The following is a 115,343-nucleotide window of genomic DNA, read 5'->3' as shown; positions in this document are numbered from 1 at the left end:
GAGGCCGTCAGGAGTGATCGCATCCGGGCGGTTGTGCAGCTCCGTTACGAGGTGAACAGTGGTGTGTGCCGAAGTCGTTGCAGGTGTCGCCCCGTGTATTCAGCCGTTGCCGGGCACGGTGTAGCAGTGGTGGTCGAGCTTGTGGGAGGAGTGGGCGATGCCCCTGATCACGCAGTTGGTGCTGGAGCCGCTGCGCTCGTTGGCGCCGTCCGCGGTGGCGTTCCAGGAGCTCCCGTCCTTGTCGGAGGCCCCCTTGCCGCAGGCGGCGGCCGCCGTGGCCGGGGAGGCGAGGGTCGTCGGGATGCACGCGGCGACGGCCGCGATCACGGGCGGAACTGCCGTTGCTCAACGCTTCATTGAATCCCCCATCGTTGTCGATTCGGTTTGCGTTGATCCCTTACCCGGGCGGAATTGCAAAAAGTGGGCGCCGCCTCACCCGGGCTTTCGGTGATGTCAGTGAGATGCTGATTCGGGTGAATCGAAGAAAGCGTTGATTCCAGGACGAATTTCGTTTCCGTGAACGGAAGATCGGGTGTCGGGGATGTCACGCGTCGATGCCCGGCGACCGCGGTCAGAACCGATGTGGCTGAATTTTGCCACGCCGGCAAGACCCGGTGGTCGTCGGTGGCGAGGTGAGCCACCAGCGGTCACCTGCGCGTCTTCTTGGTTGCCGACGGGATCGGGACGCCGGGCCGGGAAGGCTGCGGCCGCTCGGAGGGTCGAGCCGCCGTCTCCGTCGTGCACATGGACGCGCGGACCATCAGTTGACGCATGCGATTTCGTGCCCGATCCGGTGTCCGGTTCCGCGTCGGCGGCTCGTGCGGATACTGGTACACCGGTTACGACGGAGCCCGGCCGAGGAGTCTCGTTGAGCGCACGCATACTGGTTGCCGAGGACGACGTGAAGCAGGCGCGACTGATACGCATCTATCTGGAGCGCGAGGGCAACGAGGTCCAGATCGTCGCCGACGGGCGCTCGGCCATCGACCGCGCCAGGTCCTCCCGGCCCGACCTCATCGTGCTCGACGTGATGATGCCGAACGTCGACGGTCTCGACGTATGCCGGATCCTGCGCGCCGAATCCCAGGTCCCCATCCTGCTGCTCACCGCACGCACCACGGAGGAGGACATGCTCCTCGGGCTGGACCTGGGGGCCGACGACTACGTGGCCAAGCCGTACAGCCCCAGGGAGCTGACCGCTCGGGTCAGGGCGCTGCTGCGTCGGGCGAAGGCCGCCGGGCGCACCGATCCCGAGTTGCTCACCGTCGACGACCTGGAGATCGACGTCGCCCGCTACGAGGTGCGGGTGGCCGGGGAGCCGGTGGTGTTGACCGGCAAGGAGTTCGCCATCCTGACCGTGTTGGCGGGGGAGCCCGGACGCGTCTTCACCCGGGCTCGGATCATCGACCAGGTCTTCGGATTCGACCAGAACGTCCTGGAACGCACCGTTGACGCCCACGTGATGAACCTGCGGCGAAAGCTGGAGCGTGGGCGACCGGACCGGCGGTATGTGGAGACCGTCTACGGCCGTGGATACCGGCTGGCGAACGGGCCCGGTGCGGGGCGGTGAGCTTCAAGCTGCGGGTGCTCGGCCTGCTGATGCTTGTCGCCATGACCGCCACGGCGGCAACCGCCTGGCTGACTCTGCGGCAGGCCAATCGCCAGGTCCGCGATTCCGTCGTCACCGGACAGCAGGAGGTCTCCCGGATCACCGGCGAGCTCTACGCGTACGGCTTCGGACACGGTACGTGGGACGGGGTCTCGCCGACGGTGGGCGAGCTGGCGAAGGACACCGGCCAGCGTATTCGCGTAGCGACGGAGGCCGATGTGCTGCTCGTCGACTCGGACGCCCTGGCGGGGCACGAGCCCCGCTCGGTGAGCAGCCGGTCCCCGGTCCTGGTCGATCCGCGCCCCATCCTGCGGCTGCCCGCGGAGAAAGTGCCGCGGGCCTCGGTCAAGCTCACCGTGACGGCGATCGGCGAGTACCGGGCTGCCGCGACGTACGCCGCATGCCTGACACGAGCGGGAGCTGTGGTGACGGCCCGTCCCAACAGCGTCGGCATTCCCCGGATCAGCACGGCGCACCGGCCTTCGCAGTGCAAGGAGCCGTCATCCGGCACGGATCCGCGGTTCACCCAGGACTACGAAGCGGTGCAGCCTTGCGAGTCCGACCCGCGTCCCACCGCCTGTCTTCAGCGAGCCTTCAACGAACGGATCGGTTCCGTGGCGCCCCCGCGGCTCCAGGTCCGCCTCGGGGCCAAGGACGAGTCACCGCCCACCCTGGCCGCCGCGCCCACGATCGCCGCCGCGGCGGGCGTGTTTCTCGCGGCCGTCCTCGGTGCCCTGCTCCTGACCAGGGCCGTACTGGGCCCGATCCGTGCCCTGACCCTCGCGGCGCGAGGTCTGGGAGAGGGAGACCTGGGGCGGCGGGTCGTCATCTCCGGCCGGGACGAGATCGCCGAGCTCGGAGGCGCCTTCAACCGGATGGCCGACTCCATCCAGGCGGGCGAGGACCGCCAGCGCCGCCTCACCGGCGACATCGCGCATGAGCTGCGCACGCCGCTGGCCAATCTGCGCGGCTACCTGGAGGCGTTGCAGGACGGCTATGTCGAGCCGACCCCCGAGCTGCTGGAGTCCCTCCACGAGGAAGCGATGCTCCAGCAGCGGATCGTGGACGACCTGCAGGATCTGGCCCTGGCCGAGGCCGGTGCGCTCACCTACCACCGCGGCGATGTCGATCTGGCCGACATGCTGGAGACCTGCCGGACCGCCCACCGCGCCCGGGCCGAGACCGTCGGCGTCGTACTGGAGCTCGACGCGGCGCGGCCGGCGCGTGTGTTCGCCGACGCCGAGCGGCTGCGCCAGGTCGTCGGCAACCTGGTCGTGAACGCGGTACGGGTCACGGCTCCGGGCGGCACCGTGACCCTGGAGCTGGTCCGGCGTGGCGATCTGGCGATCATTCAGGTGCGGGACACGGGGAAGGGGATACCTCCCGAGGAACTGCCGCATCTCTTCGACCGGTTCTGGCGCGCGGACGCGGCACGGGGCCGTGCCACCGGCGGTAGTGGCCTGGGGCTTTCCATCGCCCGCCAGATCGTGACCGATCACCGGGGGACGATCGAAGTGGAGAGCACGGTGGGTGTAGGTACGACGTTCAGCGTCGTGCTCCGCACGGGACCGGGCGGTGCCGGGTGAAAGGTGGAGGGGGCGGGAACGGGGGCGGCCGACGGCACCGGCCGACCCGTCGGCCGACGGGGCCGGCCGCGGGGCGGGTGACCGGCCGAAGCCCGTCACCCGCCCGTGCCCCATGAGCGTCTTGGAGCGTCTTGGTGGGGGCGCCCGTCACCCGCCCGTGAGCGCTTCGGTGGGGGTGAGCCGTCCGGCCCGGACCGCCGGGTAGAGGCCCGCAAGACCGCCGATCACCAGCGTGACGGCGATGCCCGCCGCCGCGGACCACACCGGTACCTCGGTCGGCCAGTCCCGCGTGTACGCGTACCCGGCGGTGATCGAGGTACCCAGCACCAGGCCGCCGAGCCCGCCCAGCGCGGACAGCAGCAGCGACTCGGTGACGAACTGGCCCCGGATCTGGCCGCTGGTGGCGCCCAGCGCCCTGCGCAGACCGATCTCCGGCCGCCGCTCCAACACCGAAATGATCACGGTGTTGCCCACGCCGACCCCGCCCACCAGCAGCGCGACCCCGCCGAGGCCCAGCAGCAGTCCGGTCAGTGCGGACTCGGTGGCCTCCCGTGCGGCCAGCGCATCGGAGGGCCGGGAGACCAGCACCTCGTTCGGCCCGGCCGGATTCGCCGTCGCCGCGAGCACATCGCGTACGGCCGTCACCCGGCTGTTCTCGGTGCGTATGTAGAGGTTCGACGGGTGGCCGTCGAAGTGCAGGTACGTCTGCGCGGCTCGCCAGCCGACCAGCGCCGAGCTGTCGATCTCCGGCGCCAGCGGCACCGGGTCGAGCACACCTACCAGGGAGAACCACTTCCCGCCGAGCCACAGCCGCATCCCCGGCGTGTACGCGTCCAGCCGCCGGGCCGCCTGGGAACCGAGGACCACGGTCGGGTAGTCCTCGGTCGCCGACCCCAGCCATCGGCCCGTGGCGACGCGTCCGCCGATCGCGGGCAGGAGCCGCGGCCCGGCCGCGGCCACTTGGACACTGCTCGTACGTCCGACCGTCGCGCATCTCCACCCGCCGGTCGAACGCCGCGGCCATCTCCCGGTCGTGTGTGATGACCACCACCGTGGTGCCGGCCGCGTGCAGTTCACGCAGCGACTCCAGCACCGCCGCGCCGGAGGCGGAGTCGAGGTTGCCGGTCGGTTCGTCGGCGAGCAGCAGGGCCGGCTCGCCGATCACGGCCCGGGCGGCCGCGGCCCGCTGCCGTTCGCCACCGGAGAGCTGGTGGGGGAGGTGACCGATCCGGTGGCCGAGCCCCACGCGGGCGAGCGCGTCGGCCGCCCGGCGTCGACGCTCCCGCAGGGGCACGCCCGCGTACAGCAGACCGTCGGCGACGGTGTCCAGCACGGGCACCCCCACGGCCAGGTGGAACTGCTGGAACACGAAGCCGATCCGCTGCGCCCGGAGTGCGGAGACCTCACCGTCGGACAGCTCGGCGATGTTGTGACCGTCCACGGTCACCCGGCCGCTCGACGGCCGGTCGAGCGTGCCCATCAGATGGAGCACGGTCGACTTCCCCGAACCGGAGTGGCCGACGACGGCGACGAGTTCTCCGTACCGAATGACAAGGTCGACCTCGTTGACCGCGGTGACGTGGCCGGGGTAGGTCTTCGACACGGCCGCGAACTCGGCCACCGGTGTGCCGGACGGCGGGGCCGACGGGTCGGCCGGGCTCGTCGAGGTCGTTCTCGTCGGGGTCACTTGGGGATCTTCACCTTCATGCCCTCGTGGACCTGGGGACCGTTCACCTCGACCCGGCCGTCGGCGAACAGGCCGGTGATGACCGGTACGAAGTGGCCGGTGCCGCCGCCTCCGTTGTTTTCGGCGAGTTCCAGTCCGTGGCCGCCCTCGGCCAGCGCCACCAGGGCGGCGACCGGGACTGTGAGTATGTCCTTGCGCTGGGCGACCACATGGCGGACGGTGACCGGGCCGCTCTCCAGCCTGCCCAGAGAGCTCTGGTCGTCAAAGGTGATCACCACGGACACGGTGGCCGTCCTGGTTTTGGACTCGCCGCCACCGCCCCCGCCCCCGTCCGTACCGTCCGTGCCCGAGCCGCCGGACCCGGACGCATCCTTGCCCACGCGGGCGACCTTGCCCTTGACCGATCGCCCGTCCGGGAGCTCCACCGTGACCCCCCTGCCCCGTCGTGCCCAGTTCGTGTCGGAGGCGGGGGCGTCCACGTCGACCATGCGCGAGGTGCTGGTGTAACTCAATGGGTTGCCGACGGCGTTGGCCCCCACCTGCACACCGGTGCTCGCGATACGGACCGGCCCGGGGGCGTAGACGACGTCGCCGGCGCCGACTCTGCCGGTCTGCGACAGGCCGAGGTCCTTCTGCCAGCGCTTGACCGCGGCGGCGGTCAGCGAGGAGTACGAATCGTCCACGGTGAAGCCCGAGTAGCCGAGGGCGCTGAGGTTGGTCTCGAACTGTTTGACGTCCATGCCGTGCAGAGGTTCGGGTGGCTGCTGAGCACCGGCTGCCCGCCCGGCTCCGACAGCACCGGCACCACCGGCACCCTGGGAACTCTGCCTGGTGCTGGTGCTGGTGGCGGAGCCCCCGCTGTCGCCTGCGCCACCGCTCTTGCCGGTCCCGCTGTCCGCGTCGCTGTCACCACGGTCGCCACCCCCGGTGGCAGCACCTCCGGATTCCGTCATGCCCAGACCGCGATACATGGGCAGGCTGCCGTAGAGCAGCACCACCGGGCGGTCGTCGACCCGTAGCACTGTCTCACCGCGCCGCACGATCCTGCCCGATTCGGGCAGCCAGGTCACCGTTCCGCTCGCCTTGATCTGGAACGGAACCTCGGGCCCGTGCCCGAGTCGGCCGTCGATCTCGGTCCGGTCGGTCAGCGTGTCCCGAGTGACCTCTACCGCCTGGCCGCCGGTCCCCCGGCCGCCCGCCTGGCCGGCCCCCGCGCCGCCGCCCAGCCCCAGGGTTCCGACCACGCTGATCGCGGCAACCAGCAGAATCCCGGCCCCCACGATGAGGGGCCCGCGCCTGCGCCGTCCGACCCCCTGGCGGTCCGCACCGCCCGCCGCCACACCCACTCCCGCCGCCGGCTGTTTTCCCGCGTACTCCACGACGTCCACGGCTCCCGGTTCCTCAGCCCTTGGGCGTGGGCGCGTCGTCCGGGATGCCGATGATCGGGGCGCACACACGCGCGGCCCGTTTGGCACCCGCCGATGTCGCGTCCCACGCGGATTCCTGGAAGTGGCCGTCGGCACCGGTGTCGGGGAAGTCGGGCGCCCCGTGCTCCTGCATGCACCTTGCGTACCGCCGGTTCTTTCCGATCTCGTCCTTGGAGAGCTCGGGCAGCTGCTCCTTCAGGAGGCTCTCGGGGATGGGCAGGCTGAGACTCGCGCACTTCTCCTGAGCCTTGAGAGCCTTCGGGTCGCGTTTCCAGGCGGACTTGTCGCCGAGGTCGACCCGGCCCTTGGAGTCGGGATCGGAGGTGTCGAACCCCTCGTCGCGCAGGCATTTGACCCACTTCCGCTGCCCCTCGACGTAGTCGGCCAGCTCGCTCGAACTCCCCTTGGAGGTGGTGGCGTCGGTCTTGCCGTTCGACGCGGAAGCGAAGTCGTCCCCGCTGTTCCCGCCGCCACCGCAGCCGGTCACGGTCAGCGCCACCACTGATGCCGCCCCGATCAGCAACCGGCCCCCGTACCACCGACGCGTACTCATGCTCATGGGCTCCTCGCACATTGGCCGTTGTCCGGCTCCCGCTCCGGCCGGACGGACGGCGACGAATGTAGGACCGCACCCATGAAGGACTTATGAAGAAGCCATCAAGAACCCTTCCGAGAACGCACTGGCGGCAGGCGGACGGCAAACCGCCGGACCGACGCAACCGCCCTCTGTGGTGGCACCCGGCGTGGGCGCCACCGCAGAGGGCGGTTGTCGTAGATCTCCGAGGATCAGTTGTGGCCGAACCTCCGCTGCTTCCGGTGGGAGACCTGTTCCGAGATCGCGTGCACCGTGTCCTGGGTAGCCGGTCGCTGCGTCTGTTCCTTCGTCTCCGGAGCAGCGCTGCGTTCATGGCCGCCAGTGCGGGCACCGCGGTTCTGCCGACTCTGCTTCTTGCCCACGATCGTGCCTCCTGTAGCGGTTCTGGGACGACGGGCAGTTCCAGATTCGCATGTGGGTATGAAAGGTGCATGTCGGGCAGGTTCTTCGTGTCGGTGTTTGAAGAAGCCGTGCCCCGCTCCCGCGTACTCCACCAGGTGGCCACGGCTGCTCTCGGACTGTGACGCGGTTTGTGCCGAGCGTGACGACGCTCCAGGTGGGGGGCAGGCGGGGGCAGGCGGACACCGGGGTGCGTGCAGGCCGGGCCGGATATTGAGATGCGTACAGGTCGGGGCGGACGTAGGGTCGGCGCCCGTGGAACCGCTCAGTGAGAAACAGATCCGCTCATCCTTCGTGAACTGCACGAAAGGCGATGCGGCGCGGCTTCGGCCGCCGCTCGACTTCGCAGAACTGCCCTGGGAGGACCTGGACTTCCTGGGGTGGGTGGATCCGGGAGCGCCGCTGAGGGCACATCTCGTGCTGCCCCGGGCGCAGGGCCCGCTGGGGATCTCTCTGCGGATACCCTCCGTGAGGCGCACCAGCGCCGTGAAGTCCAGCATGTGCCAGATCTGCCTGACGGGCCATGCCTCCTCCGGGGTCTCCCTGCTCGCCGCCCCTTTGGCGGGCGCCCGGGGCCGAGAGGGCAACACGGTCGGCATCTACATCTGCGGGGACCTCGCCTGCCCCCTGTATCTGCGCGGCAAGCGGCAGCCGAAGCTGCGGCACGGGCGGTACGAGGAGTCCCTGACCCTGGACGAACGCCTCGCGCGCATGTCGGACAACCTGGATGCCTTCGTGGCCAAGGTCACCGCGGGCTGAGCGCCGACGGACACACACCCCGTATTTCCGCGGAGAAGCCGACCCGCGCACCGACGCACCGGTCTCTTTGCGAGCGGGAGGGGCGGGGCATGCGGCTGGGGACGCAGCCGCACACCCCGCCCGTAGGACACGCGTCACTGAGGGCGCGTGTCCTGCTCCGGGCCCCGCGGCGGGACCGTCTCGCCGGGAATGACGCGGGGTGCCGGGGCCGTGGTGGTGTCCGCGTCCTTGTTCTTCATGGCCCGTGCTTCGGCTTTGAGGATGCGGGCCGACTTGCCCGCGCTGCGGGCGAGTTCGGGCAGCTTCTTCGCGCCGACGACGAGTATGACGACGATGAGGATGACCGCGATCTCGCTGATGCCGAACATGGTCAGTCCTCGCCGCCCTCGTCCTCGTCGTCCCCCTCGAAGAAGTCCCCCACCTCGTCCACGACTTCAGCGGCGACCATGCCGCCGACGACGCCGACGGCGAGTCCGGCCGCGCCCACCGCGACGGCGGTTCCCAGGCTGGGGCCGGACCGGTGACCGTCGTGGTGGTGCTCTTGGTGATGGCCGTGGTCGCCCTGGTGAGCGTTGCTGTGGTGGCCGTAACCAACGTGTCCGTACGACGAGTTGGAGCCGTACGACGAGCGGTGCTCGATCAGTTCGCGGACCCAGCCGTCGACCAGGTCGTTCCAGTTGTGGTGCGGGACGTCGTCGTGGGAGACGGTGAAGCGGGTGAGTGCGTCATGGCCGCAGGAGAGGAGACCGCCGCGCTTGTCGGCCTCCAGGACCACCTCCATGCCGCCGGGCGTGGCGAGGAAGGTCACCTCGATCTCGTTGACCGCGTGGGCGTACTGGGCCGCCGGAGTCAGCTCGATCTCCTGGTAGAAGGGGAGTCGCTGGCCGGTGCCGCCGATGCGGCCGTATTCGAGGTCGGCGGACTTGAAGCCGAAGCCGAGCTGTCCGAACGCTTCGAGGATCGCTTCCTGAGCGGGCAGCGGGCCGACGGTGAGCGTATCCAGATCGCCCTGGTCCCTGGCGCCGGCCACCGACAGCTCGGTGTGCACGCCCAGGACGATGCCCAGCTGCTGTCCGTACAGTTCGGTGATCGGCGTCTCCCACGGCAGGTTCACCGTGAAGGGGACGCTGCGGTGTTCACCCTGCGCGAGGCGGAAGCCGCCGCCGACGACGTAGCGGTCGAAGGCGACGGTGCCGTGGCTCTCGCCGTCCTCGTGCTCGGCCTCCACCCTGGCGACCAGTTCCAGGGTGATGTGCTCAATGTCGAAGTCCGCGCCGCCGCCCGCCAGTCGGACCTCGCCCGAAAGCCTGCCGCCGGGCAGCACCGCGCCCGGCACGAGGACCGTATCCACCATGGGGCCGCCCACACCGAGCGAGCCGAGCAGCCGTTTGAACACCATCGTGGCGTCCACTCCCTTGTTTACGTACGTGCGTTGAGGCAGGGGAAGGCCGCGGGTGCGGACCGAAACACCGGCCGCGAGCACTCCGCGTTCTACAGGTCTGTAGAAGCATAGGGGGCGTTGTGGCGCCGTCCAGTGCATCTGGGGCCCGGCGGCCGGAACGTCCGAAATGCGTTGCTCAACCGGTCGCGATACGCGCTTGACGAGCACGTTTTGCCGTGCCTTTACGATGTAGGCAGGGGTTACTGCCCCCTCCGCTGATCAAGATCAACCGATCCCCCTCGACCGGAATGAGCCACAGTGTGGTGGGCGAGCCTGAGGCCCGGAGAAGGTCGTCGTAGATCCGCTCGGCATCCTGCTGACCGCCGAACACGCTCCCTTCTGTCCGGTCTGTCCGGTCTGTCCGGCTGGCGGTGAAGGGGCGATCAGGTGGTGGTGAGCCAGGCCGTCCTGTACGTATTCGCAGGTCCGGATCGTAGATCTGGAGGAAGTGTTCGTACAGCAGGAAGTACGCGTCCCTGGTGCCGTCGTCCAGCACGTCCCATCTGACGGCGCCGATGACACGGAGGAGCGTGTTGAGCGTGGTGGACAGGCCGGCGGCCGAATCCCCGGCGAGAACGTCCAGCGCCTGGCCCATGAGCGGCGAAGCTGTCACGGGTCCTGCGACGCGCACCCATACCGCCCCCATCCCCCAAGGCGGGCAGAGCCGGCCGACGTCAGGTCGGTGCGGTCACCTGCCGCACTTTGCTCGCGTCGGGGTCGGACTTCCTTCCGGCCCTCGCTGTTCCATGACAGTAAGAGGGGAGTGCGGGGCGCTTGGAGGGGGCATGTAAGGCGCACAGAGGCGCGAATGCATGCAATGTGCGCCAGCTGGACGCCGGTGCGCTGTACAGACCCCGGCACGGCCGTTGTTGAGGAGATGGTGGCCGACCTGATCCTGGCGGATCCGGCAGTCCGTCCTGCTGACGGTTGAGGACCTTTGCCGATGGACTGCTTGGTCCCAAAATCCCGGTCCCGGTTCGGGGAGGGCCGGTCCGTATGCCATCGTTTTCTACCCCTGGCCGGACAGGTCGTCCACCAGAAGATCGAGTGTGGCCTCCTCATGGAGCGCGACGCCGAGCGCGGTCATGGCGGGGGCGAGGCCCGGGTCCCAGTCCGCCTCGACCGGTCGGCCGTCAAGGGGTAGTTGAGGGACACCCTCCGCCTGGCTGGCAGCGGCGAGGTGTTCGTAGTCCTCGGCGCCCATGCGCCACGGCAGGGCTTCGTAGCGGCGGGTGATCCGGTTGGCCAGTGCGATGCCCGGCCAGTCGAAGTCGCCGTGGTAGGTGAAGCGGCAGCCGGTGGCGGCGAGGGCGTCGAGGAGTGTGAGAACCACCGTGGCGGCGCTGCCGGACGTGCAGACCAGGGGCTTGGCGCAGGCCGCGTCGGCCGCGGCTTCCACCACACGCGGGTTCTCGCAGATGTGGATGGTGGTTCTGGCGGGCAGCTGGAGCCGCAGGCCGAGCAGATCGCGCGGTGTCAGGTGGGTCTCGGCGTGATGGGCGGACCGCTCGCGCAATGACCGCTCTCGCCAGCCCTCGCCGGTGGGCCGCAGACCGTAGGTCAGCACTGTGCCGGACACCTCGTCCGGTGTGACGGAGACCAGCCGCCACAATGCGCGCCGGCCGGCCGCGTTGCTGGGGATGTCAGTGTCATGGGCCAGGGCAACGCCGCGTTGGACAAGGCGGGCGAGCCAGGCGCCGTCGTCCAGACCGTGCGCCGAACCGGTCGCCGTCGCGGCGAGCTCTCCTCGGCCCCGCGTGCCGGTGCGCTCCGGATCGAGCAGCACGGCGAGTACCTGGACCGCCTGCTGAAGCGTCCGCACTGCAGCTTCGGGTGTCACCCCTCTCGGAATGCCGGTGCGGCGCAGCCCGTCGGACCACTGCCGGGTCCAGTCCTGCCCGGCCAGCAAAGACGCGTCGACAGACGAGGCGAGCGAGGACCACACGTGTTGGCGCTGTGCCGCATCGTCCTCGCGGGCCGCGCGGCGGTCGGTGAGCGGGGGGCCGAGTTCCTCCAGAACGCTCCCGAGCCCGAGTCCCGCAGCCGAGGCGCGCAGACGTGCGTCGAGTGCGTCGAGCCGCACGGTCACTGCCGTACCTGTGAGGGGCTTGCCCAACAGGAGTGACAGGTCGTTACGTTCCTGGGCACTCACCGCGGTCAGCCGGAGGGAACCGGTGGACTGCACGCCGTTGCCTTCCAGACGTTTGCGTACCGCGCCCCAGAGCCGGGCGAGACCTGGCCCAGCCAGCCAGTCCCGTGTGGCGGCCGGGAGCCCGCTCATACCGACGCCAGACGCCGGTGCCGACCGTTCCAGGTGTAGTGCAACGTGGCCACCCCGCGCACATGGGGGTCGCGCAGGCACTCGTAGATGTGCAGGGACGGCACCTCAGCCCAGTTGCCCATCAACCGCTCGCTCGTGAGGACGAAGTCGAGATCGAGGTCGACGAGGATGCGGCCCAGCCGCCCGTGGGTGGGTTCGTCGACCTTGGCGAAGGCATCGTCCAGGAGGATCAGCCGAGGCGCGTGCGGGGCCGACTCGGCGAGACCGGTGAAGTGCGCGGCAGCGGCTGCGAAGAGCACAAGGTAGGAGAGCACGCGCTGCTCTCCCTGACTCAGTCCGGTGCGGCCGGTCAGTTTCCTCCTGCGCCCGGGGGCCGCGTCCTCGACCACGAAGGTGTGGAAACGGAACCATGCGCGGTAGTCCAGCGCGGTCCGCAGATGGGCCGTGTAGCCGGCCGAAGGGTCGGCACGACGGGCGTCTTCGATGCGGCGTTGCAGCACTTCGCGCAACTGCTCGGTCTGCTCGCGCGTCCGGAGGCTCGACGGGCTGCGCAGCAGCTCGACGGCTGCCCGCACGTCCGCGTCCACGTCCTCGTCGAGCTTCCACAGCAGCTCCACACCGAGACCGTGCGAGGTCCGTACGGTCTTCAGGGTGTCGTTGAGAGCCGCGACCAGATTGGCCGCGGTGATGACCTGCGCGGAGAGGTGATCGCCGAGCTCGCCGGTCAGGAACCGCTGGAACACCTCGCTCTCGCGCTCGGTGAGCCGCCCCCTCGCCTCCGCGGACTGTACGGCGATCCGCTCGCCCACGACCGCGACATCGTGCGAACCGTGGTCGTCGAGCAGACGGCACACCTTGATGCCGTCGCGTTCCTCAAGCTGTGCGTCGTATCCGCCCGCCAGTTGGTCGCGCAGCTCCGTGTGCCGGTTGAGCAGGGTGCTGTCCGACACCTCTCCCCTCGAACGGCTGAGGGCCTGCTCCACAGCGTCGGCCAGTGAGCGCAGCGCGCGCAGACGGTCGCGAACGTCCGAACCGGGGTTGTCCGAGACCTGGTCGGGCAGAGAGGACCGGTCCAGACCTGCCCCGTTGACGACTTCCGGACGGTCGAGAGCGTCACGGAGGGCGCGGCCGGTGTCGATGACTGTCGTCTCCTGGTCCGCCAGCTCTTCGCGCAGGCGTTTCTCCTCTTCTTCCGCACGCACGCGCAGATCGCGGAGTTCGCTGTGGGTGCGCTCTGCTGCTGGGATGGCGCCGGCGGCGTTCGCGATGCGTTGCTTGGCGTTCTGTTCGCGGGTGAGGATCTCCTCCTCGGATGATCCGACGGCCGCCTCGCGGGTCCGCAGATCCTTTTGTGCAGTGCGCAGTTGGTGGAGGCGAAGCCGGTAGTCGACTTCCGCCTCAAGACGCCCCTCTCGGGCACGCTCGTACCGCCCGTCGTCCGCCTGGCTTCCGCCGAGTCGACCGACCGTAGCGCTGACCGCTCTGCGCAGGTGACCGATACCGCTGAGCAGGGTCGCCAGCGCGGTGCGTACGCGGTCCAGGGTGGTGGCGTCGGTGGGCAGGTCATGGGCAGTCGCGGTGGCGTCTGCCTCGGTGCGCGCCGAGACGGCGAGAGCGCGGGCCTCCTCGGCGACCCGTGCCGCACGGGTCGCCTTGGCGGTCAGGTCCCGCAGCGCTCTTTCGGCCGCCGTGGTCCTGCTCCAGGCGTCGGAGAGCTGCCGGGCCCGGGGAAAGTCCCGTTCCGCGAGCGAGAGGGCCCGCCGCATGGAATCGGCTGCGGTGAGTCCGGCACGGGCGTCTGTCAGCCGCTGTTCCGTCTGCGTGAGCCGGTCCGTCAGCTCGGCGAGGACGCGCCGCCGGGTCTCGGCACGTACAGCGGCCCCCACGTACTCGGCGACGCTCTTGTGGTGTCGGCCGCGCAGGGCCCCCAGCTGCCAGCTTCCGTCGAAGTGGACCGCGCTGGCAGCGGTGGTCTTTGAGGCCGGTACGAGCGCGATGGCGGCCAGCAAGCGCTCCACATGCTCGGACGTGATGCCGCACTCCGGCTGTGGAGCCGGGCGCAGGGCTGAGGCGAGGGTCCTTACTCCCGGCGGCACAGGGCTGGGCTGGAGAAGGGTGTCCCGGGTGAGAGGGTCGAGAAGGGCCCCGTCCGCGCTGACCCAGGCGTCGAGAATTCCGCTCGCTTCCAGCGCCGCCTCCAGGCCGGCCCGGTCGGCGCAGGGCACGTGCTCCGCGAAGTCCACCAGCCGGTAGAAGGGCGCTCCACCAGCGGGATTCCGCTCGGCGGTCCGGTGATACGGGGCCGGAGGCTCGGGGTCGGTACGCCGTTCCCAGTCCTGCTCCTCCTTCGTCAGGCGGTCGATCTCCTCGCCGAGCCGGCCGACGCCGAGCGCCAACGCATCGCGGTGCCGGGTGAGGTCATCGGCGTACGGCTCCAAGGCCGCATGAGCCGTCTGCCGCGCGCGGGTGTCGATGTCGGGCGGCAGCGTGCGCTCCGCGAACGGCGCGTCGGAGGAGGTCTCACTGGCTACTTCAGCGAGGACGGCATCCAGGGGCGGGCAGCCGGGCCCCGCTGCGGTCCGAGTGCTCTCCACCCACGCGGCGACCTCGTCGGCGTACCCACGGCTCTCCCCGGCGACCTCCTCACGGCTCTCTTCGAGACGGCCGGCGGCCCCCTCCGCCTCGCCCTCCAGCCGTTCCCGCTCCGTGTCGGCCTGAGCTGCCCTGGTCCGGGCCTCGTCGGCCTGCGAGGAGAGACGGGTCACCTCCTGGACCATCCGTGTCCGGTTCCGTACGACCGCTTCGGCATCCTCCAGTTGCCCCTGCCAGGACCCCAGCCCGGCCTCTGTCGTGGCCGTGTCCACGCGAACCACCAGCCGGTGCCGTACGGTCTGTGGTTCCCCGTCCGGGCTGGTCAGCTCCGTCTGCGTCGCCTGGGAGCGGACCGTGCGCGGCAGAGCCACCGCATCGCCGAGATGGCCGGCGGGGAGCCCTGCCTTCTCCGCCTGGCACAGCAGCTCCCGGTGTTCGGTCCCCAGCTCGGTGAGCCGACTCCCCAAGTCTTCGACACCCTCGGCCAGTCGTTCGGCCGAGCCCTCTTCCGCCTCGTGCGCGTTGCGCAGGGCGGTGAAGGCGGTCATAGCCGTGGTGTGCAGGGCCTCCACCGTGCTGCGGCGTTCGGACAGTTCGCGCAGGCTGCGGTAGGCGTGACTGGCGTGCAGAGCAGCAAGCTCTGTCCGGGCGGTCTGTTCCTCCTCGTGGAGATTTTTCAGCCCGGCTTCAGACTCCTCCTCCCGCCTCTTCAGGTCGCCCGTTCGCTGCGCTGCGTCCCCGGCGGTTCGGCGTCGTTGGGAGAGGACGTCCAGTTCCCTGCTCACGTTCCGGGCCGATGTGCGCAGGACTCCGGCGAGGTAGCGGCGGTAGTCGGCGAGGAACGTGCGCAGCGCCGTGTCGGTACGTTCCAGGCGGCCGAGTTCGTCCCGTACGGCGTCCAGGTCGTGAAGGTTGCGTGCCACCTTCTCGACCACTTCCTCGTCGAGACCCGGCAGGGTCTCGCTCAGCAGGACGGCCAGGCCCCCGTGCTCGATGCGGTCCCCGACCGTGGGACGTCGCAGCCGGTGGAGGAGCTGGGTGAGGTTGCGGTAGCGCGTTGCATCGGCGATCCCGAAGAGGTCCCGCGCCACGCGGGCACGGTGGCCGACCGCGCGCTCGGTTGCGTTGTCGGAACCGACGATCTCCTTGAGCCGGTCGACGGGCAGCGGCTTGCCCGCTTCGACCAGGCGCAGGTCCTCACCGACCCGCAGCGGGGTGACGAAGAAGGTCGGCACCGCCTTCTGCGTCGACTTCGAGGCGCGGACGGCGGCGCCGAGCGTCAGATAGCGGTGGTCGCCGCCCTCGGCCATACCCCGGAACTCCACCCAAAGGTAGCCGAGGCGGTTGGTCTGCTCGAACCCGTCCAGCATCAGCCAGGCGAGCGTCGTCCGCCCGGTGCCGGTCGCGTCCAGCGCTCGGGAGTCGCCGTCCAGCAGGTAAGGGAGCAGCATTTCAAGGGCCTTGGACTTCCCCGCGCCGTTCTTGCCGCGCAGCAGAAGCCGCCCGTCACCGAAGGCGAATTCCTGCTCGTCGTACTGCCAGACGTTCTGGATGCCTGCGCGGTGCAGCCGGAAGCGGGTACCTGTTGTCGTCTTCGACAGGCCGGATCGCGGCAGCGGGATGAGGCCACGTGCGTCGGTGGTCATAGCGGCAAATCCTGCTGTGCGTCGGTATCTTTGCGGATCGAGTCGGCCGTACGCACGGTGACGCGGGTGGCATAGCGGGCCGCCGCGGCGAGCAGTACCCAGCCCTCGCCGCCGGGCCGGGCTCCGCGGACGTCGGTCACCTGGCGGCCTTCCGGCAGCTCTTCCGCGTACCCTTCCGGCAGCCCGTCCCCCTCGGCCCGCAGCGGACCGGCAGGGGCCAGCAGCCGCATGCGGGACAGCAGGTCCAGCACGGCTTCCCGCAGAGCGTGGAGATCTTCCAGGTAGCCGCGCTGCCAGTTGCTGCGGCCTCCGTACTCGGCGACCAGCTCGGCCAGCAGCTCATTCACCAGGCCGTCCGGAACGGCCACCCCGACGACGAGGACGCCGCCGGTCGCAGGATGTCCGGGATCGGGCGGACGAAGCCGTTCAACGAGCCGTTCCACCAGCAGCAGTGCGGCCTGGGCGACGGTACCCGTGCCGGGAAGGTGGAGATCGGTCAACTCTTCCTCGGGGTCGACCAGCGCCACTCCCTCGGCGCGGATCTCCGTCTCCAGGCCGAGTAGTTCGAGGAACGCCTGGGCTTCCCGGCGCTGGCGGGTGCGAAGCCAGTCGCGTTCGGCGTCGGTCAGTTCGTCGAGGTGGACGACGGGTGTTTCGACGAGCATCCGGCGCACGTAGGTGCGAGGTCCTCCGAAGCCCGGGTCCGCTGCTCGCCGGACCAGGTCGGCGCCGTCCCGGGACTGGGCGAGCGGTCCGGCCACGACGACGCGTGCGAGCTCGCGGTCCACCGTGATCAAAGCCTCCCCGCCGGCTTCCTGGGTGATGGCAGCCACGTGGCCCTCCGTCTCGATGAGTACGCCCCACTCGACCAGCTGGCGCAGAGCCGCGACCAGGGTCCGTTTCCCGGCTGCCCGGCCCGTCTCCTCCAGCTCGACGCCCGCATCGGCCGCTGCGGCCCGGATATCGGCGACCAGCTGCGACAGCAGCATCTGCTCGGGCGCGGTCACCAGCACGGACAGAGCCAGTGCGAGGCAGGAGTACGTGTGCGGGGTGAAGGGAGTGCCGGTGGACCGCACAAGCCGATGTCCCGTCCGCGCTCCCAGCCCGGCCTTGAACAGCCGGGCGTAGGAGCTGTCGACCAGAAGGCGATAGCCGAGCACCTGCTGGAACCGCTTGCCCAGCCAGTCGGCATGCCTGCGGACCAACGGGAAGAGGTCGGCATGCGGGCCTCCCGAGGTGACCAGCGGATGGGTGAGCAACAGCCGGGCGGCGGTACGGCGTTCGGCTGCCAGGGCCACATCGTGGGCGGAGGGGAGCGTCATGACACGCTCACCTCCGCCTCACCGTCGGCCGTGGCGGAGGTCCGGCCGATGACCAGCTCCAGGTCGTCCAGGAGCAGGTCCCCGTCGGCCGAGTGGAGGAGCGTCCGGGTGCCCGCCGTACGGTGCACGGTGAGCCGGATGCCCAGCTCCGCGTCCTCGCTCCACGCCGCGTCCAGGCCGAACCCCGGTGCCTGCTCCCCGGCGGCACCGGCGCGCCGCTTCAGCTGGGCGTTCCCGAGCGCCGTGGCCAGCAGCTCCAGGAGCAGGCTCAGCGCCGCCGAAGTGAGCCGCACGTCGTCGAAACGGCCCGACGCGCTGCGCAGCTCGTCCGCCGCCGCTTTCCTGGCCGCCGCCCGCTCACGCGCGTCCTCCCGGAGCCGGTGCTTCTGCGCGGAGTGGTCCTCCACCGATGCCGTCCGGCCCCGCTGCGCGCGGCTGCCCCTCTCGCGCAGCGCGACCGGGACCTCGACCACCGGACCGGTCCACCAGCTGGTGTAGGCAGGCACCACCTGATCGGTGGAGGGCGGTATCCCCAGGTGGCGGGCACCGTACAGCCCGAAGGCGGCGACGGCGATGTCGTGCGCATCCTGCGGTGCGGCGTCGTCGAACCACCGGGCCAGCCGCAGCAGGTCCCGGCGCCGCGACATCTCCCCGGTGGCCGAGCGCAGCATCCGCTTCGCGTTGGCCAGCAGCGACTGGAGCGCCCGCAGGGTGGCGTCCCGCAGTTGATCGACCTGGCTGCCCTGACCGTCGGTGTCGCTGAACCAGCCGCGCAGCCCCTCCCAGTCCGCGAGCTCGCGGCCCCGGCTGCGCTGTACCCGGGTCTCCGAGCGGCCTTCGCCCTGCGGAGAAAGCCCGGCGAGGCCCTGGGCATGGGCGTCCAGTCGTTCCAGCAGGGCCGGAAGGTGTGGCCACAGCGTGTCCAGTGCCGCCGAGATCCGGGGCGCGCGGAAGGCCACGTCCTCCGTGATCGCCTCGACATAGTCCAGGAGCAGTTCCTTGAAGCCCTGGTACTCGGCGCTGTCCAGGTCGTACCGGGCGAGCACCTGGCCGAGGTAGGCGTAGAAGTCCCGGATGGAGTCAGCGAACTCGGCGAACTGCACGAACAGCGTGCTGACCCGCTCCAGCCCGTCCTGCGGGGCGATGCCGCCCGGCTCGGTCATCAGCTCGGCGAGCTCCCGGAGCCCGCGCTCGACCAGGGCCAGCAGCTCGTTGCTCACTTCACGGGCGGCGTCGGCCTCGGCCAGCACCCCGTCGGCGTCCCGCTGGATGCGTTCGCCGAGCCTCGACAGCTGGTAGCGCGCACGTGAACGCTGGTACTCGGTGATGCTGGACGCCTTCACCGTGTGGCTGCCGCGCAGCAGGTTGCCCCACCGCTCCAGCTGTTCGAGCCGGGCCGTGAGGGTGTCGGCGTCGAGCCCCGCACCTGGTCCGCCGGACTCGCGCAGCTTCGCCATGACGTCAGGGACGGCCAGGTCCGCCAGGAGCGTCGCGCAGAAGACCCGCATGATCGCGATGTGCTCCAGCCGCTCTGGCGCGCTCAGGTACGCGTACGCGTCCAGCCGCCTGCGCGTCTCGTCGTCGCCGGGTTCCGGCGGTGCGCCGGGTGCGGGTGCCTCCATGTCTGCGAGGCTACGTGGAGCATTCGACTGCCGTTGGGACATAGCTCGAAATGCTCCCCGTGCATGCGGAGGTGACGACCCTGTCCCCCGATCGCCAACGCTTCAGCACGAAACGTGGAACCAGGCGAGACCTGCGCCGCTTCACTTGGCCTTCGGCGACGTCAACCCACCGAGGCATAAGCCGAGCGCGCCGCGCGAAGGACATGTACGGCCTGGGGGAGCCCCGCTCCACGGTTGGCCTCCAGCACGACCCCTCAGGGAGCCGCCTCCCGCACTCGACCCCCAAACGGATCCCAAGGTGGCTCCGGAAACCACTCAGGGGCCTGATCCACTTAGTGGATCAGGCCCCTGGCCTGGTATTTCAGCTGTCGGGGTGGCGGGATTTGAACCCACGACCTCTTCGTCCCGAATGAGGATCGGTTAATGATCTTTCCTGCCTGGATTGTGTTTGTGCAGGTCAGGTGGGTGGTCCCGGTTGGTCTCGGGTGGCGTGGAGGGGGCTTCGGGAGCGGGTCGGCTCCCAGATGGCTCCCAAGGATCGCGGGTGCTCACCAGCGTGGGTGCGGGCGCTGGAGGGGCGCGGGTCGGGTCACACCTTCTTGACGACGATCGTGTCCGGGACCAGTTTCTCCAGGTCGTCGACGTCCGAGGTGAAGACGGTGACCTGTCCCTTCTGCTGTCGCGCGATGACGGCGAGCACGGCGTCGATCGCGTATTTGTGGCCGTGCAACTTGGCGTCGGCCAGGAGTCGGCGTGCCTGGCGGGCCTCGTCCTTCCCGATGTCGACGACCTGGAGCCGGGACAGTACCCAGTCCCAGCGCTGTTCGGTCGTTCTGCCGTCGTACGCCTCGACCAGTGTCATCGGGGACGTCACCACCTCGGCTTCCCCGCGTGCCGCGAGGTCGAGCCAGGCGATCATCTTCCGGTCGCCGCGCACCGCAAGGGACAGGGCTTCACAGTCGAGCACGAAGACACGGAGCGGCCGCTGTCCGCGCTCACCGGCTCGCTTCTTCACGCAGCCTCTCCGGCGTTGTGCTTTCCGGTGGTTCGGCGCCGCTCGTGTTCGGCGTCGAGTTCCTCCAGCTCGTCGAGCGCTGCCGCCTGCTCGTCCTCGGTGACGGGGCCGTGTTCTTCCTGCAGCCAGTCGACCAGTTCCCGGAGCCGGTCCCGGTCACGCTTGAAGCGCAGCGCCTCGGCGACATACGCCGACAGGCCCCGCTCGGCCGCGTCCGCGCGGATCTCGTCCAGGAGATCCTCGGGAATCGTCACGGTTACCTTCTTCGTCGCCATACAAGAGACCATACTCCTGGTATCACACTCCTTACCAGCGGGTCACGTGATCGACGCTCGGCGGTCAGACGGCCGTGGCGGGGCGTGGGCTGCCGTGGAAGACCTGGCTGGTGTGCCAGGAGCAGTGGACCGCCGCAACGGGGTGGGCACCCGGTTGGGGACCGATGAGCGGGCGGCCGGCGAGCGCTATGACGTGCTCCCGGGCGGCAGGACTCTGGCCGACGAAGCGCTGCGAGACCAGGATGCGGTGACCTCCCCCACTCTCGGCTTCGCTCGAGCGGGGAGACCCCCATCCGATGCCGAGGACGCCCTTGTCGAAGAGCTTGTGATGGAGCGAGCACAAGCACAGTCCGTTTTCGACGTCGTCCGGGCCGTCGAACGCCCACCAGCGCACATGCGCGGCCTCCAGCCCGACCGGCACCGCGCCGATCCTGCCGTCGTAGCCGCAAAAGGCGCACTGGTACTCGTATGCCGTCAGGACCTGCTCCCGCATCCGGGGATCCCGCCGCCTGCGCACGGCCGAGAACTGTTCGGTCTCCGTCGGCTCCAGCTCCAGGCCGACGGCTTCGCACAGATCGCCGTGGAGCGAGGGCGGGAAGTTCAGATCGAGCAGGACCCGTGCCATCCGGCCGAGCAGCGACGGCTCGCGCCGCAGCGCCGCCCGTAGTTCCGGCGTCAGCCGCCCTGCGGCTCCGACGGCCCGCAGCTCCCGCACGCCACTGCCGGGGCTGCCCGGTCCGCCATCGGTGCGCACCTCCCACACGCCGTCGCTCACCAGATGGTGGAACGGGTAGGCGGGCGTCGTTCTGTTGGGTGGGCCGTACTCGGCCAGCAGCCGTCTGAGGTCGTCCTCCACCGCGCTGTACCGCAGTTCACCGTCGGCATCCTGCTGGAACCGGCCGAGCGCGTACAGGAACAGCAGTGGCTTGTGCGGAGCACGGGTCCCGCTTCTGCTCCACTGCCTCAGCTTCGCGGTGCGCTCCAGCCAGTCCATGACCGGCGATCGTAGTGGCGTTGGGGTGCGGTGGTTTCGAAGGGGCTTGGGAAGCGAGTCGACTCCCAGACAGCGCCCAGACACCCTGCGGCATCAGCCTGGGGCCGCCGGCTCCGTGCCGACGTTGCCCGATGCGACCTAACGAGCCGTGCCGAGGCGACTGCGACGTGCCGTAACCAGGTGGCGCCATCGGTCGCGGGTCTGCCGTTCTCCGTCGATCCACCGTGCTCGCGCGGTGTGCTCGGGGAGCGGGAGGTCCGCCATGAAGTGCGCGATTTCGATGTAGTAGGCGTAGTCGCCGCTCTGCGTGAGTTCGCGCAGGAGGGTGATCGTGGTGGCAAGGTCGTCCTGGGCGTCGAGGACGGCGTGGTGGAAGCACAGGGCCAGTTGCAGTTTCGCCGCGGCGTAGGAAATGCCGGAGACACCGATTTCGGCGAGCAGCACGGCTGCCCGGTCGGGAAGGTCTGCGGCGACCCCGGCGTCGCGTACGAGTGCGGCGATGCGAGCGGTCATCTCGCTGGAGCGCAGGCTGAGGCGCGACAGCAGCCGGTCCGCCAGGTCGAGTTCGTCATCGGCCCGAAGCGGGTCGGCGAAGGAGACGGCGAAGGCGAGATGCGCCTGGACCATGGCGGTCTCGCCGACCACACCGTGTTCTTCGGCTTCGCTCCGGGCTGCCAGGTAGGCGGCTTCCGCCCGCTCCATGTCGCCCTGCACCCACCACACGTCTCCCAGCACCCGGTGGTGCCGACCCTCCCAGCCCAGCCTCCCCGCGGCTTCCACCGCCGCAGGGAAGTCTCCGGACAATCGGCTCAGGTGCGCCAGGCCGCGCGAACCGCTTGCGCGGGCGGGTGCTGAGTCTTCTCCGTAAACTTTGATCAAGGATCAGTAAGAGCAGGTGAGTGGTCTGCTCGTCTGCACTTACGCATAAGTTGGGTGTCGGGCCCCTGGGTGACTTCGTGGTCAACTGAGGCTCCCCTGAGGCATTGCACGCAGGTGGCTCAGACGGGAGACAGATGAAAATGATCGCTGCTTGCCCTGCGGGAGTGAACCCTATGGACTCGACGCAAACCTATGACAGCCTGGCCGATGTCTACGATCTGATGTACCCGGCGTCCTCACCGGACATCAAGGACGCTGTCGACTTCCTTGCCCGGATGTGCCCAGAAGGGGGAAAGGTTCTGGAGTTCGGGGTAGGCAGCGGACGGCTCGCGGTGCCCCTCGCTCAGCGGGGCTTCGAAGTGCACGGTGTCGACGGGTCCCAGCGGATGCTCGACAAACTCGCCGAGCGGGACACGGACGCACGCGTGCGCGCCTTCGCGGCCGACTTCACCAAGGTGAGCACCGGTGAGACCTACGATGTCGTCTTCATCGCCCTCAATACGTTGTTCGCACTGCATACGGCGGCGCAGCAAGTCGAGTGCGTGACCCGGATGCGGGAGCACCTGGCACCCGGCGGCCGGGTGGTCATCGAAGCGTTCGACCCGATGCCGTACCACCAGCAGCAGGGGGAACACACCAGCACCCGGTACCTGTCCCCCACCTCGGTCATGCTGGACAGCAGCCACGTCGTGCGGACCCAGCAGTTGGTGTTGGTCATCCACACTGTTCTGGACGGCACGGTGCCCCGGCCCACACAGGAGATCCTCCGCTACGCCTGGCCCTCCGAGATCGATCTCATGGCGCGTATCGCTGGACTGCGCCTGGTGAGACGGACCGCAGGATGGCGTGAAGAGCCCTATGACGAGAAGAGTGACCGTCACATCTCTGTCTATGCTGTCGACGATGTTAAGGACCAAGGATCAAGCGGCAGTTGAACACGAGGAAATGAGAGCCCTGCTGGAATTGCAGGAGGTGGCGCATTCCTACGGTGGGTCCCGGGTGTTGCACGGGGTGAATCTGACTGTGGCACCGGGGCAGTGTGTCGCTCTCACAGGCAGCAACGGATCGGGCAAATCAACCCTTCTCCGTCTGGCGGCGGGGCGCGAGCGGCCCACCTCCGGCACCGTCCTCTTCGACGGCGCTTCGATGGACGGCGATGAGCCGGCCGTGCGGGCGGCGGTTGCCACCGTGATGGATGTCGACGCCTTCTATCCCGATCTGACAGTCCGTGAACACCTCATGCTCGTGGCGCTCGCGCATGGCCTGGGTGCGACGGCGCGTGACGCCGTGGCCGAGGTTCTGACCGGTCACCACCTGGCGGACCATGCGGATCTGGTGCCGTCCGCGCTGTCTTCAGGGTTGAGGCAGCAGATGCTGCTGGCCGCGGCCTTCGTTCGCCCGCACGATCTACTCATCGTCGACGAGCCCGAACAGCGGCTGGACGCCACTGCGCGGCGGGAACTCGCGGACCGGCTGGCCCGGCACAAGGCACAGGGGGTGGCCATCCTCATGGCCACCCACAACGACCAGCTCGTCGAGGCGGTCGCGGACCGTGTGATGAGGCTGGCGACCGGGCAGCACACCGAATCGGCGGGAGACGGACGTGAGCACGGAAACGCTTCCTAATGTTGTTGTCAAGCGATCGTGGTCACTGGGGGTGTGATCTCGTAGCACCGTCGGTCACGGATCAAGGCCCACATGACGTTGACGCGTCGGCGGGCGAGGGCGAGCACGGCTTGGACGTGTTTCTTCCCCTCGGCGCGTTTGCGGTCGTAGAACTTCCGGGAGTTGGGGTCGCAGCGGACGCTGACGAGTGCGGAGGTGTAGAAGACGCGCTGGAGACGTCGGTGGTAGGTGAGCGGTCGGTGGAGGTTGCCGCTGACCTTGCCCGAGTCGCGGGGTGCGGGGGCGACACCGGCGAAGGCCGCCAGGGCGTCCGGGGAGCCGAAGTCGTCCAGGCTGCCGCCGACGGCGGCGACGAACTCTGCACCGAGCACAGCGCCGATGCCCGGGACGCTCAGGACGATGTCGGCGAGTTCGTGCTCGCGAAACCGGCCCTCGATGAGCTTGTCCATCTCGGAGATCTGCTCGTTGAGGGCCATCACCTCCTCTGCCAGGGTGTGGACCAGCTTCGCGATGGTCTTCTCCCCGGGGACAGCTGTGTGCTGGCGCTCGGCGGCCTCAACTGCCGTTTCAGCAAGGGAGCTTGCGTTTCGGACCTTGCGGTTGGCCAGCCACCTGGTCAGCCGCGCGGCCCCGGCGCGGCGGATCGCGGCCGCAGTCTGGTAGCCCGTCAGCAGTTTGAGCGGGCCGGTGTTGGTCACGTCCAGAGCCCGTTCCAGGGCCGGGAACATGCTCAACAGGGTGCCGCGCAGGCGGTTCACCACGCGGGTGCGGTCCTCGACCAGGTCTGCGCGGCGGCCGGTCAGCAGCCGCAGTTCAAGGGCGGCCTCGTCTCCGGGGCGGATGGGCCGCAGGTCTCGGCGCATCCTGGCCTGGTCGGCGATCACGTAGGCGTCGCGGGCATCGGTCTTGCCCTCGCCGCGGTAACCGTCGGACGCCCGGTTCACCAGGCGGCCAGGGATGTAGAGGACCTCCTGGCCGTGGTTGACCAGCAGGGCCAGCAGCAGCGCGGGTTCCCCGCCGGTCATGTCGATCGCCCAGGTGACCTCGTGGCCGTCGGCGAGGTCGAGGACGTCACCGATCAGCTTCAGCAGCTCGGGCTCATCGTTGGCGACACGCCGCGACAGCAGCGTCTTGCCGTCGGCATCCAGTGCGAGACCGTGATGGTGACCCTTCCCGCTGTCGATCCCCGCCCATATCCGGCTCATCATGCTCCTGACGTGCGTGTTCGTGCTGTTCGTGCTGTTCGTGCCACGGACGACCTCGCCGGCATTGCTCTACGCAGCGACTTGTTCGCACTTCCTAATCGGCGGCCGAGTCGTCGTGGGAAGCCGGGCGGCGAAGCGTTTCCAGCCACGAGTCGACAGCCCTCTGATAGCCACACCCGGCTCCCCTGGGTGCCCTCACCTTACGAGTGGGAGGACCAACCCAGTCAAAAAGGTAGAGCCTCCTGACGTGCGGTCGTCTGTCTCGCGGCCCGACAGCACTGCCGAGGTCCTGCAATTCCTGCGGGCCGCGCGCAGCGAGTACCGGACGGAGCGGCGCAAGAGCGCTGTCTTCGTGGCATATCTGCTGGTGCTGTTCGGCGGGGTGTGGGGCGTGCCTGCTCTGCTGGCTGTGGCGCGGCTGGGAGAGTCGAGTCGACTCGACCGCTCGGAACCGCTCTTGCAGGCTCTGCCTCTGTGGCTGCTCGCCGTCCTTGCCCTGGCGTCGCTGCTCGTCGTGCGCAGCGCGGTGTGGCGGGGTCCTGTCGTTGCGGACAGCGCGACGGTGTCCTGGCTGCTGCCGCAGCCCATCGCACGCGGACCACTCCTGCTGCCGCGGCTGGCGTCGTCGGCCACCGTCAGTGCGTTGCTGGGTATGTCGAGCGGTGGCGTGCTCGGCTTCCTCATCGGCAATGTGTCGGGGGCCGCCTGGTTTTCGGTCACTGCTGCGGGCGTTTGGGCCGGGCTGGGTACCGCGCTCGTTGGCACCGGGCTCAGCGTTCTGATCGTGCGCCACGAAGTGCGATGGGAACGGCAGCAGCGCAGGATCTTCCAGGCCGGCTGGTGCGGGGTTGCCCTGCTGGGCCTGCTGTCCGTCATCGCCCTGACCCGTGGGCTGCCCACGTGGGCTGGCACCACCGTCCTGTGGCTGCTGCCTTGGGGCTGGGCGGCTCAGCCCCTCACGGCGGCCGCGCTGGGCACAGCACCGGGCTGGCCACTGGCCATGCTGATGTGGGCGTGCGGCATCGTCGTGCCGGCTCTGCTGGCAGTGCGGGCCGTACCGGACATTCCCGGAGAGGCCCTGCGGCTGCGCGCCACAGTCGCCGACCGGATGGGTGCCTCGCTGTTCTCCTTGGACCTGCGTCGGGCGCGCTCCGCGATGCGCGTGCGGCAGCGGCGAGGGGCACGTCCCGCGTCGTGGGTCCGGCCGCCGCGCCTGCCGTGGCTGGTGCTTCCCTGGCGTGACGCGCTCTGCCTCGTGAGAGAGCCCGGCCGACTCGGCTGGGGCTGCGCATGGTCCGCTCTGTCCATCGCCGCCCTCGCCTTCGCGTCCGCCCGGACCGGAACGACCGCCACGCTGTCGTCCTGCGCGGCCGTGTGGTTCCTCTACCTCGCGGCCGCGCAGTTCGTCGAGCCGGCCCGGCTGGAGAGCGACGACATGCGCCGCAGCACCCTGCTGCCCTACCGTGCGGGGACCCTGGCGCTGTGGCACGCGGTCGTGCCCGGACTGTTGCTGGCCGCTGCCACGGGGCTCGGCCTTGCGGTGTGCGTTGTCGGTGGTTGGTGGACACCCGCGCTGGCGGCGGTGCTGGCGGCGGTGCCGGCGAGCGTGGGAGCGGCACTCGTCGGCGTCTACCGGGGTCCGGTCCCGTTTCACCTGCTGGTGGGCACCGAGACGGCGATGGGCAACACCGCGCCGATCCAGACGGCCGTCTGGTATTTGCGTGGGCTATTGGCACTGATGGCGCTCACCGCTCCCGTAGTGGTCGCCGCGGCCGCGGACGGATCCTGCGGGCCGCTGGGCGCGGCGTGGTTGCTCCTGGCTGGCGTCGCGTGCCTCCTATGGGCCCGCCGGACCGCTCGGCGGCTGAACGCCTGACTCCTTCGGCTGCTGCTGCGCTGACGCCTGCAGCAGCAGCCGGGCCGCCAAGCTACGAAGCAACACGGTAAGTTGAGGATCACAAGCGCGCACGTTGGCAGCAGCGGGAGGCCGCCAAACCGAGCGTGTGCACCTGGTGAGCCAGATTCCGCTGGAAGTAGGGCTCTGGCAAGTCCCGCGCCTAGGCTCGGCTGCATGGTTGCTCCCACACCGGCCGACGCCTCGGAGGTTAGGTCGTCCCCTGCGCCCGACCCGCTTGCCGTCAGCGTGCGCGGGCTGCGTATGCGGTACGGCGACAGAGACGTCCTGCGCGGGGTCGACCTCGACATCCGGCGTGGTGAGGTACTGGCGCTGCTCGGTCCGAACGGTGCGGGCAAGAGCACGACCATCGAGATCCTGGAAGGGTTCCGGCGTCGCTCCGATGGCGAGGTCCGCGTGCTCGGGCACGACCCCCAGTATGCCGGAGACGACTGGCGGGCACGGGTCGGGATCGTCATGCAGTCATGGCGGGACCATGCACGATGGCGCGTATGGGAGTTGCTGGACCACTTCGCCCGCTACTACCGCAACGCGCGGACCACCGACGAACTGCTGACGGCCGTCGGCCTGACGGACCAGGCCACGCAGGAGTGTCACAGGCTGTCCGGCGGGCAACGGCGTCGCCTCGACGTCGCCCTGGGCATCATCGGCCGGCCTGAGCTTCTCTTCCTGGACGAACCGACCACTGGGTTCGATCCCGAGTCACGATTCGCCTTCCACGAGCTCATCGAGCGACTTCGTGCCACTGACAACACGACCATCCTACTGACCACACACCACCTGGTGGAGGCCGAGCGCCTGTCCGATTCCATCGCCGTGCTCATCAACGGACGCCTCATCACGTGCGGGCCGGCGGACCAGCTGGTCCGCGAGGTGGGAGCCAAGGCCGAAGTGCGCTGGGTGGAAGAAGGCGCCGTCCAGCGCCAGTTCACGTCCGATCCGTCAAGGCTGGTTTGGGAGCTGCACTGCCGGATCGACGGCCCCATCGACGGGCTGGAGATCCGCCGGCCCACTCTGGAAGACACCTACCTGCGGCTGCTGCGTCAGGAGCAAGTGTCATGAACCGACGTCACATCGCGGCAGGGCTGCACCGCGGGATGATGGAACTGCGCCACATCCGCCGCGACCGCCGCGCTCAGGTGGGGCTCCTTGTGAACCCGCTCATGTTCCTACTCGTGGCGTCGGGGCGTGACGGCGACATCCCCGGTAGCCACGTACCTGCCGCCAACCAGGTTATCGGCGGCGGCATCGCCTCCGTCATCTTCTTGGCGGCTATGACCTGGCTGCCTCAGCAACTGGCCAACGACAGAGAGGACGGAACCCTTCTGCGGCTCCGCGGCACGCCGGGAGGTATACCCGCATATCTGCTGTCCAAGGTCGTGGCGCTCACCGGTACGGCGCTCAGTACCGTCGCGATCCTGCTCATCAGCGGCACTCTGCTGACCGACGCCACGTTGCCCACCGATGTCACCCGCTGGATGACTCTGCTGTGGGTGCTGCTCCTCGGGCTCGCCGCGCTTGCCCCGCTCGGAGCCGCCCTCGGAGCAGTGCTTCCCAGTTCACGCGAAGCGGTCGCGCTGCTGTCCCTTCCGGTCTTCGGGCTCATCTTCATCTCGGGTGTCTTCTATCCGATGAATCAGATGCCTCGGTGGCTTCAGACAGCGGGGGAAGTCTTCCCCCTCGCATGGATGGCAAGAGGAGTGCGTTCAGCGCTCCTCCCCGACAGCGCACTCGCCGCGGAAACCGGTCACAGCTGGCAGCACCTCCAGACGGCTGGTGCGCTGACGGCCTGGCTGCTGGCCGCACTGCTGGTTGCCCCGAGCCTGCTGAGGCGGGCTGCTCGCCAGCAGTCGGGCAGCAGGCTGAGCGCCCGCCGCGAGTTCGCCACCCATCGCTCCTGACCGACAGAGGACACGATGACGTCAATGGAACACAGCACCGGCATCGTCTGCCCGCTGATGGTGGCCGACATCGGCCAGGTGCTGCCGATGGCCCGCCTGCTGCAACAGCGCGGTGGCACGGGCAGGCTCTGGCTCGGCCAGTCCCTGCGGGTGGAGACGCATCAGGTGTTCGCCGCCTTGACGGGTATGGGCGTACGCATCCCCATGGGCAGCGGAGTCGCGTTGGCGCCGCTGCGCCACCCCTACGACGCCGCGATGCAGGCACGGTCCGTGGCAGCGTTGAGCGGCATGCCCTATGTGGCGGGCATAGGCCCTGCCGCGCCGGAATTCCAGAGGTCGCTCCGCAAGGACCCGTACGCCGCGCCTCTCGCCGCCATGCGGGAGTACGTCTCGATCATGCGGCGGCTACTCGCCGACGAGCACGTCGACTTCGCAGGCGATCACTATCACGTGCGGGGCCGGCTGGTGCCTCAGTAGCACTCCGGTGTGGAGCTGGGGCTCGGCGTACTGCGGCCCCGGATGGCGCGACTGGCAGGAGCCGTCGCCGATGTCGCCGTCACATGGATGACGCCGGCTCACTACGTGGCCGACACGTTGGTGCCCGCCCTGGCCGAGGGCGCCACCGCCGCGGACAGGCCCCGGCCGCGAGTGGCCACGATGGTGCACGTCGCCGTGGCCAGACCGGGTCGTGACATCCGGCGCACAGCCCTCGCCGGTGCCGGTGCTCACCTGGGGGCTGCCCACTACACCGACATGCTGCGCAGAGCCGGAGTCGACGCATGGCCGGACGATCCGGCTGCCGGAGCTGACGCACTGGCGAAGTCGGGGGTCTTCGTCTCCGGCTCGGCAGACGACATCGCGCGGGACCTGGACGCTTACCGTCGTTCCGGAGTGGACGAGATCGCGCTCAACCCGGCGGGAGTGATCCAGAGTGAGGGGCTCGGCGCCGCTATGACGGATCTCGAAGAGATCTTCGCCGCGTTGGATCGGCTTCATGGCTGAGTCACCCGTCAGTACTGCGCCCGCGCCCGCCTTCGGTGCCCGCCAACTGCTCTACGTCGGGACCGGATCCCTGGGTGTGATGTTCATGCCGATGTGGTCGCAGTGGCTGCGCACAAGCTATCCGCATCTGGAGGTGCGCACGGTCATTACGCGTTCGGCGGAGCAGTTCGTCACGCGCACGGCACTCACCGTTTTCAGCGGCAGCGAGATCCTGGTGGATGCATGGCCTGACGAGCCGCGTCCGAAGGCCCTGCACGTCGAACTCGCGCAGTGGCCCGACGCCGTGGTGATACACCCCGCGAGCTTTCAATTCGTGAGCAGGCTGGCCCTGGGGATGGCGGACTGAGTCTTCCCTCGTAGCGTAGAGACCGTGACTGCAGGGGAAGTTGGGAGTCATGGCGGAGAAGAGGCGGAAGTTCGACGCGGAGTTCCGTGAGGGGGCTGTGCGGATCGTGACCGAGACCGGGAAGCCGGTCGGGCAGGTCGCGAAGGATTTGGGGATCAACGAGACGAGGCTGGCGAGCTGGGTCTCGCGAGCCCGCAGGGTCGGCGGGGCCGGGGCCGGCCAGGCGGTGGAGAGCGAGGAACTGGTCCGGTTGCGGCGGGAGAACGCCCAGCTGCGGAAGGACAACAAGGAGCTGGTCATGGAGCGTGATGTCCTCAAACGCTGCATGGTCATCTGGGTGAAGTAGCTGCGGCGGACCCGACGGCTGTCGTCGGGGTGATCAGCGACCAGAAGACCGAGTGCAACATTCCGTATCGCGTCTCGTGCCGTGCTCTGGGGGTGTCGGAGGCGTGGTTCTACAAGTGGCACCGGCGCCCTGACCGGCCGACGAAACGCGAGGTGAGACGGGCCGAGCTGGCGGAGAGGATCCGGTATTTCTTCGACCGGTCGGGCAGAACGTACGGCTCGCCGAGGATCACGCTGGATCTGTGGGAGGAGGGCTGGCAGGTGTCGCGGAACACCGTCGCCGACATCATGGCCGAGTTCGGCCTCCAGGGCCGCAGGCCGCCGCGTCGACGCAAGTCGCTGACGCGGCAGGGCAAACGGAAAGCCTCTCCTGACCTGGTGCGACGCGGGTTCGACGCCATCGCTCCGGACGTGCTGTGGTGGGGCGACATGACCGAGATCGACACCGGCGAGGGCAAGCTCTACCTTGCCTCCGTCCACGACGCGTTCTCCCGCCGGGCACTCGGTTACGCCATGGGTTCCCGGCACGACACCTCCCTGGTCAGCGCCGCACTGCAGATGGCGATCGCCACCCGGGGTGGCGAGGTGGACGGCGTGATCTTTCATTCGGACCGCGGCTCGGAATACACCAGTGCGGCGTTCCAGCAGCTCTGCGGCCGGTGGGGCGTGGTGCAGTCGATGGGGCGCGTGGGGTCGGCGCTGGACAACGCCGCCGCGGAGTCGTTCCACTCTGTGCTGAAGGTCGAGTACGTCCACCGGCACCGCTTCGACACCCGGGCCGAGGCCAGGATCAAGACCGCGACCTGGATCACCGACTTCTACAACACGAGGAGGCGCCACAGCGCCGCCGGCGGGCAGCCGCCCGTCACGTTCGAGAACACCATCCAAGAAGCACGCAACCACACCCACCATCAGGGCCAAGTTGCATAACAAGGTCTCTACGAAATCAGGGGATTGACAGGCTCGCTAGATGCACCTGCCGCCTAGGCCCGCCAGATCACCGCCAAGCATCCGCTTGGCGGACCTCACCCCGGCTCCTGTGCTCGACGGCTTCCCCGATGTGTCGCGTGCTGTCTCCGCGGGAGCGGAGGGGCAGCCCGGGAGCCGGATTCCGAAGTTGGCTCCCAAACGGCTCCCAGGAGACCCTGGAAACGAGTCAGGGGCCCGACCCGCTCTCGCGGATCAGGCCCCTGACCTGGTACTACGGCGTCGGGGTGGCGGGATTTGAACCCACGACCTCTTCGTCCCGAACGAAGCGCGCTGCCAAGCTGCGCTACACCCCGATCGTCGTCGGTCTCCCGGCGACATCGATTACTTTAGCCCACCCGCGCCCGCAGACGAAATCCGGTTTATGTGCAGCTGAGGGCGAAGGGGCCGTGGGTGCTCAGGCCCGGGGTGTCAGGGTCAGCAGGGTCGCCTCGGGCGGGCAGGCGAAGCGGACCGGGGTGTAGCGGTTGGTGCCGCAGCCTGCGGAGACGTGGAGGTAGGCGCGGTGATCGTCGACCGAGTGGGTGGAGAGGCCCTTGACCCGGTCCGTGTCCAGGTCGCAGTTGGTGACCAGGGCTCCGTAGAAGGGGATGCAGAGCTGGCCGCCGTGGGTGTGACCGGCCAGGATCAGGGGGTAGCCGTCCATCGTGAAGGCGTCGAGGGAGCGTAGGTAGGGGGCGTGGACCACGCCGATGGAGAGGTCGGCGCCCGTCTCGGGGCCGCCCGACACCTCCGCGTAGCGGTCGCGCTTGATGTGCGGGTCGTCCAGGCCGGTGAAGGCGATCTCCAAGCCGTCGATCTTGAGGCGGCCGCGGGTGTTGGACAGGTCCAGCCAGCCCGCCTCGTCGAAGGCGTCCCGCATCGGTTCCCACGGGTTGTGGGCGACGCCGACCGCGGGGGCGTTCCCGTTGAGGCCGTGCTTGCCCTGGGCCTTCTCGAAGAGGTAGCGGGCGGGGTTGCGGAGCTTGGGGCCGTAGTAGTCGTTCGAGCCGAAGACGTACACGCCCGGGAACTCCATCAGCGGACCGAGTGCGTCGAGCAGCTCGGGTACGGCCTCGGGGTCGGAGAGGTTGTCGCCGGTGTTCACGACGAAGTCCGGACGCAGACCGGCCAGCGACTGCAGCCAGGCGCGCTTCTTGCGCTGGCCGCGCACCATGTGGATGTCGGATACCTGGAGTACGCGCAACGGGCGTGCCCCGTGCGGGAGTACGGGGATGGCCACCCGTCGCAGGCGGAACGAGCGGGCCTCGAATCCGGCGGCGTAGGCGAGGCCGGCTGCGCCGACCGCTGCGCCGACTGCCGTGACTTTCAGGGGTACTCCGTAGCGTGCGCGCATGCGCCCATCGTCGCAGACACCGTGCGGCGGGAAGAAAACCGGCGGGCGGCGGGCGCCCCGTACCTGCCACAATCAGCACATGACCACGCTCAAGTCCAAGCTCAAGGAAGACCTCACCACGGCCATGAAGGCACGTGACGAGCTGACCTCGTCCACGCTCCGACTGACCCTCACCGCCATCACGAAGGAGGAGGTCAGCGGCAAGACGGCGCGCGAGCTCTCCGACGACGAGGTGCAGAAGGTGATCGCGAAGGAGGCGAAGAAGCGCCGCGAGGCCGCCGAGGCCTTCGCTCAGGGCGGCCGGACCGAGCAGGCCGAGCGTGAGAAGGCGGAGGGCGAAATTCTCGACGCGTATCTGCCGAAGCAGCTGAGCGATGACGAGCTGGGCGCGATCGTGACGTCCGCCGTCGAGGAGGCCAAGGCCGCGGGAGCCGAGGGGCCGCGGGCGATGGGCGCCGTCATGAAGATCGTGAACCCGAAGGTCGCGGGACGCGCGGACGGCGGCCGGGTGGCCGCCGCGGTGAAGAAGCTCCTGGCGGGCTGAGCCCGGCGACGCACAAAGGGGACGTACGGAAGAGGGCGTACAGAAGACGACGTACGGAAGGCGACGTACGGAAGAGGGCGTACAGAAGAGGGCGTACAGAGGCGGATGTACGAAGGTGGGGCGCCTGGACCGGGAATGATCTCGGTCCGGGCGCCCCACCTTCATGTGCGTGAGCCGTACGTGGGTCAGGGGCCCTGCGTGCCGCCATTGGTCTGGCCGCGGTGGCCGCCCGTGTTCCCGCCGATCATGTTCGGCGGGACGCTGACGCCGGGGAACGGGTTCTTGTCGCCGGGCTTCTTGCCGGGCTTGCCGGGCTTGGCGCCGCCGGCGCCCGGCCTGCCCCTGTCTTCCTCTTCGTCCCTCGGCGGATCGGGGATGTTCACGGTGTTGAAAACGGGGGCGGCCACTCCATTGAGGGCGCCCGTCATCGCGTCCCGCCAGATCGGTCCGGGGACCTGTCCGCCGTACACCTTGGCCTGGTAGACGCCGCCGATGGTGATGTTCACCATCTTGACGCTCTGGGTCGGGCTGCCGACCCAGACCGCGCCGGACATGTTCGGGGTATAGCCGACGAACCAGGCGTTCAGACGGGCGTCGGTCGTACCGGTCTTGCCCGCGTTGTCGCGGCTGGTGAGCCCCGCCTCCTGACCGGTACCGGAGTCGACCACGCCGCGCAGCAGGGTGTTGATGGTGTCGGCCGTCGTCTCCGTCATCGCCTGTGAGCAGCTGGTCTTGGGTACGGGGAGCGAGGCGCCGTCCGCGGTCCTGACCGACTCGATGGCGACCGGCGTGCAGTACGTGCCGCGGTTGGCGAAAGCGGCGTACGCACTGGCCATCGTCAGCGGAGAGAGCCCCTTCGAGCCGAGTGCGATGGCGGGGGACTGGGGGAGCTTTTCACCGTTGCCCTGCACCACGCCGAGCTTGTCGGTCAACTGCGTAACGGGGCAGAGGCCGATGTCCTCCACCATCTGGATGAAGTAGGTGTTGACCGACTTGGCCATCGCCTCCTTCAGCGCGTAAGGACCGTGCTCCGACTTGTCCTCGTTCGGCACCCGCGCACCGTCCAGGTTCACGTACGGCTTGTCGCAGGTCTGCACCGACGGATAGGGCATCTCGTACGGTGACGAGTAGACCTGGGTCGCGGGCTTCCCCTGCGCTATGGCGGCGGCCGCCACGAACGGCTTGAACGTGGAACCGGTCGGGAAGCCGAAGTTCGAGCCGCCCATGTCCTTGTCGACCGAGTAGTTGTACTGGGTCTCGTTGGGCCCGAAGCCGTACGGCTTGGACTGGCCCATGCCCATGATCTTGCCGGTGCCCGGCTGGACCAGCGTCACGGCCGTCGCGACCTTGTCCGACTTGTAGACGTGGCTCTTGATCGAGGCCTGGACCGACTGCTGGGACTGCGGGTCGAGCGTCGTCCGTATCGTCAGACCGCCCCGGTTCCAGATCTTGGCCCGGTCCTCCTTGGTCTTGCCGAAGGCCGGGTCGGTGAGGAAGACGTTGTGTACGTAGTCACAGAAGAAACCCGCGCCGCTGACGGCGGTGATGCAGCCGTTCTTCGGCTTCTTCACCCTCAGCTTGATCGGGGTCGCCTTCGCCTTGTCGGCCTCGGCCTGCGTGACGTCGCCGACGTCGGCCATCCGCTGGAGCACGGTGTTGCGGCGCTTGGTCGCCTCCGCCGGGTCGTTGACCGGGTCGTAGCGGCTCGGCGACTGCACGATGCCGGCCAGTAGCGCCGCCTCCTCCAGTGTCAGGTCCTTCGCCGACTTGGAGAAGTAGCGCTGGGATGCGGCCTCGACACCGTACGCCTGCTGTCCGAAGAAGGTGATGTTCAGGTAATTCGTCAGGATCCGCTTCTTGCCGAGCTTCTCCTCGACCTGGATCGCGTACTTCAGCTCCTGGATCTTGCGGCCCAGGGTCTGCTGGGTGGCCTGGGCGACCTTGTCCGGGTCGTCACCGGCCTCCTCGACGAAGACGTTCTTCACGTACTGCTGCGTGAGCGTCGACGCGCCCTGCGCGGTCCCGCCCGACTGCACATTGCGGTTCAGCGCGCGCAGGATGCCCTTGAGGTCGACGGCCCCGTGCTTGTAGAAGCGGGCGTCCTCGATCGCGACGATCGCCTTCTGCATGTACGGCGAGATGTCCTTCAGCTCGACCACCGTGCGGTCGCGCGAATACACCGAGGCGATCATTCCGCCTTTGCTGTCCAGGATCGTGGTGCGCTGGCTCAGCGGCGGAGTCTGGAGATTGGCCGGGATCTCGTCGAATCCCTCGACCGTCCCCTTGGTGGCAAGACCCAGTGCACCGGCGGCCGGCAGTGCGATGCCCGCGAGCACAACTCCGGAAAGTGCGGCGACACCGAGGAACTTGGCGGCCTGCTGGGTCGTCGTGAGACCCCCGCCCGAGCGCTTCTTTGGCATGGGGGCAGCCTACGTTCTCATTCGCCGGACACACGTATATGCCTTGGCCTAAGCTGCTCTCAACTGTCACAGCAGTCCCGTTCCGTATCAACCCCCGTGCGCGATCCGGCCACGAGTTCAGGCGCTCCCGAATTCGCCTCCTGTGTCAGTGAACGTCCGTTGTGATCCGGGAAAACTGTCCCGATTCTGCGGGGATAGTCCCGTATGTCCTCGCCTCACTCCCCTGGGTGATCTGCCGCATACGCATAGTCCGTTCGGGCCATTCAAGATTGGGCCCGAAGGGGGTGTTGTGCTGTCGCCGCCTTCCGTAACGTCCTCAACTGGCAGCGGTGAATATGCCGCTACCGCCGTGGGGGAGCCTCGATTCGGGAGAGGACGGCGCCGTGATGGGCTGGGTAACCGACTGGAGTGCGCAGGCAGCCTGCCGCACTACCGATCCGGATGAACTGTTCGTACAAGGGGCAGCGCAGAACAGGGCCAAGGCGGTGTGCACCGGATGTCCGGTGCGGACCGAGTGCCTGGCCGATGCGCTGGACAATCGCGTCGAATTCGGCGTGTGGGGCGGAATGACGGAGCGGGAGCGCCGCGCACTGCTGCGCAGGCGGCCCACCGTCACGTCGTGGCGCCGGCTGCTGGAGACCGCGCGCAGCGAGTACGAGCAGTCCGCGGGCATCCTGCCCGTGGCGATCGGGCTGGGCGACGACGAACTGCACGAGAGGTACGCCGCGGTGGGATAGCGGCGGACGGACGGCTATGCAGCTCCGGCCGGGGAAGAACCGGTCGCGAGCCGGTCCCCGATGGCTCGGAGCCCCGCGAGGTCGTGTACGTCACCGGGCAGCGCGGCCACTGCGGTCACGGCCACCTCGGGGTGCAGCGCGGTGAAGCTGTCGCGTGTGCGCTGTTCGCGCGCGACCACCTGCATTCGTTCCGCGTGCAGCCGCAACAGGCCTGCGGTCAGCTCCTCGACGGAAGCGGCCTCAGGACCTCTTTCCGGGTCTTCTGCTGGGCTCGATCCCCGGTCTGTGTCCGGATCTGTATCCAGGTCTGTACCCGGGTCTGAATCCAGGCCTGTACCCGGACCTGTATTCAGGTTTGCATTCGGGTTTGGTTCGCGGTCTTCGGTGTCCTTGTGCTCGGCCTCGTGCGCGGAACGGTAAGGAAGGGCTGCTGGGGCGGTATTCGGGGTGCCAACGGTTTCGGGAGGCGCGACCGACCAGTCGGCCGGGTCACCAAGTCCAGCCTTCCCTGACGGCTGATCCACAATGCCGACCCCGTCAAGATTTTCTGCGGCTGCCAGGGCGCGCTCGGCGGAGAGCCGGGCGGCGCCGCTGTCATGGACGCGGTTGAGCACCAGACCGGCCAGCGGCATCTTCTCCGCGGCCAGCCGTTCCACGAAGTACGCCGCCTCGCGCAGCGCGTCCCGCTCCGGTGTCGCGACGACGAGGAACGCCGTACCAGGTGCCTGCAGCAGTTTGTACGTGGCGTCGGCCCGGGAACGGAAGCCGCCGAACATGGTGTCCATCGCCGCCACGAAGGTCTGTACGTCGCGCAGGAACTGACCGCCGAGCAGCTTGCCGAGGGTGCCGGTCATCATCGACATGCCCACGTTGAGGAACTTCATCCCCGCCCGGCCGCCCATCTTCGCCGGGGCCATCAACAGTTTGATGAACTTTCCGTCGAGGAACGAACCGAGCCGCTTCGGTGCGTCCAAGAAGTCCAGCGCGGAGCGCGAGGGTGGGGTGTCCACGATGATCAGGTCCCACTCGTTGCGCGCGCGCAGCTGGCCGAGCTTCTCCATCGCCATGTACTCCTGCGTGCCCGCGAAACCGGCCGACAGGGACTGGTAGAAGGGGTTCTCCAGGATCGCGCGGGCTCGCTCGCCGTCCGCGTGTGCCTCGACGATCTCGTCGAAGGTCCGCTTCATGTCGAGCATCATCGCGTGCAGTTCCCCGGCGCCGTCGCCCGTGATGCCCGGTACCTGGCGCGGGATGTTGTCCAGCGAGTCGATGCCCATGGACTGGGCGAGCCTGCGGGCCGGGTCGATGGTCAGGACGACGACCTTGCGACCGCGCTCGGCCGCCCGTACGCCCAGCGCCGCGGCGGTCGTGGTCTTGCCGACTCCGCCCGAACCGCAGCACACGATGATCCGGATGCCGGGGTCGTCGAGCAGCGCGTCGGTGTCCAACGCGGGTGCGGGTGCGGGTGAGGGGTCGGCTGCGGTGGCGGCCTTGCGCGTGTCCGTGGCGGTGGCTTCGGCCGTGTCCGCGTCCTGTCTCATGTGTCCACCCCTTGTCCCTCCTCGTCGCCCACGCCTTGCTTGCGGAGTTCGGTCGCCAGGTCGTACAGCCCGGCCGGGTCCATGCCCTCGCCGATCAGCGGGAGTTCGTACCCCGGCAGCTCCAGGTCCGCGAGCACCGCACGCTGTTCGCGCTCCAGCTCGACCCGCTGGGCGTGCTCGGCGGCCTGCTCGACCAGGGGACGCACGAGCCCCGCGGAACCGGTCACGCCCGCCCGCGTCAGCGCCTTGGCGATCTCCTTGCGGCGGCCGCCGGCAGCGGTGCGCAGCGCGTCCTCGTCCAGCAGATGCGGGCGCACCATGTTCACGATGACCCGGCCGACCGGCAGTTCGGCCGCCCGCAGCTCCGCGATGCCGTCCGCGGTCTCCTGGACCGGCATCTCCTCCAGCAGCGTCACCAGATGGACCGCGGTCTCGGGGGACTTGAGCACCCGCATCACGGCCTGCGCCTGATTGTGTATCGGGCCGATCCGGGCCAGCCCCGCCACCTCGTCGTTCACATTGAGGAAGCGGGTGATGCGTCCGGTGGGAGGGGCGTCCATGATCACGTAGTCGTAGACGTACCGGTTCTGCTTGTCCTTGCGGCGTACGGCTTCGCAGGCCTTGCCGGTCAGCAGCACGTCCCGTACACCGGGCGCGATCGTGGTGGCGAAGTCGATCGCGCCGAGCTTCTTGAGGGCGCGGCCCGCGCTGCCGAGCTTGTAGAACATCTGGAGGTAGTCGAGAAGGGCGCGTTCGGCGTCGATCGCGAGGGCGTACACCTCGCCGCCGCCCGGTGCGACGGCGATCTTGCGCTCCTCGTACGGAAGGGACTCCGTCTCGAAGAGCTGGGCGATGCCCTGCCTGCCCTCGACCTCCACGAGGAGGGTGCGCCTGCCCTCGGTCGCGAGGGCGAGCGCGAGGGCGGCGGCGACCGTGGTCTTACCGGTACCACCCTTGCCGCTGACGACCTGGAACCTGCTCACGTATTCGAGCCTAACCAGTCGGGCCATGGGCTACGCACGAGGCCGTGTGTGCCAGGCGTTACAGTCGGGCCATGACCAAGTGGGAATACGCGACCGTGCCCCTTCTCGTGCACGCGACCAAGCAGATTCTGGACACCTGGGGCGAGGACGGCTGGGAGCTGGTCCAGGTCGTTCCCGGCCCGAACAACCCCGAGCAGCTCGTGGCCTACCTGAAGCGGGAGAAGGCGTAGTGGCGGGCGTCGTCGAGGCGAAGCTCGCCGAGCTCGGGCTGACGCTGCCGGACGTCGTACCGCCGCTGGCCTCGTACCAGCCGGCCGTGCGGTCGGGGGTGTACGTGTACACCTCCGGCCAGCTGCCGATGGTGGACGGCAAGCTCGCGGTCACCGGCAAGGTCGGTGCGGAGGTCACGGCCGAGGAGGCCAAGGAACTGGCGAAGACCTGCGCGCTCAACGCGCTGGCCGCGGTGAAGTCCGTCGCGGGCGATCTGGACCGGATCGCACGGGTCGTGAAGGTCGTGGGCTTCGTCGCCTCGGCCTCCGACTTCACCGGGCAGCCCGCCGTGATCAACGGCGCCAGCGAGCTGCTGGGCGCGGTCCTCGGTGACAAGGGCGTGCACGCGCGCAGCGCGGTCGGCGTCGCGGTGCTGCCGCTGGACGCGCCGGTGGAGGTCGAGGTCCAGGTCGAGCTGGTCGAGGCCTGAGCGGTAGGTCGTCTGCTGGGGGCGGCGGGGCTTGAGGTGCGGGCCTGCCGGGGGCGGTGAGGCTTGAGCGGTACGTGCGCCTCCGGTCCGGTGCGGGCTTGAGCCGTACCTCCGCCGCCGGTCGGTTCGCGGGCCAGGAGCTTGCCGCGGCCGCGGTGCCGCCGCCCCGTCCGGCAAGGGCCGTGTCGTCGCGTGTGTTTGCCGTCCGTCGTCCGATTCTCTGATCCCGTCCGGTCGTGGTGACCGGGCGGGATCATGTGTGTACGGGGCATGTACGGATCAACATGCCTCTCGAACATCGGCGCGGTTCCGGATAGCCTCCGGCCATGTCCAATGGTCAGTGGTACCCACCGGAATGGCCCGACCGGATCCGGGCACTCGCCGCGGGCGAGCTGACGGCCGCGCCCCCGAGGCGGGCCGCCACCGTGATGCTGCTCCGGGACCCTGCCACGGGCACCGGGAGCGGCCCCGCGGTCCACATGCTGCGCCGCCGCGCCTCCATGGCCTTTGCCGGCGGCGCATACGCCTATCCGGGTGGCGGAGTCGACCCGCGTGACGACGACCGGCTCGTCGGCTGGGCCGGACCCGCGCTGGAGAGCTGGGCCGCGCGGCTCGGCGTCGATACGTCGGCCGAGGCCCAGGCCATCGTCTGCGCGGCGGTCCGTGAGACGTACGAGGAGGCGGGCGTCCTCCTCGCCGGCCCGACCGCCGACACGGTCGTCAGCGACACCACCGGCGCCGACTGGGAAGCCGATCGCGAGGCACTGGTCGCGCGCGAGCTGTCCTTCGCGGAGTTCCTGGACCGGCGAGGTCTGCTGCTGCGCTCCGATCTGCTTGGCGCCTGGGCGCGCTGGATCACCCCCGAGTTCGAGCCGCGCCGCTACGACACGTGGTTCTTCGTCGCCGCGCTCCCCGAGGGACAGCGCACCCGCAACGCCTCCACGGAGGCCGACCGCACGGTGTGGATCGGGCCCGGCGAGGCGGCCGACGGCTACGACCGGGGCGAGCTGCTGATGATGCCGCCGACCGTGTCGACGCTGCGGGCGCTCAGGCCGTACGGGACAGCCGCCGAGGCCCTGAAGGCGGCGGATTCCCAGGACCTCACCCCCGTACTCGCACAGGCGCGGCTGGAGGGTGACGAGTTGGTGCTGAGCTGGCCGGGACACGACGAGTTCACCAAGCACATCCCGAGCGGCCCTGCCGGTGCCGGTGGTGCGGGAGGCGAAGCGGGATGAGTGACGCGCACGCGCTGCCAGGACAGCCACGCGGCGGAGTCCTGTCCGGGCCCGCCACCACCCGTACGGTCAACGTCCTGGCCCCCAACGCCTCGCCGATGACGCTGGACGGCACCAACACCTGGATCGTCGCCGAGCCCGACTCCGACCTCGCGGTCGTCATCGATCCGGGGCCGCTGGACGACATACATCTGCGGGCCGTCATCGACACCGCCGAGCGAGCGGGCCGCCGGATCGCGCTCACCCTGCTCACCCACGGGCACCCCGACCACGCGGAGGGCGCGGCACGCCTCGGCGAGCTGACCCGGACGAAGGTGCGCGCCCTGGATCCGGCGCTGCGCCTCGGCGACGAGGGCTTGACCACGGGCGATGTGATCACCACCGGGGGGCTGGAGCTGCGCGTCGTGCCGACCCCGGGGCACACCGCGGACTCGCTCTCCTTCCACCTGCCGGCCGACCGGGCGGTGCTGACGGGAGACACGATCCTCGGACGCGGCACGACGGTCGTCGCGCATCCGGACGGGCGGCTCGGCGATTACCTGGACTCGCTGCGCAGGCTGCGCTCGCTGACCGTCGACGACGGCGTGCACACGGTGCTGCCGGGACACGGCCCGGTGCTGGACGACGCGCAGGGCGCGGTCGAGTTCTACCTCGCCCACCGCGCGCACCGGCTGGCCCAGGTGGAGACGGCGGTCGAGGCGGGGCACCGGACGGCCTCGGAGGTGGTGGCGCAGGTGTACGCGGACGTGGACCGGTCCCTGTGGCCCGCGGCGGAGCTCTCGGTGCTGGCGCAGCTGGAGTACCTGGGCGAACACGGGCTGATCTAGGCAGGACGGATGCGGCGCCCGGTTCGGCGCCCCGTCCCGTCGGCCGATCGGGCGGCCGACGGGACGGGGCGGCCGGCTAGCGGGACCGCTTCGCCAGGCGCTCCACGTCCAGCAGGATCACGGCGCGCGCCTCCAGGCGCAGCCAGCCGCGTCCGGCGAAGTCGGCGAGCGCCTTGTTGACCGTCTCGCGGGAGGCGCCGACCAGCTGGGCCAGCTCTTCCTGGGTCAGGTCGTGGACGACATGGATACCTTCCTCCGACTGGACGCCGAAGCGGCGCGACAGGTCGAGGAGGGCGCGGGCGACACGGCCCGGTACGTCCGAGAAGACCAGGTCGGACATCTGGTCGTTGGTCTTGCGCAGTCGGCGGGCGACGGCGCGCAGCAGGGCCGTCGCCACCTCGGGACGGGCGTTCAGCCAGGGCTGGAGGTCGCCGTGACCGAGACCGAGGAGCTTGACCTCGGTCAGCGCGGTCGCGGTCGCGGTGCGCGGGCCCGGGTCGAAGAGCGACAGCTCACCGATCAGCTCGCCGGGGCCGAGGACCGCAAGCATGTTCTCGCGCCCGTCCGGCGAGGTGCGGTGGAGCTTCACCTTGCCCTCGGTGACCACATAGAGGCGGTCGCCCGGGTCGCCCTCGTGGAAGAGCGCGTCGCCGCGTGCGAGGGTCACCTCACTCATCGAGGCGCGGAGCTCCGCGGCCTGCTCATCATCGAGCGCCGCGAAAAGCGGGGCGCGCCGCAGAACGTCGTCCACGAGTTCTCTCCTTGTCGGCCTGTTCAGGGAACCGTGGTCCCCATCATGCCGGACGGTAAAACAGTGCGATCAATCACAAACCAGTTTGACGCACGGGCGTGCCGAATAGTGCGGCAGGGGGCCGATCGGGGGCGGATACGCGGTGACTGGGGCGGATGTCAGCGCGTGGCTCTAGGCTGGCCGGGTGTCCAAATCGCCGGTGAGAGTGCAGGCCAAGGGGGCTGATGGGGTGTCGGAAGGCCGTGATTCCGCTGTGGGCGAACAGGGTGCGAGTCGCCCGAAAAAAGCGGCAAAACGCCCTCCGGTCGGGCAGGCTCCAAAGGCCGGAGTGAAGGCCGGAGCGAAGACCGGTGCGAAGACCGGAGTGAAAGCCGGCGCGAAGACCGGTGCGAAGACCGGTGCGAAGCCGGAATCGCATCTGGCGATGGTCCGTCGCGCCCGCAGGATCAACCGTGAGCTCGCCGAGCTGTACCCGTACGCCCACCCCGAGCTGGACTTCAGGAACCCCTTCGAGCTTCTCGTCGCCACGGTCCTCTCCGCCCAGACCACCGACCTGAGGGTCAATCAGACCACTCCCGCACTTTTCGCCGCCTACCCCACCCCCGAGGACATGGCGGCGGCCGTTCCCGAGGAGTTGGAAGAGCTCATCCGGCCGACCGGCTTCTTCCGGGCCAAGACGAAGTCGCTGATAGGTCTCTCCGTGGCGATCAGGGACAATTTCGGGGGCGAGGTACCGGGCCGCCTCACCGATCTAGTCACCCTGCCGGGGGTCGGCCGCAAGACCGCCAACGTGGTGCTCGGGAATGCCTTCGGTGTACCGGGCATCACCGTCGACACCCATTTCGCGCGCCTGGTCCGCCGCTGGAAGTGGACGGAACAGGAGGCCCCGGAGAAGATCGAGGCCGAGATCGGCGCGATCTTCCCCAAGAGCGAGTGGACGATGCTCTCCCACCGTGTGATCTTTCACGGCCGCCGCATCTGCCACGCCCGCAAGCCCGCCTGCGGGGCCTGCCCGATCGCCCCGCTCTGCCCCGCGTACGGGGAGGGCGAGACCGACCCGGAGAAGGCCAGGAAGCTGCTGAAGTACGAGATGGGCGGTCAGCCCGGTCAGCGGCTGAGTCCGCCGCCGGACTACCCGGGCAAGTCCGCGCCGGCCCTGGGAGCCGACTGACGCACGGGCGTTCGCTCCGGAACGAAATGCGTGACGACAGGCGTTGTGAGACGAGGGGTGCCTATGAAGACGCACGAACAGAGCACGCACGAACAGGCCGCATACGGGCAGACCGCACACGGGCAGGTTGCGGATGAGCAGATCGTGGGCGAGCAGATCGCGGAAGCGGCAGATGCACCCGCATCCGCGACGGCGCATCCCGTAGCGGTACACCGCGCGTCGGCGGGCCCCGCGTCGGTCAGCCCCGCGGCTGCGGTCGCAGCAGCATCGGCCGCCGCCGCCCCGGCAGGTGCCGGTCACGGCGGTGCCATCACCGTCACGGCCGACGGCCTGCCCGCCTGGCTCACGCCCGTGGCCCGTGCCGCGCAGACCATCGAGCCGGACCAGCTCAGCCGCTTTCTGCCGCCCGAGAGCGGCGCCGGGCGGCAGTCCGCCGTACTCGTACTGTTCGGGGAGGGCGAGCGCGGCCCCGAACTGCTCCTCATGGAGCGATCCGGAAGCCTGCGTTCCCACGCTGGGCAGCCGTCCTTCCCCGGCGGCGCCCTGGACCCGGAGGACGGCGACCAGGCGACCACAGGGCCGCTCAGGGCCGCACTGAGGGAAGCCCAGGAGGAGACCGGCCTCGATCCGCGCGGGGTCCAGCTCTTCGCCGTACTGCCCCGGCTCTACATCCCGGTGAGCGGCTTCGTCGTGACACCGGTTCTCGGCTGGTGGCGGTCGCCGAGCCCGGTCGGCGTCGTCGATCCGGGTGAGACCGCCCGGGTCTTCACCGTTCCCGTGGCGGATCTCACGGATCCGGCCAACCGCGCGACCACGGTCCATCCGAGCGGCCACCAAGGCCCGGCATTTCTGGTCGAATCCGCCCTGGTCTGGGGTTTCACGGCCGGAGTGATCGACCGGATTCTGCACTTCGCGGGCTGGGAGCGCCCGTGGGACACCGCCAAGCAGGTGCCGCTCGACTGGCGCGCATGACAGGCTGACTCCCAGCGCTGTGTTGTCCGGCCGTGCCCGGACCCAGCCGAAGGCCCGGGCCCGGTGACGAATCTGCGAGGCTATAGACGGTGAACGTGCTGGACATCCTGCTGCTGGCCGGCGCCGTGTGGTTCGCGGTCATCGGCTATCGCCAGGGGTTCGTCGTCGGCATCCTGTCGGTGATCGGGTTCCTGGGCGGCGGTCTCGTCGCCGTCTATCTGCTGCCGGTCCTGTGGGACCAGTTGACGAACGGTTCCGAGGTCTCATCGACGGCAGCCGTCGTCGCCGTCATCATCGTGATCGTCTGCGCCTCGGTGGGGCAGGCATTCACCACCCACCTGGGAAACAAGCTCCGCAGGTACATCACGTGGTCGCCCGCGCGCGCCCTCGATGCCACCGGCGGCGCCCTGGTCAACGTGGTCGCGATGCTGCTGGTCGCCTGGCTGATCGGCTCGGCACTGGCCGGTACCTCGCTGCCGACGCTGGGCAAGGAGGTCCGCAGCTCCTCGGTCCTGCTCGGCATCTCCCGCGTGATGCCCACCCATGCCTCCACCTGGTTCACGGACTTCTCTTCGGTCCTCGCGCAGAACGGCTTCCCGCAGGTCTTCAGCCCCTTCGCCGACGAGCCGATCACCGAGGTCAGGCCCCCGGACCCGGCGCTGGTCGGCAGCCCCGTCGCGGCCCGCGCCAAGGAGTCCATCGTCAAGGTCGTCGGTACGGCCCCGAGTTGCGGCAAGGTCCTCGAAGGCACCGGCTTCGTCTTCTCCGACCGCCGGGTGATGACCAACGCCCATGTCGTCGGCGGCGTCGACGAGCCGACCGTCCAGATCGGCGGTCAGGGACGGCTGTACGACGCGAAGGTCGTCCTCTACGACTGGCAGCGGGACATCGCCGTACTCGACGTCCCGGACCTCGACGCGAAGCCGCTGCAGTTCACCGACACCGATCACGACGCCCGGACCGGGAACAGCGCCATCGTCGCGGGCTTCCCGGAGAACGGCTCGTACGACGTACGCGCCGCGCGTGTCCGGGGTCGCATCGATGCCGACGGCCCGGACATCTACCACCGGGGCACCGTCCGCCGCGATGTGTACTCGCTCTACGCGACGGTCCGTCAGGGCAACTCGGGCGGACCGTTGCTGACCCCCGACGGCAAGGTGTACGGGGTCGTCTTCGCGAAGTCGCGCGACGACCAGGACACCGGTTACGCGCTGACGGCCGACGAGATCCGTCAGGACATCGCCCACGGCCGCACCGCCAACCAGCAGGTCGACAGCCAGGCGTGCGCGCTCTAGGCGCGCGGGCGCACCGAGCGGCCCCGGCGAACATGTGGGGGTCGCACCGAGCGGCCCCACGTCCTCGGTGAGTCGCTTCAGGCGTACGGAGCGTGCGCCGACGATCCACGCGTACTGACCCGTGGCAGTCGGCGAAGAGCGGTGGAAGCCCCGCCCGGCCGGTGAATGTTCACCGGTCGGCCGGGGCGGATCTCATCCGCGTGGATGGCGCAGTCGCGCCGAGACCCAGCGGGCCCGCCGGCGCAGAATGCGCGGGATACCGAGTTGGGGATCATGCAGAACATGCATACCTTGCACCCGGCCCTGGGGGCCGCCCCCCTCATGAGTGCTCGGACCCGCCGTGGCGGTCGAGCGACGGTTGCGTGCTGCGTCACCGAAGTCGTGCGTCCAGCCCATACCCCGACGTCTGCCCGTGCCTCATGGTCGGTAACCGCCCATCCGCCAGCCAATTGGCTTATGCGCCGGGCAATTGGCTGTTCGTCGGACAACTGTGCCGCACGGCTACCGGTCGGGCTCAGGATCCTTGAGCCAGTTGATGAGTTCGGCCGAGAAGCCGGCCGGATCCTCCTCGTGCGGGAAGTGTCCCAGGCCGTCGAAAAGTCGCCAACGGTACGGCGCTTCGACGTACTCGCCGGACCCCGCCGCGCTCCGCGTGCGGATCGCCGGATCGAGTGAACCGTGCAGGTGCAGTGTGGGCACCCGCACCGGCCTCTTCATCCGCCGGTTGAACTGGATTCCGTCCGGACGGGCCAGGGAGCGGACCATCCAGCGGTACGGCTCGATCGAGCAGTGCGCCGTCGACGGAATGCACATCGCGCGGCGGTAGACGTCGATCGCCGCGTCGTCGGGGAATTCCGGCGTCCGGGGGCCCGACCAGTCGCGGATCAGCCTGCCCACCAACGCCGCGTCGTCCGCGACGAGCTGACGCTCCGGCACCCACGGACGCTGGAAACCCCAGACGTACGAGCCCGCCCGGGACTGCGCGAAGTCGGAGAGCATCGACGAGCGCCAGCGGCGGGGATGCGGCATCGAGGAGACCACGAGGCGGCGTACCAGCTTCGGCCGCATCACAGCGGCCGTCCAGGCCAGGTAGCCGCCCATGTCATGGCCGACCAGCGCTGCGTCCGGTTCGCCGAGCGAGCGGACGACGCCGGTGATGTCGAGTGCCAGGTTGGCGGGGTCGTAGCCCCGGGGCGTACGGTCGCTGCCGCCGACGCCGCGCAGGTCCATCGCCACGGCGCGGAAACCGGCGTCGGCGAGTGCGGTGAGCTGATGGCGCCAGGTCCACCAGAACTGCGGAAAGCCGTGCAGCAGCAGCACCAGTGGCCCCTCGCCGAGCTCGGCGATGTGGAAGCGGGCGCCGTTGGCCGCCACGTCCCGGTGGGTCCACGGCCCGTCGATCCGCACCGGCCCACCGGCACCGGCCGCGCCCATCGGGCCCAGCGGACCGGCCGCGCCCGTCTGGCTCGCCACGCCTGCCGGGTCGGGCGAACTCTGCGACCGGGGCGCCCTGAAGTCGTCCGGGCCTCCATGGCTCACCTGGTCCACCTGGCTTGCCTGATTCATCTGACTTACTTGGCTTACCTGATCTTCCGGGCCAACTGAACCTTCCGGGCCTTCTGGGTCGGATGCGCTGGAATCGGGGACCGTCATGTGGACGAGCGTGCCATAGCGGACGACTTGTCCTGGACCGGAGACTTCTCCAGAGCCTTGTCCGCCAGTGTGCTGCCCACGACCGCCGGACGGCTCGTCCCCGCCGTGACGGCGGGCCGCGGGTGCGGCTTGACGCCCTGCAGCACGGCCGCTGTCTGCTTGGCCGAAGCGATGGACTTCTCCGGCGGCTTCACCTTCTTGAACTTGGCGATGGCGAACAGCGCGAGCAACACCCCGAGCACGATGAAGGCCGCGCCCACGATCAGGAACGACCACGCGAGGCCGAGTCCCAGGTTGTGGATTCCGTACGCCGCCGCGAAGCTCAGCACCGGGATCGCGAAAAGGAGCAGCACGCCCGCGATGACGAATGCCGTACTGCCGATGACGCCGCGCTTGACGTCCTGCCGCACTTCGGCCTTGGCCAGGGCGATCTCGTCGTGCACCAGTGCGGACATCTCGGCCGTCGCCGCGGCGACCAGCTGCCCGAGACTGCGGTCGGTGCTGCCTGCGTTGCTGCCGGGGTCGCTCATTCCTGACTCCCTCTTCCACTCTCCTGCTCAACACATCTGGTGTCAGATCATGCCGGACTGTCCGGCTTGACGCTCGCTGCCCCCGCCAGTTGGGCAAGGCGGCGGTGCTCGGCCGCCTTCTTCTCGTAGATCGCGGCCATCCGCAGGTGGTACTCCGGGTCGTCCTGCTCGTAGACGTCGGGCACGCCGTCCTCGTCCTCGTCGCGCTCCTCTTCCTCATGAAGCGTCCGGTATCTGCGTACCCGGAGTTTGAGCAGTACACCGGAGAGTACGGCGGCCGTCAGGGAGCCGAGCAGCACGGCGGCCTTGATCTCGTTGATCATGTCCTCGTCGCCGACGAAGGCCAGCTCGCCGATGAGCAGGGAGACGGTGAAGCCGATCCCGGCGAGCGAGGCGACCGCGAAGACATCCGCCCAGGCCAGGTCCTTGTTCAGCTCCGCCTTGGTGAAGCGGGTGGCCAGCCACGTACCGCCGAAGATGCCTATCGTCTTGCCGACGACCAGGCCCAGGACGACACCGAGCGTCTCGGGACGGGTGAAGACGCCCGCCAGCGCGCCGCCGGAGAGGGAGACCCCGGCAGCGAAGAGGGCGAACAGGGGTACGGCGACACCGGCCGACAGCGGGCGGATCAGGTGCTCGATGTGCTCGCCGGGGGAGTGGGTCTCGCCGTCCCGCCGCGTGCAGCGGAGCATCAGGCCCATGGCGACACCGGCGATGGTGGCGTGGATGCCGCTGTTGTACATCAGGCCCCAGATGACCAGGGCGAGCGGTACGTAGATGTACCAGCCGCGCACATTCCTGCGCAGCAGCAGATAGAAGACGGCGAGGCCGATGAAGGCGCCGATGAGCGCCATGAAGTTGATCTTCTCGGTGAAGAAGACCGCGATGATCAGGATCGCGAAGAGGTCGTCGACGACGGCGAGGGTCAGCAGGAAGGCGCGCAGCGCGTTCGGCAGCGAGGTCCCGATGACCGCGAGGACGGCGAGGGCGAAGGCGATGTCGGTGGCGGTGGGGACGGCCCAGCCGCCCGTGGAACCTCCGCCGGCCACGGCCACGAGCGTGTAGACGACGGCCGGAACCGCCATTCCGCACAGCGCGGCGACGACGGGGAGGGCGGCCGCCTTGGGGTCGCGCAACTCGCCCGCGACCAGTTCCCGCTTCAGTTCGACGCCTGCGACGAAGAAGAAGACCGCGAGCAGCCCGTCGGCCGCCCAGTGCTCCACGGAGAGGTTGAGGCCCAGCGAACCGGGACCGATGTGGAACTCGCTCACGGCCGCATACCCGGAACCGAAAGTGTTCGCCCACACCAGGGCCGCTACCGCGGCGACCAGCAGGATGACGCCGCCGACGGTCTCGGTGCGCAGGGCATCCGCGAGGTAGTTCCGCTCAGGGAGTGACAGACGTCCGAGAAAGGTGCGGCGGGACGAAGAGGAAGGGGGTGCGGGGGTGGGCGCGGCCACGAGTGGGGACCTCCGGGTCGGTACGGCAGCGATGGCATGGCTGATGCACTTGCCGACCAGACTTCCCGGCACACCCTGTGGAGATTTCTTATTGCTTTGTTAATGCGGCTGCCACTGTACCTGGGGTGTGCGGAGCTGTATCCGGTGATCTTCACCTTAAATGTCCGAGGGGCACCCGGCGCGTTGCCGGATACCCCTCGGGGACGTACTCACTGCGGGTCGCTCCCTTGCGGGCGGGCAGGAAGCGGAACCTGCGCCCGGTCCTCGGAAGACTGAGCCTGGGCCGAGTTCTCCGAGGAGCGGAACCTGGGCTCAGTCCTCGGAGGAGGAGGACGGCAGCTGGGTCTGGATGAGGTCCATCACCGAGGAGTCGGTGAGCGTCGTGACGTCGCCCAGCTCGCGGTTCTCGGCGACGTCACGCAGCAGACGACGCATGATCTTGCCCGAGCGGGTCTTCGGCAGCTCGGCAACCGGCAGGATCCGCTTCGGCTTGGCAATCGGGCCGAGCGTGGCGCCTACGTGGTTGCGCAGCTCCGCGACGAGCTCGTCGGAGGCCGAGGCCGTACCGCGCAGTATCACGAACGCCACGATGGCCTGGCCGGTCGTCTCGTCGGCGGCGCCGACCACGGCGGCCTCGGCGACCGACGGATGCGACACGAGCGCCGACTCGACTTCGGTGGTCGAGATGTTGTGCCCGGACACGAGCATCACGTCGTCGACCCGGCCGAGCAGCCAGATGTCGCCGTCCTCGTCCTTCTTGGCGCCGTCGCCCGCGAAGTACTTGCCTTCGAAGCGCGACCAGTAGGTGTCGATGAAACGCTGGTCGTCGCCCCAGATGGTGCGGAGCATCGACGGCCACGGTTCGGTGAGGACGAGATAGCCGCCCCCGCCGTTCGGAACCTCGTTGGCCTCGTCGTCGACGACCGTGGCGGAAATGCCGGGCAGGGCGCGCTGGGCGCTTCCCGGCTTGGTCTCCGTGACGCCCGGCAGCGGCGCGATCATCATCGCGCCGGTCTCGGTCTGCCACCAGGTGTCCACGATCGGGCACTTGTCGGCGCCGATGTGCTTGCGGTACCACATCCACGCCTCAGGGTTGATCGGCTCACCGACCGAACCGAGGACCCGAAGGCTGCTCAGGTCGAACTTGGCGGGGATGTCGTCACCCCACTTCATGAACGTACGGATCGCGGTCGGCGCGGTGTAGAGGATCGTGACGCCGTACTTCTGCACGATCTCCCAGAAGCGCCCCTGGTGCGGGGTGTCGGGCGTGCCCTCGTACATGACCTGCGTCGCGCCGTTGGCGAGCGGGCCATAGACGATGTACGAGTGGCCGGTCACCCAGCCGATGTCGGCGGTGCACCAGAAGACGTCGGTCTCCGGCTTGAGGTCGAAGACCGCGTGGTGGGTGTACGCGACCTGCGTGAGGTAGCCACCGGAGGTGTGCAGGATGCCCTTCGGCTTGCCCGTGGTGCCGGAGGTGTACAGGACGAAGAGCGGCTGCTCCGCCTCGAACGCCTCGGGGGTGTGCTCGGCGGACTGCCGGCCGGTGATCTCGTGCCACCAGACGTCGCGGCCCTCGGTCCACGCGGTGTCCTGGCCGGTGCGCCGCACCACCAGGACATGCTCGACGCTGTCGATACGGGAGACGGCGTCGTCCACGGCGGGCTTGAGTGCGGACGGATTGCCCCGGCGGTAACCACCGTCGCTGGTGATCACGACCTTGGCGTCCGCATCCTGGATACGGGCGGCGATGGCGTCGGCCGAGAAGCCGCCGAAGACCACCGAGTGCGCGGCGCCGATGCGGGCGCAGGCCAGCATCGCGATGGCGGCCTCGGGGATCATCGGCAGATAGACGGCGACCCGGTCGCCCTTGCCGACACCGAGCTCGATGAGCGCGTTCGCGGCCCGGGAGACCTCGTCCTTGAGGTCGGCGTATGTGATCGCGCGGCTGTCGCCGGGCTCGCCCTCGAAGTGGATGGCGACCCGGTCGCCGTGGCCGGCCTCGACGTGGCGGTCCACGCAGTTGTACGCGACGTTCAGCTTGCCGTCCGCGAACCACTTCGCGAAGGGCGGGTTGCTCCAGTCGAGCGTTTCGGTCGGCTCCGTGGCCCAGGTCAGGCGACGGGCCTGCTCGGCCCAGAAGCCCAGCCGGTCCGCCTCGGCCTGCTCGTACGCCTCCGCTTTGACGTTGGCGTTCGCGGCCAGATCGGCAGGCGGTGCGAACCGCCGCTCCTCACGAAGCAGATTGGCCAAGCTTTCATTGCTCACGACATCTCCCATTCCCAGGGTGTCCGTTGTGTCCCGGGGCACAGCTCATCAGGCCAAAGGCCGGGTGACAAGTGTCTGCCCGAAATTGGTTTAGACCTGTGTCTCGTGTATGGGCGTGCATGGAGACACAGTCCCGCCTCCCGTATGGCTGACGCGATGCGAGGCCGTACCGACCAGCGCCGTACCGACCAACGAAGGCCGAGCGGCACGGTGCGTTGCGGAGCGACACGGTGTGTTGCGAAGGCGGGGCCACAAGGTCTCACGGACCGGGGGCGAATGCGGTTCAGACGCCAGAACGTTCCAACTCGCTCGGACCCGAAGGATCACCCGGGGCGGAGAGGCCTTCCGGGGCGTCGCCCGGGTCCACGCGGTCGAAGACCTCGTCGAGCGCAAGTCCGGCGCTTGCACCCTCGGTCAGCAGATAGGCCTGCGCTTCGCCCACATGGAAATACATCCCGTGCAGTTGGATCGTCGCCTCGGAGAGTCGCCGGGCCACCGATTCGTGGGCTCGCAGATGGTCCAACTGCTGGACCACGTTGGTGAGGCAGAGCTGCTCCACCGCATCGGTCGGCAGCCGACCGGAGATCCGCGCCCAGGCGTAATGCCGGGATGCCATCCGTTCCAGGCTCGGCAGCCCGTGTCTCAGCCAGCGCCACAGGGACGTCTGCGGAGTTTCCGAGGCGGGCTCGGCGTCTAGCAGCGCTTGCATCGCACCGCAGCCGGAGTGCCCGCACACGGTGATGGACTCCACCTTCAGCACATCCACCGCGTACTCGATCGCGGCACCCACCGAGTCGTCACCCGAATCGGTATCCGGCGGGGGCACCAGATTGCCGATGTTCCGCACGGTGAACAGGTCGCCCGGGCCACTCGCCGTGATCATGCTGGTGACCAGGCGGGAGTCCGCGCAGGTGATGAAGAGCTGGGAGGGGCGCTGACCCTCGCGGGCCAGCCGGGCCAACTCCTCGCGCACCAGCGGGGCGGTGTTGCGCTGGAACGAACTCAGGCCGCTGGCCAGGCGGTTGCCGCTGGTGCGACGTGGGGCGGGGGCGGGCGGGTCGGCCGGGGCGTGAGTGTTGTGGGCGCCGGGGCTGGAGGTGGGACCAGTGCCAGGGGTGGAGTTGGAGGTGCGACCGGCACCAGGGGCTGAGTCGGAGGCGGAGCCGTGGGCGTCGACGGTGCTGGGAGATGGGCTCGTGTCGGCGCCCGGGGTGGGGTCCAGGCCGGTGCGGGTGCCACTGAAGGGGGTGCCGGGAGCCTGGCGGGTCTCGAGCGTCTGCTCGACGGGCCGGTCGTGGCAGTGATGGTTCCGCCAGGGCGTCCAGGGGCGGCAACAGGAGTGCGCCGACGAGGCGGGCTCGGCGATTCGGCCGCCTGCGCTGCCGGTGAAGACGACCCTGCCGCCGTGGGCCTTCTGGGCAAGGCTCCAGTCCTGGATCGTCTCGTACGCCGCATGGTCCATGAAGAAGCCGTCCAGCTCGACGACGACATCACCGCCCTGCGGCAACTGCCCGAGCGTCCGACTGAGCCGAGGCACCGCGAGAAACGTCAACTGGCCCCGTACGACGATCAGATGCTGTTCACCCTGATCGGTGACGGTGATCCTGGTCCGGGCCAGCCGGTGCAGTGCCACGGCCACTGCCGCCGCGATGCCGATCACCACACCCTTGAGCACACCGAAGAGGACCACGCCGGAGATCGTCGCCCCGTATACCAGGAATTCCCGGTGCTTATGGACATTGCGGATGTGGGCGAAGCTCACCATCTTGATGCCGACCATCATGACCAGCGCGGCGAGGGCGGACAGCGGGATCCACTCCAGCACGGTGACCAGCAACCCGGTGGCGAGAAGCATCCAGACGCCGTGCAGCACGGTGGAGGCGCGGCCCGTTGCCCCTGCCCGCACATTTGCCGAGCTGCGCACCGCGCCGCCGGACACCGCGAGCCCGCCCACCAGCCCGGACAGGGTGTTGGCGATGCCTTGGGCGCGCAGCTCACGGTCGAGATCGGAACGTCTGACGGGCAGGGCCAGCGGGGCCGGCGGGGACGGGGACGGCGGGGCCGACAGGGGCGGGGCCGGGGACGGATGGGCCGACACGGGCGGCGCCGACGCCGGTGTCGATACCGATACGGACGCCGAAGGCGGGGCGGCCTGTGACCGGGCGGCCGTTCGCTCGCCGGCGCGGTCGGCCGTCAGCTTGTCCACGGCCACCGCGGCGAGCAGCGACTCCAGACTGGCCACCAGCATCACCGTGAACACAGCTGTGGCCAGGGCGAGTACGGGACCTTGCGGTATCTCCGGCAGTGCGTGGGAGCGCCAGGACGGCAGGTCGACCCGGGCGATCCCGGGCACGGCGAGCGCGGCCACCGCCGTAGCGGTCACCACTGCGGCGAGGGCGGCCGGAATTCGCCGTACCACCCGGCCGATCCGCCCTGGAGTCCGCGGCCACAGGACCAGGACGGCGATGGTCAGCACGCCGATCAGGGGTGCGGCCGGGCTCACCCGCCCCAACTGGCCGGGAAGGGCGAGAGTGTTGGCGACCGCTGAACTCTGGGGCGAGCCGCCGAGCACGATGTGCAGCTGGGCGAGCGCGATGGCCACGCCGATTCCTGCGAGGGTGCCGTGCACGATGGCGGGGCTGACGGCGAGAGCGCTGCGCGCTGCCCGCAGTGAGCCCAGCAGGACCTGCAACAGTCCGGCGCCGATGGTGATCGCGCAGGTGGTACGCCAGCCGTAGGTCTGGATCAACTCGGCTGTGACCACGGTCAGTCCGGCGGACGGGCCGCTGACCTGGAGGGGCGTGCCGCCGAGTAGCCCGGCGACGATGCCACCGATGGCGGCGGAGATGAGGCCGGCCTCCAGCGGGGCGTCCATGGCGACGGCGAGGCCGAGCGACATGGGGACGGCGAGCAGGAAGACCGTGATCGAAGCGGACAGGTCGGCGCCCGCGATGCGGAATCGTCCGCCGTGACGCGGAGGTGGCGGGCTGTGTGGTCGTTTGATCCCCCAGGCGCGGGGTGGGCGCGAACTGCGGGGTGGGCGGTCACGACGAGTGGTCACAAAGGTGGACATATTCCCTTCTTCTCCGAGACGGTGTGGTCGCGGAATGTGGGGGACGCGGCCGTGGGTCACGGTTTGCAGTTGCGGGATTTCTCAACTCTCAGTAAACAGATCGTAATGGAGAGTAAAGATTTGTGTCCATGCTTAAGGTCAAATGGCCGAGTCAATCACCCATTCAAGTGAATAGGCAGCTTTTCATGCGGCCTATCGTGCTGATTCCGGCGAAGCTCCATGCGAACTTGGCCGCGCCGTGTCGGCACGTCGACGCGAATTGTCCGCAAGGAAGAGGGTGGGCGGATGCTGGCTGCCGCGAAGAGGACCGCCGCCGGACGGGTCGCCCTGGGCGCCGAGGCTATTGCGCTGGTCGCGGTGGCCGGCTGCTCCTCCGGTTCGGAATCCAGGACCGGAGCCGCCGGGCCAGGCGCCGCGAACCGGGGCGCCGGAGCGAAGAACTCCGTGGGGTCGGAGGCCCGGCGGCAGAAGCGGGCCGGACATCGGGGACCGGCACGGATCACGCCGGACCGGGCGCAGGCCGGTCCGGTCGTCGGCTCGGCGACAGCTCCCGGTGACGGTGCTCGGTGGCCGCGCACGGCCACCGAGCTGAGCGTCCTTCGGCTGCGGACCGGTGCTGCTGTGAACGGCCCTCGATGGGCAAGGGCACTCCGACGGAAAGAACGTCAACGACACCTTGGTGGAAAGAACGTCCACGACGCCCCGGCGGAGCGAACGCATTCTCCCGGCCGGGGCGCCGACCGACCAGATCGGCTGGGCCGTCTGACGGGGTTGGCTGACCCGCCCGTCAGGCCGGCTGGGCGGCGCCGTCCTGCACGTGCCGCTCGTCGAGTACGAAGGCGGGGTCGACCTGGGCGGCCAGGTCGGCGCCCGTCTTCTCATTGCCCCAGCTCTCCGCGTTCTTCAGATGGAAGTGCACCATCTGCCGCGTGTATCGCTCCCAGTCCCGCTGCTCGTACGAATCCTCCGCGGCGTTCTGGAGTGCCTGCAGAGCCATCCGGTTGTCCGCCTCCAGCAGCTCGAAGCGGGCGGGCCGACCCTTCTCCATAGCCCGTACCCAGTCGGAGTGCCCGACGGTGACCAGCAGGTCGTCGCCCACCTCGGCACGCAGGAAATCCAGATCGTCCTCGCCCTGCACCTTGTTGCCGATGACCCTCAGCGCCACCCCGAAGTTCCGCGCGTACTCCTTGTACTGGCGGTATACGGAGACCCCCTTGCGGGTCGGCTCGGCGACCAGGAATGTCATGTCGAAACGGGTGAACATCCCGGAAGCGAAGGAGTCCGATCCGGCTGTCATGTCGACGACGACATAGTCGTCGGGGCCGTCGACCAGGTGGTTGAGACAGAGCTCGACCGCACCGACCTTGGAGTGGTAGCACGCCACGCCCAGATCCGACTCGGTGAACGGGCCGGTGGCCATCAGCCGGATCTCCCCGTCGTCGAGCCGGACCGTACGGGCGCACGCGTCGTAGATCGGGTTGCCCTCGCGGACCCGCAGGAGTCGCGAGCCCTCGCCGGGCGGTGTCGTCTTGATCATCGTCTCGATGGAGGCGATACGGGGATTACTGCCGCGCAGGTACTCCTTGATCAGAGGCAACTGGGCTCCCATGGCGGGGAGCGCTGCGGCTTCCTGGTCATCGAGGCCGAGCGCGACCCCGAGGTGCTGGTTGATGTCGGCGTCCACCGCGACGACATGGGCTTCATTGGCGGCAAGGTGGCGGATGAAGAGCGAGGACAGCGTGGTCTTGCCGCTGCCGCCCTTCCCTACGAAAGCGATCTTCATGTTCACCTAGGGTAGCGGGGCGATCGCGTTCTGCTGTCACACTTCGTGAAGAAGGCCACTCCCGGGTGGTAATGGAGTAGTGGGCGCGTAGCCTCACTACCTATGAGTACGCCTGCCTCTGATCCGCTCGCCGCCCTGGGCGCCCTGCCGGGAGTAGCCGATGCGGTGGACTCCGTACGCAAGGCCGTCGACCGCGTCTACGGTCACCGTGTCATGCGGCGCCGGAGCAATGAAGTCACCGCCGAAGCGGCACTGCGTGGCGCCCGTGGTTCGGCCGCGCTGTCCGGGGCTGACTGGAATCTGGAGGAGGTGCGCCGACGCACCGACTTCAGCGGAGACGGTGAGGCGCATGTGATCGGAGCGGCCCTGAGGCTGACCGCCGAAGCGGGCCAACTGCTCTCCATCTGGCGGCAGTCGCCCTTGCGCGTTCTGGCGCGGCTGCATCTGGTTGCGGCCGGTGGTGCCGAACCCGAGGATGCTGTCGGTCGGCCGCGGCTGGCGGGTGAACCCGTGGACGAACCGCTGATCGAAGCGCCGCTGCCGGACGCCGGCGAGGTGGCCGGACGACTGGAAGGACTCTCCGGGCTGATCCTTTCGGGCACTTCGGCGCCCGCGTTGGTGACGGCGGCGGTTGTGCACGGTGAACTGCTGGCCCTGCGCCCCTTCGGTTCGTACAACGGCCTCGTCGCGCGGACCGCCGAGCGGATCGTGTTGATCGGGAGCGGGCTCGACCCCAAATCGATCTGCCCCGCCGAGGTGGGGCACGCCGAGCAGGGCCGGGCGGCGTACATCGCGGCGTTCGATGGCTATCTTTCGGGGACGTCGGACGGGATGGCGACCTGGATCGCGCACTGTGGGCGCGCCGTGGAACTGGGAGTCAGGGAATCGACGGCCGTATGCGAGGCGCTGCAGCGCGGCGCCGCGTAGCGACGTGGCGGCTTCGCGGCGTCGGGTGCGACGGGCTGAATCGGCAGCCGCAGCACTTCACCGCATAACCTCAGGGTCGTAACTCCAGGGCGGTGATTTCACCGGGCCAGGGCGACTTCGCAGCGACTTCGGCGGGGCAACTTCACGGCCCGATATAAGGGTTGCGGCGGTACCGTCCTCGGTACCGCCGCTGGCACGTCTACCCAGTTACCATGCGTCCTCGATATGTGCCCATCAGGTCGGGGGCTTTGCCCGTTCCCTGGTGCGGCTGGCCCGTAATCGACGGGTCGACGTCGCGTGGGTGCTCGGTTTTCATGCTCGGTCCGTGGGGCCTTCTCTGCGTTACAGGTAATCCTCTCGGACGTCCTTGGTCTCGCGGGCCGTTGAGTCCTTTGTACTCCAGGGCCGGTGTGAGCGGTAGTGCTGGCCGTACTTCTTTACTTTTGGGTTCAATTACGGGTGAGTCGGACAACTCGGTTCAGTCGGTGAATTGGGCCGAGACCGTCGCCCCGTCCGGCCCCATTGGCGGGGTCGGGTGACGGGATCAGGGCGTCGGGGTGCCGCCCGGTTCGTGGGTCAGGCGGAGGGAGCGGAGGAGCACCGGCGGGAGGTGTACCAGACCAGCCCCGCTGTGACCGCGGCTGCGCCCACTGCCGCTGCCGCGACCAGCGCGGGACGCGGCGGCATCGTGAAGGTAGGCAGTCGCTGCTTGAGCCGGACCGGTCGGTCGAAGACGAGAACCGGCCACTCGCGCAGGGTCGCCTCGCGCCGCAGAGCGCGGTCCGGATTCACCGCGTGTGGGTGTCCGACCGATTCCAGCATCGGTACGTCGGTCGCCGAATCGCTGTAGGCGTAGCAGCGCGAGAGGTCGTACCCCTCCGACACTGCGAGCGCCTTGATCGCCTCGGCCTTCGTCGGTCCGTACGCGTAGTACTCCACTTCGCCGGTGAAGCAGCCGTCGTCGCCGACGACCATTCGGGTGGCGACCACGCGGTCGGCGCCGAGCAGCTCGCCGATCGGTTCGACGACCTCGGCGCCCGAGGTTGAGACGATCACCACATCGCGCCCGGCAGTGTGGTGCTCCTCGATGAGCGTCGCCGCTTCGTCATAGATGATCGGGTCGATCAGATCGTGCAGGGTCTCGGCAACGATTTCCTTCACTTGCCGTACGTTCCAACCCTTGCAGAGCGCGGAGAGATATTCCCGCATCCGCTCCATCTGGTCGTGATCTGCACCCCCGGCGAGGAACACGAACTGTGCGTACGCAGTGCGCAGTACAGCGCGGCGGTTGATCAGTCCGCCTTGGTAGAAGGACTTGCTGAAGGTCAGTGTCGAAGACTTCGCAATGACCGTCTTGTCCAGGTCGAAGAAGGCTGCCGTGCGCGGCAAGAAGCGGTTTTCCACAAGGCAGAGCATAGGGGCCCACCATTCGGCGTAAACTCTGGCGTGTGGGTTTGCCTGAGAAGGCTCTCGGGTACACCATGGAAGTCACGGATCGTTCGCGACCGTGCTAACCCGGTCCGGCTCCTCCCCCCCGAGTCGGCCGTGGGGACGACCCCCGCTCTCCCCCCCGGCGGGGGTCGTCGCATGTCCGGACCCACTTCTGCGGTTCGGAATCAAGCATTCCGCCCTCGTTTCGGCTACGACGGCGCGATTCTTGCCTCGTCTCTCACCATCGCACCCCGTCACAGTGTGTAGCGGAAGTGCTGCTCTCTGGAAGTCGCCGGTATGAGTGACCGAGTTATTCACAGCGGTGGAGTTGTCCACAGTTTTTGAGCAAGATCCACACGATTTCCCGAAGTGCCGCACGGTGATTCCAGCCGCGAAGTCCGCGGGTTGTGGAATCGCTGATCCCGGAACGCTCCGAGATCAGCGCGAACTGCGATGAAGGTGCAGTGAGAAGGGGGTGGAGATCGTGGCTGAATCCTACGCGCGAGATCGTCTGCCGAGCGCCGAAGTGCGGCGGGGTGGACCGCTGATCGTGACCGAGGATGTGGAACTTCTCGACGATCTGCTGCGGCTGTGCGCTGCCGCCGGAGCGGAACCGGAAGTCCATCACTCGCTGCCCGAACGCAGAGGCAGCTGGGAGCAGGCCCCGATGGTTCTCGTGGGGGACGACGCCGCGCAGCGGTGCCGAGGGGCGGCGCGCAGACGCGGCGTGATGCTCGTCGGCCGGGACCAGGATGTCCCGGACGTCTGGCGCCGCGCCGTGGAGATCGGGGCCGAATATGTGCTGAGACTGCCCGACTCCGAGGGGTGGCTCGTCGACCAGATCGCCAATGCGGCGGAAGGCGTGGGCCGGCCTGCACTCACCGTCGGAGTGATCGGCGGGCGGGGCGGCTCCGGCGCGTCCACGCTGGCCTGCGCCCTCGCAGTGACGGCGGCCAGGGCCGGGCGGCGCACGATGCTGATCGACGGTGACCCGCTCGGCGGGGGCATCGATGTGCTGCTCGGAGGTGAGCGGGCCGAGGGAATGAGGTGGCCGGATTTCGCTCATTCCAAAGGGCGGGTCGGCGGAGGCGCGCTGGAGGAGTCGCTGCCCGCACTGCACGGTCTGCGGGTGCTCAGCTGGGGCCGCGACGACTGGGTGGTGATCCCGCCGCAGGCCATACAGGCCGTGCTGGCCGCAGCGCGCAGGCTCGGCGGAGTGGTCGTCGTCGATCTGCCGCGCCGGGTCGACGAGGCGGTTGCCGAGGCGCTCGCGCAGCTGGACCTCGGGCTGTTGGTGGTCCCCGGGGAGCTTCGGGCGGTCGCGGCGGCGAAGCGGGTGGCGTCGATGGCCGGAATGGTCCTGGACGACCTGCGAGTGGTGGCGCGCGGTCCGTACGCGGCGGGCCTCGACGAGGGCTGGGTAGCGCAAGCGCTTGGGCTACCGCTGGTTGGCGAACTCCCGCTCGAAGCCGGGCTGCTGGCGGCCCAGGACGGCGGGGCACCGCCCGGCGGCAGTGCGCGCGGTCCACTGGCCAGGTTCTGCGCAGCCTTCTGGGAGCGGGCGCTCGCCCCGGAGGGCGTCGGGAGCCGTACCGCTGGGGGTGCGTCATGACCGAGACGCTGCTCGACGCCGTACGGCAGCGGCTGGCGCAGAGCGGCGCGGCGCCGACCCCGGCCGGGGTCGCGGCCGCGCTGCGTGCCCAGGGGCGGCTGCTCGGCGATGCCGAAGTGCTCGGTGCGGCCGATGAGTTGCGCGGCGAGCTGGTCGGGACCGGCGTGCTGGAACCGCTGCTCGCCGACCCGGCGGTGACGGATGTGCTGGTCTGCGCTCCGGACCGGGTGTGGGTGGACCGGGGTGGCGGACTCGAACTCACCGGGGTGACATTCCCGGACGCTGCCGCGGTGCGCAGGCTGGCGCAGCGGCTGGCGGCCGTGGCGGGGCGGCGTCTCGACGACGCCCGGCCGTGGGTGGACGCACGGCTGCCGGACGGCACCCGTATGCACGCCGTGCTGCCGCCGGTGTCCGTCGGCTCGACGTGTCTGTCGCTGCGGGTGGTACGCCCCAGGGCCTTCTCGCTGACGGAACTGGTCGCGGCGGGGACGGTGCCACCGGGCGGCGACCGGGTGCTGCGGGCTTTGGTGGACGCCCGGGTCTCGTATCTGATCAGCGGGGGGACGGGAGCCGGAAAGACGACCCTCCTGTCGAGCCTGCTGGGTGCGGTCGGGGAGCGCGAGCGAATCGTGCTCGCCGAGGATTCGGCGGAGCTGCGGCCGGACCATCCGCATGTGGTGCGTCTGGAGTCGCGCCCCGCCAATCAGGAGGGGGCAGGCCGGGTGACCCTTCGGGACCTGGTGCGACAGGCGCTGCGGATGCGGCCCGACCGGCTGGTCGTCGGGGAGGTGCGGGGTGCTGAGGTCACCGAACTGCTGGCCGCGCTGAATACCGGGCACGAGGGCGGCTGCGGGACGGTTCACGCCAATGCCGCCGAGCACGTCCCAGCCCGCCTTGAGGCGCTTGGGACGGCGGCGGGGCTGGACCGGACGGCACTTCACAGCCAGTTGGCGGCGGCGCTGTCGGTGGTGGTCCATCTCGTACGGGACCGGGCCGGACAGCGGCGGATCGCCGAGGTGCAGGTCCTGGAGCGGGACGCGGCCGGGCTGGTGGTGACCGTGCCGGCGCTGCGCTGGGGTGCCGGCGGATTCGTGCGGGACCGGGGCTGGGAGCGGCTGCGGTCGCTGATCGGAGGTGCGCTGTGAGCGGCGGTGCGGCGCCGGGGCTGTCGGCGGGTGCGGGCTGCGCGGCGGTCTTGTGCGTCGCGGTGGCTGCTTGGTTGGTGGTGACGCAGGACCAGGCGCGGCGGAGAGCCCGGGTGCTGTTCATCGACGGAGTGGTGGAGTCGCCCCTGCGTGCGCGCTGGGAGCAGGTTCGGGCGTGGTTCCAGGCGTGGTTGCGGGAGCGGCGGGAATGGCTCTGTTTGCCGGTGGCGCTGGCCATGGCTGTGCTGGGGGAGTCCGTGCTTCCGGTGCTGGCCGGGGCGGTCGCGGTGCCGCTGGTGCGGCGGTGGCTGCGGAGACAGGCCCTGGCACGGGAGCGGGAACGCCGGGCGGATGGGGTGGTGGCGCTGTGCGGTGCCGTCGTGGGTGAGTTGCGGGCCGGACACGAGCCGGGGCAGGCGCTGCTCGTCGCTGTCCGCGGGACCGGGGTGATGGGAGCGGCGGAGGCCGGTGTGTCCGCCGCGGCACGGTTCGGTGGCGATGTACCCGGGGCGCTCGGGCAGGCGGCGCGGGAGCCGGGTCTGGACGGGCTTGCCGGGGTTGCGGCCTGCTGGCGGGTGGCGGCGGACGGCGGGGCCGGGCTCGCGGCGGGGCTGGACCGTCTGGAAGGCGCACTGCGGTCCGAGCGACGCAGACGCGAGGAGTTACGGGCCCAACTGGCTGGTGCCTGGTCGACGGTGGCCGTGCTCGCGCTGCTGCCGGTGCTTGGGCTGGGACTGGGGGCGGCGCTCGGAGCGGATCCGCTGGAGGTGCTGCTGCACACGCCTGCCGGGCTGGTCTGTCTGGTGGCGGGCGGGTTGCTGGAGGCTGCCGGGCTCTGCTGGGCCGGACGGATCGTACGGGCGGGGGAGGCGGCATGAGCGGGGGCATCGGCGATGCCGCCCACCTGGTGGCGGCGGTGTGGGCGGTTCTGGGCGTGGTCCTGTATCTGGCTCTCGCCCTGTCGGGGCGGCGGCGGAGGGGGGTGGTACGCCGTCGGGGTGCGGTGCTGATGGCGATCGGCGCGGAGAAGCGTCGGCCCGGACGCGCGGTTTCCGGCGCCCGGGCAACCAAGGAGTGGATCGCGCCGCTGGGGGCTGTGGCGACGGGCGTGGTTCTGGTCGGCGGCCTGTTGGGGTGCGTGGCCGGGCTGGCGGGGGCGTACGGCGCCCGGCGGTGGCAGCGGGCCCGGCGCAGTGGCGAACAGGGGTCCGGCGCTGCGGAGACAGTCGAGGTTGTACGTCAACTCCCGTTGGCAGCAGACCTCTTGGCTGCCTGCATTTCGGCCGGTGCCGGGCCCCGGGAGGCGGCGGAAGCGGTGGGGGAGTCGCTGGGCGGACCGGTCGGTGTGCGTCTGGCGCGGACGGCGGCGGAGATCCGGCTCGGTGGTGAACCGGCTGTGGCCTGGGGGCGGTTCGGGGAGATACCGGGCGCCGGTGCGCTGTCCCGTTGCCTGGACCGGGCGGGATCGACCGGAGCTCCGGCGGCGGAGCCGGTGGCGCGGCTGGCCGAGGCGATGCGGGCGGAGCGGGCGAGTGCGGCCGTGGCGCGCGCCCAGCGGGCAGGCGTGCTGATCACCGCACCGGTCGGACTCTGTTTTCTGCCTGCGTTCCTGGCGGTCGGGGTGGCGCCGGTGGTGATCGGGCTGGCCACCGGCCTGCTTCACGCCGGCTGAAAAAAACTAATAATTACCAATTCGGCATTAATTACGTATTTCGCGGGGGTTGAAATGGTGCAGCGATTCAGGAGCTGGGTGCGGAGCATGGCGCGCCGAGTCCGGTCGGACAACGGAATGACGACGTCCGAATACGCGGTGGGGACGATCGCGGCCTGTGCGTTCGCGGCGGTGCTCTACAAGGTGGTGACCAGCCAGCCGGTCATGGCCGCGCTGCAGTCACTGCTGAAGGACGCACTCGATGCGAAGTTCTAGGAATGGTTCCGGGGCGTGTGCTGGGAGCCGTTCGGGGACTGCGGGCACGGGTGGGGACCGGGGCGCGGTGACGGCGGAAGCGGCCATGGCGATTCCGGTACTGGTGGCGTTCGCCCTGGCCTTGGTCTGGGCCCTGATGGCCGCTTCCGCCCAGATCCGGTGCGTGGACGCGGCCAGGGCGGGGGCGAGGGCGGCAGCCCGTTCGGAACCGGAGCCACAGGTGCTGGAAGCCGCCCGTTCGGCGGCACCCGGCGGGGCCGAAATCGCGATGGAGCGGGCCGGGGATATGTGGCGGGTGCGGGTGGCAGCGCCCGCACCCGGAATCGGCCCGCTGGCCCTGACGCTTCATGCGGAGGCGGCGGCACTGGCCGAGGACACGGTGGGGGTGACGCCATGACCGGGCTGGGACGGGGTGCAGCGAGGGCTGTGACCAGGTGGCTCCACGTATGTGGGTCCTGTGGCCCCGGGCGCGGACGGGGCCGGAGCCGGGCCCGGGGCCGCGAGCCGGACCAGGGCCCGGCGGACCGGGACAGGGGGCTGGCGACGGTATGGGTGGCGATGACCACGGCAACCTTGTGTGCGGTGTTCGCTGTCGTGCTGGCGCTCGGGCAGGTGGTGGCTGTTCGGCACCGGGCCGGCGGCGCGGCGGACCTGGCCGCTCTGGCCGCGGCCGACCGGGCCCTGCAAGGGTCCGAGGAGGCATGCGGGGCGGCCGAGAAGGTTGCCGCGGCACAGGGGGCCGTGGTGGTCCGGTGCGCGGTGCTAGGAGAGATCGCCGATGTGACCGCCCGGGTGCGTTTCGGGCCGTACGAACCGGTGGTCAGGTCCCGGGCAGGGCCTCCGGCGGCTGTTCCCGACCTTCCGGAGCTGTCGCCTCCGACGATTCCGGACGGCTCGGCTCCCCGGGCTCCGGCGGAGCACACCGCAGGAGTTCGCTGAGGAGACGCACGGCGCCGCGTTTGTGCAGTGGATCGTTGCCGTTGCCGCACTTGGGGGACTGGATGCAGGACGGGCAGCCGGCCTCGCATTCGCAGGACGCGATGGCCTGGCGGGTCGCGGTCAGCCATGCGCGGGCGGTGTGGAAGGCCCGCTCGGCGAATCCGGCACCGCCCGGATGCCCGTCGTACACGAAGACCGTGGGCAGGAGGGTGTCCGGGTGCAACGGTACGGAGACGCCACCGATGTCCCATCGGTCGCAGGTGGCGAAGAGCGGCAGCATCCCGATCGAAGCGTGCTCCGCGGCATGCAGGGCGCCGCCGAGGATCTCCGGGTTGATGCGGGCGGCGTCGAGCTGATCCTGCGTGACGGTCCACCACACTGCGCGCGTACGCAGAGTGCGGGGCGGCAGATCCAGCTTGGTCTCGCCGAGGACCTCGCCGGTGATCAGTTTGCGACGCAGGAAGGAGACGACCTGGTTGGTGACCTCCACGGAGCCGTAGCAGAGCCGCCCGTCACCCCATGGGATCTCGGTGTCGGTCTCCAGGACGGCGATGGCGGTGGTGTCGCGGGCGGTCGTCGAGTACGGAGGATTGGCCTCTTCGACCAGGGCCACCGAATCCTCCAGATCCAGCTTCCGGACCAGGTAGGTGCGGCCCTGGTGGAGATGGACGGCGCCTTCATGGACGGCGGTGTGCGAGGCAGCCTCGTCGACCGTGCCCAGCAGCCGGCCGGTGCCCTCCTCGACGATCTGGACGGGGCGGCCGCCCTCGCCCCGGATGTCGGTGAGATCGGCGGCGCGCTCGCGGCGGGTCCAGTGCCAGCCCGACGCCCGTCTGCGCAGCAGCTTCGCGGTTTCCAGCTGCGGCAGCAGTTCGGCCACGGCCGGGCCGAAGAGCTCCAGATCGGCTTCGGTGAGCGGGAGCTCCGCAGCGGCGGCGCACAGGTGCGGGGCGAGGACGTACGGGTTGTCCGGGTCGAGGACGGTCGACTCCACGGGCTGCTGGAACAGCGCCTCGGGATGGTGGACGAGGAAGGTGTCCAGCGGGTCGTCGCGGGCGACCAGGACGGCCAGGGCGCCCTGGCCGGAGCGCCCGGCGCGGCCCGCCTGCTGCCACAACGACGCCCTGGTGCCCGGGTAGCCGGCGATGACGACGGCGTCCAGGCCGGACACGTCGACGCCGAGTTCGAGGGCGGTGGTGGCGGCAAGGCCGAGCAGTCGGCCGGAGTGCAGGGCGCGCTCCAGGGCGCGGCGCTCCTCGGGGAGATAGCCCCCGCGGTAGGCGGCGACCCGGGCGGGCAGGGAGCGGTCGACCTCGGCGAGACGTTCCTTGGCGATGACGGAGATCAGCTCGGCGCCGCGCCGGGAGCGTACGAAAGCGACCGAGCGGACGCCCTGAACGGTCAGATCGGTGAGGAGGTCAGCGGTCTCGGCGGTGGCGGTACGGCGGACGGGCGCCCCCCTCTCACCGTGCAGTTCGGTCAGGGGCGGCTCCCACAGGGCGAAGACCAGCTCGCCGCGCGGCGAGGCGTCGTCGGCGACCTCCTTGACCGGGAGACCGGTGAGGCGGCCCGCCGCGACGGAGGGCTCCGCCGCGGTGGCCGAGGCGAGGAGGAAGACCGGATCCGCTCCGTAGCGGGCGCACAGGCGGCGCAGCCTGCGTATCACCTGGGCGACGTGGGAGCCGAAGACGCCGCGGTAGGTGTGGCACTCGTCGATGACGACAAAGCGCAGGGCGCGCAGAAAGGAGGACCAGCGAGGGTGGGACGGGAGAATCCCGCGGTGCAGCATGTCGGGATTGGTCAGGACGTAGTTGGCGTACTGGCGCACCCATTCGCGTTCCTCGACGGGGGTGTCGCCGTCGTAGACCGCAGGCCTGATGGCGTTGCCGAGCGGTGCCGCGAGTTCCTTCACAGCACGCCTCTGATCGGCGGCCAGGGCCTTGGTGGGGGCGAGATACAGGGCGGTCGCGCCACGGCCGTTCGGGGCCTCGGAGCCGTCGAGCAGGGCGGTGAGTACCGGGGCGAGGTACGCGAGCGACTTGCCCGAGGCCGTGCCCGTGGCGATGATCACGGACTCGCCGTCCAGGGCGTGCTCGGCGGCGGCCGCCTGGTGCGCCCACGGATGGTCGATTCCGGCTTTCTGGATCGCGGCGATCACTTCTGGCCGGATGCGATCGGGCCAGATGGCATGGGTTCCCATGCGCGGGGGCAAGTGCTCCGTATGAGTGATGCGCGCGGACCGGCCCGCCACTGCGGCGAGCCGGTCGAGAACCATGGCCGGAGAGGGGCGGGAGTCCCTGTTCTCGGCCGGTCGACTGGGGCGGTGATTCTTGGCCATCGGCATCGAGTGTGTCACTGGCGTGACGGACAATGGTCCCAAGGCGTCGTGCATGGCTGCTGGTAAGTGATTGAATGCCATCGCGGCTGGCGATCCGTCCCCTGGCTCCGCCGGGGAGACCGAGGGGCGACCGCTCGATAGCAAGGTGCTGGAGGATCCGTGGACCTGTCCTTGTCGACTCGCAATGTGTCCGGCCCTGGTGGCGACCGTACGGTCGTCGAGGTCGGTGGCGAGATTGATGTGTATACCGCGCCCAAGCTGCGCGAGCAGTTGGTCGAGTTGGTGAATGACGGCAGCTACCACCTGGTTGTCGACATGGAAGGCGTCGACTTCCTCGACTCCACCGGCCTCGGCGTGCTCGTGGGCGGCCTGAAGCGTGTCCGGGCCCATGAGGGCTCGCTGCGCCTGGTGTGCAACCAGGAGCGCATTCTCAAGATCTTCCGGATCACTGGTCTGACCAAGGTGTTCCCGATTCACACCACGGTCGACGAGGCCGTTGCGGCCACCGACTGACGGCCGGTCCGCGGTCCGGTCGGCGGTTGGTGTACCGGCAGCCGTGACCGGCGGCCGGTGCCGCGCAGGTGGCCTGAACGGCCGGTTGCCGCAGTCAGGCAGTCGGCCGGGCAGCCGGTGCTGGCGGCCGGGAGACCGGGCAGCCAGTACTCCGGTTGCTGGTCAGCTGGTCGCTGGTTGTCCGGTCGGTTGTCGGTCGGCCGACCGGTGGGTAGCCGGTTGCCTGCCGACCGCTCGTCCGGCGGGCAGTTGCTTGTCGGTCGGCCGTCGGCTGTGCGGTCATCGGGAGTGGTCCGTCCGCCGGTCGGAGCCCGTCCGCCGGTCGGCAGACGGACGTCAGTGGGCCGGCTGTCCCGTGCGGCCGCCGACCAGATCGGTCGGCCGTCGGGTTCGTCGGTTCCGGAAGAAGTTCGGAAGAAATCCGGAAGCAGTCCGAATGAACGCGGAAACGGAAGAAGATCCGAAGAAGAGCCGGGGTATCCGGGCAGTGTGCCCGGGCCGCCGGGATGCACACCCGTACGTCTGAGGGGGATCCCATGGCCACCGTTGAACTCCGCTTCAGCGCCCAGCCCGAACACGTCAGGACGGCTCGCCTCGTGGCAGCCGCCGTGGCGCGCCGGGCGGGAGTCGATGAAGCCGTGCTCGACGAGGTCAGACTCGCCGTCGGTGAAGCCTGCAGCCGCGCAGTCGGGCTGCACCGCAGTCACGGCATCGCCGCTCCCGTCTCGGTCGTCCTGATTGAGGAGGAGAAGTCCTTCTCGATCGAGGTCGGCGACGAGGTGCCCGGGCCGGGCGCCGAGCCCGAGCCCGGCGGATCCGCCGAGGCCCCCGCGACACGCGGCGCCACGCCCGGCGTGGGGCTCGATGGTCCGGATTCCGACGCCGACGGCGAGGACGAGATGGGTCTCGCGGTCATCAGCGGCCTCGTCGACGATGTGGAGGTCAGATCGGGGGCCAACGGCGGAGTGATCCGCATGAGCTGGCCGAAGACGCCGGTGACGGTGCTTCCCTGAGGCTCTGCAGCCGTCACGGGCGGTCCGCCGGTCCCGATCCCGTCGGATCCCTCGCCGAACCATCCCCGACGCATTTCTTGATCCGCCTTTTGAGGCCCTGCTGAGCAGGGCCTTTTTTCATTTCTGTGTGATCATTGATCTACGGAAAATGCGCCTGCCCCATTACTGCATTCGGGTCGGTCCGTGGGTGCGCTCATTTGCCGAGCCGTCCGTGAAGGTCAATTACATTTACCGCGCACTGTTTTGATCGGCTTCCGCTCCTTACAATCCGTCCACGTCTTGAGCGCTGAGCGTCAAGGAGGACGTATGGCGGAGTTCTTCAACACCCCACTGGCAGGACTGACGCAAGATTCCGCACTTTCCACCGCTTCCGGCCGGCCCGGGTCTCTCGCGGCCGCGGTGCTCACCGATGACAATCGCGTCATCGTGGTCGTCGTCGCGGTCGTTGCCGTAGCCGCGCTGGTCGTCGCCCGACTGCTGGTACGTCAGGTGCTGGCGGCCGGTGAGGGTACCGACCGTATGAAGGAGATCGCGGCAGCCGTCCAGGAAGGCGCGAATGCCTATCTGGCCCGGCAGCTGCGCACCGTCGGCATCTTTGCCGTCGTGGTCTTCTTCCTGCTTCTGCTGCTTCCGGCCGACAACTGGTCGCAGCGCGCGGGCCGTTCGTTGTTCTTCCTGGTGGGTGCGCTTTTCTCGGCGACCACCGGATACATCGGTATGCGGCTCGCCGTACGCAGCAATGTCCGAGTGGCCGCTGCCGCGCGGGAGGCGACTCCCGCGGAGGGCGAACCCGAAAAAGATCTCACCGCCGTTTCGCACAAGGCGATGAAGATCGCTTTTCGCACGGGTGGCGTGGTCGGCATGATCACCGTGGGCCTCGGTCTGCTCGGGGCTTCCTGTGTCGTCCTTGCCTATGCCGCCGACGCTCCGAAGGTGCTGGAGGGCTTCGGCCTCGGTGCTGCGCTGATCGCCATGTTCATGAGGGTCGGCGGCGGCATCTTCACCAAGGCCGCAGACGTCGGCGCCGACCTCGTCGGCAAGGTGGAGCAGGGCATCCCGGAGGACGACCCGCGCAACGCCGCCACCATCGCCGACAACGTGGGCGACAACGTCGGCGACTGCGCGGGCATGGCCGCCGACCTCTTCGAGTCGTACGCCGTGACGCTCGTCGCCGCGCTCATCCTCGGCAAGGCCGCCTTCGGTGACGCCGGACTGGCCTTTCCGCTCATCGTTCCGGCGATCGGCGTGGTCACCGCGATGATCGGGATCTTCGCGGTCGCCCCGCGGCGCGCCGACCGCAGCGGAATGACCGCCATCAACCGCGGATTCTTCATCTCCGCGGTGATCTCGCTCGTGTTGGTCGGCGTGGGCGTCTTCGTCTATCTGCCGTCCTCGTACGCGGATCTGCACGGTGTCACCGACAGCGCCATCACCTCGCACGGTGGTGACCCGCGGGTCTTCGCTCTGGTCGCCGTCGCCATCGGCATCGTGCTGGCCGCCCTGATCCAACAGTTGACTGGCTACTTCACCGAGACCGGCCGGCGCCCCGTCAGGGACATCGGCAAGTCGTCGCTGACCGGTCCGGCCACCGTCGTTCTCGCCGGTATCTCCATCGGTCTGGAGTCCGCCGTCTACACGGCTCTCCTGATCGGCCTGGGCGTCTACGGGGCGTTCCTGCTCGGCGGTACGTCGATCATGCTGGCGCTCTTCGCGGTGGCCCTGGCAGGGACCGGGCTGCTCACCACCGTCGGTGTCATCGTTGCCATGGACACCTTCGGCCCGGTCTCCGACAACGCGCAGGGCATCGCGGAGATGTCCGGCGACGTCACCGGCGCCGGCGCGCAGGTCCTCACCGACCTGGACGCCGTCGGCAACACCACCAAGGCCATCACCAAGGGCATCGCCATCGCCACGGCCGTACTGGCGGCCTCGGCGCTCTTCGGCTCGTACCGCGACGCGATCGCCACCGCCGTTGACGACGTGGGGGCCAAGGCCGGGGAGATGACCCTCAGCCTGGACATCTCGCAGCCCAACAACCTGGTGGGCCTGATCCTCGGTGCCGCGGTCGTCTTCCTCTTCTCCGGGCTGGCGATCAACGCGGTGTCCCGGTCCGCCGGATCCGTGGTCTACGAGGTGCGACGGCAGTTCAGCGAGCACCCCGGGATCATGGACTACAGCGAGAAGCCGGAGTACGGACGCGTCGTCGACATCTGCACCAAGGACGCCCTGCGCGAGCTCGCCACGCCCGGCCTGCTCGCGGTTCTGGCGCCGATCGCCGTCGGGTTCACGCTCGGTGTCGGGGCGCTCGGTTCGTATCTCGCGGGCGCCATCGGCACCGGCACGCTGATGGCGGTCTTCCTCGCCAACTCCGGTGGTGCGTGGGACAACGCCAAGAAGCTCGTCGAGGACGGCCATTACGGCGGCAAGGGCAGTGAGGCCCATGCCGCGACCGTCATCGGTGACACGGTCGGCGACCCGTTCAAGGACACGGCAGGACCGGCGATCAACCCCCTGCTCAAGGTGATGAACCTGGTCGCGCTGCTCATTGCCCCGGCGGTGGTGCAGTTCAGCTACGGGCAGGACGCGAGCGCCGGTGTGCGGGCGGCGGTCGCGGTGCTGGCCATCGTCGTGATCATCGGCGCCGTCTACGTCTCCAAACGGCGCGGCGTCGCCGTGGGGGAGGAGGAGGGCCCCGGTGACGGTGACGGGGCCGGTGGCGGAGGCAGGCCCGCCGAGTCGCCCGGAGAGGCGGCGGTTTCGTGAAGCGGTGACGGGAAGAGGGCGGCGGGGGCGGTGGTACGTAGCCGCCCTCGGTCAATGACCGGGCGGGCGGCGCACTCTGATGTGTCGTCCGCCCGCTGTCCCTTCGGTTGCCGGGCGGCGAAGACGTCGGCCGGGATGCCGGTCGGTGGCCCCGTCGACAGCCCCGTCTCCGGGTGCTTGCTCGTGCAGGTGTTCACCCGTCCGGAGGGCTGTGGAGAGCCGCGTGGGTGAGTGGTATCTCCCTCATTTCCCTTGGTGCAAATGGCTACAAATGGCCTCTCATCGGATGCCCGGCACCCGGATGGACGGCGCCCGACGTGTAAGTTCCGGGGCCGAGAGCCTTGGAAGGGACCGATCCGGTGAACAAGAAGCTTGCGGCCGCGCTGTCCGGCGGTGCGGTACTGGTACTTACGTTGTCGGGCTGCAGCAGCGACGACAACAGCGACAAGGTGAACGACTGGGCCAAGACGGTCTGCGACAAGGTCCAGCCCCAGCTCCAGAAGATCGCGAACGCCAACGCCGCCATCCAGCAGCAGACCGCTGACAACAGCAAGCCCGCCGACGTCCAGAAGACCGACTCGGCCGCCTTCCAGCAGATCTCGCAGGCGTACAAGGCTCTGGGCGCGGCCGTCGCTTCGGCGGGCGCGCCGCCGGTCGACGGTGGCGAGACCACGCAGAAGGAAGCCGTGAAGGAGCTGAACGCCTCCTCCGCGGCGTACGTGAACCTGGAGAAGAAGGTCGACGCCCTCGACACGAAGGACCAGGCGAAGTTCGCCGATGGCCTCAAGGGCATCGCGGACGAGCTGAACAAGATCAGCACCAGTGGTGACGAGGCCCTGAAGAAGCTCCAGTCCGGCGAGGTCGGAAGCGCGATGGCGAAGCAGAAGGGCTGCCAGAAGCCGACGGCCTCGGTGGCGCCGAACACCGCCTCCCCGAAGCCGGGCTCCCCGTCGCCGTCCGCCTCGCCCAGCAAGAAGTCGTAACCGAACGGCCGCGGCAGTCGTAGCTGATGCGTCAGGTGCGTCAGGTGCGTCAGGTGTGGGCAGGTGCAGTGCGGCGGTTGTAGCGATTGCGGCCGTTGTGCGTACGGCCCGGCGGCCCCGGTGGGCGCCGGGCCGCTGCCGTTGTCAGTGGGAGCGGCCACAATGAGGGGGTGAGTACGACCAGTCTCCCCGTGCCCGACCATTCGCCCCGGCTTCGTGAAGCCCTGCTCGCCGCCGCCTTCACCGCGGACGGGCTCCTCGACCTGCTCGGTGCCCCCGCCTACGCCGCGCTCGCCCGCAGCGAGACGGTCCCGGCACTGCGGGCCACCCGGGGCGACTCCCCGCTCGACACACTGGTGCGGCTCTTCCTGCTCCAGCACCCGGTCCCGTACGAGCGGGCCCGGGCCGCGCTCCCCCTGGCCGAGTGCGTCGAGGACGGCTGGGTGACCCACACCGCCGGCGAAGTACGGGCCACGGTCGACGTGCGGCCGTACGGCGGGCCCGAAGGGCAGGATTGGTACATCGTCTCCGACCTGGGGTGCGCGGTCGGCGGCGCGGGCGGCATCGGCTCACGCGAGGAGGGCGTGGTCCTCGGTGTCGGCGGGGCGTCCACCACACTCACGGGCATCACCGTCCGTACACCAGTCGCCTCCGCGCTCGATGTCGGTACGGGCTCCGGCATACAGGCGCTGCACGCCTCGCAGCACGCCACCCGGGTCACCGCCACCGACCTCAACCCGCGAGCGCTGGACTTCACCCGGCTGACGCTCGCCCTCTCCGGCGTCGCCGCGGCCGATCTGCGTCAGGGCTCCCTGTACGAGCCGGTCGGCACCGAGACGTACGACCTGATCGTCTCCAACCCGCCGTTCGTCATCTCGCCCGGTGCCCGCCTCACCTACCGCGACGGCGGCATGGGCGGCGACGACCTGTGCCGGACCCTGGTGCAGCAGGCGGGCGACCGATTGAACGAAGGCGGATACGCCCACTTTCTCGCCAACTGGCAGCACACCGAGGGCGAGGAGTGGCAGACCCGGCTGAGTTCCTGGGTGCCGCAGGGCTGCGATGCCTGGATCGTGCAGCGCGAGGTCCAGGACGTCACGCAGTACGCGGAGCTGTGGCTGCGCGACAGCGGCGACCACCGCACGGACCCCGCCGAGTACGCTGCGCGGTACGACGCCTGGCTGGACGAGTTCGAGGCCCGCAAGACGAAGGGTGTGGGCTTCGGCTGGATCACCCTGCGGAAGTCCGCCGCGGCTGCCGCCGGGAATCCGTCCGTCGTGATCGAGGAGTGGCCGCACGCGGTGGAGCAGCCGCTCGGACCCGCCGTCCAGGCCCACTTCGCCCGTCAGGACTACCTCCGCGAACAGGATGACGCGGCGCTCCTGGCCGGGCATTTCATCCTCGCCGCCGAGGTCGTGCAGGAACAGGTCGGGCTTCCGGGCGCGGAGGACCCCGAGCATGTGGTGCTCCGTCAGAACCGTGGCATGCGGCGTGCGACGAAGGTCGACGCCGTCGGCGCCGGCTTCGCGGGCGTGTGTGACGGGACGCTGCCCGCGGGCCGGATCCTGGACGCGATCGCCCAGTTGATGAACGAGGACCCGGTGCTGCTGCGCGACCGCACTCCGCAGGCGATCCGGCTACTGGTGGAGGAGGGCTTCCTGGAGCCGGTGCCGTCGACGAGTTGATCGCATGGCTCGAGTCGACCGAGCCGATCACGTCGCCGTGATCCCGGGCCGGGTGGTTGCCTCCCCTGCTGCCGCAGCCTTGGGCGGACTTCGTCGACGGACTCCGTTCCGGTTCGGGCGCGTACCGCCGTATGTAATGAAAGGGCTCGCCATCAGCGCCTTTCGCGTTCACCGTCGCCGTTCCGTCGCGGAGCCTGCGGATTCCGGTTGGCTCACCGGGCCGGTGCCCCGTTACCTTTTCTGTGGCCCCGAAATGGGGCGCCTGGCCCCCGGGTCCGGTATGGCTGTGTGCCCCCTGTCGAAGTCGATGACCTGGGGGGTGTTGCCGCCGGGCTTCGGGGCACCGCTTGACCGCTGATGAGGGGCCTGACGACTGCCTGGTCCGGTGCAACGCCGGACCGCTTCACGGGCGGGATGTCTGCGTAACGTGGTTGCCGGCGTGTGGTGCCGCAGGGACGGCCGGGACGGATGCGAAAGGCACGACCGAAGAGGGGCATCGCGCATGGCCGACACCGTCATCGATATCTCCGGCATAGGTCTGTTCCTCGGCCTGGACCTGGGCAAGGAGTTCCACCACGCCCGCGGCCTGACCGGGCAGGGCAAGACCGTCCACGACAAGAAGCTGCCCAACACCGAGGCCCGCCTGCGGGAGTTGTTCGACAAGCTCAGGGCCAAGTTCGGCACCGTCCTGGTGATCGTGGACCAGGTCGCCAACATCGGCGCGCTGCCACTGACCGTGGCCCGCGCGACCGGCTGCCGGGTCGCTTACCTGCCGGGACTCTCGATGCGCCGGGCCGCCGACCTCTACCCGGGCGAAGCCAAGACCGACGCCCGCGACGCCTTCGTCATCGCCGACACCGCCCGGACCATGCCGCACACCCTGCGCGTGGTGGACCGCGACGACGAGAAGCTGGCCGAGCTGACCATGCTCACCGGCTACGACAACGACCTGGCCGGCGAGGTCAACCGCACCTCCAACCGGCTGCGCGGCCTGCTCTCCCAGATCCATCCCACCCTGGAGCGGGTGGTCGGCCCCCGGCTGGGCTACCCCTACATCCTGGCCCTCCTTGAACGGCACGGCTCCCCGGCCAGGCTGAAGAAACTGGGCCGCACCCGCTGCGAGGCCCTGCTCAAGGCGCACGGCTCGCGCAAGGCCCGCCACCTCACCGCGGAGATCTTCGACGCGCTTGCCGAGCAGACCGTCATCGTGCCCGGCACCGAGGCCAGCGCGCTGATCGTGCCCGGACTTGCCGCCCAGCTCGCCGCCGCCCACACCCAGCGCCGCCAGGCCGAGCAGGAGATCGCCGCCCTGCTGGAGGCCCTCCCTCTTTTCCACCTCCTGACCTCCATGCCCGGCATGGGCGTCAGGACCACCGCCGCCGTGATCGTCGCCATCGGCGACGGCACCACCTTCCCCACCGCAGGACACCTCGCCTCCTACGCCGGACTCGCCCCCGCCACCAAGTCCTCGGGCACCTCCATCCGTGGCGAGCACGCACCCCACCGCGGCAACCGGCTCCTCAAACGCGCCCTCTTCCAGGCCGCGTTCGCCGCGATCGGCTGCAAATCCGACCGCTCCTCCCGCACCTACTACGACCGTCAACGCGCACGCGGCAAGACCCACACCCAAGCGATCCTCCGCCTGGCCCGCCAACGTGTGAACGTCATCCACGCGATGATCCGCACCGGGGCCCTCTACGAACCACGAACCCCCGGCGACATCGGCCTCGCGGCCTGACAGCACCACCGTCCCTACCTTCCTGACCCCATCACGCGCGCACCGGCACGGCCACCCCCGCCGTGCCGGCCACCGGGCTGCCCATCAGGCACCCGATCCGCCGGGAACGTCCCGCTTCGCGGGACGTTCCCAAAAACCAGCACCAACTCCCACGAACCGACCCTGACAGGGTTGACGAAACAGATAGGGGCACCCCGTTACCTTTTCTGTGGCCCCGAAATGGGGCGCCTGGCCCCCGGGTCCGGTATGGCTGTGTGCCCCCTGTCGAAGTCGATGACCTGGGGGGTGTTGCCGCCGGGCTTCGGGGCACCGCTTGACCGCTGATGAGGGGCCTGACGACTGCCTGGTCCGGTGCAACGCCGGACCGCTTCACGGGCGGGATGTCTGCGTAACGTGGTTGCCGGCGTGTGGTGCCGCAGGGACGGCCGGGACGGATGCGAAAGGCACGACCGAAGAGGGGCATCGCGCATGGCCGACACCGTCATCGATATCTCCGGCATAGGTCTGTTCCTCGGCCTGGACCTGGGCAAGGAGTTCCACCACGCCCGCGGCCTGACCGGGCAGGGCAAGACCGTCCACGACAAGAAGCTGCCCAACACCGAGGCCCGCCTGCGGGAGTTGTTCGACAAGCTCAGGGCCAAGTTCGGCACCGTCCTGGTGATCGTGGACCAGGTCGCCAACATCGGCGCGCTGCCACTGACCGTGGCCCGCGCGACCGGCTGCCGGGTCGCTTACCTGCCGGGACTCTCGATGCGCCGGGCCGCCGACCTCTACCCGGGCGAAGCCAAGACCGACGCCCGCGACGCCTTCGTCATCGCCGACACCGCCCGGACCATGCCGCACACCCTGCGCGTGGTGGACCGCGACGACGAGAAGCTGGCCGAGCTGACCATGCTCACCGGCTACGACAACGACCTGGCCGGCGAGGTCAACCGCACCTCCAACCGGCTGCGCGGCCTGCTCTCCCAGATCCATCCCACCCTGGAGCGGGTGGTCGGCCCCCGGCTGGGCTACCCCTACATCCTGGCCCTCCTTGAACGGCACGGCTCCCCGGCCAGGCTGAAGAAACTGGGCCGCACCCGCTGCGAGGCCCTGCTCAAGGCGCACGGCTCGCGCAAGGCCCGCCACCTCACCGCGGAGATCTTCGACGCGCTTGCCGAGCAGACCGTCATCGTGCCCGGCACCGAGGCCAGCGCGCTGATCGTGCCCGGACTTGCCGCCCAGCTCGCCGCCGCCCACACCCAGCGCCGCCAGGCCGAGCAGGAGATCGCCGCCCTGCTGGAGGCCCTCCCTCTTTTCCACCTCCTGACCTCCATGCCCGGCATGGGCGTCAGGACCACCGCCGCCGTGATCGTCGCCATCGGCGACGGCACCACCTTCCCCACCGCAGGACACCTCGCCTCCTACGCCGGACTCGCCCCCGCCACCAAGTCCTCGGGCACCTCCATCCGTGGCGAGCACGCACCCCACCGCGGCAACCGGCTCCTCAAACGCGCCCTCTTCCAGGCCGCGTTCGCCGCGATCGGCTGCAAATCCGACCGCTCCTCCCGCACCTACTACGACCGTCAACGCGCACGCGGCAAGACCCACACCCAAGCGATCCTCCGCCTGGCCCGCCAACGTGTGAACGTCATCCACGCGATGATCCGCACCGGGGCCCTCTACGAACCACGAACCCCCGGCGACATCGGCCTCGCGGCCTGACAGCACCACCGTCCCTACCTTCCTGACCCCATCACGCGCGCACCGGCACGGCCACCCCCGCCGTGCCGGCCACCGGGCTGCCCATCAGGCACCCGATCCGCCGGGAACGTCCCGCTTCGCGGGACGTTCCCAAAAACCAGCACCAACTCCCACGAACCGACCCTGACAGGGTTGACGAAACAGATAGGGGCACCCCCGCGGCCCCGGGCCCCGGGCTCGCGGGGTGTGTGAATCCGGCCATTCACCCGGGGTTCGCGTCCACGACGCCCTGGGGTGACAGCCTCCCCCGGACCGGACCGGACCGGACCGGCATGGCCCTGGCCGGGCAGGGAAAGGGAGGCGTACGGACATGGAGAGCGGACCTGCAGTCTTCGCCGGAACGGCATTCGCGCTGTTCGGCGCCGCGCTGCTGCTGTGGACGGGGGCGCGCGTGCTGCACCGTGCGCCGGTGGCGCACGGAGTGAGCCCCATCGCTTCCGTCGCTCTCGCCACTGTGTTCGGCGTACTTTTTCTCGTCCTCGGTGTGTGGTGCTTCACCCGCATCTGATCCACTTCCCGCCGGATCCGGTCCCCGAGGGGCTCGGCAGCCATGGCGGCGGGCCGGAGAACAGGCCCGGGGCGCCCGGGCGCCCGACGCCGGAAGTCCCGCTCCGCAGTGCCGCCGCGGCACTCGGAAACCCGCAGGCGGCGACCGCGCCCACAGGGGAGCGGGCGGTCCGGGCGGCAGGAATGGCGGAAGTCGGGTTACCGTTCGAGTGGCCGTTGCGGGCTTTTGCCGTTTGACACGGGGGCGGGTTGTACCGTCACACTCCGCAGCGACAGCACCGTCGGCAGCGTCATCGCGCTGCCCGGATGCCCACTGAGTGTCGACCGGAGAGAAGAGCGAAGTTGTCCCCGACCAGCGAGACCGCACAGGGCGGCCGCCGACTCGTCATCGTCGAGTCGCCTGCCAAGGCGAAGACGATCAAGGGCTACCTCGGCCCCGGATACGTCGTCGAGGCGAGCGTCGGGCACATCCGCGACCTGCCGAACGGCGCCGCAGAGGTCCCCGACGAGTACACCGGCGAGGTCCGTCGGCTCGGCGTCGATGTCGAGCACGACTTCCAGCCCATCTATGTCGTCAACGCGGACAAGAAGGCACAGGTCAGGAAGCTCAAGCAGCTGCTGGCCGAGTCCGATGAACTCTTCCTCGCCACCGATGAGGACCGCGAGGGCGAAGCCATCGCGTGGCACCTGCAGGAAGTTCTGAAGCCCAAGGTCCCGGTCCACCGGATGGTCTTCCACGAGATCACCAAGGACGCGATCCGGGCCGCCGTCGCCAACCCGCGCGAGCTCAACCAGCGCATGGTCGACGCCCAGGAGACCCGCCGCATCCTCGACCGCCTCTACGGCTACGAGGTCTCGCCGGTCCTGTGGAAGAAGGTCATGCCGCGCCTGTCGGCCGGCCGGGTCCAGTCCGTGGCGACCCGTCTCGTCGTCGAGCGGGAGCGCGAGCGCATCGCCTTCCGTTCCGCCGAGTACTGGGACCTGACCGGCACCTTCGCCACCGGCCGTACCGGTGACGCCTCCGACCCGTCGACGCTGACCGCCCGCCTCAGCGCGGTCGACGGTCGCCGGATCGCCCAGGGCCGCGACTTCGGTCCGGACGGGCAGCTGAAGTCCGGCTCCGGCCAGACGCTGCACCTGGACGAGACGAACGCCCGGGCCCTGGCTGCCGCGCTCGCCGACGCCACGTTCGCCGTACGGTCCGTCGAGTCGAAGCCGTACCGCCGCTCCCCGTACGCCCCGTTCCGCACGACGACCCTCCAGCAGGAGGCGAGCCGGAAGCTGGGCTTCGGGGCCAAGGCCACCATGCAGGTCGCGCAGAAGCTGTACGAGAACGGCTTCATCACCTATATGCGTACCGACTCCACGACCCTCTCGGACACCGCGGTCTCCGCGGCCCGCGCGCAGGTCACGCAGTTGTACGGCGCCGACTACCTGCCGGACAAGCCGCGCACGTACGCGGGGAAGGTCAAGAACGCGCAGGAGGCGCACGAGGCGATCCGCCCCTCCGGCGACCGCTTCCGCACCCCTGCCGAGACCGGCCTCACCGGCGACCAGTTCCGGCTCTACGAGCTGATCTGGAAGCGGACCGTCGCCTCCCAGATGAAGGACGCGGTCGGCAACTCCGTCACCGTCAAGATCGGCGGCCGGGCGAGCGACGGCCGGGACGCCGAGTTCTCCGCGTCCGGAAAGACGATCACCTTCCACGGCTTCATGAAGGCGTACGTCGAAGGCGCCGACGACCCGAACGCCGAGCTCGACGACCGCGAGCGGCGCCTCCCGCAGGTCGCCGAGGGCGACGCGCTGTCCGCCGAGGAGATCTCGGTCGACGGCCACGCGACCAAGCCGCCGGCCCGCTACACCGAGGCCTCGCTGGTCAAGGAGCTCGAAGAGCGCGAGATCGGCCGCCCGTCGACGTACGCTTCGATCATCGGCACGATCCTGGACCGCGGCTACGTCTTCAAGAAGGGCACGGCCCTGGTGCCGTCCTTCCTCTCCTTCGCCGTGGTCAACCTGCTGGAGAAGCACTTCGGCCGGCTCGTCGACTACGACTTCACCGCGAAGATGGAGGACGATCTCGACCGCATCGCGCGGGGCGAGGCCCAGGCCGTGCCGTGGCTGAAGCGTTTCTACTTCGGCGCGGGCACCGACGACACGGCCGGAGCGGGCGCGGCCTCCGACGCGGGCAACGGCGACGGCGACCACCTCGGCGGTCTGAAGGAGCTCGTCACCGACCTCGGCGCGATCGACGCGCGGGAGATCTCCTCGTTCCCCGTCGGCAACGACATCAAGCTCCGCGTCGGCCGGTACGGCCCGTACATCGAGCGCGGCGAGAAGGACTCCGAGAGCCACCAGCGCGCGGACGTGCCGGAGGACCTGGCGCCCGACGAGCTGTCCGTCGAGTACGCGGAGGAGCTGCTGGCCAAGCCGAGCGGCGACTTCGAGCTCGGTGCGGACCCGATCACCGGGCACCAGATCATCGCCAAGGACGGGCGGTACGGCCCGTACGTCACCGAGGTGCTGCCCGAGGGCACCCCGAAGACCGGCAAGAACGCGGTGAAGCCGCGGACGGCCTCGCTCTTCAAGTCCATGTCGCTGGACACGGTGACGCTGGCCGACGCGCTCAGGCTGATGTCGCTGCCGCGTGTCGTCGGCGAGGACGCCGAGGGCGTCGAGATCACCGCGCAGAACGGCCGCTACGGTCCGTACCTGAAGAAGGGCACGGACTCGCGTTCGCTGACCTCCGAGGATCAGCTCTTCGACATCACCATCGAAGAAGCCCTCGCGATCTACGCCCAGCCCAAGCAGCGCGGCCGCGCCGCCGCGAAGCCGCCGCTGAAGGAACTGGGCACGGACCCGGTGAGCGGGGCTCCGGTCGTGGTCAAGGACGGGCGCTTCGGCGCGTACGTCACCGACGGCGAGACCAACGCGACGCTGCGGACCGGCGACAGCGTCGAGACCATCACGCCGGAGCGTGGCTACGAGCTGCTCGCCGAGAAGCGCGCCAAGGGGCCCGCCAAGAAGACGGCGAAGAAGGCTCCGGCCAAGAAGGCGACCGCGAAGAAGACGGCGACCAAGAAGACGACCGCCGCCAAGAAGACGACCGCCGCCAAGAAGACCGCGGCGAAGACGACCACCGCGAAGAAGACGACCGCCAAGAAGGCGACCGCGGCGAAGAAGACGGCTGCGACGTCGTCCGTGGAGGACTGAGCGGTACGCGTCGAGTACGCCGGAGGGGGCTGAGTGTTCCAGCCCCCTCCGGCGTTTGCGTGGGTTCCGGCGGAGAGCGGGTTGCTGGGTCGGACGGGTGTGGCGGGTGGGTGTCGCCTGCTGCGGGCCTGTGCTCCTACCCGACCCTTCCCGTAACCGGCACTCCGCCCCGGACCCCGCTCCTCGAGCGCCGGAGGGGCTGGAAATGCCGGGGGCGCCGGGCGGGGCCGGAAGCACCGGCACCGTCCGGGGCCGGAAGCACCGGCACCGTCCGGGCGTCCATGTGTACCGTCCGGGCGCCCATATGTTCGGACGGGGCCTCCGGGGACCCCTCCGCTCCGGATAGGCTGGGCGGATGACGCGAGCCGAGCAGCCAACGGTCGTGAGCCCCACCTCCGACACACTTGCCGCAGACTCACGCGAGCGCGCCGTACGAGCCCTGTTGCGTGTTCCCCCGCTGAAGCGGTTGTGGAGCGCCCAGCTCGTCGGGAGTATCGGCGATGCACTCGCCCTTCTCGTGCTGGTGCTGATGTCGCTGCAAGCGGCGGTCCTTGAGGGCTCATTCGGAACTGGATACCGAGGGGCGGCGTTTGCCGTTGCCGCGGTGTTCGGTGCCCGGATCCTTGCCACCCTGCTCTTCGGAGCCGTACTCCTGGGGCCGCTGACGACGCTCACCGCGCCCGGAGGACCGCTGGACCGGCGGTGGCTGATGATCGGGACGGACGGCCTGCGGCTCGCGCTGCTGGTCGTCGCACCGCTGTGGATCGACTGGATGCCCGACAAGGCGCTCATGATGATCCTCATCACCGTCTTCGTCATCGGCGCCGCCGAACGACTGTGGACGGTCGCCAAGGACGGCGCAGCCCCCGCGCTGCTGCCCGCCCCGCCCCCCGAGGGCGCCGCGGTACGCCCGCTGCCCGACCGCCTCGACGCACTGCGCCGGCTCTCCGTCCGTACCGACTTCGCCGCCATCCCGGTCGCCGCGGCCGTCCTGCTGATCGCCACGCTCGTCGGCGCTCTGCTGGGCTCGGGCCTGGAGTGGTTCTCGCTCCACCAGGCGGCCCTCGGTTCGTACGTCGCGGCCGGGCTCTTCTCGGCCTCGATCTCCACCCTGTACTTCCTGGAACTGCCCGGTACGCAGACGCCCCGCCCGCGCTCGCCGCTGGAGGGCCTGCGCCGGCCGTCGGCCGGCAGCGGACCCGACAAGGGCCGCACCGGATCCGTACCGCTGATCGTCGGCGCGTCGGCCACCGTCGCCGGAGCCATCGCCGCCGCTGCCGCCGTCGCCGTACTGCACGCCGCCGAGCTGGGTGGCGGGCCCGCCACCTTCGCCCTGCTGATCCTCGGCCTGACCGGCGCCACGGGTGTCGGCATCCGTACCGCGGGGAAGGTGCTGCCCGCGCTGTCGCGGCGCCGGCTGCTGCCGCTGGCCATCGCCGTCACCGGCATCGGGCTCCTCGCCATGGGCCTCGTGCCGGACACGGCGACCGTGCTCGTGATCGCGGTGCTCGCCGGATACGCGGCGGGTGTCGCCGCCGGCACCGGTCATGTCCTGGTCGACCAGGAGACCGAGGAGTTCCGCCGGGCCAGGACCACGGAACACCTCCAGGCCGTCGTACGGGTGCTCATCGCGCTCGGCGCGCTCGCGGGCCCGCTGCTGGCCGCCGCGATCGGCACCCACCGGCTGACCTCCGGCGACTTCGTCTTCGCCCACGGCGGGGCAGCCTTCGCCCTGATGCTGATCGGCGCGCTGCTGCTGCCCGTCGCCGTGATCGTCCTCGCGAAGACGGACGACCGCTCCGGCGTGCCGCTGCGCCGCGATCTGCGTGAGGCGCTGCGCGGCGGCGACCCGGCCGTCGCCCCCGCCGCGACCGGTTTCTTCCTCGCCCTGGAGGGCGGCGACGGCGCGGGCAAGTCCACCCAGGTCGAGGCGCTCGCCGAGTGGATCCGCGCCAAGGGCCACGAGGTCGTCGTGACCCGCGAGCCGGGCGCCACCCCGGTCGGCAAGCGGCTGCGCTCGATCCTGCTCGACGTGTCGTCGGCCGGGCTCTCCAACCGGGCCGAGGCACTGCTGTACGCGGCCGACCGCGCCGAGCACGTCGACTCGGTCGTCCGTCCGGCGCTGGAACGCGGCGCCGTCGTCATCTCCGACCGCTACATCGACTCGTCCGTGGCCTACCAGGGCGCGGGCCGCGATCTCTCCCCGACCGAGATTGCCCGGATCTCGCGGTGGGCGACGAGCGGACTCGTACCGCATCTGACAGTGCTGCTGGACGTCGCCCCGGAGACCGCGCGGGAACGGTTCACCGAGGCGCCCGACCGGCTGGAGTCCGAGCCGCCCGAGTTCCACGCCCGGGTGCGGTCCGGCTTCCTGACGCTGGCCGCGGCCGACCCGACCCGCTACCTGGTGGTGGACGCGGGCCAGGATCCGGAATCGATCACCACGGTCGTACGCCACCGGCTCGACCAGCTCCTTCCGCTCTCCGAGGCCGAGATCAAGGCCCAGGAAGAAGCGCGCAAGGCCGCCGAGGAGGAGGCCAGGCGCAAGGCCGAGGAAGAGGCTGCCCGCAAGGCCGAGGAGGAGCGGCTGGAGCGCGAGCGGCAGGCACAGCTCGCCAAGCTCCGCGCCGAGGAGGAGGAGCGCAAGCGCCGCGAGCTGGAGGAAGCACGCCGGCGCGAGGCCGAGCGGCAGGCGGAGGAGGCCCGGCAGCGCGCCGAGGAAGCCCGCCGTCTGGCCGAGGAGGAGCGGGTCAGGCGGGAGGCCGAGGAAGCGGCCCACGAGGCCGAGCAGGCCCGGCTGCGCAGGCAGGCCGAGGAGGAGGCCCGGCTGCGCAAGGAGGCCGAGGCGCGGCGGCTGGAGAAGCAGCGCAAGGCCGAAGAGGCGCTGTTGCGGGCCGAGGAGGCGCGTCGGCGGGCCGAGGCCGAGGTGGCTGCCGCGGCGGAGTCGGCCCGGGCGGAGGAAGCCGCGTCGGCGTCCGTGCCGGACAACGAGATCACGGTGCCGACCCCGATCGTCAACCCCAACGATGTGACGCAGCCGGTGCCGTCGCCGCTCCCCCCGTCCTCGCCCGGGTCCACGCCGTCCGACGAGGCCGAGACGGCGATGATTCCGAAGATCCACGACCGTTCGGGCCGTACCGAGCACCCTGGTGCGGACGAGACGGCGGTTCTTCCTCCGGTACGGGACGTGCACGAAGCCCGCGAGACGAATCCGGCGGACCGGGTTCCGCGGGGCATCTTCCGCGACGAGCGCCCGGCAGAACCCGCTCAGGAGAACGAGAACGAGCGCACCCGCGAGCTTCCGCAGATCGGCGACCCGCACGCGGCGGCTCCGCGGCCGGTTCAGGACCACCGGGGCCGGCGTCCTCGTCCGGACTGGGCCGAGGAGACTCCGCTGGACGATCTGCCGACGCTGGCGGACGAGCTGCTGGGCGACCACCGGGACGACGAGGACTCGGGCTCCTCGGGCCGGGGACGCCGACCGCGCCGCTGATCCCACTGATCCGCGACGGCTGCCGGGCCGGCCCGCCCGGCAGCCGCGCCGAGCTTTCGCCCTCCCGCGGTGCTTCCGCTCCGCCGTTCCGCCGCTGCCGTTCTGCCGTTCCGCGGTGCTTCCGTGCTGCTGTTCCGCCGTGCTGCCGGGATTGTCAGACCCGTCCCTCACAATGGGAAGCCGGATCGACAAGCAGCGACATCACAGCCGCGCGACCGCATCGCACGACAGCCGCGCGGCGCACACCACCGGAAGGGCGGTGACCCATGACCGTATGGGACGACCTGGTCGGCCAGGACCGAGTGCAGGAGCAGCTCGGTGCCGCCGCCCGGGACGCCGATGCGCTGGTCACCGCCAACTCGACGGGCGAGCCGGTGCCCCCGGGGTCGAGGATGACCCATGCCTGGCTGTTCACCGGCCCGCCGGGCTCCGGCCGCTCCACCGCGGCCCGTGCCTTCGCCGCCGCCCTCCAGTGCACCAGCCCCGACCGGGCCCTGGGCGGCGCACCGGGCTGCGGTTTCTGCGACGGCTGCCACACCAGCCTCATCGGTACCCACGCCGACGTCGAGGTGGTCCGTACCGATCTGCTCTCAATCGGTGTGAAGGAGACCCGCGAGCTGGTCCGCCGCGCCCAGCTCTCCCCGGCAGTCGGCCGCTGGCAGGTCCTCGTCCTGGAGGACGCCGACCGGCTCACCGAAGGCGCGGGGAACGTCCTGCTGAAGGCGGTCGAGGAGCCCGCGCCGCGCACGGTGTGGCTGCTCTGCGCGCCCTCCCTCGAAGACGTGCTGCCCACCATCCGCTCCCGCTGCCGTCACCTCACCCTGCGCACGCCGCCGGTGGACGCGGTGGCCGACGTCCTGATCCGGCGCGACGGTATCGATCCGGAGCGGGCCGCGTCCGCCGCCCGTGCCACCCAGGGCCACATCGGCAGGGCCCGTCGCCTCGCCACCGACGAGGCGGCACGTTCCCGTCGTGCCGCCGTGCTCAAACTGCCGCTGCGCGTCGAGGACATCGGTGGCTGCCTCAAGGCCGCGCAGGAGCTGATCGACACCGCCACCGACGACGCCAAGCAGGTCTCGGAGGAGGTCGATGCCAAGGAGACGGAGGAGATGAAGGCGGCGCTCGGTGCCGCCGCGGGCGGGCGGATGCCGCGCGGTACGGCCGGGGTGATGAAGGAGCTGGAGGACAGGCAGAAGCGCCGCAAGACCCGTACCCAGCGCGACAGCCTCGATCTCGCGCTCACCGACCTGACCGGCTTCTACCGCGACGTACTGGCGATCCAGCTGGGCTCGCGCATCGCCATCGCCAACGCGGACGCACAGGACGCCCTCGACCGCATCGCCCGCTCCTCCACACCCGAGCGCACCCTGCGCCGGATAGAGGCGGTGATCGCCTGCCGCCGGGCGCTGGACCGCAATGTGGCCCCGCTGCTCGCGGTGGAGGCGATGACGATGGCGCTGCGCGCGGGCTGAGGCCAGGCACCGCCACCGCCCGTCAACGCGCGTCACCAGGTATCGCCATGTGTCACTTTCTGTCATATTTTTCACCCGTATGAGCGGGGAATCGGGTGAGTCGTCGCGCGGCGACTACGCTCCGGGGATGGACACCAGGCGCTCGCTCCGCATCCTCGCCACCGCGCTCGGCACTGCCGGCCTCCTCATCTCCGGCTGCAGCAGCGGCAGTTCCACGAGCTCGCCGTCCGTCCCGTCCGTCGTGCCCGTCCCTGCCGCGCTCCAGCCGTACTACGCGCAGCAGTTGAACTGGCGGGACTGCGGTGTCGAAGGGTTCCAGTGCGCGACGATGAAGGCGCCCCTGGACTACGCGCAGCCGGGCGGCGACGACATCAAGCTGGCCGTCTCCCGTGCCAAGGCCACCGGACCCGGCAATCGGATCGGCTCCCTCCTGGTGAATCCGGGCGGCCCCGGCGGTTCGGCCATCGGCTATCTCCAGAGCTACGCGGCCGTCGGTTACCCCGCCCAGGTCCGGGCCCGCTACGACATGGTCGCCATCGACCCGCGCGGTGTGGACCGCAGTGAGCCCGTCGAATGCCTCACCGGTCCGCAGATGGACGCCTACACCCAGGTCGACCAGACACCTGACGACGCGGGCGAGGTCGCCAGGCTGAGCGGCGCCTACAAGCAGTTCGCAAGCGGCTGCGAGCAGCACTCCGGCGAGATCCTGCCGCATGTCTCCACCGTCGAGACGGCACGGGACATGGACATGCTGCGCGCCCTGCTCGGCGACGAGAAACTGCACTACGTCGGGGCCTCGTACGGCACCTACCTCGGCGCGACGTACGCCGAGCTCTTCCCCGCCCGGGTCGGCCGCCTGGTCCTGGACGGGGCGATGGACCCGTCGCTCCCCGCCGTCGAAGTGAACCGTGACCAGACCGCGGGCTTCGAGGCGGCGTTCCAGTCCTTCGCCGCCGACTGCCTCAAGAAGGCGGACTGCCCGCTCGGCACCACCTCCACCGCCGACGCGGCCACCCGCCTGAAGCAGCTCTTCGCCCAACTCGACGCCCGGCCGATCCCCACCGGCGACTCCCGCGCGCTCACGGAATCCCTCGCCACGACGGGAGTCATCGCCGCGATGTACGACGAGTCGGCCTGGCCCCGGCTCCGCGAGGCCCTCACCGGCGCCGAGAAGGGTGACGGCTCCGGCCTGCTCTCCCTGTCGGACAGCTACTACGAACGCGAACCGAACGGCACGTACACGAACCTGATGTCCGCCAACGCCGCCGTGAACTGCGTGGACATGCCGCCCGCCTTCGCCGACGCCGATGCCGCCGCCCGGGCGCTGCCGAGCTTCGAGAAGGCGTCCCCGGTCCTCGGCAGGACCTTCACCTGGGCCGCCCTGAACTGCGCCCACTGGCCGGTCCGGCCCACCGGCACCCCTCACCGCATCGAGGCGAAGGGTGCGGCCCCGATCGTCGTGGTCGGCACCACCCGCGACCCGGCCACCCCGTACAAGTGGGCCGAGTCCCTGGCCGGCCAGCTCTCCTCCGGCACCCTCCTCACCTATCGCGGCGACGGCCACACGGCCTACGGCCGCGGCAGCGACTGCATCGACACGGCGATCAACACCTACCTCCTGGACGGCACCCCGCCGAGCGAGGGCAAGCAGTGCTCCTGATCCCGCCCGGCCCACCGCAGATCTGCCACTGATCCGCCACTGACCTGCGAAAACGGTCCGGAGCCGGGTTGGTGCGGAGCACCCCCGGAAACTGTGTAGACTTGGCGACGCTGCTGATCGCACCATGGTGCGACAGGGCGTGCCGCCTTAGCTCAGTTGGCCAGAGCAACGCACTCGTAATGCGTAGGTCTCGGGTTCGAATCCCGAAGGCGGCTCTGTAGAAGCCTCAGGACTCACTCGCCGTGACCTGGGGCTTTTGCTTTTTCCGGGGCGGATTGGGGCGCGTCGGAGCGCACGGTCGGGACGCCGTGGAGGGGCTTGCGTGAGCGATGCGTGAGCGAGCGGCGGATGATCTGCTTCTGGGGTCTCTTCGGCCTTTTCGGATGTCTCTTCCGATGTCGAAAAAAGACCTACAGAGGCGAGTAGGTCTGGAAAGCTGTGTCGGAGACGACCTTGATGTCGATCCCGGCCGCGAGCATCGGCGTCGCGGCGCCGTGGCGGAGGTCGTGAAGGCGGACGGGCGGCAGGCCGGCGGCGGCCACCAGGCGCTCGAAGAGGTCGGATACCTTGCCGGGGTGGAGCCAGGAGCCGTCCTCCTGGGTAAAGATCCGACCCGTCAGCTTCCAACTGTCACCCGCCTCCCGCCGGTCCTTGTCCTGCTGGCGCTTGTGCTCCCGCGCGTACTGGATGGACTCGCCATCCAACGCGACGAGGCGGATTCCCGTACGGCCTTCAGCGCGCCCTCGGCGCCCCGCTCGCCGGCGGCGGCACGTTCGAGCTCGCTGCGCTCGACCGTGGTCAGCGAGAACTCCGCCGCGACGAACACCGCGCAGGTCAGCGTCAGCAACAGGGCCAGCAGCAGAAGGAGTACTTCGATCACCGTGTTACCCCCGTCCCGCTCCCCAGGTGCTCGGGGATCTCATGCGGGCTGACACGGCAGGTACTGGGAGGTTCGTCCATCGCGGGGACCGCGAATCCTTCTCGGCTATGGGGATGATCGGTGATTCCCATACTAAGGAGCGGCAAAAGCGGGTCAGCGTATCTGCCGGCGGACCAGCTCGTGGAAGAGGCCGCTGGTGTCGGCGAGCAGTTCGGCGGGCGGTCCCTGCTGGATCACCTGGCCGTCCGACATGACGATGACCCGGTCGGCGTCCATGACAGTGGAGAGCCGGTGGGCGATCACGATGCGGGTGGCGCGCAGCGCGCGGGTGCTCTCGATCACGACGCGCTGGGTCTCGTTGTCCAGCGCGCTGGTGGCTTCGTCGAAGAAGAGGATGCGCGGGTGGCGGATCAGGGCCTGGGCGATCATCAGGCGTTGCCGCTGCCCGCCGGAGACGGCGCCGCCGCCGTCGGAGAGCACGGTGTGCATGCCCATCGGCATCCGCTTGATGTCCTCGGCCAGGCCTGCCATCGCGGCGGCCGCCCAGGCCTCTTCCAGGCTGAACAGCTCGGCGCCGCAGATGCAGTCCAGGATCGAGCCGGAGAAGGGCTGGGCGTTCTGCAGGACGACTCCGCACTGACGGCGTACGGCGGCCTGGTCGAGGGCGGCCAGGTCCTGACCGTCGTAGAGCACACTGCCGGAGGCCGGCCGGTCGAAGCCGATGAGCAGCCGGAGCAGGGTCGACTTGCCGCAGCCGCTGGCTCCGACGATCGCGACGAACTCGCCCGGCCGCACCTGGAACGACACGTTGTCGAGCACCAGCGGCCCGTCCTCGGCGTACCGGAAGGACAGGCCCTTGGCCTCGATCGCGCCGGACAGCGTGCCGGGGGCCGTGCTGCCCCCGCGTACCTCGGGGACCTCGTCGAGGATCGGCTTGACCTGCTCGAAGAGCGGCAGGACGGAGGCGGCCGAGATGAGGGCGCCGGTGAGCTGGGTGACCGAGGTCAGCATCATCGTCACGGCGGTGTTGAAGGTGAGGAAGCCGCTCGCCGACAGGGTGCCGCGGGCCGGCCCGGCGAGCAGCATGAACATCACCAGGGTGCAGAACGGCAGGTAGACCGCGTTGAAGACGGTGATCAGGTTTTTGCGCCGGCCCACCCGCTGTTGCAGCTCGCGGCTGTGCGCGAACTCCCGCGCCCAGGCGGCGTAGGCGAAGCTCTCCGCAGCGGCGACGCGCAGTTTGGGCAGGCCGCGCAGCGTCTGGAAGGCCTGGTTGTTGAGCTTGTTGTTGAGCACGATCAGCCGGCGCTGCCACCGCAGCTGCGACAGGCCGAGCCCGAGGAACACCGCGGCGACGACCACCAGCATGGCCAGCGCCATCAGCGTCAGCGGGACGCTGTACCAGAGCAGCAGGACGAGGTTCACCGCGCCGACCATGCCGGCCTGCAGCGTGACCGAGCTGATGCCGGACAGTACGCGGCGGATGGCGCTGATGCCCATCGCCGCGCTCGCGAGCTCTCCGGTGGAGCGCTCGGCGAAGAATTTCGTCGGCAGCCGCAGCAGCCGGTCCCAGACGGCCGGCTGCAGGGTGGCTTCGGCACGTCCTTCGATGCGCAGGATGGAGATGTTCTGCAGCAGCATGAAGGCGGTCGAGACGACGGTGGTGGCCACGAGCGCCAGGGAGGTCGAGACGATGAGGCTGTTCTCGGCGTTCGGTACGTAGACACCGAGGACCTGTCCGGTGGCGATCGGCACCAGCGTCCCGAGGCCGACCGCGACCAGCCCGCCCAGGACCAGGTTGCGCATGTCCATCCCGGTGCCGCGCACGCTGAAGCGGAGCAAGTGCCAGGCGGACACCGGTTGTTCGGGCAACGGGCGGTAGAACATGATGGCGCGGGGCTGGAGTTCGTCGAAGTTGGCCCTGCTGATCCTCATCCGTGCGCCGGTGATGGGGTTCACCGCCTCATACCCGCCACGGCGCCACAGCAGCGCGACCGGCGCTCCGGTCTTTCCCCGGTGGCCCACCAGGGGACCGGAGTTCTCCCGCCACCAGCGCCCGGTGAGCCTGACCACCCGGGTACGCAGCCGTGAGTGCACCGCGATGCGCTCCACCGGACTCATCCGGTCGGTCAGGTCGCCGCCCTGCAGGGGCGCCGAGACGGTGACCCCGGCGGCGTCGGCGACCAGCCGGCAGACGGCGAGGGTGGCGTCGTCGATCCCGTCAGCCGGAACGGCCGCGGTCTTCCCCGGCCGGTTGGCGGAGGGCCTGTTGATGGAGGCCAGCAGCGCTTGATCGGCCTGTTCGCGTACGGCCTCGCCGGCCTTGATCCCGGCCGCCGTCCGGTCCTCGTGAGCGCGCTCCAGCCGCTCTATCCAGCGATCCAGCGCGAACAGCAGCCGGGACTGCTGGTTGACCATCTGCTGCCACATCGCGCCGTCGATGAGCAGGTCGGCGGCCGCCTCCATGCTGAACGCGGCGCCGTACTGCACGCTGCCGGGGGCCACCGGCATCCACAGGATGTTGTCGTCACCCGATTCGTACGGCTCGGCCTGGCCGTCCAGTTGGCCGTCCAGCTGCCCGTCGAGGGGGCCTTCGAACAGTACGCGCAGGCTGCGGCCGACCCCGCGGGCGAAGGCGTCCTCCAGCGGGCTGAGGCTGACCTGCTGGTCGCCGTAGCCGTAGCCGTGCTCGTATCCGTGCTCGTATCCGTATTCGGGCCGGTACAGCTCCCGGAGCTGTATTCGGCGCACCTGGCACCCCTCCAGGGGCCTGCCGACCAGTGTGTGCTGCGGGCCCTCGACCGGGCCGAGCAGCAGGGTGCCGGTTTCGAGCCGGCCGAGGAAGTGCCAGCGGCCCTGGCTAACGGCGTCGACCGCGAACAGGTCCATCGCGCCGTCCACCACCAGCCACAGGACGTGCGGCCCGTCCAGCGACAGGCTGCGGGTGCTCGTGGAGTCGACCGGCAGGCCCAGGCCGCCCATGGCGCCGACCACCACGTCGACGGTGTCGTGTACGGATGACGTCACGTCAGTGCTCCCTGACCAGCTCGGCGTACGGGCCCCCGGCGGCGACCAGGTCCTCGTGCCGGCCGCGCTCCACGACCGTTCCGTGGTCGAGGACGACGATCTCGTCGCTGTCGCGCACCGTGCTCAGCCGGTGCGCGATCACGACGCAGGCGCAGCCGCGCCGCCGCAGGTTGTCGATGATCAGCTGCTCGGTCTCGGCGTCCAGGGCGCTGGTCACCTCGTCCAGGACCAGCACGCTGGGCCGGCGGACCAGCGCCCGGGCGATCTCCAGGCGCTGCCGCTGACCACCGGAGAAGTTGCGGCCGTCCTGCTCCACCCGGCTGTGGATGCCGCCGGGCCGCCGGGCGACGGCGTCATGGACGACGGCGTCCTTGAGGGCGGCGATCACGGCTTCGTCGGGTATCGAGGGATCCCACAGCGCCACGTTGTCGCGGACGGTGCCCTCGAAGAGGAAGACATCCTGGTCGACGAAGGAGACCGAGGCGGACAGCGAGCTGCGGGAGATCTCGTCCAGCCGCTGCCCGTCGATGCGGATCTCGCCCTCCCACGGCTTGTACAGGCCCGAGATCAGCCGGGACACCGTGGACTTGCCGCTGCCGGAGCCGCCGACGAGGGCGACCTGCCGGCCTGGTCCGACCGACAGCGAGAAGTCGGTGAGCAGCGGTTTGTCGAGCGGGCTGTACCCGAAGGTGATGCCCTCCAGCGTCACGTGCCCGCTGAGCCTGCGGGTGCTCGCGGCCGGCCGGTCCTGCGAGTACAGCGGGTCCACCGGGAAGCTCTCGACGTCCTTGAGCCGGGCCACGTCGGCCGCGAAGTCCTGGATCCGGCCGGCCACCCCGCTCAGCCGGGCGACCGGCGCGGTGAAGCTGGTCACCAGCGACTGGAAGGCCACGAGCAGACCGATCGAGATGTGGCCCTCCACCGCCCGCACCCCGCCGATCAGGAGGATCAGCGCGCTGTTGAGTGCCGCGAGCGTGGGCGCGACGACGGCCAGCGCCGCGCTCGGCACGCCGAGCCGCTGCTGCCCGTCCAGCGTGGTCGCGTGCTGCCCGGCCCAGCGGCGGAAGTACCCGTTTGCGCCTCCGGTGGCCTTCATCGTCTCGATCAGCTGGAGGCCGCTGTACGAGGTGTTGGTCAGCCGGGCGCTGTCCGCCCGCAGCTTCTGGACGCCGGTGCCCCGGATCCGGGTCACCATCCGCAGCGCCGCCACGTTGAGCAGCGCGATCAGTACCCCGATGACGGTCAGCTGCGGGTCGTAGCTCCACAGCAGGACCGCGTAGAGGATCACGACCACGGCGTCCACACCGGCGGCAGCGAGGTCCCGCGCCAGGGTCTCGGCGACCGAGTCGTTGGACTGCAGCCGCTGGACGAGGTCGGCGGGGTTGCGCTGGGCGAAGAAGGTGACCGGCAGCCTGAGCAGATGCCGCAGGAAGCGGGCGCTGCTCAGCGTGGAGGAGATGATCCGCCCGCGCAGCAGGTTCGCCTGCTGGATCGCGACCAGCACGGCGGTCAGCACCACCGTGGCGGCCATCGACGAGAAGATCAGCGGCAGCAGGGACGTTTCGTTGCCGAACATGAACATGTCGATGTAGGCGCGGCTCAGAGCCGGCGCCGCCACGCCCACCACGACCAGCAGGAAGCTGGCGATCACCGCGGCCAGCATCGTGCCCGCGGTGCCGCGCAGTCGCGCCGGCAGGGCGCCCATGATCCCCGGCCGGCGGCCACCCGGGCGGAATCGCTCGCCGGGCTCGAAGGTCAGCACGACGCCGGTGAAACTGGTGTCGAAGTCCTCCGTCGGGACGAACCGGCGGCCCCTGGCCGGGTCGTTGATGTGCACGCCGCGCCGGCCGAAGCGGCGCCCCATCCCGTCGTAGACGACGTAGTGGTTGAACTCCCAGAACAGGATGGCCGGCGCGGGTACCTCGGCCAGGGCGGCCGTTTCCATCTGCATGCCCTTGGCGTTCAGGCGGTAGCCGCGTGCCGCTTTGAGCACATTGCTGGCCCTGGAGCCGTCGCGGGACACCCCGCAGGCGATCCGGAGTTCCTCGAGGGGCACATGGCGGCCGTAGTGGCCGAGCACCATCGCCAGCGAGGCGGCGCCGCACTCCACGGCTTCCATCTGGAGCACGGTGGGGCTGCGGACGGTCCTCTGCTTCTTCCGCTTCGGCTCGTGCCTGCGCCGTCGGCGATCGGGCTGCTGGGCCGGGCGGTTGGGGTGGTTGGGGTGGTTGGGGCGGTGTCTCCCGCGCCCGGCGGGATCGTGCTGCGCGGTCACGGGAGGACCCATTCGACCGGGCGCTGCGCCGCGAGGTGGATGGCGCCGCTGACCAGCGTCGTGGAGTCGATCGTGTAGGGCGGGCCGTCTGCCGACGACCACGCGTACCCGGACTTCGTGCCCGCCGACCGGTCCAGCTGGACCACGACCGCCAGCGGCTGGCCGCCCTGCGAGAACTGCTCGCCCAACTGGCTGTCCCCGAGGAAGCTGGTGATCTGCTGCCGCGTCTGGGGAGTCCGGCCGACCCCGAGGACCCGGCCCCGCAACACCCCGTACTGCTGCGCGGGCACGGACTGGACGGTGAGGTCCACCGATGAACCCATGGGGATCGTCGATGCGCTGCTGTCCTGCGCGTACAACACCGCCACCAACGGGTCGTCGGTGGCGTCGATACGTTCCACGGTCGCCAGATCCGCCCCGGTGGCCACCACCGCACCGATCTTGGCCAGCAGGGCGTTCACCCGGCCCGCGGCCACCGCGTGTACGGTCTTGACCTTCTGGTCCGTGCGGATGCTCAGCAGCCGGGCGCCGGCCGACAGCATGTCGCCCTCATCGGCGTAGACAGCGGTGACCTGACCCGCGACCGGGCTCTGCACTATGTAACTGCCCTTTGCATGGGTCAGGATCCCGGCCGCGGTCAGCTTGGACGACACGGAGCCGGTCACGGCCCAGAAGCACGCGCCGGCCATGACGACGGCCGTTACCGCGAGCACGAGCCAGCCCTGCGGCCGGGCGAAGCGCACCGGTATGTCGAGTTCTTCAGGCGATTGCAGCTTGGAAAGCGCCTTTTGCCGGAACTGCACGGAGGTATTCCTTCAACTGCATTCATCGCGGCGACAGCCGACGGCCGTCGACCCACAGCATCCATGGGCCCGGGAACAAATGTTCCAGGGCCCATGGATTTTACGCCTCGCGGCAAATGAGACCGTCAGAGGCCGGCGATGACCGACGGGACGGGCACCAGGGAGGCGGTGGAACCGATGAGGCCCTCGACGCCGTCGACAGCGACACCGCCGGAGACGTCGATCGGGCCGGCGGAGACACCGCCTGCAGCGCTGACGCCACCGGAGATGTTGTCCAGGTCGTTGTCGGCGATCTCGCGGGTCTCGATGAAGTTACGCATGAATTGCGCTCCTCTTCAATGGCTTGGGGGTTTTTGAAAAGTGTCTTTCGAAAATAAACCGAACACATTTTCATAACTTCGGTTCGGGCAAGACGCTAGTACACCAACGGGTCGACAGGCCACCTCGGCCCCAGTTTCTTTCGGTCAACATTTCGGTACCGCAAGACGCTGCTGTGCAGCATTACCCAGTGAACGATGGCCACTTCTTCACATAATTTAACGGCTGTTTTTCAGCGGAACGTTCCGTCGCCGACGCCGATTGGGACATACCTGCGGTAAAGGCTTTTGGGTATCCGGCCGACCGCGATCCGGTCAGCTTCGTGTGCACCTTGTGTGTGCACCATGTGCGGGATTGCTCATCGCGACCCGGTGCGGGCCGGCACATGGCCGTTCAGGATGGCCGCAAGTTGGTCGCGTCCTTCGATACCGAGCTTTCGGTACGCGTTGGTGAGATGGACCTCGACGGTGCGCAGCCCGACCCGCAGGATGTCGGCCAGTTCCCGGTTGGTCCGGCCCTCGGCGGCAAGCATCGCGGTGCGCAGCTCGGCGGCGGTCAGTACGGCGACTCCCTCCGCGCCGGCGGACTTCGGCGCTCGGCCACCCGACGCGGACAGCTCGATACGCGAACGTCGCGCCAGATCCGCGCAGCCGCACTCCTCGGCGAGTTCGACCGCACCGCGCAGCGCCCGGCGAGCCGGAACCGAGCGTTTGGCCCGGCTCAGCGCCGTACCGTACTCGCTCAGGGAGCGTGCCAGGTCGAGCTTGGCGGCCGACCGTTCCAGAACGGAGACCGACTGCTCCAGCGTGGTCAGTCCCTGGGCGCCACCGGTCACCACGCCCTGCGTCCGCAGCGCGGCACCCAACGGGCCGGACGCCTCCCACCGGCGCGCCTGCTCCACCGCCTCCGCGGCCTGGCGGCGGGCGTCGGCCGTCTCACCGAGCGCCAGCAGAGCCGTCGCGGTCTCGGACCGCCACGGGGCGACCGCGGGATTCTCCACCTTCCACGACGGAAGCCGATCGCCTACGCCGAGCAGATCCCGGAGCCCTTCGGCCGGCGCTCCGGCGGCGACCCGCAGGCGGCCCCGGGCGAGCAGCAGGGCCGTGCCGGCCCAGGTCCGAGGCACATCGCCGCACAGTTCCGACCGTTCGAGCAGGCCCGCCGCCTCGTCGTGGTCGCTCAGGTCGACCAGGACCTCCACCAGCCGGGCCAGGAACTCCACCGCCGCGCCCCGCTGCCGGGGCGCCCCGCAGCCGATGAGCAGCTCCAGCGCGCTCCGGGCGTCCTCGGCCGCGGCCGGCATCCGGCCCAGCCGGTGGGCGACGACTCCGCGCAGCGACCGGGCCGCGGCCAGGGACGGCCGGTGGCCCCAGCGCAGCGCATGGCCCACCAGGGCGTCGCAGCGTTCGTGGGCTTCCTCGGTCCGCCCGGCCTGGGCCAGCACCAGCACAGCGCGCAGGGTGGGCCGCATCGCGTCGGGGTTGACCGGGAGCACCGCCAGCGCCTCCTTGGCCAGGGCCACGGCCCGGCTCCGGCAACGGCCGGCCCATGCGGTGCGCATGGCGAGCAGGCTCAGGTGGCGCCCTTCGTCCCCCCTGCCCTTCACCGGCTCGGGCAGGCGGGTCAGCAGCGCCGCCGCGGCTCCCGCGGTCGCCTCGCTGTCGAACTGCAGCTCCGCCGAGCACAGCGCCTGGTCGTCGGCGTCCAGCTGCTCAACGGCGGCCTGGTGGCGCCCGGCCACGGCGAGGTGCTCTGCCAGTTCCCGTACGACGCCGGCCTGCCGCTCCGAGACCGTGGTCAGCCGGCGGATCGCCGCGCCGAGGTCCACGTACCCCTCGGCCCGGCCCAGCTCCGTCAGGAGCCGCGTCCGGAGGGCGTCCGGCATGGGCTCGTGCAGAGCCCTGCCCAGGTAGGCGATGGCTGTGTCGGGATCGCCTCGGCCGATGGCGGCTGCGGCCGCGTCGAGCAGGCGGGCGACCACCCAGGGTTCGGCCAGCGGCGGGGTGGCGACGAGCTGTTCGGCCACCCGGCACTCGGGAGCTCCGGTGGCCCGCAGGGTCCGGACCGCCTTGGTGCGCAGCGTCTGCAGGTCGGCGTACGGCACCTGCTGGATCACCATGTTGCGCAGCATCGGCTGTGCCAGGGCCACGGACTGATCCGACACGCGCAGCAGTCCGGCCCGGCTGAGCGCCGTCGTCACCTCCATGACCACCGGCGGCTCGGCACCGCAGACTCCGGTGACGCGGGGCAGGTCCGCGTCGGCGCCCAGCACGGCGACGGCTCTGGCGACATCGAGGGCGTACGGCGATATCCGGCGCAGGCGGGCGTGCACCCCGGAAGCGAGCCTGGACACGGCGGTGTTGCCGGGCACTGCCGCCGAGTCTGCGGTGGGCGTGACCGCCTGGTCCCTCAACACCGAGGCCAGCTCGGTCACGTACAGCGGGTTGCCTCCCGCTTCCCGCATGACCGCGGCGACGAAGGACCGGTCCGGGGTGGCGGCGAGGGTGCGTTCGATCAGCGCTGAGGTGGCCGGGACGCTCAGCTCGGCCGGGCGGAGCTCGACCGCGCTGACGGCCAGCAGCTCGTCGAGGACGTCGGGATCGGCGCACGGCTCACCGGGGCAGATGGTCAGCAGCACCGCGATCCGTGCCTGATCGACGCGCTGCGGAAGGGTACTCAGCCAGCGCAGCGACTGCCGGTCCAGCCACTGCAGATCGTCCACCGCCACCAGCACCGGGGCCTGGGATGCCAGCTGCGACAGCGCCCGGTGCACAGCGCACAGCTCGGCCAGCGACGGCTCGTCGGCCGGCCCGGCGAACGGCAGCTCCGCGATCTCCGGCACCACGGGCGCGAACAATCGGCTCACCAGGCCGTAGGGCAGGGCCCGTTCGGGTGCACTGCCCCGGGCCGTCAGCACGGTGAACCCGCTGCGCCGGGCCCGGTGAACCGCGGCCTCGAGTACGGCCGTCTTGCCCGTCCCCGCACCGGCGTTGACCACCACCACGCGGCCGGCGTGCTCAGCCGCACCGGCCAGCATCGCCTCGATCTCGGCGATCTCCCTGTCGCGGCCGAACAGTTCCGACGGAGCCGTCTTCATGCGATACCCGTTCCCGCGGCCGGGTGTCATGACGCGGACGGATGACGAGCGGTCATCAGCAGGAACGGCGTGCCAGTGCCCCCTCCCGGCAAGCTTTGTCCTGCCGCGCGCCGCCCAGCATGCACGCTCGCTTACGGGCAGACATTGCCGGTCACGGCGCTAGGTCACGCGAGCCCCGGACCATGCCACCTGGTCGTCCACGCCGCCACCCCGGCCCCGATTGATTGAGGGACAAGCCTGGCGTGAAGGTTCCGGGCCGGGTCTTCGACACCTGTTGCCGGGTCGTGCCATCGCTCACACACCGCGTATCAGTGGACGGGTCAGGGGTCTGCGGGGACTGTGGGGCCCTTGGGGCCTCTGGGGCCTCCGCCCGTGGGTAACACTAATGCTCATCGGACCGCACGGGGAGACGGGGGCGGGCAGGAGCCCGGACGGCCGGTCCGCCGTCCGGGCTCCAGGTCGCCGTCGCGAATCAGTCGTTGATGCGAAGAAGGCGAGCGTGGGCCATTCTCGTCCGGAAGGGAAACTCTGCGCTGCTCAGACCCGGTTGAGCGCGGCGGCGCCGAAAGACACGTCGAAGCGGTCACACCAGATGCTCACCCTGCCGTACCGGTCGACAGACCGCGCAGGACCTGGCCGACGTGGCGGTGCCCGAGCTCGCCGGCGTCGTCGCCGTCGATCTGCTGGACCCGGTGATCAGGGGCAGGGAGTCCTCCTCCAGCACCTCCTTCCTGGTCGCTGGTGACATGAGCTGCGGCCGCGGTGTCGAGCAGCCGGTAGCCGACGGCGAGGGCGTCGGTGACGGCCTGCTCGGTCTGCTCCGGCAGGATCTGGAAGACGCCGAAGCCGAGGACCGGCATCTCCACGCCGTTGTTCAGGGTGATCGTGTTCTTGGGCATGCCTCGACGGTAGGCACGCGTCCGGCACGAGTGGGAGTCACTGCCGTTATCCCCCGTACGCAATCCCCGTATGCAGTCGCCGCCGGCGCTGGGAGCCCTCGACTCGACCCCCGACGTCCGGATCGTCACCTACCTCACCGACGCCGGTACCGCCTCTGCTGACGCCCTCGACCTGCTCCGCGGCTGGGTCGCGACCACACACACATCCACCGAACGCGCCCGACGACGTGGTGACGTCTTGGACGCCGGTGGGCAGTGACTGGTGGACACCTGAATCCGCACTGTGGGAGGCCGATAACTCCGATGTTTCGGCTCCTTGTCACCTCCGACGCTCGTCTCGGTGGCCCGTCGGTGGCCGGACGCCTCTGGACAGCACATCACGAGGGGGCACCGACCAACCACGAGCACATGCTCTGATCAGGCACGACGTCACGTGGCGGCACGACGAAGCACTACGCAACAGGAACGCTCACGGTCTCGTAATGCGTAGGTCTCGGGTTCGAATCCCGAAGGCGGCTCTGTGGAAGCCTCAGGACTCACTCGCCGTGACCTGGGGCTTTTGCTTTTTGAGGCCGTGACCGGGTGTTGCAGTGCCTGACCGGCCCGGGGAAACGGACCGGTCGCATGGCCGGTATCGCGTCTCCGGGCCCGGCCGGTCCGACTGTGATCGGTGCTCGTCGATCCCCGCCGGGGCAGACCTCGGTGAGAGCCTCGTGTGGCTGGTTACTCCTCTGCGGCGAGAGTCTTGTTGCGCCGCACCGAGGACCAGAACGACCAGCCGATCAGCACCACGCCGACCAGCCCGGTGATGATCTCGTTGATCTGGTACTGGATGGTGACGAGCAGGATCACGGCGAGCGCGCCGATCGCGTAGTGGGCGCCGTGCTCCAGGTAGACGTAGTCGTCCAGGGTGCCCTGGCGGACGAGGTAGACCGTGAGAGAGCGGACGTACATGGCGCCGATGCCGAGACCGAGCGCCATCAGCACGATGTCGTTGGTGATGGCGAAGGCGCCGATCACGCCGTCGAAGGAGAAGGACGCGTCGAGGACTTCGAGGTAGAGGAACATGAAGAACGCGGCCTTGCCCGCCATCGCCACGGCCGAGACGGGCTTGCCCGCCTTCTTCGCCTCTTCCTCGGCCTCGTGCTCTCGCTCCTCTTCCTCCTCCAGCCTGTTCTCGAAGAAGCCGGAGAGCCCTCCGACGACCAGGTACGTGATCAGACCGGCGATACCGGAGATCAGCACGGTCTGAGCCTTGTCCGCGTGTCCGGCGTGCTGGTGGGCGTTGACCGCGAAGGTCATCGAGCTGATGAGCAGCACGATCAGGGCGATGCAGACCGACAGCATGTCTATCCTGCCGAGTTTGGCCAGCGGCCGTTCCAGCCGGGCCAGCCACCTGATGTCGCGATCCTCGAAGATGAAGTCGAGGAAGATCATGAACAGGAACATCCCGCCGAAGGCGGCGATCGACGGGTGTGCGTCGGTGACCAACTGCTCGTAGCGCTCGGCATCGTTCCATGCCAGGTCGACCGCCTCGACGGGCCCCATCTTCGCGCTGACGGCGACGATCACGACGGGGAAGACCAGCCGCATGCCGAACACGGCGATGAGCACACCGACCGTGAGGAAGATCTTCTGCCAGAAGGCGCTCATCTTCTTCAGGATTCCGGCGTTGACCACGGCGTTGTCGAAGGAGAGCGAGACCTCGAGAATTGACAGGATCAAGACGACCCCGAACGCCGTCCACCCGCCGTAGAGCACCGCTGCGACCAGGCCGAGAGCAGTGACAGCGAACGACCAGCCGAAGGTTTTCAGAACCACTGGTACCCAATCGGTGTAGGAAGGGGGGCGCCGACGAACTCGCGCATCGTCGGCCGCGGCGCACCCCGAGGCGACGGTGTGTCAGGATTCTGCTTTCACCGCGAGAACCGGACACGGCGAATCCAGGAGGATCCGCTGCGCCGAGGACCCCAGGAGGAGCTTGCCGACCGCGCTGCGGTGCCGCAGCCCGATCACCACCAGGGACACCTCGGCGGACCCCGCCAGCTCGACGATCTCCTCGGCGGCATCGCGCCCGCCGATCACCTGGCGTATGTCGAAGTCGACGCCCAGTTCGGTCAGGTCCCGTCGGACCTGGTCGAGGTCTTCGCGCTGTGCGAAACCGCGGTCGACGTACGCGTCGCCTCGCGAGGTGTTCATCACCAGCAGGGCCTCGCCCCGGGTGCGGGCCTCGTCGACTCCCGCGCGCAGGGCCGCCTCTCCTTCCGGCGAGGGCACATATCCAACCAGTACGGTCATGACCGCCCCTTTCAGGCCCGTCGCTCGACGAGCGGACGCACGACGAACCGGCGGACCAGCGGCCAGGCCAGTACGAGCACGATCACCGTGTAGATCACGTAGGACACCGGTCCGCCCAGCAGACCGGACAGTTCGCCGCCCGACAGCTGAAGTGACCGACGGCCCTGCAGTTCCGCGCGGGGGCCGAGGATGACACCGACAATCAGCGGCAGTACCGGCAGCCCGAATCTCCGCATCCCGAAGCCGATCAGTCCCAGCGTCAGGAGGAGGAACAGGTCCAAGGGTTGGGCGTTGACCGCGTAGGCACCCATCGAAGCGAAGAACACAATCCCCGCGTACAGATAGGGGCGCGGTATCCGCAGCAGCCTGGCCCAGGCCGGCGCAAGCGGCAGATTCAGCAGGAGCAGCAGCAGATTGCCGATGAACAGGCTGGCGATCAGCGTCCAGACAAGCGCCGACTCGCGCTCGAACAGCAGCGGGCCTGGCTGGATTCCGTACGACTGGAATGCCGCGAGCATCACCGCGGCGGTCGCGTTCGTCGGCAGCCCGATGGCGAGCATCGGCACCAGGGTGCCTGCCGCGGACGCATTGTTCGCCGCTTCCGGGCCGGCAACTCCCTCGATCGCCCCCTTGCCGAACTGCTCGGGGTGCTTGGTCAGCTTCCTCTCCGTGGCGTACGACAGGAACGTCGGGATCTCCGCGCCACCGGCCGGCATGGCCCCGAAGGGAAAGCCGTAGGCGGTGCCGCGCAGCCAGGGTTTCCAGGACCGTTTCCAGTCCTGGCGGCCCATCCACGGCACGCCGACGGGGATCACCCCCGCGGGCTTGCGCCGCAGATGCGCCGCCACCCAGAGGGTCTCGCCGACGGCGAAGATGCCGACGGCGACCACCACCACATCAATGCCGTCGGCGAGTTGGGGGACACCGAAGGTGAGCCGCTGCTGTCCGGAGACCGAGTCGATTCCGACAATGCCGATCACCAGGCCGACGAGCAGCGAGGCGAACCCGCGGATGCGCGACGAGCCGAGGACGGCGGTGACCGCGATGAAGGACAGCAGCATGATCGCGAAGTAGTCCGGTGCGCCGAGGCCGACCGCGAACTCCACCACGATCGGGGCGACGAGTACCAGGAGCAACGTGCCGATCGTTCCGGCGACGAAGGATCCGATCGCCGCGGTGGCGAGTGCCTGCGCCGCCCGGCCGGCCTTGGCCATCTTGTTGCCCTCGATGGCGGTGACGACCGAGGACGATTCGCCGGGCGTATTCAGCAGGATCGAGGTGGTGGAACCGCCGTACATGCCTCCGTAGAAGATGCCGGCGAACATGATGAATGCCCGGGTCGGCTCCATTCCGTACGTCACCGGCAGGAGCAGAGCCACGGTCATGGCCGGGCCGATGCCGGGCAGGACCCCGACCGCCGTGCCGATCGTGACGCCGATCAACGCCAGCAGAAGGTTCATCGGGGTGACGACGTGCGCGAACCCGTCGAGCAGATGATTCAGGTTGTCCATTACAGGATTCCTTGCAGCACGCCGGCCGGGAGGTTGACGCCGAGCCCGATCGCGAAGGCGTAGAAGGTGATCAGCGAAAGCGCCACCGCGATCGCCAGGTTGCGCAGGTAGTGCCGGTTGCCCAGGGCGAAGGCCGTTCCCCAGAACAGGAGGGCCCCGCTGATCACCCAGCCCAGGGGTTCGATCAACACCGCGTTGACGACGAACGCGCCGATGAGCAGCAGCACGGTGCGCCAGTCGATCGGATTCGCCAGGTCGACGTCCTCGCCGGCCTCCGGTTCGGCGCGGCCGCCCCGCGCGACGTCGACGACGTACACGAGGGCGATCAGAAGGAGCAGTACGCCGAGGAGCACCGGTACCGTGCGCGGCCCGACCGGGTCGGTGCTGCTCGGCGCGTGCGCGATCCCGGTGGCGTCGACGATCACCAGTACGCCCAGCAGGGCGAGGAACGCGCACACACCGTACTGTGCGCGGTCCGCGCCCGGGGACCGGCGGGAGCCCGAGTCGGTGGGCTCATCGACGTCCGGGCTCATGCCAGGCCGAGTTCCGTGAGGATGTCGGCAACGGCCTTGTCCTGTTCCGTCAGGTAGGTGGCGAACCCGTCGCCTGCCATGAACGCGTCGGTCCAGCCGTGCTTGGTCAGCTCGGCCTTCCACTCCTCGGAGCCGTGCATCGCGGTCAGCGAGTCGATCCAGACCTTCTTGTCGGCGTCGCTGATGCCGGGCGGGGCGACGATTCCGCGCCAGTTGGTGAAGACCATGTCGATACCCGAGGACTTCAGCGTCGGGGCATCCTTGAGGGCTTCGATCGGCTTCTCGCTGGTCACCGCGAGCACCCGCACCTGACCCGCCTCGATCTGGTCGAGGAACTCACCGAAACCGCTGGCACCAAAGGCGATCTTGTTGCCGAGGATCGCCGGGAGCAGCTCACCACCGCCGTCGTAGCCGATGTAGTTGACCTTCTTCGGGTCGATGCCGACCGTCTTGGCGAGCTGCATCGGAAGCAGGTGGTCCGGTCCGCCGAGCGACGAGCCGCCCCCGACAGCGATGGCCTTGGGGTTCTTCTTCCAGGCGGTGACGAGATCGTCGATCGTCTTGTACGGAGAGTTCTTGGGCACGACGATCGCGCCCGCCTCCTCCATCAGCTTGGCGATCGGCGTGGTCTGCGAGAGCGTCGCCTTCGACTTCGAGGCGTACGCAGCACCGACGACTCCCAGCCCCATCTGCATGGCGAGCTTGCCGTTGCCCTTTTCGTTCACGGTGCGCTGCAGACCGACCGTGCCGCCGGCGCCCGGAAGGTTGAACACCTGAATACCGGACGCGATCCTGGTGTCCTCCATCACCTTGGCAGCCGTCCGCGCCGTGGTGTCGTACCCGCCGCCCGGGGTGTTGGGGACCATGATCCGCAGGCCGGTGACGGGCTCGTCGCTCTTGCCCGTTTCCTCTTTCTCCGCGGTAGCGCCGCAGGCGCCCACCGCGAGCATGGATATGGCGGCCAGGGTGCTGACGACAGCAGCTCTGCGAGTTCTCATGGCTCGTCTCTTTCGCTTCCGGCAGTCGGACGCCATGATTGTGCGACTCGGCAGACACCACGTCTGTGTTGTGTCAGCATTGAAGATTGAGTTCATTGTGGTCGTAACATTTCGCCGCCATACCCTCGCGGGCGAGCTGTTGGTGCTCCAGCTCGCCATCGTCGTGGTGGTGTTGCTGGCGGTCGCCGCTGTCTCGCTGGCCCAGTCGGAAGCGACCTTCAACCGGGTCGAAGGACGCCGGGTCACCGCGCTGGCCGAGCAGCTGGCTGGCAACCCCTTGGTGTCCAGTCAGCTCGGCCGGCCGGCGCCGGGTGAGACGCTCGCGCCGCTCGTCCAGACCACGCTGACCCAGTCGGGTGTCACCTCCGTGACGGTCGCCGACAGCAGCGGCAGGATCGTCAGCTCCACGAATCCCACAGTGATCGGAACAAGGCTGCCGTTCGGGCCCGGCGTCGCCGAGGCCCGCGGCTGGTCAGGGGATCTGGTCCTGGACGGTGCCCAGGAGTTGGTGGCCCAGGTGCCGGTGCTCAAAGCGGCTCAACCGGACCTCGGCCGGCATCTCGGCACGGTGATGATCGGTGAGGCGTCACCGACGATCTGGCAGCGGCTGAGCGGCGCTTCGTCGTATCTGCTCGCCTACCTCGGTATTGCGAGCGGGCTCGGTCTGATCGGATCGTGGTTGCTGGCCCGGCGGATCAAACGCCAGACCCTCGGTTTGGAGCCACGCGAGATCGCGGGGCTCGCCGAACACCGCGAGGCAATGCTGTACGGGATCGCGGAAGGCGTGATCGCCCTCGACCCGCAGTTGCGGCTCACCCTGGTGAACGAGGTCGGCAGGCGGTTGCTCGATCTGCCCGAGCACTGCGTGGGGATGAGCCTGGCCGACCTCCGGATCGAGGGCCGGCTGCACGACGTACTCGCCGGATCCTCCAGTGACACGGCCGAGCGGCGCGACGAAGTCGTCATACGCCGGAGCCGGGTGCTGGTGATGAACCGGATGACCGTCACCAAGGACGGCCGCCGGCTCGGCTCGGTCACGACCTTGCGGGACCGTACCGAACTGGCGCAGCTGGAACGCGAGATCGGATCCTTCCGCAGCTCCGCCGAGCTGCTGCGCGCGCAGGCCCACGAGTTCGCCAATCAGCTGCACACGATTTCCGGGCTGATCCAGATCGGTAAGCACGACGAGGTGGTGCAGTACGTCCGAGCGCTGAGCCGACACCGTCAGTCGCTGGACACGACCCTGACCGGACGGGTCCGCGACATGGCCGTCGGAGCTCTGCTGATGGCGAAGTCCTCGCTCGCGGCCGAACGGAAGGTCGTGCTGCGCGTCTCGGAGCACACGGCGCTCGGCCGACTGGCGCCGGAGGACTCCGTGGACGTGGCGACGGTGATCGGCAACCTCGTCGACAACGCCGTCGACGCCGCGGCGGCGGGCGGTGACGGCCACGACGCCTGGGTGGAGGTCGAATTGTGGCAGGACGCCTCCAGCGTGGAGATCGTGGTGCGCGACTCGGGCCCCGGCGTGGCGCCCGAGCTCGCGCAGGAGGTCTTCTCGCACGGCTTCACCACGAAGGCTGCCCAAGAGGGGGAGCGCGGCATCGGGCTGGCGCTCACCCGGCTCGTCTGCGAGCGCCGCGGCGGCGAGGTCGCGGTGGCCAACACGCCCGACGGCGCCATGTTCACCGCGAGGATGTCCGTCGGCAACCTGGCCGGCGCGGTACCGGAAGGAGCCTCCCGATGATCGATGTACTGGTCGTCGACGACGACTTCATGGTGGCAAGTGTCCACCGGACCTTCGTCGACCGCGTCGAGCCCTTCCGGGTCGTCGGCACGGCGAACACCGGCGAGCAGGCGATCACGGCGGTCGGCGAGCTGCGCCCCGACCTGGTCCTGCTCGACCTCTATCTTCCGGACATGTTCGGTCTGGACGTCATTCCACGCCTGCGGACCGCCGGGCACGACTGTGACGTCATGGTGATCAGCGCCTCGCGCGAGGCCGACGCGGTCCGCCGCTCCGTCCGCCAGGGCGTGGTCGACTACTTGCTGAAGCCGTTCGACTTCGAAGACCTGCGTCCCCGCCTCGAGCGGTACGCCGCCCAGCGCAACAGCCTGCTCACCACAGTCGTCAGAGGCCAGGCCGACGTGGACCGGGTACTGACCGGGGCCGGCTTGCCGGCATCGAGTGTCCCGTTGCCGAAGGGCATGAGCGTGGAGACCGCGGCGCTGATCGAACGCACGCTGTGCGGTACCGACGGAACGCTGTCCGCCGCCGAGTGTGCGGCCCGGACCGGCATCTCCCGGGTCAGCGCCCGCCGTTACCTCGAGTACTTCAACGACACCGGCCGCGCCGAGGTGTCCTTGCGGTACGGAGCCGCCGGCAGACCCGAGCGCCGCTACGGTTGGTGCGCCTGAGTCCGCGCTTGCCGGTCCCGCCGCCTTCGGGGCGTAACGGGTCCCGCAAGGACGTGGCCGCCACCCTGGTCACCAGCGGCACCCCGACCGATCCGCCCACCGACCCGACGGATCCACCGGGCGGCAGCTGGGCGGCCGGAACGTTCTACAACGCGGGAGATCGCGTCACGTACGGCGCAGGCGCACACCGCCGCGCGGAGGTGCCCGGGCCGGAGCGCATCCGGTCCGGGCACCTCCGTTTCGTGATGCCGGAACGCGAACCGTCCGCTGCCCGAGGGGCGGCCGACGGGGCGCGGAGTAGCCTGGATGTGTACGGCTCCCGGTGAGCCGGTTCTGTCGGCCTGCGCATCGAAGGGGGCCGGTACCGTATGGACACCCTGGTCACTGTCGTGGTCGTCCTCGCGATGATCGCGATCGCTGCGTTCGTCATACATCGGCTCAATGCCCGCCATCGGCATCAGCATCTGCGTCCGGCGCACTACGAACACGGGCTGGCCGCGTTCGGGGACGAACCTGCGTCGGGACGCGCTTCCAGGTTCGCTCCGGAGCCCGGCGCGGGTGAACAACGGCAAGGCGGTGGAACTGGTTCCGGGGCAGGCTCCGACCCGGGTCCCGGCTCGGGTTCCGGTTAGGGTTTTGGTTCCGGTTCCGGTTCGGGTTCCGGATAGGGCTCCGGTTCCGGTCCCGGCTCGGGTTCCGGTTCGGGTTCGGGCTCCGGTTCGGGTTCCGGTTCGGGTTCGGGTTCCGGAGCGTGATCACTTTGCGTCCGAGTAGCGTTCCACCACCGCCGTCGTGAACGGAAACCGCACCGGCGTCTCACCGAAGGCGGTCCGCCCGGCCAGCTCACCGGCCGCCCGGATCGCCTCCACGACCGCCTCGGTCTCCTCCCGCGGGCAGTGCACGATCACCTCGTCATGCTGGAAGAAGACCAGCTCGGCCCGGAGACCGGCGGAGCCGATCGCCCGGCGCAGAGCGGCAAGAAGCAGCAACGCCCAGTCCGCAGCGCTGCCCTGCACCACGAAGTTACGGGTGAAGCGGCCCCGTGCGCGGGCGTTCGACGAGGCGTAACCAGGGGTGAACTCGCCGTCGGCGGCGGGTTGTTCCGCGCTCTCCTGCGGGATGCCGGCCTCGTCGTCATCCCCGCTCCCGGCGGCGGGCGGACTGGTCCGCCCCAGCCACGTCCGTACGAGACGCCCCTCCTCGCCCGCCTTCGCCGCGTCGTCGACATAGGCCACGGCCAGAGGAAATCTTCGGCGCAGGGCGGCCAGGTTTTTCAGGCCGTCGCCCGAGGTCTGGCCGTAGACCGCGCCCAGCAGGGCGAGCTTGGCGTGCTCCCGGTCGCCCTGGAACGCCTGGTCCGACAGCGCTGTGTAGAGATCGCCGTCATGGCCGGCCACCTCCATCAGGCCGCGGTCGCGGGAGATCGCGGCCAGGACCCTGGGCTCCATCTGGTCGGCGTCCGCGACGACGAGGCGCCAGCCCTCGTCGGCGACGACCGCCCGCCGTATCACCTTGGGGATCTGCAGCGCCCCTCCGCCGTTGGTCGTCCAGCGGCCGCTGACGGTGCCGCCCGGCTGGTACTCGGGGCGGAAGCGGCCGTCGCGCACCCAGTCCTGGAGCCAGCTCCAGCCGTGCGCCGTCCAGATCCGGTACAGCTTCTTGTACTGGATGAGGGGTTCCACCGCCGGGTGGTCCAGCCCCTCCAGCTCCCAGCGCCGGGTGGACTTCACCTTGATGCCGGCCTGCGCGAAGGCCTTCACCACGTCGGCGGGGAGGTCGGGGCGGACCCGTCTGCCGAAGGCGGCCGACACCTCGTCGGCCAACTCGGCCAGCCTGCGGGGTTCGCCGCCGCCCGCGTAGCGATCGCCGAGCAGTTCCTGGAGCACCTTCCGGTGCACGTCCGCCCGCCAGGGGAGGCCGGAGCGGTTCATCTCGGCGGCGACCAGCATGCCGGCCGATTCGGCGGCCGTCAGCAGGCGCATCCGGCCCGGGTGCGCGGTGGCGTCGTGGCGGCGGAGCTGCGCGGCGTACACCTGGAGCAGGTCGTCGAAGGGCAGGCCCGTGCCGGACGGCGGCTCGAAGAGGGAGGACTGCGAGCCGGGCTCGGCGGAGCGGGGCGGGGGATCGGGGGGTACGGGGGCGTTGCGCAGTCGGGCGTGGGCGGCGGCTGCGGAGCGGGGTTCGCCGAGCCGGCCCTCGTGGGCGAGGAGGAGGGATTCGGCGACCTCGATGTCGTAACAGCGGGCCACGGGGACACCGACGGCGAGCAGGCGCGGGTAGATCTCGGCGGTGGACCGCCAGACCCAGCGTGTGACGTCCGGGCGGGAGCGGACGGCCTCCACGAGGTCGGGTTCGGTCAGGACCGGGGCGGTGGGCAGGCCGGTGGAGTCCAGCGGGGCGAGGAGGGCGCCGCCGGTCTCTGTGGTGGCCAGAGCCCAACGTTCGGTCATGTCGTCGAGTCTGGCACCCGGCACTGACAGCGCCCGGGAGGCGAGCGCGGGGTGGGGTGGGCCGCTGCAGGGGTTCACCCCACCCCGCACCCGGGAGGGCCGGAAGGCCGGGCACACCGGGAGGGCCGGGCACGCCGGGCACGCCGGGCACGCCGGGCAAGCCGGGCAAGCCGGGCGGGCCGGAGGCGGGACGTCAGGACTTGGAGTCCGTCGTCCAGGTGCCCAGGGAGATCTCGGCGGTGATGCCGGGACCGAAGCCGGCCATCAGGCCGCGGTGGCCGTCCAGGGCCGATGCCTCGTCGAACATGCGGCCGAGGGCGTCGAGCACCACCGCACTGGCGATGTTGCCGTACTCGGTGAGCGTGGCCCGGCTGAAGCGGAACGCTTCGGGCGGCACGTCGAGGAAGAGGCTCAGGTCGTCCAGGATGCGCGGGCCGCCCGCGTGGATGATGTAGAAGTCCAGCTTGCTGGCGTTCCACTGGTTCTCCTCGGCGACCGCCTCCAGTGCTGGTGCGAGAGGCTCCATCGTTCCGGGCACTCGCTTGTCGAGCTGGAAGTGGAATCCGGTGGACCGGACCGCGTAGGAGATCCAGTCCTCGGTGGCCGGGATGACGAACGAGCCGTTGCGCTCCAGGCGGACTCCGGTGCCACCGCTGCCCCGGAGCACGACGGCGGCTATGCCGTCGCCGAACAGGCCGTTGGACAGCAGGGATCCGACGCCCAGATCGGTGGGCTGGTAACAGAGCGAGCAGAACTCGCAGGCGACGACCAGCACGTTCGCGTCGGGGTACGCCATGCAGAAGTCATGGGCCCGGTTGACGGCCGCGCCGCCCGCGGCACAGCCGAGTTGGGCGATCGGCAGCTGTCGTGTCTCAGGGCGGAAGCCCATCGCGCCGATGAGCCACGCGGTCGGCGGCGGCATCATGAAGCCTGTGCAGGAGACGTAGACGATCAAGTCGATCTGCCGCGGCTCCAGTTCGGCCTGGTCGAGCGCCCGGCGTACCACCGCCGGCACGCGGGCTTTGGTGTGTTTCTCGTACGTGATGCTGCGGGCGTCGAAGCCCGGGTGCTGCAGCACCTTGTCGATAGGCTGGATGAGGTGCCGTTTCTGCACCCCGGTGTGTTCGATCAAGCGAAGGACCAGGTCGATCTGCGGATGGTCGCCATGCAACCTTTGAGCCAGCTCGAGAGTTTCCTCGTTGGTGATGACGTACTCGGGAACCTCGATTGCCGGCTTGCAGAGAACCGCCATGGAACTCCTCCTAGCGGACTTGGTCCACACGGCCGGGCCCGGAACGGTCACGGGGTGTGAACCGACGCGGGAGTGGCCACCACTGTTCCGTCACGCGCGGTGCCGCGCGAGACAGAGCTCTGGTGGATTCCAGCGCCGGGTTCGATACCCCTGGCACGGGCGCGGACGGGCCGACCGTCGAAGACTGAGTTCTAGCCGTTCGTGGGCGGATGCTGATCCGCCACGGCTGGGTGGCCGTCGGGGATCACGCTACGGCAGAAGAATCAGGGCCGCACGTCGAGCGGATCAGGGCCGCACGGCGGGCGGATCAGGGCCGTACGGCGGGCGGATCAGGGCCGTACGGCGGGCGGATCAGGGCCGTACGGCGGGCGGATCGGGGCTGTACGGCGGGCGAATCGTCGCGCACGCCGAGCCGGCGCGACGACGTACAAGAGGGGTGCAAGAAGGGGGCAACAGAGGTGCAACAGGGGCGCAAGAGGAGTGTAAAAGGATCACAAAAGGAGCGCAAAAGGGCGCCCGGCGCCCGGAACGGATCCGGGTTGCCGGGCGCCCTGCTGCGACGCATCATCGATGATGGCGACGGACCGTACGGACCGTACGGTCCCGCGCGGACCATCGGTGCGTCCTGTCACCAGGTGACGGGCAGTTCGAGGGGATAGCGCCAGATCGACGTCTTGTTCCACCGCACTTTCTCGGCCGGCGTCGCCAGCTTCAGGGCGGGGAAGCGCTTCAGCAGGGTTCCGATGGCGACCTGGAGCTCCGTGGCGGCGAGCGGGGCGCCGAGACAGTGGTGGCCGCCCCAGCCGAAGGTCATGTGGGACGGTCCCTCGCGCTCCAGATCCAGCTCGTCGGGCCGGTCGAACTTCCGGCCGTCACGGTTGGCCGTCAGATAGGAGACGTGCACGATGTCCCCTTTCCGGATCAGCACCCCGCTCAGCTCCACGTCCTCCAGGGCGACCCGGGGGATGCCGACACCCTTGCGGAACGGGATGAAGCGCAGCAGCTCCTCCATGGCCTGCGGGAGCTTGTCGGGGCGGTCGCGCAGCATGGCGAGCTCGTCCGGCCTGGTGAGCAGCGTGTAGGCGATGTTGCCGATCTCGTAGGTGGTGGTGTCCTGGCCGGTGATGAGCAGGACCATGGCCATCACGGTCAGTTCCTGGTCGCCCAGGATCTCGTCCCCGTCGCGCGCCGTGGCCAGTGCGCTGATCAGGTCGTCGCCCGGGTTCGCGCGCCGCTCGGCCGTCAACTTCTGGAAGTAGGCGCGGAGATCGGCCTTGGCGCGTACCGCGGCGTCCTTGTTCTCGACGGTGGTGTTCATCATGGTCCGGGCGTGGGCGCGCAGTTGTGCGCGGTCGGCCTCGGGAATGTCGAGGACCTCGCAGATGGTGGTCAGGGGCAGCGGTGCCGCCAGGTGCTCGAAGAGGTCGGCGGGGGCGCCGTGCTCCTCCATGCGGTCCAGCAGCTCGTCCACGACATGCTGGGTACGCACCTTCATGCGCTCCATGTGACGGGGCGCGAACCCCTTGGAGATCAGGCTGCGCAGCCGGCTGCTGCCCGGCGGGTCCATCACGTTGATCGCTTCGTCCTGAACGATCGGCTCAGGGGTCATGCGCGGGAAGTTCCGGCCGATGACGGCGCTCCGGCTGAAGCGGCGGTCGGTGGTCACCGTGCGCACGTCGTCGTAGCCGGTGACGAGCCACGCCTCGCCGTCGCCGTGCGGCAGCCGGATGCGGGAGACGGGTTCTTCGGTCATCAAGTGCCTGAGCACCGGGTCGAATTCGAGGGCCTCGGCATAGTCGAACGGGCAATGCCGTGCGGCGGCGACCGGTTCCATACGGAGCTCCAGAGGGGGATCTGACGGGCGGTTCGAGGAAGGTGCGGGCTGGACGGGACATGGGTGCCCGGTCATCCGCACGGGCACGCGCCACTTCGGGCTGATTGGTCCATATGCAGAACGGAATCGGCGGCCGGGGTCGCTGGACCGGCGCAAATCGGTCCGGCGACCCCGTACGGCGGGTTCGGCGCGTTCGGCGTGAGGTCGGTGGTCGGTGTGAGCGGCCGGTCTCAGCCGGACGGTACGACGTCGGTGGCGTCCACCGCGGGACGCAGCGCGCGGGCGAGCTCGACGCCGTCGCCCACGGCCCAGAAGTGGGTGAAGAACAGTCGGGGGTCCTCCGCGAGGTGGTGGTTGTGCAGCTCGACGAGCTTGATCCCGCCGCGCCGCAATGCCTTCAGTACGTTCTGGATCTCACCGGCGAGCATGGCGCAGTCACCGCTGAGCGCGGCCCGGCCGCCGCCCAGCGGCTGGAAGTTGAACGCGCTGGTCGATCCCAGGCCGGGGGGCAGGATCAGATGCCCGTCCGCGATGGTCTCGCGGCGGACGAAGATGACCTTGTACAGCCCGTCCTCGGTGGAGCCCTTCGCGCCGAGCGCCGCCTCCATTCCGGGGATGTCCAGGTCGACCGGGACCGGCGGGCCTGGTGGCCGGGCGGGCGGGGTCCCGGTGCGGTCGAATCCGGCGCGCAGGCCGCGGGCCAGGGCCACCGCGTCGTGGCCGTGGGCGTGGACGTGGGTCCACCAGATGTCGGGGATCTGGCCGAGCAGGTGCTTGTGCAGCGCGGTCTGCTCGATTCCGTGCGCCTGCCAGGCGTCGGTCACCTGCTGCAACTCGCGTTCGGTGACCACCACGTCGCCCATCAGCATCGTGCTGCCGTCGGCGTAACGGACGAAGGCCACGTGCGTGCCCAGCGCGAGCCCCGGTGTGACGAGGACGCCGTCGGACACCACGTGGAGGTCCCGCCGGGGGAAGCCCGTGTGGTACGTCGTTCCGCGCAGCATGTTGCCGGTGCGGCCCAGCTCCTGCGCCACGGCCGCCCAGTCCGCCAGGCCGGTCGGCACCGGCTTGATCCGCCTGCGGTGCCCCGGTCCGGGCATTCCGGCGGTCCGGGCGGCCGCGGTGGTCGGTCCCGCGGCCGTCAGTGCCGGTGCGAGTGCGGCCGCCGCCAGTACGCGCCGCCGCGATGTGATCGCCGGTGCGTGTGTGTCCTGCTGCCGGTCTCCAGTCATCATTTGATCGCCTCCATGGCGAGATAAAACCATGTGAAACCTGGATAAAAGGATGAAAGCGGATACACCGTCAGCGGGTAGGTCTGGATGGACCAATCACGTGTCGGACCGGTTCCGTACGGCCCGGCCGGGCCTCTCGCTCGCCACTCGACGCCGGGGTTCAGCGCACCGGCGTCGAGCGGCACCGCGCCGCTCCCGGCAGTAGTGCCGCCCCCGCCGTGCCCAGCAGGGCGTTCACGGTGACCAGCCCCTCGGTGTCCCGCGCCGCCGCCGGGTCGGCGCGGCGGCGGTCGTTACCGGTGAGGACCAGGGCGCGGTCGCCGACGACGCGGCGCACCTCGTCGGCGGGCGCGTCCACACCCACGGCGTCCGGGCCGCCCCGCGCGCTGTTCCCGTCGTCCCGCGTCACCGGGCCGAGCGCCCGGAGGTCGCGCAGGAGTTCGATATCCACAGGGTGTGGATGGGCGAGTCTGCGGCCGACCCGGTCCGTGGACGGCCCGCGCCGCACCTCCACGGTCAGCGAGTCCTCGCCCATCACCACCACCGGCGCCCCGGCGAACCGCTGCGGTGCCCGCTCCGGAGCGCCGAGGGTCGAGGCGAGGCCGAGCCCCATGACCGCGATCAGCCCCACGCCGAGCGCGAGCGCGACGAACGTGCCGATGAGGGTGGTCCAGCGGGTGCGCAGGGCGGCCAGGGCGACGGTCAGGCGCGGCGTACGGAGCGAAGCCGTACGGCGTCGGCGGCGCTCGCGGCCCCAGCGGGCTCGGAGAACACGACCGACGCGGCCGAAGCGCCGGACGCGGCAGAGGGGGCGCACGCGGCAGAGGCGGCAGACGCGTGCGGGGAAGTCATGTCCTCGAAAGTCATGTCTTCGATCGAACCGTTTTCGCGCCCCACGCTCACGACCACCCGGCCCCGTACTCGGGGTGGGGCCAGCCCTACCCCGGCACACCGTCCTGCCTACCCTGACCTCATGGAACCGGTGATCGACCAGGCATTCGCGGCAGCCCTCTACTCGGACGGCGACGCCGGTCTCGACGCCGGAGCCTCCCTCCTGGCCGCCGACCCGACGGCCGACGCGGAACTCGTCCGGCGCGGCGAGGAGTTCGTCCGCCGGGCCTGGGCGCGCGGCTGGCAGCCCGCCGATGTCGTACGCATCGTCCGCCGCGACCTCGACGAGACCGCGGCCGGCCTCGTCGCCGGGCTGATCGCCTCGGAGACCGGGCGGTACGCGTCGCTGCCGCCCCGCTGGCGGTCTCAGCTCGACGGGCTCCCCGCCGCGCCGCCCCGGAACCGGCCGGACCGCTTCTCCTATGCCTCCGCCCTCCTCGGCCTGTACCGGCTGCTGCTCCGGCTCCCCGCCATCGAACCGGTCGGTCCGCCGCCCGGCACCTCCCCGCACGGACTCCACCTGGCGCCCGCGCACGACGAACCCCGCATGCTCACCAGGATCCGCGCCCTGCTCGCCAAGGCGGAGGCGACCGGTTTCCCGGAAGAGGCGGAGGCCCTCACCACCAAGGCGCAGGAGCTGATGGCCCGGCACTCCATCGACGAGGCCCTGCTCGCCGCCCGTACCCACAGCAAGGAGGCGCCGGGCGCGTGCCGGATCGGGGTCGATGCCCCGTACGAGACGGCGAAGGCGATCCTGCTCGATGCGGTCGCCGCCGCGAACCGCTGCCGTGCGGTG

General features: G+C 69.8%; 90 protein-coding genes, 2 tRNA genes and 5 pseudogenes (1 of these 97 only partly in view). 47 read left to right on the top strand and 50 right to left on the bottom strand.

The window, feature by feature from the left end:
* Positions 1–99: 99 nt before the first annotated feature.
* Positions 100–327 (bottom strand): hypothetical protein, encoded by a 228-nt coding sequence (locus OH735_RS17095; RefSeq protein ID WP_406382404.1) that lies wholly within the window; start codon positions 325–327, stop codon positions 100–102.
* Between the two features lie 541 nt (positions 328–868).
* Between OH735_RS17095 and OH735_RS17090 the strand changes: the two genes are divergently transcribed.
* The gene (locus tag OH735_RS17090; RefSeq protein ID WP_406382403.1) at positions 869–1,570 is read left to right on the top strand and encodes a response regulator transcription factor; all 702 of its coding nucleotides are present in this window, start codon (positions 869–871) and stop codon (positions 1,568–1,570) included.
* On the top strand, positions 1,567–3,195 hold the full coding sequence (locus OH735_RS17085) for a sensor histidine kinase (protein ID WP_406382402.1): 1,629 nt from the start codon (positions 1,567–1,569) through the stop codon (positions 3,193–3,195). Before OH735_RS17090 ends, OH735_RS17085 begins: the two co-directional genes overlap by 4 nt.
* Positions 3,196–3,342: 147 nt before the next feature.
* Here OH735_RS17085 and OH735_RS17080 read toward each other — a convergent pair.
* From OH735_RS17080 to OH735_RS17065, 4 genes and pseudogenes are all read right to left on the bottom strand, one after another.
* A pseudogene (locus OH735_RS17080) lies at positions 3,343–4,176 on the bottom strand (ABC transporter permease); the annotation flags it as partial.
* Positions 4,175–4,816 (bottom strand): annotated as a pseudogene (locus OH735_RS17075) (ABC transporter ATP-binding protein); the annotation flags it as partial. The pseudogenes OH735_RS17080 and OH735_RS17075, both read right to left, overlap by 2 nt.
* 62 nt (positions 4,817–4,878) lie before the next feature.
* Complete coding sequence (locus OH735_RS17070) at positions 4,879–6,270, bottom strand: peptidoglycan-binding protein (protein ID WP_406382401.1); 1,392 nt, start codon at positions 6,268–6,270, stop codon at positions 4,879–4,881.
* A gap of 13 nt (positions 6,271–6,283) precedes the next feature.
* Positions 6,284–6,862 (bottom strand): hypothetical protein, encoded by a 579-nt coding sequence (locus OH735_RS17065; RefSeq protein ID WP_406382400.1) that lies wholly within the window; start codon positions 6,860–6,862, stop codon positions 6,284–6,286.
* Between the two features lie 696 nt (positions 6,863–7,558).
* Between OH735_RS17065 and OH735_RS17060 the strand changes: the two genes are divergently transcribed.
* Entirely contained in the window at positions 7,559–8,062 is a 504-nt protein-coding gene (locus OH735_RS17060; RefSeq protein ID WP_406382399.1) for an FBP domain-containing protein, read from the top strand.
* Positions 8,063–8,196: 134 nt separating this feature from the next.
* Here OH735_RS17060 and OH735_RS17055 read toward each other — a convergent pair whose 3' ends face one another.
* The 11 genes from OH735_RS17055 to OH735_RS17005 form a co-directional block, all read right to left on the bottom strand.
* Positions 8,197–8,430 (bottom strand): twin-arginine translocase TatA/TatE family subunit, encoded by a 234-nt coding sequence (locus OH735_RS17055; protein ID WP_406382398.1) that lies wholly within the window; start codon positions 8,428–8,430, stop codon positions 8,197–8,199.
* Between the two features lie 2 nt (positions 8,431–8,432).
* On the bottom strand, positions 8,433–9,461 hold the full coding sequence (locus OH735_RS17050; RefSeq protein WP_406382397.1) for a sporulation protein: 1,029 nt from the start codon (positions 9,459–9,461) through the stop codon (positions 8,433–8,435).
* 178 nt (positions 9,462–9,639) lie between these two features.
* Positions 9,640–10,098, bottom strand: coding sequence for a hypothetical protein (locus tag OH735_RS17045; RefSeq protein WP_406382396.1), 459 nt, complete (start codon positions 10,096–10,098; stop codon positions 9,640–9,642).
* Positions 10,099–10,512: 414 nt separating this feature from the next.
* Positions 10,513–11,784: a TIGR02679 family protein gene (locus tag OH735_RS17040; RefSeq protein WP_406382395.1), complete on the bottom strand. Its 1,272-nt coding sequence runs from the start codon at positions 11,782–11,784 to the stop codon at positions 10,513–10,515.
* Positions 11,781–16,022: a TIGR02680 family protein gene (locus tag OH735_RS17035; protein WP_406382394.1), complete on the bottom strand. Its 4,242-nt coding sequence runs from the start codon at positions 16,020–16,022 to the stop codon at positions 11,781–11,783. The genes OH735_RS17040 and OH735_RS17035 overlap by 4 nt, the downstream gene beginning before the upstream one ends.
* Positions 16,019–17,344: a TIGR02678 family protein gene (locus OH735_RS17030; protein ID WP_406382393.1), complete on the bottom strand. Its 1,326-nt coding sequence runs from the start codon at positions 17,342–17,344 to the stop codon at positions 16,019–16,021. The genes OH735_RS17035 and OH735_RS17030 overlap by 4 nt, the downstream gene beginning before the upstream one ends.
* The gene (locus tag OH735_RS17025) at positions 17,341–18,966 is read right to left on the bottom strand and encodes a TIGR02677 family protein (RefSeq protein ID WP_406382392.1); all 1,626 of its coding nucleotides are present in this window, start codon (positions 18,964–18,966) and stop codon (positions 17,341–17,343) included. Before OH735_RS17025 ends, OH735_RS17030 begins: the two co-directional genes overlap by 4 nt.
* Positions 18,967–19,555: 589 nt before the next feature.
* Complete coding sequence (locus tag OH735_RS17020; RefSeq protein WP_384388930.1) at positions 19,556–19,981, bottom strand: PIN domain-containing protein; 426 nt, start codon at positions 19,979–19,981, stop codon at positions 19,556–19,558.
* Positions 19,978–20,256: a CopG family transcriptional regulator gene (locus OH735_RS17015; RefSeq protein WP_406382391.1), complete on the bottom strand. Its 279-nt coding sequence runs from the start codon at positions 20,254–20,256 to the stop codon at positions 19,978–19,980. Before OH735_RS17015 ends, OH735_RS17020 begins: the two co-directional genes overlap by 4 nt.
* A 64-nt stretch (positions 20,257–20,320) precedes the next feature.
* Positions 20,321–21,250, bottom strand: coding sequence for a phosphorothioated DNA-binding restriction endonuclease (locus tag OH735_RS17010; protein WP_406382390.1), 930 nt, complete (start codon positions 21,248–21,250; stop codon positions 20,321–20,323).
* A 138-nt stretch (positions 21,251–21,388) separates the two neighbouring features.
* Positions 21,389–22,030 carry a hypothetical protein gene (locus tag OH735_RS17005; RefSeq protein ID WP_406382389.1) on the bottom strand — a complete coding sequence of 214 codons (642 nt, stop codon included), beginning with the start codon at positions 22,028–22,030 and terminating at the stop codon, positions 21,389–21,391.
* Positions 22,031–22,263: 233 nt separating this feature from the next.
* Here OH735_RS17005 and OH735_RS17000 point away from each other — a divergent pair, with 233 nt between their 5' ends.
* Together OH735_RS17000 and OH735_RS16995 are read left to right on the top strand one after the other, a co-directional pair.
* On the top strand, positions 22,264–23,064 hold the full coding sequence (locus OH735_RS17000) for a class I SAM-dependent methyltransferase (RefSeq protein ID WP_406382388.1): 801 nt from the start codon (positions 22,264–22,266) through the stop codon (positions 23,062–23,064).
* A 10-nt stretch (positions 23,065–23,074) separates the two neighbouring features.
* Positions 23,075–23,755 carry an ATP-binding cassette domain-containing protein gene (locus OH735_RS16995; RefSeq protein WP_406382387.1) on the top strand — a complete coding sequence of 227 codons (681 nt, stop codon included), beginning with the start codon at positions 23,075–23,077 and terminating at the stop codon, positions 23,753–23,755.
* An 8-nt stretch (positions 23,756–23,763) separates the two neighbouring features.
* On the opposite strand, the gene OH735_RS16990 is transcribed toward OH735_RS16995, so the two are convergent.
* The gene (locus OH735_RS16990) at positions 23,764–24,960 is read right to left on the bottom strand and encodes an IS110 family transposase (protein ID WP_406386342.1); all 1,197 of its coding nucleotides are present in this window, start codon (positions 24,958–24,960) and stop codon (positions 23,764–23,766) included.
* 247 nt (positions 24,961–25,207) lie between these two features.
* Here OH735_RS16990 and OH735_RS16985 point away from each other — a divergent pair, with 247 nt between their 5' ends.
* The 7 genes and pseudogenes from OH735_RS16985 to OH735_RS16955 all read left to right on the top strand — a co-directional run bounded on the left by OH735_RS16985 (position 25,208) and on the right by OH735_RS16955 (position 31,399).
* Complete coding sequence (locus OH735_RS16985) at positions 25,208–26,836, top strand: DUF6297 family protein (protein ID WP_406382386.1); 1,629 nt, start codon at positions 25,208–25,210, stop codon at positions 26,834–26,836.
* 195 nt (positions 26,837–27,031) lie between these two features.
* Positions 27,032–27,937, top strand: a complete 906-nt coding sequence (locus OH735_RS16980) for an ABC transporter ATP-binding protein (RefSeq protein WP_406382385.1) — start codon at positions 27,032–27,034, stop codon at positions 27,935–27,937.
* Entirely contained in the window at positions 27,934–28,776 is an 843-nt protein-coding gene (locus tag OH735_RS16975; RefSeq protein ID WP_406382384.1) for an ABC transporter permease, read from the top strand. The genes OH735_RS16980 and OH735_RS16975 overlap by 4 nt, the downstream gene beginning before the upstream one ends.
* Positions 28,777–28,791: 15 nt before the next feature.
* A pseudogene (locus OH735_RS16970) lies at positions 28,792–29,778 on the top strand (LLM class flavin-dependent oxidoreductase).
* On the top strand, positions 29,771–30,124 hold the full coding sequence (locus OH735_RS16965; RefSeq protein WP_406382383.1) for a flavoprotein: 354 nt from the start codon (positions 29,771–29,773) through the stop codon (positions 30,122–30,124). The pseudogene OH735_RS16970 and the gene OH735_RS16965 overlap by 8 nt, the downstream one beginning before the upstream one ends.
* A 49-nt stretch (positions 30,125–30,173) precedes the next feature.
* Positions 30,174–30,470 (top strand): transposase, encoded by a 297-nt coding sequence (locus OH735_RS16960; RefSeq protein WP_406382382.1) that lies wholly within the window; start codon positions 30,174–30,176, stop codon positions 30,468–30,470.
* 29 nt (positions 30,471–30,499) lie between these two features.
* Positions 30,500–31,399 (top strand): IS3 family transposase, encoded by a 900-nt coding sequence (locus OH735_RS16955; protein ID WP_406382381.1) that lies wholly within the window; start codon positions 30,500–30,502, stop codon positions 31,397–31,399.
* A 279-nt stretch (positions 31,400–31,678) separates the two neighbouring features.
* On the opposite strand, the gene OH735_RS16950 is transcribed toward OH735_RS16955, so the two are convergent.
* Both OH735_RS16950 and OH735_RS16945 read right to left on the bottom strand, forming a co-directional pair.
* Positions 31,679–31,752, bottom strand: a tRNA-Pro gene (locus OH735_RS16950).
* Positions 31,753–31,853: 101 nt separating this feature from the next.
* The gene (locus tag OH735_RS16945; protein WP_406382380.1) at positions 31,854–32,792 is read right to left on the bottom strand and encodes a metallophosphoesterase; all 939 of its coding nucleotides are present in this window, start codon (positions 32,790–32,792) and stop codon (positions 31,854–31,856) included.
* A 79-nt stretch (positions 32,793–32,871) separates the two neighbouring features.
* Between OH735_RS16945 and OH735_RS16940 the strand changes: the two genes are divergently transcribed.
* A complete protein-coding gene (locus OH735_RS16940; protein WP_266747048.1) occupies positions 32,872–33,336 on the top strand; it encodes a GatB/YqeY domain-containing protein in 465 nt (154 codons plus the stop codon).
* Between the two features lie 185 nt (positions 33,337–33,521).
* Here the strand turns inward: OH735_RS16940 and OH735_RS16935 are convergent, their stop codons facing one another.
* Positions 33,522–35,756, bottom strand: coding sequence for a transglycosylase domain-containing protein (locus tag OH735_RS16935; RefSeq protein ID WP_406382379.1), 2,235 nt, complete (start codon positions 35,754–35,756; stop codon positions 33,522–33,524).
* Positions 35,757–36,142: 386 nt separating this feature from the next.
* Between OH735_RS16935 and OH735_RS16930 the strand changes: the two genes are divergently transcribed.
* Positions 36,143–36,493, top strand: coding sequence for a WhiB family transcriptional regulator (locus OH735_RS16930; RefSeq protein WP_406386599.1), 351 nt, complete (start codon positions 36,143–36,145; stop codon positions 36,491–36,493).
* A gap of 14 nt (positions 36,494–36,507) precedes the next feature.
* Here OH735_RS16930 and OH735_RS16925 read toward each other — a convergent pair whose 3' ends face one another.
* Both OH735_RS16925 and OH735_RS16920 read right to left on the bottom strand, forming a co-directional pair.
* Positions 36,508–38,034: an ArsA family ATPase gene (locus OH735_RS16925; protein ID WP_406382378.1), complete on the bottom strand. Its 1,527-nt coding sequence runs from the start codon at positions 38,032–38,034 to the stop codon at positions 36,508–36,510.
* Positions 38,031–39,017, bottom strand: coding sequence for an ArsA family ATPase (locus tag OH735_RS16920; protein ID WP_406382377.1), 987 nt, complete (start codon positions 39,015–39,017; stop codon positions 38,031–38,033). Before OH735_RS16920 ends, OH735_RS16925 begins: the two co-directional genes overlap by 4 nt.
* Positions 39,018–39,088: 71 nt before the next feature.
* Between OH735_RS16920 and OH735_RS16915 the strand changes: the two genes are divergently transcribed.
* From OH735_RS16915 to OH735_RS16900, 4 genes are all read left to right on the top strand, one after another.
* A complete protein-coding gene (locus OH735_RS16915) occupies positions 39,089–39,247 on the top strand; it encodes a DUF4177 domain-containing protein (protein ID WP_003967454.1) in 159 nt (52 codons plus the stop codon).
* Positions 39,247–39,717 (top strand): RidA family protein, encoded by a 471-nt coding sequence (locus OH735_RS16910; RefSeq protein WP_406382376.1) that lies wholly within the window; start codon positions 39,247–39,249, stop codon positions 39,715–39,717. The genes OH735_RS16915 and OH735_RS16910 overlap by 1 nt, the downstream gene beginning before the upstream one ends.
* A gap of 326 nt (positions 39,718–40,043) precedes the next feature.
* Positions 40,044–40,952: an NUDIX hydrolase gene (locus OH735_RS16905; RefSeq protein ID WP_406382375.1), complete on the top strand. Its 909-nt coding sequence runs from the start codon at positions 40,044–40,046 to the stop codon at positions 40,950–40,952.
* Positions 40,949–41,779, top strand: a complete 831-nt coding sequence (locus OH735_RS16900) for an MBL fold metallo-hydrolase (RefSeq protein ID WP_406382374.1) — start codon at positions 40,949–40,951, stop codon at positions 41,777–41,779. Before OH735_RS16905 ends, OH735_RS16900 begins: the two co-directional genes overlap by 4 nt.
* 76 nt (positions 41,780–41,855) lie before the next feature.
* On the opposite strand, the gene OH735_RS16895 is transcribed toward OH735_RS16900, so the two are convergent.
* Positions 41,856–42,530 (bottom strand): Crp/Fnr family transcriptional regulator, encoded by a 675-nt coding sequence (locus OH735_RS16895; RefSeq protein WP_014046869.1) that lies wholly within the window; start codon positions 42,528–42,530, stop codon positions 41,856–41,858.
* Between the two features lie 184 nt (positions 42,531–42,714).
* Here OH735_RS16895 and nth point away from each other — a divergent pair, with 184 nt between their 5' ends.
* From nth to OH735_RS16880, 3 genes are all read left to right on the top strand, one after another.
* Positions 42,715–43,701, top strand: coding sequence for an endonuclease III (gene nth / locus OH735_RS16890; protein ID WP_406382373.1), 987 nt, complete (start codon positions 42,715–42,717; stop codon positions 43,699–43,701).
* Positions 43,702–43,764: 63 nt separating this feature from the next.
* Complete coding sequence (locus OH735_RS16885; protein WP_406382372.1) at positions 43,765–44,673, top strand: NUDIX hydrolase; 909 nt, start codon at positions 43,765–43,767, stop codon at positions 44,671–44,673.
* A gap of 89 nt (positions 44,674–44,762) precedes the next feature.
* On the top strand, positions 44,763–45,968 hold the full coding sequence (locus OH735_RS16880; RefSeq protein WP_406382370.1) for a MarP family serine protease: 1,206 nt from the start codon (positions 44,763–44,765) through the stop codon (positions 45,966–45,968).
* A gap of 192 nt (positions 45,969–46,160) precedes the next feature.
* Here OH735_RS16880 and OH735_RS16875 read toward each other — a convergent pair whose 3' ends face one another.
* From OH735_RS16875 to OH735_RS16845, 7 genes are all read right to left on the bottom strand, one after another.
* Positions 46,161–46,364 carry a hypothetical protein gene (locus OH735_RS16875; protein WP_406382369.1) on the bottom strand — a complete coding sequence of 68 codons (204 nt, stop codon included), beginning with the start codon at positions 46,362–46,364 and terminating at the stop codon, positions 46,161–46,163.
* 105 nt (positions 46,365–46,469) lie between these two features.
* The gene (locus OH735_RS16870) at positions 46,470–47,621 is read right to left on the bottom strand and encodes an alpha/beta fold hydrolase (RefSeq protein ID WP_406382368.1); all 1,152 of its coding nucleotides are present in this window, start codon (positions 47,619–47,621) and stop codon (positions 46,470–46,472) included.
* The gene (locus OH735_RS16865; RefSeq protein WP_406382367.1) at positions 47,618–48,151 is read right to left on the bottom strand and encodes a phage holin family protein; all 534 of its coding nucleotides are present in this window, start codon (positions 48,149–48,151) and stop codon (positions 47,618–47,620) included. The genes OH735_RS16870 and OH735_RS16865 overlap by 4 nt, the downstream gene beginning before the upstream one ends.
* A gap of 47 nt (positions 48,152–48,198) precedes the next feature.
* Positions 48,199–49,611 carry a Na+/H+ antiporter NhaA gene (gene nhaA, locus OH735_RS16860; RefSeq protein WP_406382366.1) on the bottom strand — a complete coding sequence of 471 codons (1,413 nt, stop codon included), beginning with the start codon at positions 49,609–49,611 and terminating at the stop codon, positions 48,199–48,201.
* 312 nt (positions 49,612–49,923) lie between these two features.
* A complete protein-coding gene (gene acs / locus OH735_RS16855; protein ID WP_406382365.1) occupies positions 49,924–51,921 on the bottom strand; it encodes an acetate--CoA ligase in 1,998 nt (665 codons plus the stop codon).
* Between the two features lie 241 nt (positions 51,922–52,162).
* Positions 52,163–54,952 carry a SulP family inorganic anion transporter gene (locus OH735_RS16850; RefSeq protein ID WP_406382364.1) on the bottom strand — a complete coding sequence of 930 codons (2,790 nt, stop codon included), beginning with the start codon at positions 54,950–54,952 and terminating at the stop codon, positions 52,163–52,165.
* A gap of 787 nt (positions 54,953–55,739) precedes the next feature.
* Complete coding sequence (locus OH735_RS16845) at positions 55,740–56,735, bottom strand: ATP-binding protein (RefSeq protein ID WP_406382363.1); 996 nt, start codon at positions 56,733–56,735, stop codon at positions 55,740–55,742.
* Between the two features lie 102 nt (positions 56,736–56,837).
* On the opposite strand from OH735_RS16845, the gene OH735_RS16840 reads away from it, so the two are divergent.
* Entirely contained in the window at positions 56,838–57,662 is an 825-nt protein-coding gene (locus OH735_RS16840; RefSeq protein ID WP_406382362.1) for an oxidoreductase, read from the top strand.
* A gap of 576 nt (positions 57,663–58,238) precedes the next feature.
* On the opposite strand, the gene OH735_RS16835 is transcribed toward OH735_RS16840, so the two are convergent.
* Complete coding sequence (locus tag OH735_RS16835; protein WP_406382361.1) at positions 58,239–59,078, bottom strand: HAD family hydrolase; 840 nt, start codon at positions 59,076–59,078, stop codon at positions 58,239–58,241.
* A 565-nt stretch (positions 59,079–59,643) separates the two neighbouring features.
* Between OH735_RS16835 and ssd the strand changes: the two genes are divergently transcribed.
* Genes ssd through OH735_RS16800 form a run of 7 tightly spaced genes read left to right on the top strand, consistent with a single transcriptional unit; the run spans position 59,644 to position 64,716 of the window.
* Positions 59,644–60,705: a septum site-determining protein Ssd gene (gene ssd, locus OH735_RS16830; protein WP_406382360.1), complete on the top strand. Its 1,062-nt coding sequence runs from the start codon at positions 59,644–59,646 to the stop codon at positions 60,703–60,705.
* Positions 60,702–61,850 carry a TadA family conjugal transfer-associated ATPase gene (locus OH735_RS16825; RefSeq protein ID WP_406382359.1) on the top strand — a complete coding sequence of 383 codons (1,149 nt, stop codon included), beginning with the start codon at positions 60,702–60,704 and terminating at the stop codon, positions 61,848–61,850. The genes ssd and OH735_RS16825 overlap by 4 nt, the downstream gene beginning before the upstream one ends.
* The gene (locus OH735_RS16820) at positions 61,847–62,728 is read left to right on the top strand and encodes a type II secretion system F family protein (RefSeq protein ID WP_406382358.1); all 882 of its coding nucleotides are present in this window, start codon (positions 61,847–61,849) and stop codon (positions 62,726–62,728) included. Before OH735_RS16825 ends, OH735_RS16820 begins: the two co-directional genes overlap by 4 nt.
* A complete protein-coding gene (locus tag OH735_RS16815; RefSeq protein WP_406382357.1) occupies positions 62,725–63,522 on the top strand; it encodes a type II secretion system F family protein in 798 nt (265 codons plus the stop codon). Before OH735_RS16820 ends, OH735_RS16815 begins: the two co-directional genes overlap by 4 nt.
* A gap of 54 nt (positions 63,523–63,576) precedes the next feature.
* On the top strand, positions 63,577–63,777 hold the full coding sequence (locus tag OH735_RS16810) for a DUF4244 domain-containing protein (RefSeq protein ID WP_406382356.1): 201 nt from the start codon (positions 63,577–63,579) through the stop codon (positions 63,775–63,777).
* A complete protein-coding gene (locus OH735_RS16805) occupies positions 63,764–64,174 on the top strand; it encodes a TadE family type IV pilus minor pilin (protein WP_406382355.1) in 411 nt (136 codons plus the stop codon). The genes OH735_RS16810 and OH735_RS16805 overlap by 14 nt, the downstream gene beginning before the upstream one ends.
* Complete coding sequence (locus tag OH735_RS16800; RefSeq protein WP_406382354.1) at positions 64,171–64,716, top strand: Rv3654c family TadE-like protein; 546 nt, start codon at positions 64,171–64,173, stop codon at positions 64,714–64,716. The genes OH735_RS16805 and OH735_RS16800 overlap by 4 nt, the downstream gene beginning before the upstream one ends.
* Here OH735_RS16800 and OH735_RS16795 read toward each other — a convergent pair.
* Positions 64,598–67,135, bottom strand: a complete 2,538-nt coding sequence (locus OH735_RS16795) for a DEAD/DEAH box helicase (protein ID WP_406382353.1) — start codon at positions 67,133–67,135, stop codon at positions 64,598–64,600. The genes OH735_RS16800 and OH735_RS16795 overlap by 119 nt on opposite strands.
* A 78-nt stretch (positions 67,136–67,213) precedes the next feature.
* On the opposite strand from OH735_RS16795, the gene OH735_RS16790 reads away from it, so the two are divergent.
* From OH735_RS16790 to OH735_RS16730, 13 genes are all read left to right on the top strand, one after another.
* On the top strand, positions 67,214–67,567 hold the full coding sequence (locus tag OH735_RS16790) for an STAS domain-containing protein (protein ID WP_003967428.1): 354 nt from the start codon (positions 67,214–67,216) through the stop codon (positions 67,565–67,567).
* Positions 67,568–68,103: 536 nt separating this feature from the next.
* Positions 68,104–68,580, top strand: a complete 477-nt coding sequence (locus tag OH735_RS16785; protein ID WP_383757271.1) for an ATP-binding protein — start codon at positions 68,104–68,106, stop codon at positions 68,578–68,580.
* A gap of 306 nt (positions 68,581–68,886) precedes the next feature.
* Complete coding sequence (locus OH735_RS16780) at positions 68,887–71,343, top strand: sodium-translocating pyrophosphatase (protein WP_406382352.1); 2,457 nt, start codon at positions 68,887–68,889, stop codon at positions 71,341–71,343.
* 359 nt (positions 71,344–71,702) lie between these two features.
* Positions 71,703–72,326, top strand: a complete 624-nt coding sequence (locus OH735_RS16775) for a small secreted protein (RefSeq protein WP_406382351.1) — start codon at positions 71,703–71,705, stop codon at positions 72,324–72,326.
* Positions 72,327–72,496: 170 nt separating this feature from the next.
* Positions 72,497–74,011, top strand: coding sequence for a methyltransferase (locus tag OH735_RS16770; protein WP_406382350.1), 1,515 nt, complete (start codon positions 72,497–72,499; stop codon positions 74,009–74,011).
* Between the two features lie 502 nt (positions 74,012–74,513).
* Positions 74,514–75,749 carry an IS110 family transposase gene (locus tag OH735_RS16765; RefSeq protein ID WP_406378948.1) on the top strand — a complete coding sequence of 412 codons (1,236 nt, stop codon included), beginning with the start codon at positions 74,514–74,516 and terminating at the stop codon, positions 75,747–75,749.
* A gap of 468 nt (positions 75,750–76,217) precedes the next feature.
* The gene (locus OH735_RS16760) at positions 76,218–77,453 is read left to right on the top strand and encodes an IS110 family transposase (protein ID WP_406378948.1); all 1,236 of its coding nucleotides are present in this window, start codon (positions 76,218–76,220) and stop codon (positions 77,451–77,453) included.
* A gap of 349 nt (positions 77,454–77,802) precedes the next feature.
* Positions 77,803–78,000 (top strand): hypothetical protein, encoded by a 198-nt coding sequence (locus OH735_RS16755; protein ID WP_389994866.1) that lies wholly within the window; start codon positions 77,803–77,805, stop codon positions 77,998–78,000.
* Positions 78,001–78,341: 341 nt separating this feature from the next.
* Positions 78,342–81,209 carry a type I DNA topoisomerase gene (gene topA / locus OH735_RS16750; protein ID WP_406382349.1) on the top strand — a complete coding sequence of 956 codons (2,868 nt, stop codon included), beginning with the start codon at positions 78,342–78,344 and terminating at the stop codon, positions 81,207–81,209.
* 355 nt (positions 81,210–81,564) lie between these two features.
* Positions 81,565–84,702, top strand: coding sequence for a dTMP kinase (gene tmk / locus OH735_RS16745; protein WP_406382348.1), 3,138 nt, complete (start codon positions 81,565–81,567; stop codon positions 84,700–84,702).
* Positions 84,703–84,968: 266 nt separating this feature from the next.
* Positions 84,969–86,174, top strand: coding sequence for a DNA polymerase III subunit delta' (locus OH735_RS16740; protein ID WP_406382347.1), 1,206 nt, complete (start codon positions 84,969–84,971; stop codon positions 86,172–86,174).
* Between the two features lie 127 nt (positions 86,175–86,301).
* The gene (locus OH735_RS16735; RefSeq protein ID WP_406382346.1) at positions 86,302–87,834 is read left to right on the top strand and encodes an alpha/beta hydrolase; all 1,533 of its coding nucleotides are present in this window, start codon (positions 86,302–86,304) and stop codon (positions 87,832–87,834) included.
* A 141-nt stretch (positions 87,835–87,975) separates the two neighbouring features.
* A tRNA-Thr gene (locus OH735_RS16730) sits at positions 87,976–88,049 on the top strand.
* A 222-nt stretch (positions 88,050–88,271) separates the two neighbouring features.
* On the opposite strand, the pseudogene OH735_RS16725 reads toward OH735_RS16730, so the two are convergent.
* The 8 genes and pseudogenes from OH735_RS16725 to OH735_RS16690 form a co-directional block, all read right to left on the bottom strand.
* A pseudogene (locus OH735_RS16725) lies at positions 88,272–88,460 on the bottom strand (tyrosine-type recombinase/integrase); the annotation flags it as partial.
* Positions 88,461–88,867: 407 nt separating this feature from the next.
* Complete coding sequence (locus tag OH735_RS16720; protein WP_406386598.1) at positions 88,868–91,696, bottom strand: NHLP bacteriocin export ABC transporter permease/ATPase subunit; 2,829 nt, start codon at positions 91,694–91,696, stop codon at positions 88,868–88,870.
* A 46-nt stretch (positions 91,697–91,742) separates the two neighbouring features.
* On the bottom strand, positions 91,743–94,028 hold the full coding sequence (locus tag OH735_RS16715) for an NHLP family bacteriocin export ABC transporter peptidase/permease/ATPase subunit (protein WP_406382345.1): 2,286 nt from the start codon (positions 94,026–94,028) through the stop codon (positions 91,743–91,745).
* The gene (locus OH735_RS16710) at positions 94,013–94,819 is read right to left on the bottom strand and encodes an HlyD family efflux transporter periplasmic adaptor subunit (protein ID WP_406382344.1); all 807 of its coding nucleotides are present in this window, start codon (positions 94,817–94,819) and stop codon (positions 94,013–94,015) included. The genes OH735_RS16715 and OH735_RS16710 overlap by 16 nt, the downstream gene beginning before the upstream one ends.
* A 125-nt stretch (positions 94,820–94,944) precedes the next feature.
* Positions 94,945–95,139 carry a hypothetical protein gene (locus OH735_RS16705; RefSeq protein WP_406382343.1) on the bottom strand — a complete coding sequence of 65 codons (195 nt, stop codon included), beginning with the start codon at positions 95,137–95,139 and terminating at the stop codon, positions 94,945–94,947.
* Positions 95,140–95,495: 356 nt separating this feature from the next.
* Positions 95,496–98,234 (bottom strand): ATP-binding protein, encoded by a 2,739-nt coding sequence (locus OH735_RS16700; RefSeq protein ID WP_406382341.1) that lies wholly within the window; start codon positions 98,232–98,234, stop codon positions 95,496–95,498.
* 537 nt (positions 98,235–98,771) lie between these two features.
* Positions 98,772–98,834 (bottom strand): hypothetical protein, encoded by a 63-nt coding sequence (locus OH735_RS16695; protein ID WP_406386597.1) that lies wholly within the window; start codon positions 98,832–98,834, stop codon positions 98,772–98,774.
* A 152-nt stretch (positions 98,835–98,986) separates the two neighbouring features.
* Positions 98,987–99,133: pseudogene (locus OH735_RS16690) on the bottom strand (aldo/keto reductase); the annotation flags it as partial.
* A 70-nt stretch (positions 99,134–99,203) separates the two neighbouring features.
* Between OH735_RS16690 and OH735_RS16685 the strand changes: the two are divergent.
* Positions 99,204–99,392, top strand: a complete 189-nt coding sequence (locus OH735_RS16685; protein ID WP_406382340.1) for a hypothetical protein — start codon at positions 99,204–99,206, stop codon at positions 99,390–99,392.
* A 464-nt stretch (positions 99,393–99,856) separates the two neighbouring features.
* Here the strand turns inward: OH735_RS16685 and OH735_RS16680 are convergent, their stop codons facing one another.
* From OH735_RS16680 to OH735_RS16660, 5 genes are all read right to left on the bottom strand, one after another.
* On the bottom strand, positions 99,857–100,954 hold the full coding sequence (locus OH735_RS16680) for a DUF475 domain-containing protein (protein WP_406382339.1): 1,098 nt from the start codon (positions 100,952–100,954) through the stop codon (positions 99,857–99,859).
* Positions 100,955–101,035: 81 nt separating this feature from the next.
* Complete coding sequence (locus tag OH735_RS16675; protein ID WP_406382337.1) at positions 101,036–101,431, bottom strand: universal stress protein; 396 nt, start codon at positions 101,429–101,431, stop codon at positions 101,036–101,038.
* An 11-nt stretch (positions 101,432–101,442) separates the two neighbouring features.
* A complete protein-coding gene (locus OH735_RS16670) occupies positions 101,443–102,942 on the bottom strand; it encodes a tripartite tricarboxylate transporter permease (protein ID WP_406382336.1) in 1,500 nt (499 codons plus the stop codon).
* On the bottom strand, positions 102,942–103,475 hold the full coding sequence (locus OH735_RS16665; protein ID WP_406382335.1) for a tripartite tricarboxylate transporter TctB family protein: 534 nt from the start codon (positions 103,473–103,475) through the stop codon (positions 102,942–102,944). Before OH735_RS16665 ends, OH735_RS16670 begins: the two co-directional genes overlap by 1 nt.
* The gene (locus OH735_RS16660; RefSeq protein WP_406382334.1) at positions 103,472–104,473 is read right to left on the bottom strand and encodes a Bug family tripartite tricarboxylate transporter substrate binding protein; all 1,002 of its coding nucleotides are present in this window, start codon (positions 104,471–104,473) and stop codon (positions 103,472–103,474) included. The genes OH735_RS16665 and OH735_RS16660 overlap by 4 nt, the downstream gene beginning before the upstream one ends.
* Positions 104,474–104,570: 97 nt before the next feature.
* Here OH735_RS16660 and OH735_RS16655 point away from each other — a divergent pair, with 97 nt between their 5' ends.
* From OH735_RS16655 to OH735_RS16645, 3 genes are read left to right on the top strand one after another with little or no spacing between them, the layout of a single operon-like run.
* Positions 104,571–106,217: an ATP-binding protein gene (locus OH735_RS16655; RefSeq protein WP_406386596.1), complete on the top strand. Its 1,647-nt coding sequence runs from the start codon at positions 104,571–104,573 to the stop codon at positions 106,215–106,217.
* Complete coding sequence (locus OH735_RS16650; RefSeq protein WP_406382333.1) at positions 106,214–106,888, top strand: response regulator; 675 nt, start codon at positions 106,214–106,216, stop codon at positions 106,886–106,888. Before OH735_RS16655 ends, OH735_RS16650 begins: the two co-directional genes overlap by 4 nt.
* 53 nt (positions 106,889–106,941) lie before the next feature.
* Positions 106,942–107,214 carry a hypothetical protein gene (locus tag OH735_RS16645; RefSeq protein WP_406382331.1) on the top strand — a complete coding sequence of 91 codons (273 nt, stop codon included), beginning with the start codon at positions 106,942–106,944 and terminating at the stop codon, positions 107,212–107,214.
* A gap of 429 nt (positions 107,215–107,643) precedes the next feature.
* On the opposite strand, the gene OH735_RS16640 is transcribed toward OH735_RS16645, so the two are convergent.
* From OH735_RS16640 to OH735_RS16620, 5 genes are all read right to left on the bottom strand, one after another.
* A complete protein-coding gene (locus OH735_RS16640; protein WP_406382330.1) occupies positions 107,644–109,338 on the bottom strand; it encodes a bifunctional 3'-5' exonuclease/DNA polymerase in 1,695 nt (564 codons plus the stop codon).
* A 193-nt stretch (positions 109,339–109,531) separates the two neighbouring features.
* The gene (locus tag OH735_RS16635) at positions 109,532–110,590 is read right to left on the bottom strand and encodes a type III polyketide synthase (protein WP_406382329.1); all 1,059 of its coding nucleotides are present in this window, start codon (positions 110,588–110,590) and stop codon (positions 109,532–109,534) included.
* A 628-nt stretch (positions 110,591–111,218) separates the two neighbouring features.
* Positions 111,219–112,424, bottom strand: a complete 1,206-nt coding sequence (locus OH735_RS16630; RefSeq protein WP_406382328.1) for a cytochrome P450 — start codon at positions 112,422–112,424, stop codon at positions 111,219–111,221.
* A 230-nt stretch (positions 112,425–112,654) separates the two neighbouring features.
* A complete protein-coding gene (locus OH735_RS16625) occupies positions 112,655–113,659 on the bottom strand; it encodes a DUF1259 domain-containing protein (protein WP_406382327.1) in 1,005 nt (334 codons plus the stop codon).
* A 157-nt stretch (positions 113,660–113,816) separates the two neighbouring features.
* Positions 113,817–114,473 carry a hypothetical protein gene (locus OH735_RS16620; RefSeq protein WP_406382326.1) on the bottom strand — a complete coding sequence of 219 codons (657 nt, stop codon included), beginning with the start codon at positions 114,471–114,473 and terminating at the stop codon, positions 113,817–113,819.
* Between the two features lie 156 nt (positions 114,474–114,629).
* Between OH735_RS16620 and OH735_RS16615 the strand changes: the two genes are divergently transcribed.
* Positions 114,630–115,343, top strand: partial view of a DUF2786 domain-containing protein gene (locus tag OH735_RS16615; protein ID WP_406382325.1) — the 5' portion only. The gene runs 513 nt beyond the window's last position; the window shows 714 of its 1,227 coding nt (coding positions 1–714); it begins with the start codon at positions 114,630–114,632; its stop codon lies off the right edge, out of view.

Origin of the sequence: Streptomyces sp. NBC_01618, from assembly GCF_045209435.1 — a bacterium.
GTDB lineage: Bacteria > Actinomycetota > Actinomycetes > Streptomycetales > Streptomycetaceae > Streptomyces.
This window is presented reverse-complemented; position numbering and strand designations above follow the sequence as displayed.

Excerpts from the sequence above, each read along its gene's own strand:
- tmk (WP_406382348.1), top strand. The coding sequence starts at position 81,565 with ATGACGCGAGCCGAGCAGCCAACGGTCGTGAGCCCCACCTCCGACACA.
- OH735_RS16760 (WP_406378948.1), top strand. The coding sequence starts at position 76,218 with ATGGCCGACACCGTCATCGATATCTCCGGCATAGGTCTGTTCCTCGGC.
- OH735_RS16875 (WP_406382369.1), bottom strand. The coding sequence starts at position 46,364 with ATGGGCTGGACGCACGACTTCGGTGACGCAGCACGCAACCGTCGCTCG.
- OH735_RS16930 (WP_406386599.1), top strand. The coding sequence starts at position 36,143 with ATGGGCTGGGTAACCGACTGGAGTGCGCAGGCAGCCTGCCGCACTACC.
- OH735_RS17040 (WP_406382395.1), bottom strand. The coding sequence starts at position 11,784 with ATGAGCGGGCTCCCGGCCGCCACACGGGACTGGCTGGCTGGGCCAGGT.
- OH735_RS16625 (WP_406382327.1), bottom strand. The coding sequence starts at position 113,659 with ATGATGACTGGAGACCGGCAGCAGGACACACACGCACCGGCGATCACA.
- OH735_RS16675 (WP_406382337.1), bottom strand. The coding sequence starts at position 101,431 with ATGACCGTACTGGTTGGATATGTGCCCTCGCCGGAAGGAGAGGCGGCC.
- OH735_RS16740 (WP_406382347.1), top strand. The coding sequence starts at position 84,969 with ATGACCGTATGGGACGACCTGGTCGGCCAGGACCGAGTGCAGGAGCAG.
- OH735_RS16685 (WP_406382340.1), top strand. The coding sequence starts at position 99,204 with ATGCAGTCGCCGCCGGCGCTGGGAGCCCTCGACTCGACCCCCGACGTC.
- OH735_RS16755 (WP_389994866.1), top strand. The coding sequence starts at position 77,803 with ATGGAGAGCGGACCTGCAGTCTTCGCCGGAACGGCATTCGCGCTGTTC.
- OH735_RS16825 (WP_406382359.1), top strand. The coding sequence starts at position 60,702 with ATGACCGAGACGCTGCTCGACGCCGTACGGCAGCGGCTGGCGCAGAGC.
- OH735_RS16845 (WP_406382363.1), bottom strand. The coding sequence starts at position 56,735 with ATGAAGATCGCTTTCGTAGGGAAGGGCGGCAGCGGCAAGACCACGCTG.
- OH735_RS17045 (WP_406382396.1), bottom strand. The coding sequence starts at position 10,098 with ATGGGCCAGGCGCTGGACGTTCTCGCCGGGGATTCGGCCGCCGGCCTG.
- OH735_RS16660 (WP_406382334.1), bottom strand. The coding sequence starts at position 104,473 with ATGAGAACTCGCAGAGCTGCTGTCGTCAGCACCCTGGCCGCCATATCC.
- OH735_RS16905 (WP_406382375.1), top strand. The coding sequence starts at position 40,044 with ATGTCCAATGGTCAGTGGTACCCACCGGAATGGCCCGACCGGATCCGG.
- OH735_RS16840 (WP_406382362.1), top strand. The coding sequence starts at position 56,838 with ATGAGTACGCCTGCCTCTGATCCGCTCGCCGCCCTGGGCGCCCTGCCG.
- OH735_RS16765 (WP_406378948.1), top strand. The coding sequence starts at position 74,514 with ATGGCCGACACCGTCATCGATATCTCCGGCATAGGTCTGTTCCTCGGC.
- OH735_RS16780 (WP_406382352.1), top strand. The coding sequence starts at position 68,887 with ATGGCGGAGTTCTTCAACACCCCACTGGCAGGACTGACGCAAGATTCC.
- OH735_RS16700 (WP_406382341.1), bottom strand. The coding sequence starts at position 98,234 with ATGAAGACGGCTCCGTCGGAACTGTTCGGCCGCGACAGGGAGATCGCC.
- OH735_RS16885 (WP_406382372.1), top strand. The coding sequence starts at position 43,765 with ATGAAGACGCACGAACAGAGCACGCACGAACAGGCCGCATACGGGCAG.
- OH735_RS16975 (WP_406382384.1), top strand. The coding sequence starts at position 27,934 with ATGAACCGACGTCACATCGCGGCAGGGCTGCACCGCGGGATGATGGAA.
- OH735_RS16815 (WP_406382357.1), top strand. The coding sequence starts at position 62,725 with ATGAGCGGGGGCATCGGCGATGCCGCCCACCTGGTGGCGGCGGTGTGG.
- OH735_RS17035 (WP_406382394.1), bottom strand. The coding sequence starts at position 16,022 with ATGACCACCGACGCACGTGGCCTCATCCCGCTGCCGCGATCCGGCCTG.
- OH735_RS17015 (WP_406382391.1), bottom strand. The coding sequence starts at position 20,256 with ATGGCGACGAAGAAGGTAACCGTGACGATTCCCGAGGATCTCCTGGAC.
- OH735_RS16800 (WP_406382354.1), top strand. The coding sequence starts at position 64,171 with ATGACCGGGCTGGGACGGGGTGCAGCGAGGGCTGTGACCAGGTGGCTC.
- OH735_RS16850 (WP_406382364.1), bottom strand. The coding sequence starts at position 54,952 with ATGTCCACCTTTGTGACCACTCGTCGTGACCGCCCACCCCGCAGTTCG.
- OH735_RS16635 (WP_406382329.1), bottom strand. The coding sequence starts at position 110,590 with ATGGCGGTTCTCTGCAAGCCGGCAATCGAGGTTCCCGAGTACGTCATC.
- OH735_RS17065 (WP_406382400.1), bottom strand. The coding sequence starts at position 6,862 with ATGAGTACGCGTCGGTGGTACGGGGGCCGGTTGCTGATCGGGGCGGCA.
- OH735_RS16965 (WP_406382383.1), top strand. The coding sequence starts at position 29,771 with ATGGCTGAGTCACCCGTCAGTACTGCGCCCGCGCCCGCCTTCGGTGCC.
- OH735_RS16960 (WP_406382382.1), top strand. The coding sequence starts at position 30,174 with ATGGCGGAGAAGAGGCGGAAGTTCGACGCGGAGTTCCGTGAGGGGGCT.
- OH735_RS16785 (WP_383757271.1), top strand. The coding sequence starts at position 68,104 with ATGGCCACCGTTGAACTCCGCTTCAGCGCCCAGCCCGAACACGTCAGG.
- OH735_RS16935 (WP_406382379.1), bottom strand. The coding sequence starts at position 35,756 with ATGCCAAAGAAGCGCTCGGGCGGGGGTCTCACGACGACCCAGCAGGCC.
- OH735_RS16665 (WP_406382335.1), bottom strand. The coding sequence starts at position 103,475 with ATGAGCCCGGACGTCGATGAGCCCACCGACTCGGGCTCCCGCCGGTCC.
- OH735_RS17030 (WP_406382393.1), bottom strand. The coding sequence starts at position 17,344 with ATGACGCTCCCCTCCGCCCACGATGTGGCCCTGGCAGCCGAACGCCGT.
- OH735_RS16650 (WP_406382333.1), top strand. The coding sequence starts at position 106,214 with ATGATCGATGTACTGGTCGTCGACGACGACTTCATGGTGGCAAGTGTC.
- OH735_RS16915 (WP_003967454.1), top strand. The coding sequence starts at position 39,089 with ATGACCAAGTGGGAATACGCGACCGTGCCCCTTCTCGTGCACGCGACC.
- OH735_RS16810 (WP_406382356.1), top strand. The coding sequence starts at position 63,577 with ATGGTGCAGCGATTCAGGAGCTGGGTGCGGAGCATGGCGCGCCGAGTC.
- OH735_RS16715 (WP_406382345.1), bottom strand. The coding sequence starts at position 94,028 with ATGGGTCCTCCCGTGACCGCGCAGCACGATCCCGCCGGGCGCGGGAGA.
- OH735_RS16630 (WP_406382328.1), bottom strand. The coding sequence starts at position 112,424 with ATGGAACCGGTCGCCGCCGCACGGCATTGCCCGTTCGACTATGCCGAG.
- OH735_RS16640 (WP_406382330.1), bottom strand. The coding sequence starts at position 109,338 with ATGACCGAACGTTGGGCTCTGGCCACCACAGAGACCGGCGGCGCCCTC.
- OH735_RS16705 (WP_406382343.1), bottom strand. The coding sequence starts at position 95,139 with ATGCGTAACTTCATCGAGACCCGCGAGATCGCCGACAACGACCTGGAC.
- OH735_RS17025 (WP_406382392.1), bottom strand. The coding sequence starts at position 18,966 with ATGGAGGCACCCGCACCCGGCGCACCGCCGGAACCCGGCGACGACGAG.
- OH735_RS17000 (WP_406382388.1), top strand. The coding sequence starts at position 22,264 with ATGAAAATGATCGCTGCTTGCCCTGCGGGAGTGAACCCTATGGACTCG.
- OH735_RS16870 (WP_406382368.1), bottom strand. The coding sequence starts at position 47,621 with ATGACGGTCCCCGATTCCAGCGCATCCGACCCAGAAGGCCCGGAAGGT.
- OH735_RS17050 (WP_406382397.1), bottom strand. The coding sequence starts at position 9,461 with ATGGTGTTCAAACGGCTGCTCGGCTCGCTCGGTGTGGGCGGCCCCATG.
- OH735_RS16865 (WP_406382367.1), bottom strand. The coding sequence starts at position 48,151 with ATGAGCGACCCCGGCAGCAACGCAGGCAGCACCGACCGCAGTCTCGGG.
- OH735_RS16995 (WP_406382387.1), top strand. The coding sequence starts at position 23,075 with ATGAGAGCCCTGCTGGAATTGCAGGAGGTGGCGCATTCCTACGGTGGG.
- OH735_RS17055 (WP_406382398.1), bottom strand. The coding sequence starts at position 8,430 with ATGTTCGGCATCAGCGAGATCGCGGTCATCCTCATCGTCGTCATACTC.
- OH735_RS16945 (WP_406382380.1), bottom strand. The coding sequence starts at position 32,792 with ATGCGCGCACGCTACGGAGTACCCCTGAAAGTCACGGCAGTCGGCGCA.
- OH735_RS16980 (WP_406382385.1), top strand. The coding sequence starts at position 27,032 with ATGGTTGCTCCCACACCGGCCGACGCCTCGGAGGTTAGGTCGTCCCCT.
- OH735_RS16900 (WP_406382374.1), top strand. The coding sequence starts at position 40,949 with ATGAGTGACGCGCACGCGCTGCCAGGACAGCCACGCGGCGGAGTCCTG.
- OH735_RS16795 (WP_406382353.1), bottom strand. The coding sequence starts at position 67,135 with ATGGCATTCAATCACTTACCAGCAGCCATGCACGACGCCTTGGGACCA.
- OH735_RS16720 (WP_406386598.1), bottom strand. The coding sequence starts at position 91,696 with ATGGGCGGCCTGGGCCTGCCGGTCGACTCCACGAGCACCCGCAGCCTG.
- OH735_RS16670 (WP_406382336.1), bottom strand. The coding sequence starts at position 102,942 with ATGGACAACCTGAATCATCTGCTCGACGGGTTCGCGCACGTCGTCACC.
- OH735_RS16835 (WP_406382361.1), bottom strand. The coding sequence starts at position 59,078 with ATGCTCTGCCTTGTGGAAAACCGCTTCTTGCCGCGCACGGCAGCCTTC.
- OH735_RS16990 (WP_406386342.1), bottom strand. The coding sequence starts at position 24,960 with ATGAGCCGGATATGGGCGGGGATCGACAGCGGGAAGGGTCACCATCAC.
- OH735_RS16940 (WP_266747048.1), top strand. The coding sequence starts at position 32,872 with ATGACCACGCTCAAGTCCAAGCTCAAGGAAGACCTCACCACGGCCATG.
- OH735_RS17010 (WP_406382390.1), bottom strand. The coding sequence starts at position 21,250 with ATGGACTGGCTGGAGCGCACCGCGAAGCTGAGGCAGTGGAGCAGAAGC.
- OH735_RS16805 (WP_406382355.1), top strand. The coding sequence starts at position 63,764 with ATGCGAAGTTCTAGGAATGGTTCCGGGGCGTGTGCTGGGAGCCGTTCG.
- OH735_RS16735 (WP_406382346.1), top strand. The coding sequence starts at position 86,302 with ATGGACACCAGGCGCTCGCTCCGCATCCTCGCCACCGCGCTCGGCACT.
- OH735_RS16925 (WP_406382378.1), bottom strand. The coding sequence starts at position 38,034 with ATGAGACAGGACGCGGACACGGCCGAAGCCACCGCCACGGACACGCGC.